Here is a 115,343-nt window from a genome sequence, read left to right on the forward strand (position 1 = left end):
GCATTAAACGGAGATTTTATTGATATCTATCCCAAAGAAAATGCAAAGAAAATTACAGATGAAGATGTCGATGAACTGCTGCAAAATGTTGAGGATATAGATTTATGGCGTAAAAAATTCCCGCCTAATAGTTGGGTATTTAAGGGTTTTACTATCGTAAATCTTACCGATGTTACGATGGATGATGCAATATCTGAATTAAAAACTGCTTTACTTTTTGAAAAATCTTCAGAAAAAGATGAACTTCAGAAATTGGAGGAAATTTTTAGGTCTATCTACAAAATCCCTGATCTTCGGGTAGGTTTTACCGTTTATAATCCGCAGGACGAAATGTTCGAAAAGATGGAATATAAAGAAGCCAACAGTTATATTTTAAATGATGAATTGGTAAGTGAATGTAAGAAAGGCGTTTGCGAAGAAGGTTTTAATAATATCTTTAAAAATCACAGCTTTTTTAGCATTGCCAACGTAGATGAATATGCTAAAAAAACGAAAAATAATATCCTTTCCAGAAGATTAAAAGAAGGCGACGTAAAAAGTTGTATTCTGGCCCCGGTAGTTAAAAATAATCGATTGCTGGGAATCCTGGAGTTAGTGGCGAAGAAAAAGAACCAGCTTAATAGTATTAATACCATTAAATTAGATGAAATTCTCCCTTATATAGCTACGGCGGTAGATAGAAATCGTAGCGATTTTGAAAATAGGGTAAAAGCTGTAATCCAAAGTGAATGTACTTCTATACACCCAAGTGTGCTTTGGGTTTTTGAAAAAGAAGCCAAAAAATATATTAGAGATTATGATGATGATGGATTGGCTTCCTTTAAAGACATTGTGTTTAAAGATATTTATCCATTATACGGTCAAATAGACGTGGTGGCTTCTTCTGATGCGCGAAATGATGCTATTCAAAAAGATTTGCTTCATCAATTAAAAATTATTCAGTCTATAATAGATAAAGCTTACAAAATAGAAGAACTTCCTATTTATGAACAGGTTAAATTTAGAATTTCAGATTTTATGGACGAGCTGGAAAGTAGCCTGAATGCTTCCAGTGAACAAAAGGTTTTTAATTTGCTTCAGAAGGAGGTGAATCCTATTATGAGTCATTTAAGTAAGCAATCTTCTGAATTGAAAAAGGCGGTTGAAGAATATCAAAATCAACTTAATCCTGAAACAGGAATAATTTATGATCATCGAAAAAATTACGATGAAACCGTGCAGCAAATTAATCGCACTATGTCACGATTTTTAGACAGAAAACAAATTGCTGCGCAAAAGATTTATCCGCATTATTTTGAACGTTATAAAACCGATGGTGTAGATCACAATATTTATATTGGCGCTTCTATGGTAAAAGAAAGGCCTTTTAATAAGGTGTATTTATATAATCTTAGGCTGTGGCAATTGAGCACTATGTGCGAAATGGAAAACCGATTTTATCAGTTGCAACAAACCACACCAATTAAGCTTGATGCCGCTTCATTAATCCTGGTTTATAACTCGACAATGTCTATTAGATACAGGATGGATGAAAAGAAATTTGATGTAGATGGCACCTACAATGCGCGCTATGAAATTATTAAAAAACGAATAGATAAATCTTTTATAAAAGGAACCGAAGAGCGCATTACCCAAAAAGGAAAAATTGCAATTGTATATAGCCAGCGAGGCGATGAAAAGGAATATTTAAGATATATAAAATACTTGCAAACCAAGAATTATTTGGGTGAAGACCTGGAATTACTTGAGCTTGAAGATGTACAGGGAGTAGTGGGGCTCAAAGCTATTAGGATAAATGTTTTATATACCCCAGATAGCAATGAACCCGATAGAACGATTACTTATGAAAATTTAATGGAAGAATTACATTAGGTAAAAAGCGCCCACAAAAGCGATTACCGAAACGATAATCCCTATCATAAATACAGTATAAGTTATTCTTAGAATTTTATACTTTCTATGTAAGACTTTACCCAGTAGGTGCAGGTCTAACATTAAAGATTCGTAGACATAATCTTTATCTTTAATAATTTCCTTCATACCCCATTTAAACTGCTCAAATGGCATTTTATGGCTATTTCCAAAGAAAAGAAGGTTTACTTCCCTGTTTTTAACCTGTTCTTTGGTGAATTCTCCACTGGTTACCTGAGGCCGGGTAGATAGTACCGAAAGTATTATTGATGCCACACTAAACAAAATAAGGATTAAGGTTGGAATAAGTAGGTGTTTATTACTGGCCGCGTCTAATTTGGGAATCATATTAGCAAGCGCCAGGGAAATAATTATCGCATTTACCGAAAGTAAGATGTTGGCTTTAGTATCGGCAATATCACTCAATTTTATGTGGTTTCTAAGCGTTACCCTAAAAAGTGTTTGGATACTTCTTTCAGGATTATCATTTTTATAACGCGCCTTCATTCGCGCTTTAGCTTCTTCTTTCTTTAATTTCTTTTCTTGCTTATTCTTATCGGCAATGAGCTCCAGCAAGTTTTCTTCCTTTTTTGGGCCCCATTCTTCGATAGCATAATCGGTATAGAATTGATGTTTTTCAGTGAACATTCGTATGTTCTCCTGGATCCACTCACCGGTAGTAAAATTCTTAATATTATGAAGTTCTAATTCCTGCCTTAGAAGTTCGCTGGTTTCTTCAAAATATTCTTTAGCAAAATGAGAAGAATCTGCATCCTTTATAATTTTCTCCGGAAGGCTTTCCGGTTTAGAGTCAAATTTTGTGGCATTTATATAATTTAGAACATCTTCAATGAGCTCTGGTGTAGCATTGTTCTGTTTTAAAAAATCTTCGGCAATTTTTATACTTTCATCTTCGTGACCCTTAAAAGTGCGAGTGTAACCAGTGTCATGGAGCCAGGCTGCAAGCAACAGCGCCTCTTCTTGTTTAACATTAATTTCAGAATTGGCAATTAATTCTTTAGTACTTTTAACCACCCGTTCTGTATGCTTGTAATTATGGTATATGTACGTGTTCGGTAATTTTTCTTTGAAAAGATTTAAAACAAAATCATCTGCTTTCTCAATGAGATTATTCATATATTTTAGCTTGTTTTTGTTTCGCCAAAGTACAAAAAATGTTCAATATCATTTATGAAAAAAACTAACATCTTTATGTCACTAACTGCCCTGTTAGTGATTTCTTCGTGTGTTTCATCAGATCCTAAATACCGCGAAGGAGAACCTACTTCCAATTTTGGATATCCTCAAGATAAAGAAATTGATAAGTCTTTTTATTTATTAGGAGACGGTGGTTACTCGCCAATTGGTGGAAGCTCTAAAGGTCTTATTGCTTTTAAAAGCTACCTGGATTCTGTAAAACAATCAGATAACTATACCATTTTTCTTGGAGATAATATTTATCCTGACGGAATGCCTGCAGAAGGTCACCCCGATAGGGAAGCTGCAGAGTATAGAATAGATGCCCAGTTAGACGCTATTGAAGATTATGATGGTAATGTACTCTTTATTCCCGGTAACCACGATTGGTATAATGAGCGTATTGATGGGTTGGAAAGGGAAGAGGAGTATTTGAAAGAGAAGTTTGGAGAAGACCTAATATGGAGCCCAAAAGCAGGTTGCGGCCTGGAAATTATGGATATTGGGGACGAAATTACCCTAATAGTTATAGATTCTCAATGGTATCTTGAAGACTGGGATAAAAGCCCAACGATAAATGACGATTGTGCCGAAATCAAAACCCGCGAGGCACTATTTCTTGAAATAGAAACAGAATTCAAAAAAAGCCAGAATAAGAATATTATTGTAGCGCTTCACCATCCTTTATTCACCAATGGAATTCACGGGGGGCAGTATAATTTTAATCGGCACATTTATCCTTCACAAAAGAAAATTCCTATACCAATTTTAGGTTCTTTGGCTACTTTAATTAGAACCACCGGTGGTGTTTCAATCCAGGATGCTCAAAACGAACGTTATAAATCTTTAGTTAAACGCCTGGAAACACTGGGCCAAAAGTCTGACAGGTTAATATTTGTAAGTGGCCATGAACACTCTTTACAGTATATAGAACACGGAAAGATTAAACAAATTGTTTCAGGGTCTACTTCAAAAGCAACTTACGCAACTTTAAGTAACGATGGGGTTTTCGCTTATCCTGAGCAAGGTTTTGCAGTTTATGATGTGTTTAAAGACGGATCAACCTGGGTTAGTTTTTATGGAAATGAAGAGAATAAACCAAAACTACTATTTCAGAAAGAAATATTTGAAGCACCTAAAGAGTTTGATGTTTCTGAATTTCCGGAAGAATTTGATGAAACAGTAACCACCTCGGTTTACCCTGTGAATGAAACCGATAAAGGCTCTGTTCACAGAACGGTTTGGGGAGAGCGATATCGCGAACTCTACGGTACAGATATTACTTTAGAAGTCGCAGATTTGGAAACCCTTTACGGAGGTTTAACGCCTATGAGAGCCGGTGGTGGTCACCAAACTATTTCTATTAGAATGAAAGATAGTCTGGATAGGGAATATAACTTTAGAAGAATAAAAAAGAAGGCCGTTCAGTTCTTACAAACGGTTGCCTTTAAAAATACGCCTATTGAGACCCAGTTAGAAAATACAGTAGCCGAAGATATTATCTCAGATTTTTATACCGCGGCGCATCCATATGCATTTTTGGCTATTCCTACTATGGCTGATGCTATTGGCGTGTATCATACTAATCCCGAAATATATTATTTACCAAAACAACCCAAATTAGGGAAATACAACGAAGAACACGGCGATGCAATTTATATGATAGAGGAGCGCCCCGAAGATCATTGGTTGGGTGCAGAGAGTTTTGGATCTCCAAATCACGATATTCAAAGTACTGCCGGGATGTTTGACCGTTTGCGTAGAGACGAAAAATATTCGTTAGATGAACCTGCATATGTAAAAGCCCGCATATTTGATATGCTTATTGGCGATTGGGACAGGCACCAGGATCAATGGCGCTGGGCTGAAATTGAAGATGAGGAGGGAAACCGTATATTCAAGCCAATTCCCAGAGATAGAGACCAGGTATTTTCTAATTTTGATGGTGCCTTTTTTGGCACGTTAAGAGCTTTAACCGGCTTTGCTTCGCAATTTGCGGTTTATGGTGAAGATATTAATAATGTAGAATGGTTTAATGTTTCTGCTACAGGTCTAGACCGTTCCCTGCTTCAGAATGTAGGGAAAGAAACCTGGAGAGAGCAAGCTGAATATATTCAGGAAAATATGACCGATGCGGTTATTGAAGAAGCTTTTGCAAAACTTCCGCCTGAAACTTACGATGATACTACCAAAGAACTAATCAAAAAGGTAAAAGCGAGACGGGATAATATTGTAGATATTGCGATGCGTTATTACGATCACTTTGCCGATTTGGCAATTGTTACGGGCACAGATAAAGACGATTTTGTTGATGTTACCCGAATGAAGGATGGAAAAACCCGTATTAAGATTAGTAGAAATAAAGGTGGCGAAAGAGCTGATGTTTTGAGTGATAAAGTTTATGATAAAAAAGATACTGACGAGATTTGGTTATACGCCCTGGATGATGATGATAAAATTCAGGTAGATGGCGAAGGTGATAACTATATTTTCTTAAGGATTATTGGCGGCCAGAATAATGATATTTATACTATAAATAATAACAACCGACTTAAAATTTACGATCATAAATCTAAACCAAATACCATTGAAGAAGACGGTGGCGCAAAGTTTAGGTTTACCGATGATTATGAAATCAATACTTACGACAAGGATAAAAAGAATTTTACCACGGGAGCTATTTTACCCGGTTTTGGATTTAACCCCGATGATGGTTTTAAAATTGGACTTGAAGTTGTAAATACCATTAATGCTTTTAAACGAAACCCATTTACCGCCCAGCATACCTTTGGCGGGGGTTATTATTTTGCAACACAGGGTTTTGATCTTTATTATGAAGGTGAATTTGCTCATATTCTTGGAAATTATAATCTAAAAGTTGGTGCCAATTATACCAGTCCCAATTTTGCCAGGAACTTTTTTGGCTTCGGAAATCAAACGCCGAATTTTGATGATGAATTAGATTTTGACTACAACCGTGTAAAAATAAGTCGATTTGGGGTAAAGGCAGGGTTTGAAAATAAAACACCTTTTGGTAGCTTATTTAGATATATGGCCACTTTTGAAGGAAATAAAGTTGAAGATACAGAAGGAAGATTTATTACTGAAGATTTTGAAACCGATGATCCAGAGTTCTTCGACAGAAAATATTTTGCGGGATTAGATGCTTTATATCGTTACGAAAGTTATGATAATAACCTAAACCCGAGTAGAGGGATGAAATTTGAACTTAATTTGGGTGGTCAAATGAATACTGCAGATCCCGATCAGGTTTATGGATATTTTAAACCTTACTGGGGTTTTTATAACGCGCTTACCACAAACCGCAAACTGGTTTTAAAAACAAGAGTTCAGGCGCATTTAAATATGGGTGACGATTATGAATTCTATCAGGCAGCGCATTTAGGTGGTGAGAGTGGATTAAGAGGATATAGATTACAACGTTTTGCCGGGAAAAGTGCTTTTGCAACCGGTGCAGACCTTAGATATGGTTTTGATCAATTTACCACCAGGTTTTTACCTTTACAAATTGGAGTTTTTGGAGGCTATGATTTAGGTAGGGTTTGGGCCGATTTTGAAGACAGTAACCAATGGCACGACAGTTATGGAGTTGGTTTCTGGGTAAATAGCGCTGAAGCCGTTAACGGAACATTTAGCCTCTTTAGAAGTGACGATGGCTACCGATTTGCTTTCGGTTTTGGATTCCAGTTCTAAAAGGTTATAAAGAATAATAGCAAAAAGCTGCCAGGGAATTCCCCGGCAGCTTTTTTTTGTACTTTAGTGTACTTATATGTCTAAATCAGTTGGACTTCAGGCATTACTAAAATTATAAAGAAATCATTTTTGAATGATTTTCAAGAGAATAATTCTGGTTTAGCAAAATTAATTCAGTTGAGAATTTCCACTTTAAGAAGGGAAGTGGAGATTAAATTATTCCTTTAATTTCCAGGACAATTTGCCTGAAAAATATCTTTGAATAAAGAATGAAAAACGTAGTAACTGATTTTAAAGGTTAAGGTTATTCAGGTTTTTTCATATTCAAAGTATTAGAGAAATCGATAGTTCTAATAGGGAATGGAATATTGATACCATTCTTGTCAAAAGTTTTCTTAATTTCAATAATAGCAATATCGCGGGCAACTAAAATGTCCCGGTTTTTCTTAACATCAGTCCAAAAGCGAACTACAAAGTTAATGGAGCTATCTCCAAATTCAGTGAACATAAATTCTACCTGCTCATTTCCACGAGAAGGGAAATGTTTAGAGATCGTTTCAATCGTCATTTCTTTTACTTTTTCCAGGTTAGAAGAATAGCCTACGCCGCAATTTAGCATTACGCGAGAGCGGTTGGTTCTGGAAAAATTTTTAAAAGGTTCTTCCACAATTTTAGAATTGGGAATAACTACGTAATTGTTATCGGCTTGTTTTACAACTATATTTCTAAGGTTTATTTCGGTTACTTCCCCGGCATAATTATTAGTTTCTATCCAATCGCCAATTTGAAGTTCGGGTAAAAAACTTAAAATAATTCCCGAAAATGTATTGTTTAAGGTTCCCTGTAGCGCTAAACCTATAGCTAAACCAACAACCCCTGCACCGGCTAGCACCGAAGTAAGCACTTTATTAAGGTCTAAAATGCCAAGGGCAATAAAAAAACCGATAAGGATCACAATTGCCTTGCTCACCTTAACGGTTATTTGTCTTATAGAATCTTGTTTAACCCGTTTTCCCAGTAGTTTACTTAATAACTGGCCGGTATATTTAGCCAGGAAAATAAATATTATAAAAACCAGGATTGCAAGTAAGAAGTTGGGTAGATTTAAAATTAAGGCATCAAGCCAACTTACTAACTTTGCGGTGATCCCTTCTAGGGATTCTCTAAGGTTAAATTCGTCTTCCAATCTTTAATTATTTGCTGGACTTATGAGAGTCTGTAGTTTTCATTTTCCAGGCATCTAACATCCAGCTTGTTTTTTCCAACTCTCTAATGTAAGCACCAATTAAATCTATAGTACCTTCATCACCTGCTTTATCTGCAGTTTCTACAACAGAGCGCATTTGCTTAAGTAAAGTCCCGTGATCTTTAAGCAGGGTCTCGATCATTTCATAATCGGTTAAATCTGCTTTTGATTCTTTTAGGTTAGATGCTTCAAGATAATCGGTTAAATTACTAATTGGTGTATATCTTAAAGTAAGAATACGTTCAGCAATTTCATCTACTTTCAATTTTGCATCATCGTATAATTCTTCAAATTTCTCGTGTAAATCGAAAAAGTTTTTCCCAATTACATTCCAGTGAAAATTGCGAAGTTTTTGATAGTATAAATGATAATCTGCAAGAAGAACATTTAATTCCTCTACAGTTTTACTTGTTTTTTCTTTATCGAGTCCTAAATAGCTCATAGTTTTAATTTATGGTTTTTAAAAATTCAATACAAAAATATAATAGTTTGATGGATCAGCCAATAAAAAAGACTGATTTAATAGAAGTTTAACGAGGCTTAATTAATAGGGCGGTTATCTTTTAAATCAAGCTTTGCGATCATTTCTTTAGAAACCTGGCCGCTGGAAATTCCATAGCCGTCAACTAAAACTCCTTTGTAACCTTTAGAGGTAGTTATGGCATAAAGAATAGCATTATCATCAGGATTACTCATTCCTTCAAAACGTAAAACCTTATCTACGTCAAAATCTTCTACTCCAAAAGTTTCGTCTTTAGATTTAAGCTCTATTTCTTCGTCAAGAAGGTTGAAATCGTGTTCATAACCCTCTTCTAATTTTAATTTGTTTATCGCCTGGGAAAGCGTTCCGTAATCTTTCATCTTAAATTGTTTGATTGATTATTAATGTTAAATTACGTTTACAGGCCCTCATATGCAAATTAAAAATGCTGTTTAGGATAAGTTTAACTCCTTATGAAGCCTTATTTTTAAAGGCTTCAGCGGGAATATTTATTTTCGGTGTCAAAGATTTACCAGCTATCAATTATCTTCTTCATTTTTATTATTTCCGAAGTTGAAAAAGCCTAAAGGAAACACCAATAGAAGAAAAAAATACCACCCGGTGACCAGGCCTACAATGGTGATAATAGCCGCAATTATGTAAAGCCAGTAAGATTTACGGAATTTCATAAATAAAAATTTAAATGAAGAACAAATTTATAAATAGGAAGCAATTTTGAATCTGGTTACTAATATTTCTAACCACATTTATAATATTTTTAAAAACCTTTTTATCTTTCAAAAAAACTTTTGTGAAGTAGGGGTTTCTTAACTCACGAATTTATTGGATATTTGCAAATTAGCGATTTCGCTAAAATAAAATATAGGAAAAGCGTTCCATTATTAAGAATTCAGCAAAATGAAAAATAAAATCACTTTAAAGGAACTGGCAAAATTACTTAATGTTTCAGTTTCTACGGTTTCTAAAGCTTTGCACGACAGCCCTGAAATTAGCCCTAAAACAGCAGAACGTGTTAAGGAACTTGCTAAACTTCATAATTATCGCCCCAATCCTGTGGCGGTAAATTTAAAAAGCAGTAAAAGCGGAACTATTGGAGTGATTATACCCAATATTTCAAATACTTTTTTTGCCAATGTACTATTAGGTATTGAGGCCAGGGCCCAGAAAAGTGGATTACAGGTGATTACCTATATCTCTAATGAAAAGCTGGAAAGGGAACAGCAGATTGCAGAGATGCTAACCTCGGGATTTGTAGATGGGGTGCTTATAGCAATTTCAGAAGAAACACAACGTAAAAAGGAGTACGATCATCTTTTTAATCTTGTAGATTATGATATTCCGGTTGTTTTATACGATAGGATTAACCTGGATCTACAGGTAGATAAAATTGGTATAGACGATGAATATAGTTTGGAAGAAGCAACGCGTATGCTCCAAGCTCGGGGAATTAAAAAAATAGGAATTGCTACTTCAATACATCATTTAGGTGTGGGGAAACTAAGAATTACCGGATACCGAAATGCTCTTAAAAACCAGGATGATTTTTATATTGCGAATTCTTCAAAACCTGATTCTTTAAGGGAAAAAACACAGAAACTCCTGGTTGAAGATAAGGTAGAGGCAATTTTGTGTACAGATTTTGTAAGTACGATGATGGTCTATAGATTGGCTTATGAGAATAAAATTAGTATCCCAAAAGATTTAAAAGTAATTGGATTTTTAAATGCTGATGTAGCGCGCTTTTTAACGCCATCTATAAGTTATGTAGAGCAATTTCCGGAAGAAATAGGAGAACAAGCGGTAGATTTATTAGTGAATAGAATAGAAAATCGTATTGCCGGGAAACAACCAATAAATAAAACCATTAATACTAAATTAATTCATTTAGAATCTACAGATTTTTAGGCTTTCTTCGATAATAATCGATTCCAGCCTTCGAAGTTTTATTGTCAAAAACAGGTTGAAAGACAGTTTTATAAGTGCTTAGAAAAACTATCTTTGAAAAGAAATCTATATTTTTTTAAATGAAATCTTTGAAAAGAAATATTCTTATTACCGGTGGTGCCGGTTTTATAGGCTCTCATGTAGTTCGTCTTTTTGTAAACAATTATCCTAATTATCAGATCTTTAATTTAGATGCCTTAACCTATGCCGGCAATCTTGAAAATATTAAAGATATTGAGAATGCCGAAAATTATCATTTCCTAAAAGCCGATATCACTGATGCCGATAAAATTAAATCGCTATTCCAGAAATATAAATTTGATAGTGTAGTTCATCTTGCAGCAGAATCTCACGTAGACCGGTCAATTTCCAATCCGAAAATATTCGTAGAAACCAATGTTACCGGCACTCTAAATTTAATGGAAGCCGCCTTAGGGATCTGGAAAAAAAACCTGGAAGATAAATTATTTTATCATATTAGTACCGATGAAGTTTACGGCACTCTTGGAGAAACAGGATTGTTTACTGAAACAACTTCCTACGCGCCAAATTCCCCTTATTCTGCTTCCAAAGCAGCCTCAGATCATTTTGTACGAGCCTATGGAGAAACATATAATTTACCCTATGTAATTTCCAATTGTTCCAATAATTACGGGCCAAATCAATTCCCCGAGAAACTTATCCCTTTATTCATCAATAATATTATTGAGAATAAGTCATTGCCGGTTTACGGCGATGGAAAGTACACGCGAGATTGGTTGTATGTTATAGATCACGCCAGGGCTATTGATTTAGTATTTCACGAAGGCAAAAATAAAGAAACCTACAATATCGGCGGATTTAACGAATGGCAGAATATTGATTTAATAAAGTTGCTATGTGAAATCATGGAGGAAAAACTGAATAGAAGTAAAGGAGTATCTGAAGCCTTAATTACTTTTATAAAAGATCGTCCCGGCCACGATAAACGTTATGCTATTGATGCCAGTAAAATTAATAAGGAACTGGGGTGGAAGCCTTCAGTTACTTTTGAAGAGGGTTTAATGAAAACAGTAGATTGGTATTTAAATAATCCCAAATGGATAGAAGCCGTTGTTTCGGGAAGTTATAAGGAGTATTATAAAGAGCAGTATTTATGAAAGGAATTATTCTAGCCGGGGGAACCGGTTCACGCTTATATCCACTTACCAAAAGTGTTTCAAAACAATTGCTGGCGGTTTATGATAAACCAATGATTTATTATCCGTTGTCTGTTTTAATGCTGGCGGGTATAAAGGAAATTCTTATTATTTCAACTCCTGAAGACCTTCCTAACTTTCAAAAACTGCTGGGAGATGGAGAAGCCTGGGGGCTTGATTTGTCTTACGAGAAACAACCAAAGCCAAATGGTTTAGCTGAAGCTTTTATTATTGGAGAGAATTTTATAAGAAGTGAGGACGTATGCCTTGTTTTAGGAGATAACATTTTTTACGGGCAGGGATTTAGCGGTTTATTGGAGAATGCGGTTAGAAACTGTAAAGAAGCCGGCCAGGCTACTGTATTTGGATATTACGTAAATGATCCAAAAAGATATGGTGTAGTAGATTTTGATGAAACGGGGAATGCACTAAGCATCGAAGAAAAACCGGAAAAACCCAAAAGTCATTTTGCGGTAACCGGACTCTACTTTTATCCTAATTCAGTTATTGAAATCGCGAAAAAATGTGAGCCAAGCGAGAGGGGAGAGTTGGAAATCACGAGTATCAACCAGGCATATTTAGATCAAAAAGAATTAAAGGTAGAAATTATGGGCCGTGGTTACGCCTGGTTGGATACCGGCACTCATGATTCTATGTTAGAAGCTTCTAATTTTGTACAAACCATCGAAAAAAGACAGGGTTTAAAAATTGCCTGTCCTGAGGAAATTGCTTTCAGAAAAAAGTATATAGATAAAGCTCAATTACAAAAACTGGCGGTGGAGCTTGAGAAAAGTGAATACGGGAAATATTTATTGAATTTGGTAAGATGAGCTAGTATATACCATATTGATTTATCCTGCACTATTGGTTTTTTTTGTAAGAAAACCTTTAAAATCTTCACTCAGTCTAACGGAAGTCTATTGATTATGCTCCTTCCAATTAAGGTATTCTGATTTTTATTTAGTTAAATCTTTTATTCTATTGTATTTCACAAAGAAAATAAGCCTTGAATTAGAATTTTAAAAATTTCAATATTTAAAACCCTATTAATTCGATAGACTTATGGGAAATATTATATTTGCGAAGTAATTACAGTATTGCCAATTAGTAAATGTATGAATAGCGAAGTTCAAAATAATGTTTCACAGGATTTCCTTGTGGCAATAAAAGCCGCTGTAAAAGCGGGCTTAGAAATAATGAGAGTTTACGAAAATGGTGATTTTTGTGTGGAGCTTAAAGATGATGATTCACCAGTAACACTCGCTGATAAATCGGCTAATGATATAATAAATAATTATTTACAACCTACCGGGATACCTCTAATCAGTGAAGAAAATGAGGAAATTGCTTTTTCTGAAAGAAAAAAATGGAATAAATGCTGGATAGTAGATCCATTAGACGGTACCAAAGAATTTATAAAAAAGAGCGGTGAGTTTACAGTGAATATTGCTCTTGTTGAGAATAACCTGCCGGTTTTTGGGGTGATCTATATTCCGGTAAGTAAAGAGCTTTATTATGGGGATGTTAAGGAAGGTAAGTCTTTTAAGATTCTGATTAATAATGAAAATGAAATTGAAGGTTTGATAAATAAGGCACATGAAATCTCTCCAGGTTTTGTTGAAAAAACTATTAATGTGGCAGGGAGTAGATCTCATATTAATAAAGAGACGCTTAGCTTCATTGAATCGATTAAAGAAAAATATGAGCAGCAGGTTAATGTAATTCCGAAAGGAAGTTCTCTTAAATTTTGCCTGATGGCAGAAGGACTTATAGATGTTTATCCAAGGTTAGGACCAACTATGGAATGGGATACGGCCGCCGGTCACGCTATTTGCAAAGCTGTTGGGTTAAAAGTAATCGATAAACAAACGGAGAAAGAAATGGTTTATAATAGAAAAGTATTGTTGAATAATTCCTTTGTAGTTTCAAATCTAGCCTAAGAACTTTAATTAAACAATGGAGGAATGCAGGTTCTTTAGAAATTGTAATAGAAATGCGTTTATATTATCCTCACAAGATATTCAGTTTAAAATCAGCGGCAAAATCTGATGGTTTTTTCTGTTGAAAATTAGAAAAGATAATATGAGTAATATCCAAACATTTAATTTTTCCCTGGGTAGAAAAGAGCGTAATAAACTAAATAACCATACTTCGTTTGTAGTTTGGTTTACTGGCTTATCGGGTTCGGGAAAATCTACCCTGGCGAATATGTTGGAGAAACTACTTTATGAAGCAAAAGTTAAGACTTTTATTTTAGATGGAGATAGTCTAAGAAAAGGATTAAATAAAGAACTGAATTTTAGCAATAAAGAAAGGGAAGAAAATCTTAGGGTGGCAGCTGAAGTAGCCAAGATTTTAGTTAATTCGGGCTCTGTGGTGCTGGCTTCCTTTATTAGTCCGAAGCAAACTAATAGGGATATGGTGAAAGAGATTATTGGAAAGGATGATTTTATAGAGGTTTTTGTAAATACAAGTTTAGAAACTTGTGAAAAGCGAGATGTAAAGGGATTGTATAAAAAGGCAAGAGCGGGAGAAATTAAAAATTTCACAGGTATTGATTCTCCTTATGAAAAACCCTTAAACCCAGAAATTGAAATAAATACTGAAAAGGAAAATCTGGAAGAAGCGGCTAATAGAATTGTAAATCTGCTACAAAAGAAACTTGAATTAAAGTAAAATGAGCAAATATTATTTAAATTATTTAGACGAGTTAGAGTCGGAGGCCATCTATATATTAAGAGAGGTTTGGGCACAGTTTGAGAATCCTGTAATCCTGTTTTCGGGAGGAAAAGATTCTATTCTGGTAACCCATTTAGCGAAAAAAGCTTTTTACCCAAGCAAAATCCCATTTGCCTTAATGCATGTTGATACCGGGCATAATTTTCCTGAAACCATCCAGTTCCGAAACGATTTGGTTGAAAAGCTCGGTGTAAAATTAATTGTAGGTTCTGTTCAGGATTCAATAGACCAGGGAAGAGTAGCCGAAGAAAAAGGTAAAAATGCCACCCGAAATGCACTTCAAATTACCACTTTACTTGACGCAATTGAAACTAATAAAGTAGACTGTGCTATTGGCGGAGGAAGAAGGGATGAAGAAAAAGCGCGGGCCAAAGAACGTTTCTTTAGTCATCGTGACGATTTTGGACAGTGGGATCCTAAAAATCAGCGACCTGAACTTTGGAATCTTTTAAATGGAAAACATTTTGAAGGGGAACATTTCAGGGCTTTTCCCATAAGTAATTGGACTGAAATGGATGTCTGGAATTATATAAAAAGAGAAAATATTAGTATTCCTTCTTTGTATTTTGCTCACGAACGGGAAGTTGTTTTCAGAAGTAACTCCTGGATTCCTGTTTCAGAATATTTAAAGCTGGAAGAAGGAGAAAAAGTAGAGAAAAAGAAAATCAGGTTTAGAACCCTGGGAGATATTACTATTACTGGTGGAATAGAATCTGATGCCGACACCCTTGAAAAAATAGCACTTGAAGTTTCAGCAATGCGAAAAACGGAGCGAGGTGATCGTTCAGATGACAAACGTTCTGAAACTGCAATGGAAGACAGAAAAAAACAGGGTTACTTTTAATTAAACGTCATCCTGAACTTGTTTCAGGGTCTAACTATTCAGATATGTCATTCATAAGAAAGTACTGATGGCATCCTTAATTAGAAATAAAATGGAAATAAATAACAACCAACTTTTAAGATTTACCACCGCAGGAAGTGTAGATGACGGTAAAAGCACTTTAATCGGGCGGCTTTTATATGATTCCAAGTCGATCTTTGAAGATCAACTTGATTCAATAACGGCGACAAGCGCAAAAAAAGGACACGATGGTATTGATATGGCATTGTTTACTGATGGCTTAAGAGACGAAAGGGAACAAGGCATAACCATAGATGTAGCTTACAGATATTTCACCACCCCAAAGCGTAAATTTATTATCGCTGATACCCCTGGTCATATCCAGTATACCAGAAATATGGTTACGGGCGCTTCTACCGCTAATGCCGCGGTGATTTTAATTGATGCCCGTCACGGAGTAATAGAACAAACCAAGCGACATTCATTTATCGCCTCTTTATTGAATATCCCGCATCTTATTGTATGCATCAATAAAATGGACCTGGTAGATTATTCAGAAGAGGTATATAATAAAATTATAGGACAGTTTGAAGAATTTTCTTCCAAACTATTGATGAAAGATGTTCGTTTTATTCCTATTAGTGCCCTATTGGGAGATAATGTAGTGAACCGCTCAAAAAATATGGACTGGTACCAGGAAGGTACTTTGCTAAGCACATTGGAGAATCTTCATATAAGCAGTGATATTAATAAAATAGACGCTCGTTTTGCCGTGCAAACAGTTTTAAGACCCCAAAATGAAGATTTCAGGGATTATCGCGGGTATGCCGGGCGAATCGCTAGCGGAATTTATAGAGTGGGTGATGAAGTAGCGGTATTGCCTTCAGGATTTCAATCAAAAATTAAATCCATCAATGCCGGGGAGCATGAAGTTCAGGAGGCTTATGCACCCATGAGTATTTCAATGACCCTGGAAGATGATATAGATGTAAGCAGAGGAAATATGATTGTACGGAAAAACAACCAGCCAGAAATGGAACAGGAATTTGATGTTATGCTATGCTGGTTGAATAATGACCCTGCTAAACCAAGAGCGAAATATACAATAGTGCACACCTCTCACGAAGAGCGAGCACTATTCAAAGAGGTGGTATATAAAATAGATATCAATACTTTTGAAAGGGATAAGACTAATCAGGACTTGGCTATGAACGATATTGCCAGGGTTAAAATAAGAACTACCAGAAGGATGATGTTGGATACTTATCGCGAAAACCGAAATACAGGAAGTATTATTTTAATAGATGAAAATACAAATGAAACCGTTGCGGCGGGGATGGTGGTTTAGGAATTCTGTTCTCGGTTGTCTGTTCTCGGTTGTCAGTTTTTCGTTCTGGTTTCAAGGGCCTTTTATTGTTGAAAAATGAAAGCCACCAATTCACAAATATTCTTATTATCGTCATTGCGCAACCGGCTTTTGCCGGTGTGGCAATCTTTTTTTTCGTTCTCGGTTGTTGGATGTCAGTTTTTCGTTTAAGGTTTTTTGTTTGGGATTTCAAAGGCGCTTTTATTACTGCAAAGTGAAAAGCCACGAATTCACCAATAGAATCAGAGGATAGTCTGTAGCTATTAGTCTTTAGATTTATAGAAAACTATTGTCTAAAGACTAAGGTCTACCGACTAAGACGAATTCACCATTTTGACTAATCTACAGTTAGTTTACTGGATTGATATATTAAGTTTTTATATCATTAATAATAAGCGCTTAAGCTCGGTACTTACCAGCATTTCACAAGTCAACTCTTAACCATCCCAATTAATAATTCAACTAAAAAGTCAGGAAACTATCTTTCACAAAATTTTTAACGTTTTAAAAGCTTTAAGGTTTCTTTAGCAATAGCCTCATCAATAAATTCTATCTTTGCCAGCGATAAAAAATTAATTTAAAGCCCGCGAATGATTGAGTTTCAGCAGAAATTAGAAAGTAAAAAGATTTTAGTAACAGGGGGAGCTGGATTTATAGGTTCCAATTTATGTGAAACACTAATAAATTTAAATGCTGAGGTAGTTTGTTTAGATAACTTTGCTACCGGACATAAGCATAATCTTGATGCTTTTAAAAACCACAAGAGTTTTAAGTTAATTGAGGGGGATATACGTAATCTCCAAACCTGCCATAAGGCCTGCGAAAATGTAGATTACGTACTGCACGAGGCAGCTTTAGGTTCTGTGCCACGTTCTCTTGCCGATCCAATTACTAGTAATGAAGTAAATATTTCAGGTTTTCTTAATATGTTAGTTGCAGCACGAGACGCTGGAGTGAAGCGTTTTGTTTATGCTGCTAGTTCTTCTACTTATGGAGATTCAGAAAAACTTCCAAAGGTTGAAGATGAAATAGGGAAAACACTTTCTCCTTATGCAATTACCAAATATGTTAATGAGCTCTATGCCGATATTTTTCGGAAAGCATATAAATTAGATACTATAGGCTTAAGATATTTTAATGTTTTTGGAAGAAAACAGGACCCAAATGGGGCTTATGCGGCCGTTATTCCAAAATTCGTGATGCAGTTTATGAAACACGAAAGTCCGGTGATAAATGGCGACGGCACCTATTCCCGTGACTTCACCTATATCGATAATGTAATTCAAATGAATTTACTTGCTTTGACCACGGAAAATGAACAAGCAGTAAATGAGGTTTATAATACTGCGGTAGGGGACAGAACTAATTTGGTTGAATTAACGCAGTTTTTAAAAAAACATCTTTCTAATTTTGACCCTGAAATTGCAAATGTAGAAGTTAAAAACGGACCTAATCGCGCAGGGGATATTCCGCATTCTTTGGCTTCGGTAGAAAAGGCTAAAAATTTACTGGGCTACAAGCCTAGTCATCGAATTGATGATGGTTTAAAGGAGGCTGTGACCTGGTATTGGGAAAATTTAAAGTGAAGTTGTAATGAAGTAACCAGGGAGTAAACCATCATAAGGTTACAGGTTTACAGCGTCACAAATCAAGAACAATAAAAATAGAATGAATAATAAAAAGATAGCAATTATAGGTCTAGGATATGTAGGATTACCATTAGCCAGATTATTCGCCACTAAATATCCCGTAATTGGGTTTGATATAAATAAAGCAAGGGTAAAAGAGTTAATGAATGGACATGATTCTACTTTAGAGGTAGAAGACGATGTGCTTCAATCAACTTTGGTGCCGAAAGAAAACTTTAAAGATGGCAAAGGTTTATTTTGCTCGGCAAGTTTAGAAGATATTTCAGATTGTAATTATTATATTATTACCGTCCCAACTCCGGTAGACAAAAACAACCGTCCAGATCTTACTCCACTTTATAAAAGCAGCGAAACCGTTGCTAAAGTCCTGAAAAAAGGAGATATAGTAATTTACGAATCGACTGTTTATCCCGGTGTTACTGAAGACGAGTGCGTACCCGTACTGGAGAAACATAGCGGACTTACTTTTAATGAAGATTTCTTTGTAGGGTATTCACCTGAAAGAATAAATCCGGGAGACAAAGAACATACGGTAGATAAAATATTGAAGGTTACTGCCGGTTCTACTCCTGAAATAGGAAAGAAAGTAAATGATCTTTATGCTGAAGTCATTACTGCCGGAACGCATTTAGCACCCACTATTAAAGTGGCAGAAGCTGCAAAGGTTATTGAAAATTCTCAAAGGGATATCAATATTGCTTTCGTAAATGAGTTGGCAAAGATTTTCAACATGATGGGAATAGATACCCAGGATGTTTTGGAAGCTGCTGGAACAAAATGGAATTTCCTTCCTTTTAAACCCGGTTTGGTTGGGGGACACTGTATTGGTGTGGATCCATATTATTTAGCTCAAAAGGCCCAGGAGATTGGATATCATCCCGAAATTATTCTTGCCGGTAGGAGGATGAACGATTCTATGGGGCAATATGTAGCTTCAGAAGTTGTGAAATTAATGCTTCAGAACGATCAAAAAGTAAAAGGTGCCAATATTTTAGTGATGGGCATCACCTTTAAAGAGAATTGTCCGGATGTTAGAAATACCAAAGTGGTAGATGTAATTAAGAACCTTAAAGAATATGGTACCAATGTTACGATCTATGATCCACTTGCAAACCCGAAAGAAGTAGAACACGAATACGGACTTAAAACAGTTAAGGAAGTTCCGAATGAGAAATTTGATGCTGTAGTTTTAGCAGTAGCCCATAAAGAATTTCTGGAAATGGACCTTGATCAGCTAAAAAACGGGAATACCGTTGTTTATGATGTGAAGGGAGTGCTTGGAGATAGGTGTGATAAAAAGCTTTAGACCGATAGCTGTTAATTTGTGAATCGGGAATCGAGGGTCGTTAATTTGGGATTGGTGATTTGGTTAATCGGGACTTTGTTAAATCGTGATTCGGGAATATTGGTTTTGGATTCGAGATTAAAGGGCCGGTAATTTGGAATTGATAAAATCGAAAATTGATATATAATTAAAGTTATTTGGATTAATAGGGAGATGTTATACGGACTAACAAATCCACGAACTAACGGATTAACGACTAACGATTTAACGAATAACAAATGGCTGATAGTTTTGAAAGTCTGGAATGTTGGCAAAGATGTAATGAATTGAAGATATTTAAGAAAATCAAACGAGTAAATTCGCGAAAGAATAGATTAGTTTACTAATAGACGGAATTACAAACTAATGATTTCACAAACTCACGAATTAACGAATCTACGTTCGCACAAATTCAAGAACTGACGTTAACGAATTACGAACTGACGAATAACGAATAATGAAGATCAAGAATATATGCTGCATCGGCGCAGGTTACGTAGGCGGGCCTACAATGGCGGTAATCGCTCAAAAATGTCCTGAAATAAACGTAACCGTGGTAGATATAAATGAGGAGAGAATAAAAGCCTGGAATGATGAAGATGTAGAGAATATTCCAATTTATGAACCCGGTTTATCGAATGTAGTAAAAGAAGCTCGCGATAGAAATTTATTTTTTTCTACTGATGTTGATGCAGCAATCGATAAGGCCGATATGATCTTTATTTCGGTGAATACGCCAACCAAAACTTATGGTATTGGGAAAGGAATGGCTGCCGATCTAAAGTATATCGAACTTTGTGCCCGGCAGATAGCAAGAGTTTCTAAGACCGACAAAATAGTAGTAGAGAAATCTACTTTACCGGTTCGTACAGCAGAAGCTTTAAAAAATATTCTTGATAATACAGGGAACGGTGTAAATTACCAAATTCTTTCCAATCCTGAATTTTTAGCAGAAGGTACCGCGGTAGATGATTTGATGAATCCGGATCGTGTGCTTATAGGAGGTGATATTGATACTACTGAAGGGAAAAAAGCGGTAGATGCTTTAGTAGATGTTTATGCGCATTGGGTGCCAAGAGAAAAATTATTAACTACGAATGTTTGGTCTTCTGAATTATCTAAGCTTACCGCAAACGCCTTTTTAGCGCAACGAGTTTCCAGTATAAACGCGATGAGTGAATTATGTGAGAAAACAGGGGCAGATGTAAATGAAGTTTCTAAAGCTGTAGGAATGGATTCCAGAATAGGTTCTAAATTTTTGAAATCTTCAGTCGGTTTTGGGGGTTCTTGTTTTCAAAAGGATATTTTGAATCTGGTTTATATTTCAAAGTCTTTTGGTTTACATGAAGTAGCTGATTATTGGGAACAGGTAATTTTAATGAATGACCATCAAAAAAGAAGATTTGCAGCTAAAATCGTACAAACTCTTTTCAATACTGTTTCAGGAAAGAAAATCGCTCTGTTGGGATGGGCATTTAAGAAAGACACCAACGATACCCGGGAGTCGGCTGCAATCTATGTTGCTGATTACTTATTGAATGAACAGGCTGAGATCGTGGTTTACGATCCTAAGGTGAAGACAGAGCAAATTTATGCCGACCTGGATTATTTAAACACCCGTTCTTCTGAAGAAAATAAAGCAAAAGTAAAAGTGGTAAATACAGCCTATGAATCAGCAAAGGGCGCTCATGCCATCGCTGTTTTAACTGAATGGGATGAATTTAAAGATTTGGATTGGGAAAAAATTTATAAAGAAATGCTAAAACCAGCTTTTCTTTTTGATGGTAGAAGATTGCTTGAAAGATCCACGAAAGAAAAGATTGGATTTGAGTTTTATGCGATAGGAAGTTAAAAATTCATTACTGAATTATGGATATAGCGCTAATAATTCAAACTTATGTTTAAATATATATGAAGGAAATATATAAAATTGCAATTGAAGCATCGGTCGAGGGAGGGAAGAGAATTATGGAAATTTATGAAAACGAAGATTTCCAAGTAGAATCGAAGTCTGATGATTCTCCTCTGACCATAGCCGATAACCAGGCAAATGATATTATAAATTCTTTTCTATTACCTACAGGTATTCCAATTATTAGTGAGGAGAACAAACAACTCGATTTTGCAGAAAGGAAAAACTGGAATAGATGTTGGATTGTTGATCCTTTAGATGGAACAAAAGAATTTATTAAAAGGAATGGGGAGTTTACAGTTAATATAGCATTTATTGAAAACCAAAAACCGGTTTTTGGAGTTATATATGTACCTGCTAAAAATGAGCTTTACTTTGGAAATGTGATAAATCAAGAAAGTTATAAAGGAGTTATTGATCATGCTAAATTTGAATTTCAACAATCTGATTTTAAGCGAATTAATCCCTCGTTAATTGGTGATAAAATAAAAGTTGTGGGTAGCCGCTCACATATGAATCAAGATACGCGGAATTATATTGAGGCCCTTAAAAAAGAGTATAACAAGGACGTAAAAATAGTTTCTAAAGGGAGCTCTTTAAAGTTTTGTCTGTTAGCTGAAGGAGAGGCGGATGTTTATCCAAGGTTTGCACCCACCATGGAATGGGATACTGCAGCAGGTCAGGCGATTTGTAATGCTGTTGGCTTAAATGTTATTGATGCAGGTACTTCAGAGGAATTAAAATATAATAGGGAAAATTTACTAAATAATTATTTCTTGGTATCTAAACTTGGGTAGGTCATACAAAAGACATATTGCCAAAAGTATTACCTGGAGAATTATCGGTACAGCAGATACAATTCTGCTTGCCTGGCTAATTTCTGGTGACCCATTAACGGGCCTTCAAATAGGTTTTGCTGAAGTAATTACTAAAATGATTTTTTACTATATCCACGAAAGGATATGGTTTAAAATCAGAGCCGGAATTACTAAAAATGGCGATAGTAAAAAACGACATATAGCTAAAACGGTAACCTGGAGAATAGTTGGAACAATTGATACAATGATCTTGGCTTGGTTGATTTCTGGAGATCCAATGGTTGGGTTGAAGGTTGGAGGTGCAGAAGTAATTACTAAAATGATATTGTATTATTTTCATGAGCGTGGGTGGTATAAGATAGATTATGGATTGAAACAACGTAGAGAACGAAAAAGAGAGTTACAAGAACAAACTGCTAATGAATAATATGGAGAATATAATTCCACATGATTTTCATATCGAGAAAACCGATAGAAATAAGTCAAACGGTCATGATTCTTTTGTAGTGTGGTTTACAGGTCTATCAGGTTCTGGAAAATCTACTATAGCCAACCTAGTGGAAAATGAATTATTTAAAAAGGGAATTAAAACCTTTTCATTGGATGGTGATAACGTAAGAAAAGGTCTAAATAATAATCTTGGTTTTACAGCTGGGGATCGTCAGGAAAATCTTCGCCGGATCGCTGAAGTTGCAAAACTCTTTGTGGAATCAGGATCGGTAATAATAGCGTCTTTTATTTCTCCACTAAAAAAAGACCGGGAATTGATTAAAAATATTATTGGGGAGGATAATTTTATCGAAGTGTTTGTAAACACTTCTTTAGCAGAATGTGAACGGCGTGACGTGAAAGGATTATATAAAAAAGCCCGGGCTGGAGAAATTAAGAATTTCACTGGAATTGATGCTCCATATGAAAATCCGGCAAACCCTGATTTAGAAATAAAAACAGAGGAAGAAGATTTGGAAGACGCTTTAAAAAGAATAGTTTTACATCTTGAAGATAAACTGAAAATCTCAGTACAATGAGCAAATATTATTTAAATTATTTAGACGAATTAGAATCAGAAGCGATTTATATTTTGCGCGAAGTTTGGGCGCAATTTGAAAATCCGGTAATTCTCTTTTCAGGCGGTAAAGATTCAATTCTAATTACCCATTTAGCTAAAAAAGCTTTTTATCCAAGTAAAATCCCTTTTGCATTAATGCACGTTGATACCGGGCATAATTTTCCTGAAACTATTCAGTTTAGAGATGAGTTGGTTGGAAAACTTGGGGTAAAATTAATTGTAGGTTCTGTACAGGAATCAATAGATAAGGGCCGCGTAGCCGAAGAAAAAGGTAAAAATGCCACCCGAAATGCTTTGCAAATTACAACCCTGCTTGATGCTATTGAAACTAACAAGGTAGATTGTGCTATTGGCGGGGGAAGAAGAGACGAGGAAAAAGCTAGGGCAAAAGAACGCTTTTTTAGTCATCGTGACGACTTTGGACAGTGGGATCCTAAAAATCAACGTCCAGAATTATGGAACCTTTTAAATGGAAAACATTTTGAAGGTGAACACTTCAGGGCTTTTCCTATTAGTAACTGGACTGAAATGGATGTTTGGAATTATATTAAACGTGAAAATATTAGTATCCCTTCCCTGTATTTTGCTCACGAGCGGGAAGTGGTGTTCCGCAGTAATTCCTGGATTCCGGTTTCCGAATATTTAAAACTTGAAGAAGGTGAAAAGGTAGAGAAAAAGAAAATAAGGTTTAGAACTCTTGGTGATATTACTATAACTGGGGGTATAGAATCTGAAGCAGATACCCTGGATAAGATTGCTTTAGAAGTTTCTGCAATGCGTAAAACCGAAAGAGGGAACCGATCTGATGATAAGCGCAGCGAAACTGCAATGGAGGATAGGAAGAAACAGGGATATTTTTAAAAAACAGCTATAAGCTATAAGCTTAAAGCAGAAAGCTAAAGAAATGGAAATACACAATAATCAATTATTACGATTTACCACCGCAGGGAGTGTAGACGACGGGAAAAGTACTTTAATAGGTAGACTTTTATTCGATTCTAAGTCTATATTTGAAGACCAATTGGATTCTGTAAGTAAAACTAGTGAGAAAAAAGGCCATGATGGTGTTGACCTGGCGCTCTTTACCGATGGGCTTAAAGATGAAAGAGAGCAGGGGATTACTATAGATGTGGCATATCGATATTTCACTACCCCAAAACGTAAATTTATTATAGCTGATACTCCAGGGCATATCCAATATACCAGAAATATGGTGACCGGTGCTTCAACGGCCAATGCCGCAGTTATTTTAATTGATGCACGTCACGGAGTAATTGAGCAAACCAAGCGACATTCTTTTATAGCTTCATTGCTGAATATTCCACACCTAATTGTATGTATCAATAAAATGGATCTCGTAGATTATTCGGAAGAGGTTTATAATAATATCATTGGGCAGTTTGAGGAGTTTTCTTCGAAACTTTTAATGAAAGATGTACGTTTTATCCCAATTAGTGCTCTGTTGGGAGATAATGTAGTAAATCGCTCTGAAAACATGAAGTGGTATCAGAATGGTACCTTGCTTAGTACTTTGGAAAATTTGCATATCAGCAGTGATATTAATAAAATTGATGCCCGTTTCCCTGTGCAGACTGTATTAAGACCGCAGAGTGTTGAATTTAGGGATTACAGGGGTTATGCCGGGAGAATTGCTAGTGGAATTTACCGTACAGGAGATGAGGTTGCTGTTCTGCCCTCAGGTTTTACCTCTAGTATAAAGTCAATTAATGCCGGGTATCAAGAAGTACAGGAAGCATACGCACCAATGTCTGTATCGCTTACTTTGGCAGATGATATTGATGTTAGCCGGGGTGATATGATCGTAAAGAAGAATAATCAGCCGGAGCAGGAACAGGAATTTGATGTGATGCTTTGTTGGTTAAATAATGATCCTGTAAAACCACGCGCCGAATATACTATAATGCATACTTCAAATGAAGAAAGGGCGATGATAAAAAAAGTGGTCTATAAAATGAATATTAACACCTTTGAACGTAATAGCGAAGATTCTAATTTAGAGATGAATGACATCGCCCGGGTGCAAATAAGAACCACGCGGCGGTTAATGTTGGATTCTTATAGAGACAATCGGAATACCGGGAGTGTTATTTTGATTGATGAAAGCACCAACGAAACCGTTGCGGCGGGGATGATTGTTTAATAAAAAAGCTATCTGAACTAATTTTTATGAAGAAAAATAGAATATTAATAACTGGAGGCGCTGGCTTTATAGCCTCACATGTTATTCGATTATTTGTAAATAAATATCCAGATTATCATATTTTTAACCTGGATGCATTAACCTATGCCGGGAATTTAGAGAGTTTAAAAGATGTCGAGAACTATGAGAATTACACATTTCTGAAAGCAGATATCAATAATGCTGAAGCAATTAATGAACTTTTTGAAAAATATAAATTCGATAATGTAATTCATCTGGCAGCCGAATCTCATGTGGACCGGTCCATAAATGATCCTTTGATTTTCGTAAAGACAAATATTATTGGGACATTAAATTTACTTAATGCCGCTAAAAAATATTGGAGTGACTATACTAATAAGCTTTTCTACCATATAAGTACCGATGAAGTTTATGGAACTTTAGGAGAAGAAGGTTTATTTACAGAAAGCACTGCTTATGATCCCAATTCTCCATATTCCGCTTCTAAAGCCGGTTCGGATCATTTTGTAAGGGCTTATGGTGAAACTTATGGAATTCCATATATTATTTCGAATTGTTCAAATAATTATGGTCCTAATCAGTTTCCTGAGAAACTAATACCACTATTCATCAATAATATTGTAAATAAAAAAGAACTTCCAGTTTATGGAGATGGTAAGTATACCAGGGACTGGCTTTTTGTGAAGGACCATGCAGAAGCTATTGATCTTGCTTTTCATAAAGGTGAAATTAAGGAAACCTATAATATTGGTGGCTTTAATGAATGGCAGAATATAGACTTAATTCATTTGCTCTGTGAGCTTATGGATAAGAAATTAGATAGAAAACAAGGTGAATCAGCTAAATTAATTTCCCACGTTAATGATAGACCGGGCCATGATAAAAGGTATGCTATAGACGCCTCTAAAATTAATAAAGAATTGGGTTGGAAACCAAATGTTAGCTTTGAGCAGGGACTTGAAAAAACAATCGACTGGTATTTGTCCAATACGGCGTGGCTTGAAAATGTTACAAGTGGAAAATACCAAGAATATTATAAAAAACAATATAAGTAAGAAGCTATATATGAAAGGAATAATTCTAGCAGGAGGAAGTGGAACACGCTTATATCCAATCACAATATCGGTAAGTAAGCAATTATTACCTGTTTATGACAAACCTATGATTTATTATCCATTATCTGTTTTAATGTTAGCAGGGATAAAAGATATTCTTTTCATCACCACCCCACACGACCAAGAGTCTTTTAAAAAACTATTGGGTAATGGTTCTGAACTAGGTTGTAATTTTGAATATGCGGTTCAAAAAGAACCAAATGGATTGGCTGAAGCTTTTGTTATAGGAGAAGACTTTATTGGAGATGATAAAGTGGCCCTAGCTCTTGGGGATAATATCTTTTACGGGAATGGATTAGGTAGCCTTCTAAGAAGTAAAATTGACATTCAAGGCGCTTCTATTTTCGCTTATCCGGTTAAAGATCCCCAAAGGTACGGTGTGGTAGAATTTGATGAAAATAATAAGGCTATTAGTATTGAAGAAAAGCCGGAAAAGCCAAAATCAAAATATGCAGTTCCTGGCCTGTATTTTTATGATAATAGGGTTGTAGAATTTGCTAAAAATGTAAAACCTTCGGCACGGGGAGAAAAAGAGATTACAGGCATTAACGAAATGTACTTGGAATCTGGTGAGTTAGAAGTAGGGGAGATGACCCGGGGAATGAGCTGGTTTGATACTGGGACAGTAGAATCTTTAGACGATGCTACGGAGTTTATAAGAGTACTGCAAAATAGACAAAGTACTATGATTGGTTGTATTGAAGAGGTTGCATACCAAAGAAGGTTTATTTCTGAAAAGTCTTTGATAAAACTTTCCAAAAAATATGGTAAATCTCCATATGGTGTTTATTTAAATCAATTAGTAAAAAACCTATAATGTCATTACGACAAAAGGCTATTTCAGGATCTTACTGGACATTTGCTCAACAATTTGGAAGTCAGATTGTTTCTTTTGGTATTTCTGTTATACTGGCAAGAATTCTTCTTCCTGAGGAATTTGGTCTCATTGCCATGATCAACATTTTAATGGGGGTAGGCACCTTACTCTATGATGGTGGTTTAGCAAATTCCTTAATTAGAACTAAAAATGCTGACCAGGAGGATTTTTCTACGGTTTTTTATTTTAACCTTGGAGCCAGTATACTTTTGTATCTTATTAGTTATGTGATAGCTCCACTGTTTGCCAATTTTTTTGAAGAACCTATTTTAATCCAAATTATTAGAATTTATTGTCTGATTTTTATTATCCAGGCGTTTAGTACCGTGCAAATTGCTCGGTTGACGAAGAAGATGGACTTTAAAACTCAAATGCTTGTTTCTTTGCCTTCTTTAATTATTGGTGGTATTGCCGGTGTTTTGATGGCTTATTACGGTTATGGGGTGTGGAGTTTGGTATATATGACCATTATTCAAACTTCCATAAAAACAATCCAATTCTGGTTTTATTCGGGTTGGAAACCTTCTAGGGTTTTTAGTATCCCTAAATTTAAATATCATTTTAATTTTGGTTTTAAAATGACCTTAACCGGGTTATTGGATATTATTTCTGCCAATATTTATACTATTGTTATAGGAAAGGTATTCTCAACAGCTCAATTAGGATACTATAATCGGGCAAATTCCATAAAAAATTTACCTACTTCTAATATTGGGGCGGTACTTGGAAGAGTAACCTATCCACTATTTTCTTCAATTCAAGATGATAATGATCGGTTAAGAAGGGTTAATAAAGACATCATTCAAATGGTGACATATGTAATTGCGCCGGTATTAATTTTACTGTTGGTAATTGCAAAGCCCTTTTTTGTTTTCTTATTAACGGATAAATGGTTGCCGGCTGTTCCCTATTTTCAAATACTGGTTGTTGCAGGTTTGCTACAACCCTTAAATTCCTATAATATGAATGTATTATTGGTTAAAGGTAGAAGCGACCTTTTTCTGAAACTATCTTTAATAAAGAAGGGGTTGCTATTTTGTGGTGTATTATTAGCTATGCAATTTGACATATATGCTTTATTATTCACTCAAGTTATCCTGTCAATTATTAATTTTTTCATGAACACCTATTATACCAATAAAATGATTAACTATTCACCCTTTAACCAATTAAAAGATGTGTCTTTTAATTATGTTTTAGCATTTTTTGTTGGGAGTATTATCTATGTTTTGGATACAAAGGTTTTATTTGATTATAGTGATCTATTGCGACTAATGATCGGCGGATTACTGGGGGCAATCCTTTACCTCACTATTAGTTATTTACTAAAATTTGAAGGCCTACAAAAGTTAATTTTAATTCTTCGAAAAAAATGAATATAAAAAGTGAATTATATTATTTAAAAAATAGGATTATTCTCCATGATAAACCAAAGATTTTTGGAATTGGAAATAATAAAACCGGGACTACCTCCCTAAAGACTGCGATGAAAGATTTAGGCTTTGTTGTGGGAGATCAAACCAGAGCGGAAATGTTGATGGAGGATTGGAGTAAAAGAAACTTTAAAAAGCTGATTAGTTATTGTAAAGAAGCTCAATTTTTTCAGGATATTCCATTTAGTAAACATTATACTTTTATAGTAATGGATCAGGCTTTTCCTAATAGTAAATTTATTTTAACTGTAAGAGATTCACCGGAACAGTGGTATAACTCTTTAGTAAATTTTCATGCTCGACTATGGGGAAAGGATGGTAGAATTCCTACTAAGGAAGATCTTCAGGAAGCATTTTATCTGGGAGAAGGTTGGCCCTGGCAAGCTAACCGTTGGAGCTATGCCACTCCCGAAGATAATCCCTATGAGAAGAAGGAGTTAATAGAAAGTTATATTCGGCATAATCAAATAGTAAAAGATTATTTCAGACATAGACCTCAGGACCTTTTGGTTTTAAATGTAGCTGAAAAAGGGGCCTATAAAAAATTAACAGAATTTTTAGGATTGAAATCTCAAAGAGAAGACTTTCCCTGGGAAAACAAAACCTCAGAAATAAATAAGCAATGATCCCTGTAACAAAAACATTTTTTCCGCCAATTGAAGAGTATAATCAACATCTACAGCGTATATGGAAATATCAATGGCTTACTAACCGTGGTGAACTTGTAAAGGAATTGGAAACTAATTTAAAAACCGAATTGGGAGTTACAAATATAACCTTAACCACTAACGGAACCTTGCCCATTCAGATAGCTTTGAAGGTGTTGGCTGCGGGAGGAGAAGTGATTACCACGCCTTTTAGTTATGTAGCTACCACCTCGGCCATTGTATGGGAAAATTGTAAGCCGGTGTTTGTGGATATCCATCCGGAGTATCTTACCATAGATGAAACAAAAATAGAAGCAGCTATTACTCCCCAAACCAAGGCTATTCTGGCTACCCATGTATTTGGAAATCCTTGTCATGTAGAAGAAATAGAGAGAATTGCTCAAAAGTATGATCTTAAGGTTATCTATGATGCTGCACATTGCTTTGGGGTGAAATATAAAGGTGAAAGTATATTTAATTACGGAGATGTAAGTACCTGTAGTTTTCACGCTACCAAGTTGTTTCATACCGGAGAGGGTGGGGCTATGTTTTGTAAAGATGAGGAATTAAATCATCAGTTATTTTATAGCCATAATTTTGGGCATAACGGCCCGGAAGATTTTTACGGAGTGGGGATTAATGCCAAAATGAGCGAACTGCAGGCGGCGATGGGCTTAAGTGTACTTCCCTATATGAATAAAATTTTAGAAGCACGTAAAAAAATTGTAGACTTTTATAATGAAAACCTGGATTTTTCAAAGCTTCAAAAGCTAAAAATACGTGAAGGGACCAATTGTAATAATAGCTACTATCCGGTAACTTTTGAAAATGAAGAAACTCTTTTAAAAGTTCAAAGATCCTTGAATGAGAAAGAAATTTATCCAAGAAGGTATTTTTATCCTTCTTTAAATACCTTGAGTTATATCGATTATATAGAAATGCCGGTTTCCGAAGCAATTTCTTCCAGGGTATTATGTCTGCCACTCTATGCAGGATTAAAACCTAATGAATTAAAGAAAATTGTTGAATTGCATAACTTGGGATAATATTATGAGTAACCGTATTGAGATTATTACAAGCAAGGAAAGTCCGGGTTGTGAGTGTGTAAGGAACTTTTTAAGTGAAATTGATGATGATTTTAAACCTTCTTTAAGTAGTAAAGTTTCTTTAGAAACTTATGCAGGAAAATTAAATTCCAATGCGACCTTCATTTTAGCTATGTTAGGCGAAGAATTAATAGGAATGACTGCTTTCTACGCAAATGATCTTCTAAAAAAAAGAGGCCTATTTGCCAATTATTGGTATTATTAAAAGATATAGAGGGCAGGGTATTGCTGGTATAATGATGAATACTTTAATTTCTTATTTAAGAAAAAAAGGATTTGAAAAACTATCCCTTGAAACCTGGCAAGGTAGTCCTGCTCAAAATTTTTATCAAAAAAACAGGTTTATGGTTAATAAAGTTGTTAACGATAGAAACGGAGGGGTAAAAAGCGTGAAAATGTTTCGTTTGTTGGGGGAAATTGATTCTGAACAAGATTCTTTTTACACTAGCACATTGGAATATCACAAAGAATTGAGTAGGGAACTATGCATTGACCTTTTCATCAAGCGTGATGATTTATACCCCAAATTTGGGGGAGGAAACAAGGCCCGAAAACTGGATTTTATATTGGATAAAGCAAGAAATCAAAATTACAATTCCGTAGTAACAGCCGGTGGGGCACAATCGAATCATTGTCGCGCAACTGCTCTTTATGCAGCATCTTTGGGATGGAAAACTATTTTAATAATCCACGGTGATAAACCTGAGAGGTATGAAGGGAATTTGAAACTAATGGAGTTGTCGGGAGCTGAAATTAGGTTTGTGAAGCAAGCTGACGTAAAAGAGGCTATGGATAATGCGATAAGCGATCTCGAAAAAGAAGGTCTCAAGCCCTATTATATATGGGGTGGAGGTCATTCTGTTGAGGGCGCATTGGCTTTTTATGAGGCCGTAAAAGAGTTGCGATCACAATTGGGAAATACCATTCCAGATTATCTGATGGTTGCAAGTGGCACCGGTACTACCCAAGCAGGGTTGGAAATTGGTATTAGGCACTTTTATCCAGAATGTAAGGTAATTGGCGTTTCCGTGGCGCGAGAAGAAAAAAGGGGAAAAGAAGAGATATTAAAGAGCATGCGTGAGCTAAATGAGTATTTAGATAATCGCATCGATCTTCCAGATACCATTACTTTTGACACTAGTAAATGTGGAGTGGGATATGAAACCGTTTTTCCGGAATTGATTGAAACAGTTCAGGAAGCTATAAAAAAAGGACTGGTGCTTGATCCAACCTATAGCGGTAAGGCTTTTTATGGCATGAAATCCTTTATAGAAGAAGGTACGATAGAGGAAAACAGCAATGTGGTATTTTGGCACACCGGTGGGCTTATGAATTTATTGAGTTCATCCGCAGTATAAAAACAACCTACATCCAAAAGTTGTAAAATAAAAAATAAGATTGAATTAGTTATAGCATGAATGTATTATTGACTTCTGCGGGAAGAAGGACCTATTTAGTAGAATATTTCAAACAAGCTCTAAAAGGGAAAGGAATCGTGTACGCTTCAAATTCAACGTTTTCTTCTGCTTTAAATATTGCTGATGATTTTGTTATCACACCATTGATCTATGAAGAAAGTTATATTCCGTTTTTACTCAGTTTTGTTAAGAAAAAAAAAATCAGTGTAATTATCTCACTTTTTGATATCGATTTGCCGGTGCTTGCTAAGGCAAAAGATTTGTTTAAAAAAAACGGGGTGACTGTTATAGTTTCTGATTATGAAGTGACCCAAATCTGCAATGACAAATGGAGCTCTTATAACTTTTTAATAGAAAATGGTTTTAATACGCCCAAAACCTATATAGATTATGGAGAGGCTCAAAACGATTTTAAAAAAAATATTTTAGCTTTTCCTTTAATTATAAAACCCCGATGGGGAATGGGGTCTATCGGAATATATAAAGCCGAGAACCAACTAGAATTAGAAGTTTTTTATAAAAAGGTGAAAAAAGAGATCGAGGAATCCTATTTACAATTTGAATCTAAAGCCCAAATTGATCGCGCAATACTTATACAAGAATGTATTAACGGAGAAGAATACGGTTTGGACATTTTTAATGACTTGGATGGAAAGTACCTGAAAACTTTTGTAAAGAAAAAAACAGCAATGCGCTCTGGGGAAACCGATAGTTCGGTTACAGAAAATCATCAGGAACTTCAGGAGCTAGGAAAGAAATTATCAGAGAAATTAAAACATATAGGTAATTTAGATAGTGACTGGTTTATTACCACAGATCAATTATATGTTTTAGAAATGAATTGCCGGTTTGGCGGTGGCTATCCTTTTACCCATTTGGCAGGAGCAAATTTACCTAAAGTTCTTATTGACTTAATACAATCTCACGTTTACAATCCAGAAGACTTGTATATGGAATACGAAGTTGAAATGATTAAAGACATACAACCGGTTAAAATTAAAAAGCAATGAAGCCATTAGTTAGTATTTGTTGTATTACTTACAATCAAGAGAAGTACGTGGAAGAGACTTTGAAAGGTTTTTTGATTCAGAAAACATCTTTTCCTATCGAAATTTTAATCCATGACGACGCGTCAACCGATATTACAGCCAAGATACTCCGGAAATATGAGAAAATAGATGATAGAATTTCGGTAATTTACCAAACTGAAAACAAATATTCACAGGGAAAAAAACCACTTATACATTATCTTTTTCCAAAAGCCAGAGGTAAATATATTGCATTATGCGAAGGTGATGATTATTGGACCGATTCATATAAGTTACAAAAACAGGTTGATTTCTTGGAAAGAAATGAAAAATATTCATTGGTTTTTAGCAATGCCAAAGTTTTAAAGGATAAAGGTATAAGTAGAGGGTTGAAGATTATAAATAAATCTAGAGAATTTAATGGTTTCGAAATAATTGAAAACTGGACGATTCCGACAGCTTCGGTTTTGTTTAGAAAAGATCATTTAATTAATAATAAATTTTATGAATCTATTTTTAAACAATTTCTATATGGAGATATCATTTTATTTTTAATTCTAGCCCAGAAAGGTAAACTGTATGGAATGTCTGATTATATGGTTACTTACAGAAGACATGGTGAGGGAGCACTTTTATCAGAAAAAAATAATTCTGTAAAAGCAAAGAATAAAATGATAAAGCACCATAAATTAATGAGCATATGTTTTAATGGTAAATATAAAAAATTGAACTATGAATATATCGCAAATACATATTTAGGATTATTTTACGAAACAAGGAATTTCCAAAATTTGTGGTTATATAACAAATACCTTTGTAAAAAAGATAGGAAGCATTTTTATTCTATTAATAATTTAAAGATAAATGTCGCAGCTACTTTAAATTACAAAAAATAAATTTTAAAAAAATAAATTTGGAAAAGAAGTCTATAGTTTTTGTAATACATAATATGAATATTGGTGGGACGGAAAAGTCTTTACTTTCATTGTTATATACTCTAGATAGGTCAAAATATAAAATTACTATTTTGATGCTTGAGAATTATGGAGGGTATTTAAGTGAAGTTCCTGATTGGGTGGATCTGGAGTATTTGGATAATTTCCATGAAATGAAAAAAATCATAACATTACCGCCTTTACAATCTATAAGAAAGTTTTTGAAGGAATTCAAAATTAAAAGTGGAATTGGTCTCTGTAGGTCCTATTTAAAGGCTAAGATTAGTAATAATTGGGATCCAATATATGAATTTGCCGCAAAGCAAATTCATATATCAACTTATGATATTGCGGTGGCCTATGCTGGTCCTTCAGACTTTATCACTTATTTAGTATCTGAAAAAATTGAAGCTGAGTATAAAATTCAATGGATCCATTTTGATGTGCCAAAAGTGATATCTAATGGATTTTTTGGTAATAAATATTACCCAAAATTCGATAAGATCTATTGTGTATCAGGTGGCTCAAAGGTTTCTTTTTTAAAAGCTTTTCCTTATTTAAGTGAAAAAACTGAGATTTTTGAAAATATTATTACTGACGAGGAGATTTTAAAAAAATCAGATATTGGAGAAACGTTTAATGATGGCTTTGATGGAATAAGAATTCTCACTGTTGGAAGATTGACGAAAGAAAAAGGGCATAAATTTATTCCTGAAATTGTAAAAAACTTATTAGAAAAGACAGATAAGGAATTTAGATGGTATATAATAGGGGAGGGAATAGAAAAAGATTCTATCAAAGATCTTGTCGGCAGAATGGGCTTATCCAATTATGTTAAATTCTTAGGATTAAAATCAAATCCGTACAAATTTATGAAGGATTGTGATATATATGTCCAACCTTCATTGCATGAGGGGTATGGTATAACAGTTGCTGAGGCAAAAGTATTTAATAAACCAATTCTTATAACAAATTTTGCTAGCTCTGAAAATTTAATAAAATCAGGAAAAACCGGAATTATTGCAAATACAGATGTTGAAAGTTTAACAACCCAACTATTTTCACTTTTTGATAGATCGAGCCGGAATAAATTTTCTGAAAATTTAGCTCTAGAAAATTCTAAAAGAACTAAAACCGATTATTCAGATATTTTTTGATGTCTTCTTTTCTTATTAAAGTTTTGAAATATTTTAACGCTTAGTAGAGGCAAGTGCGCCATATTTAGTAATTATTAACCTATAAATAGGATTAAAAACTTCTTAATTAGAAAATAAAATTCAGCTCAGATTCTAAAGAATTATAATTTTATCAGGTTTAATATGAGGCAAGGATGAACTACCAAAACAAAGTTACACTTATAATTCCCATATTCAATGCTGAAGAATATCTTCACAGGTGTCTTAAGAGTGTTATGGTTCAAAGATATAAAAATTTTGAAGTCATTTTGATCAATGATGGTTCTTCTGATAATTCAATATCTATAATTCAAAATTTTTTAAATATTGATAATCGTTTCCGGTATTTTTTTCAAGATAATGCTGGGCCATCTTCGGCGCGTAATCTGGGTATAGAAAAAGCCAGAGGTAAATATCTATCTTTTATAGATGCTGATGATTGGCTAAGTGGAGATTATATAGAAAAACTAGTAACTCCCATGCAAAATAATAATCCTGATTTGGTTTGTGCGGGTTACTTTGAAGTAAACTCTAATTTTCCTGAAGGTATTAAATTACACGATTTCCAACCTGAATATTTAAACCGGAAAATTGATAAGAGTTTATTCCAATCAAACTTATTCACTGGTGTTTCTGGAGTATTATGGGGAAAGCTTTTTAAGAAGGAAGTTTTTATAAAGAATAATATTCATTTTAATAAAGACATAAAACTCTCTGAAGATTTGTTGGTAATCTTGGAATACTCAAAGTATATAAATGAAGTATTTATTATTCATAATTCTATTTATTATTACAATAGGTTAAATGAGAATGGATTAAGTAGAAAAGTTAGTATAAATAAATACTACGATTTAAAACTTTTTTTGGGGGAATTGGATAAGTTTAGGGAAGAAGTAAGTTTCAAGAACTTTGAAAAAATCAAAACCAGACGCTTATATTCCTTTATGATCCAACTGTTAAGAAATAATACAATGTCCAAAGAAGAATATTATAAAGCAGCAGACTTTTTGGTTAAAAACGAAACTTCTTTTACTATAGATACTATTGTAGTGAAAAAAATGGACAAAGTAATATTGAAGAATGTTTTTAAAAAAAAATACTTCATTGCCTGGATGTTAACTATGGCGTATGATTTACTAAGTGAGGTGAAAAATATCAAAAGAAGATTGAGTTTCCATCTTATTAAAATTGCAAAAAAATTAAGTTTTTCTTAATTGTTTTAAAGTTATTTCCGAAAATAGGTTTTGTACATTTGTACCCCTTTAATTTATGGAAACTTGATTTAAATCTGTCCAAAATATTAATCATATAAATGAAACAAAGAATAGCCCTATTAACTTTACCACTGGGGCATAATTATGGAGGTATTATTCAAAATTATGCATTGCAGAAAGTGCTGTCAAAAATGGGTCATGAAGTTTTAACAGTAAATAGAAGAGCAGATAACCCCCATTCAAGAATTAAAGTTCTAGCCAGTAAATATAAATCGGATTTTCAAAGAAAGATTTTACAATCTAAAAATCCTAAATACCTTTCATATAATACGGTTTTTAAACAAAACTTGAGCTTTATAAATAAATATATAAAATTGTCACCTGAACTCGAGTCTACTGAAGCATTGATTGCCTATTTTAAAAAGGAGAAATTTGATGATGTAATAGTTGGAAGTGATCAGGTATGGAGACCTAAATATTCTCCTAATATTTTTAATTTTTATTTAGATTTTATAGAAGGATCTAATATTAAAAAACTTGCTTATGCGGCTTCATTTGGCACTGAAGAGTGGGAATATTCCAACAAACAAACAAAAAAATGCTCCGAGCTGATTAATCAGTTTAAAGCAGTTTCAGTAAGAGAAAATTCTGGGGTTCAAATGTCGGGTAAATATCTTAAAATGCAGGATGCAATACTTGCTTTGGATCCAACTTTGCTTTTAGAAGCAGAAGATTATAGTCAGCTTATAGGTGAGCAACAAAATAGGTCTGGATTATTTACTTATGTACTTGATGACGCAGAAATAAAAAAAGACTTTATAAATAGTTGTTCAGAATATTTAAAGTTAGAGGTAAGTACGAATCAGGCAAAATACCCTACTCATATCTATAAGAGTGACAAGCCTGAAGACTATATTGTTCCGTCTCTTGAAGGTTGGCTTCAAGGGTTTAGGGACTCAGATTTTGTAATTACAGATTCTTTTCACGGAACTTTATTCTCAATTATTAATAAAAAACAATTTTTGTCTTTAGTTAATGTAGATAGGGGAGCCTCAAGATTTGAATCAATTTTGAAACAGTTAGGTTTAGAAGATCGTTTAGTCTATGATGTTAAAAAATTTGATATGGCTAAATTAGAAAATGAAATTGATTATGCCGAAGTCTACTCAAAACTAAATATTTTAAAAGATCACTCCTTAAACTTTTTAAAAAAGAATATTTAAGAATTTGTAGAAGGCTCAACACAGCTATAGTTTATGAAAACTGGTAAGGCTTTCTTATATATTCTCTTTACTTATGAATAAAATTAAAAATTTGTTTAAAAAAACAATCGGTCCTAAACTATATAATAAATTTATTTCTGTAGTTATTAATTTATTGGGGGTGAAGACACTTACCCTTAATACATTTGAGGATGCTAAGCTTTTCTATAAACATTCTATGGTATTTAAGCAAAATACTTATAATAAAATAGAATCTAAAATAGTATTGCATTATCATGCGATTGAGAAAGGTTTTTTGCATAAAAATTTTAGATATAGATTTGGTGAAGACCGGGTGAGAGATTTAATAAAGCTTTTATCTCTGGATGTTATAAGGCAAAATTCCAAAAAAAGTCAAATAGCTTCAGCCTATTTAGCTATATGTAAATACTACGAAAAGCATGAGTCTGAAAATGTAGATATTTCTGATTTTTATAAATTAGAAGACTATAAATTATTTAAGAAAATGGTCACTTTGAATATGACTGTGATCAAAGATTGGGAGAGTGGCTCGTATTTTAATGCGGTGCATCGGGATTTTAAGGATTTTTCAAGGTCTCGCAAAAGTGTTAGAAACTTTAAAGAAGATAAAGTTTCCTTAGATACAATAGAGAAAGTTATTGAATTAGCGAAAAATGCACCTTCTGTATGTAACAGGCAACCTACCAAAGTTTACTATTTAGAAAATAAAGATAAAATAGATAGGATACTAAATATACAGGGAGGTTTAACCGGTTATACGAAAGAAATAAATCAAATGTTTGTAGTAGTTGCAGACAGGAACTATTTCTATTCCATAGGAGAGAGAAATCAATTATATATTGATGGAGGGCTATTTATTATGAATTTGCTTTATGCTTTACATTATTATAAAGTAGCAGCCTGTCCTGCGCATTGGGGGCATCCTATAGAAAAAGATAAGGAAATTTTAGAAGTAATACCTCTCTTAGAATCTGAAAAGGTTTTGTGTATTATCCCTATAGGCTTCCCTGCCGATTCATTTAAAACAACCTTGTCTTTAAGAAGAGAAAATGATGAGATTTTGAAAATAGTATAATTTGAAAAATTATGCTACAACGCAGGAAATAATAGCATATAGCACTTAAACTGTATAGGTGTAATATAATTAGAAATAACTATTACTAACGCTTATCAAGGTGAATAAACAGAATAAAATAAAAATACTTTTTGTCATTGAATCTTTAAGCTTAGCGGGTAGTGAAAAAAGTTTAATCGCGTTACTATCCAACCTGGATTCTAACTTGTATGATGTGGAACTTCAATTATTTAGTTATGGAGGTGAATTGGAAAGTTTGCTGCCCAGTTATGTGAACTTATTACCCCCTTTATCTTATACTAAATTTGTTAAAAAATCCCTAGTTCAAAATATTCTATCATTTAATTTACGTTTTTTATGGTCTAAACTTACTTATACCATAAGATTGCGGGTAGGGAAGAGAAATGTCACTGATACGGCAAAACTTTATTGGAGTACAGTGCATAGGGCCTTTAAGAAATATGATTATAATTACGATATTGCTATTGCCTACGCCCAGGGAGTTCCTACTTACTACGTAGTTGATAAAATAAAAGCTCAAAAGAAAATTACCTGGGTAAATGCTAATTTGCAATTAAGTAAGCGCAGCTTGTCTTTTGAAGAAAAGTACTACAGTCAGTTTGATAATATTGTTTCTGTTTCTAAAATAAACAAGCAACATTTTGCGAAAATATTTCCTTTTCTTACTGAAAGGCTTTGGTTGATTCCAGACATGCTTGATGTTTCAAATATTTATGGCATGGCTGATATGTTTCAGGTCGATTTTAAAAAGAATACTTTTAATATATTAACAGTTTCACGTCTGGAAAAAGGAATGAAGGGTTTAGATATTACGATGGAAACCTGTAGATTGTTAAAGGAAAGTGGAATTGATTTCCATTGGTATATTATAGGTAAAGGTTCTTACCGCTCTGAAATGCAAGAGTTTATAGGTGTTAATGAGCTTTCCTCTCATTTGACACTTTTAGGTACAACCACTAATCCATACCCTTATTTTAAAGCGGCCGACTTATACGTACAAACATCACGTTCGGAAAGTTATGGTATTTCAATTGCCGAAGCTAGATTGCTAAATACACCAATCGTAACTACGCGATTTGATACTGTTTATAATCAGATGGTAGAAGGTAAAAATGGATTGGTGACAGACCTGAACCCTGAAGCAGTAGCTTGTGGAATTATAGAAATAATGAAGGACAAAGGCTTATATAGTTCAATTGTAAATTATTTACGGAAGGAACCTAAAGAGAGTAGCGAAACGATAAAACGTTTTGATTCGATGATTAGCAAATTAATTGCTTCTAACTGAATTTGTAGTAAAAAATGGATAAAGTTTCAGTAAGCATTTGTTGTTTAACTTATAACCATGAGCATTATATAGAAGAATGCTTAAAGGGTTTTTTGATGCAGCAAACCAACTTCTCTTTTGAAATTCTTATACATGATGATGCTTCTACCGATAATACCCTGGAGATTATTACGAATTATGAAAAAAAGCATCCGGAGTTATTTAGAGTAGTCAAACAAAACGTCAATCAATTTTCTCAGGGAATTCAACCTTTTTTTAAGTTTTTGTTTCCAATCGCTAACGGAAAGTATATCGCTTATTGTGAAGGAGACGATTTTTGGACCGATCCTTTAAAATTGCAAAAACAGGTTGATTTTATGGAAAGAAATGAACACATCCAGATTTGCAGTACTAATTATAATATTTTAAGAGGAAATCGATTAATTAAAAGTTTAAGAAAAACAAAATTGCAAATTTTTAGTCAGTATGATCTTATTTTAAAAAACAGAACCGGAACCTTAACCGGCTTAATTAGAAACAATTTTAAAATCCCGAATTATTTATCAGAAGCAGCGATAGGAGATTTAAGTTTGTTATTATTTCTTACTGGGAACAAGGGTAAATTAGCAGTTTTACCCTTTAATTCAGCGGTATTTCGGGTAAATGAGAAGGGTATATATAGTGGAGCAAGCATAGGCGAAAATATGCAAAAGGGATTTTCCGATAAAATTTTATTTTTAAAGCATAATAAAAAAGATCCACTATTCCTTTTTTATTCTATAATTGGTTACTTTAAACAATCTTCTACTTATTTTATAAAAGCATTTTTTAAAAATTCTTCTGCTAATTTTCGGTATGCAAAAATTTACTTAAAAGAAATTTCAAATTTAGTTCAGGTTTACTTAAGGAAGTCAAATTAATTAAAAGTGTATGAAACTTTTATATATTACAAATGGTATTTCCGGATCGGGAGGTTTAGAAAAGGTATTGTCTATCAAGACAAATCTTTTGATAGAAAAGTATGGTTATGAGGTAAGTATAATTTCTTTAAATGAAGAAAATTTATCTACCTTTTATTCTTTTAATAAAAATATTATGTTTTATAATATTAAAATAAATAATGGCCTTGCTGTGAAATTAAAAGATTATATAGAAGGACTTCAGCGAATTGTTCAGGATTTTCAGCCCGATATTATTTCTGTTTGTGATGATGGTCTGAAAGGATTATTTCTTCCCTTACTATTAAAAAAAAATATAATATATATTTACGAAAGGCATGCTTCCAAGGAAATGAATTTTAAAAATCCGAAAAGCATAAAATCATGGATTATAAGTAATTTAATGAACTATGGAGCTGGTTTGTATGATAAATTTATTGTACTTACCGATTCTAATAAAAAAGAATGGAAAACGAACAATATAACTTCAATTCCTAATCCACTTTCGTTTTATCCTTCTCAGGTTGCTCAGGAGCAAAATGAAAAAAAGGTTATTATGGTGGGTAGTCATAGTTATATAAAGGGTCTTGATAGATTGTTGAATATTTGGGCACAGGTATATATGGGAAACCCACGCTGGAGCTTAGAAATCTATGGAAAGAAAGATAAAGATAGAACCTTTATTCGATTAGCAGATAATCTCAATTTGACATCTTCGGTAAAATTCTTTGATCCGGTTAATGATATTGAAAGTAAATATTTGCAAGCATCCATTTTTGCTTTAGCTTCCCGATCAGAGGGGTTTGGAATGGTAATAATTGAAGCTATGGCTTGCGGTTTAGCTTGTATAGCCTATGATTGCCCCAGTGGTCCCAGGGATATTATTACCGATGGCATTGACGGTTTCCTTATTCCTAATGGAGACGAGAAGGTCTTTGTTGAAAAATTACAATTATTAATGAAAGATGATAATCTAAGGTCCAGGATGGGGGAAATGGCTAGAAAAAAGGCGTTAAAGTATAAGCCTGAGAATATTTTACCAAAATGGAATAATTTATATAAAAGTCTTTAGTTTGAATATAGTATTTATTACCGATCAACTTTATAAAGCCGGTGGAATCGAGAGGGTGTTAAGCTTAAAGGCCAATTATATGGCTCGAGTTTTTAATTGGGATATTACAATTTTAACAAGTGAGCAAAAGGGGAAACAAACTTATTTTGAATTAAACTCAAAAATTGATCTAATAGATATTAGCATAAACTATAATAGGGACAAAAGTTATTTTAGCTTTGAAAATTTAAAAAGAATACCCAAACATTTACTTGAACTTCGCAAAACTATAAATAAAATAGAGCCGGATTATGTTATTTCGGTTAGTTTTGGACTGGATTTTTATTGGTTGCCGTTCATTAACAAATCAATTAAAAAGGTCAAAGAATTCCATTCCAGTAGATATTATGATTTTTATCAGAATAGATCTATAAAACAAAAATGGAAGCTAAAAATTAGGGCTTATATAGAAAATAAATATGACCGATTAATAATATTAAATCAGGGAGAAAAACAATATTATAAAAATAGAGATATAAGTGTCATTCCGAATCCCGCTCCAAATACTAAGGGAACTCCAGCCAAACTAGATACTAAAAAAGTTATGGCGGCGGGTAGAATTGCACCGGTTAAGGGTTTTGATACATTAGTTGCGGCCTGGGAATTGGTAGTTGAAAAACATCCGGAATGGCAATTGGATATTTTCGGAGATGATTATTTAGGAACAACTGAAAAATTAAATAGAATGATTTTTGCGCGTGGTCTGGAAAATTCTGTTCGTTTAATGGGGGTTACGCCTAATATTGTAAATGAAATGAAAAATTACAGCCTCTATTTAATGACCTCTGAAACAGAATGTTTTCCAATGGTATTACTAGAGTCAATGTCGGTTGGATTACCGGTAGTGTCTTTTGACTGTCCTACAGGACCAAAATTTATATTACTGGAAGAGCAGGCAGAATTACTGGTGCCCGATCAGAATGTTGAGGTATTTGCTGATAAGGTGTCTCGTCTTATAAGCAATAAATCTAGCAGACTATATTATGGCAGGCAAGCCCAAAAAGTAGCAAAGGAGTTTAGCCTTGACAGAATCATGAAAATTTGGAAAAATACTTTAGTTAAGTAAAAAAACTTCTAAATTATGGTTTTTAATTCTTTTGAATATCTTTTATTTCTACCCATTGCATTTTTTCTTTATTGGTTTGTTTTTAATAAACGAATAACCAGCCAAAACTTATTGCTTTTAATTTTAAGTTATATTTTTTACGGATGGTGGGATTGGCGATTTTTATCCTTAATTGCATTTAGCTCTTTTGTTGACTATCATGCGGGAATTTATATTTACCGTGCAAAGAGGGATCAAATAAAAAAACTATGGCTTTGGTTAAGTATTTTAGTAAACCTTGGTTTTTTAGGAGTTTTTAAGTATTACAATTTTTTTGCTGAATCTTTTGCAGGGCTGTTTTTAAATTTTGGATATGAAGTTGACGCTTTAACTCTGGATATAATTCTACCCGTAGGAATAAGTTTTTATACCTTTCAAACTATGAGTTACACTATAGATATTTATAGAAGAAGACTTGTACCTACAACCAATATGCTGCATTTTTTTACTTTTGTAAGCTTTTTTCCACAGCTTGTTGCTGGCCCAATAGAACGTGCAACAAATTTATTACCACAATTTCATAAAAAAAGATTTTTTGATTATGCCTTTGCTGCTGAGGGACTTCGTCAAATTTTATGGGGATTATTTAAGAAAGTAGTGATTGCAGATAATAGTGCTATTATTGTTAATCAAGTATTTGAAAATTATCATGAACTTGGGCCGGTTGATTTAATAGTTGGGGCGGTATTCTTTACATTTCAGATTTATGGCGATTTTTCTGGTTACTCAGACATAGCAATAGGTACTGCAAAGCTTTTTGGTTTTAAATTAATGCAGAATTTTGCCTTCCCCTATTTTTCCAGAGACATTTCAGAGTTTTGGAGACGTTGGCATATCTCTTTATCAACCTGGTTCCGTGATTACTTATATATTCCCCTGGGAGGTAGTAAGGGTGGAAAATGGATGACTTTACGAAATATTTTTATAATTTTTATTGTTAGCGGTCTTTGGCACGGTGCTAATTGGACATTTGTAGTGTGGGGTGGCTTAAATGCTCTTTATATGGTACCTTTGATCATCTTTAATTTGAATAGATATCATACTTCGGACATCTCTAAACATCAGTTGTTGCCAAATATTTCTCAGTTATTCAATATTATATTAACCTTTGTGCTTACCTGTTTAGCTTTTATATTTTTTCGCTCGCTAAGTATTAAAGATGCCTGGGAATACCTTTCCGGGATTTTTATAATTGAAGGTTGGGCATATCCCACAGTAGATATAAGAATTCTTGTATTTGTTTTCTTTATGTTGATCGTGGAATGGTTTAATCGAGACAGATCATTTGGATTGTCAATTTCAAATTTACCAATAATTGCGCGTTGGCTCATTTATATAAGTATTTTAATGATTTTAATTCTCTTTGGAAAAAGTTCTGATTCCTTTATATATTTTCAATTTTAATGAAAAGATTTTTAAAAAAAGCAATTTTATTCTTTCTTTTGGTTTTAGCCATCTATACTTTTATATTAGTTTTTTTCGGTGGTTATGTAGATTATTTTTATAACAAATTCACAACGCCAAAACAAAGTTCCCTTATCATAGGAGACTCCCGTAGTTTACAGGGTATACAGCCATCTATTTTAAATGAATGCCTTTCATTTAAAAAAAATGAAACTCAATTTTTTAATTATAGTTTTACAATTTCTCAGGCAACTTATGGGCCACTTTATACAAAAAGTATATTTAAAAAATTAGATACTACAACGGTAAATAAAGGAGTTTATATCTTAAATGTTAATCCCTGGATGCTTGCCCGGAGACCTGGGGATGATTTTAAAAATTCTAAATTTATTGAAGAAAATGTTCCGCCACACAATATGGATTTTGTAAATATGAATCCCAACTACGAATATTTAATTAGGAACTATAAATATTTCCACTTTAGATCATTAATTCGTAGAACAAGTAAACTTCATAAAGATGGTTGGCTGGAAGAAAGGAACCTGCCTAAAGATTCAATTACTTTACAAAACTGGACTGATCATCAAATTAAAATGTTTCAGGGTTTTTCTAATAAATGGAAAAAAAGTCCTTACAGAAAGAATCATTTAAAGGAGCTTATAGTTAGATTAAAAAAACATGGAGAGGTGTTTTTAGTGAGACTCCCTATAAGTGAAAAAGTGTTAGAAATTGAGGAAAATTTCTGGAGTAAATTCAGCAAGGAAATGAATGTTTTGGCGAAAGATACAGAGGTTACTTTTATCGATTTCAGCAAAAAAAATCAATATAAAACATATGATGGTCATCATTTAACAAAAAACGGAGGTAAAATTTTTACAAAAGATCTCTGCGATTCAATTTTAAAAAAATAAAATAGTTGGAATTATTTCCTATACATATATATACTCCTATTTATTATCAGTTGCTTTTTGCCATTGTATTTATAACTGCTATAAATACTTTTTCAACGAATATCACCACGCCCAATGGAATTAAATTTGCAAAAATGGTTGGGGGTGTCGCAGTAATTTATCTCCTGTTGATAATGGGGCTAAGACCAATTAGCTATTATTTTGGTGATATGGGAACCTATAACAACTATTTTGAAAGATATCAGTCAGGTGAGGAAGTACTTAAAGTTAAAGATGGATTTTTTTATGCCTTTATGAAGTTTTGTTCTTACTTTATGAACGCTCAATTCTTTTTCTTTCTATGTGCAAGTTTGTACATACTGCCCATTTATTTGGCCTGTAAAAAGTGGTTTTCCAATTACTGGGGCTATGGGTTTTTAATGATTATCTCCGTTTTGACCTTTTGGGCTTATGGGACGAATGGAATTAGGAATGGACTGGCCACGTCAGTTTTTATTTATGCCCTTTCGAGAGATAAATTATTATTTAAAGCATTATGGATGTTTCTGGCGGTGAATATACATACCTCTATTGCAATCCCAATTTTAGCTTATTTAATTATATACTTCAAAAATAATCCTTCTTTATATTTAAAGATTTGGTTTCTGGCTATTCCTTTATCTTTGGTTGGGGGTGGTTTTTGGGAATCTCTTTTTTTGGGGTTTGGTTTTGAAGAAGATAGAATGCAGTTATACTTAGCAAATGATGAGTTTGCTGAACAATTTTCCCAAACAGGGTTTCGCTGGGATTTTTTGTTATATAGTTCCACCGGGGTTTTTGCAGGATATTACTATATTTTTAAAAAGAAATTTAAGGACAAGAATTATCGGGTAATCTATCAAGTTTTTGTAATTACCAATTCGTTTTGGATCCTGGTTATTAGGGCTGGATTTTCTAATAGATTTGCCTATCTTTCTTGGTTTTTATTAGGACTGGTAATAATTTATCCTTTATTAAAGAAAAAATTCTTGATCAATCAGCACAATAAAATAGGTCTTATTATTTCAGCTTCATTTTTGTTTACCTATTTGCTGGAAGTTATACTATGATAAATGAAAAAACTTACAATTTTTACTCCTACATATAATCGTATAAAATTACTACCCAGACTTTATAAAAGTTTAAAAGCTCAAAGTTCAAAAGAATTTATATGGTTGATAATCGACGATGGCTCAACTGACGGTACAAATGAACTTGTAAAAGAATGGCAGAAAGAAAATTTTATTGAAATACAATACGAATTCAAGCAAAATGGCGGGATGCATACAGCGCATAATCTGGCATACGATAAAATAAAAACAGAATTAAATGTATGTATAGACAGCGATGATTATATGCCATTTGACGCTATAGAAATTATTGTGAATAAATGGAAAGTTAATGACAATCAAAATATTGCTGGATTAATTGGTCTTGATGCTTTACAAAATGGAGAAATAGTTGGAACCTCAATGCCGCATAATCTGGAAACATCAACACTCCACGAGTTATATTCCCAATATAAAGTTAAAGGAGATAAAAAGATTGTTTTAAGAACTGATATTGTTAATAAGTACCCAAGATATCCTGAATTTGAAAATGAGAGATTGGTACCCCTGGGAATTCTATATCTTATGATTGGGCAATCCTATGAATTTTTGTTAGTCAATAAACCTCTATGTACTGTCGAGTACCAGGCGGATGGCTCTTCTAAAACGATATTACAACAATATAGAAGAAGTCCGCGTGGTTTTGCTCACGCCAGATTGATTGAATTAAAATATAATACCAGGTATACAACAAAGATTAAAAATACCTTACATTTAATATCTTCTGCTATATTTTTAAGAGACTATAAATTAGCTTTCAAATCCCAATTTCCAATCTTTTCCTTTCTATTAATTCCCGGGGGAGTACTTCTAAATATATATATACGATGGAAAACGAGAGCATAAAAGTATTGCACGTAATAAATAGTTTAGCTACCGGTGGGGCAGAAAAATTAATTCTGGATAGTTTGCCTATTTATAAAGAAAAAGGTTTGCAAGTAGATCTTTTTCTTTTGAATGGAAGAGAGACCCCTTTTTTAAATAAGTTAAAAGAAGAAAATATAAAAGTTATTAGGTCTAAATATAAGTCGTTTTATAATCCTTTACATATTTTGGAATTAACTTCTTTAATACATCGCTATGATTTGATTCATGTTCATTTGTTTCCGGCATTATACTGGGTTGGTTTGTCAAAGTTATTAGTTCAAGCTAAAGTTAAACTTATATATACCGAGCATAATACTTCCAATAGGCGCAGGGGTAACCTTATACTCAATATGACAGATAAACTGATTTATAAGATATATCACAAATTAATCACAATATCTCCTGAGGTGGATAAAAATTTAAGAGATTATCTTAATTTTTCAAACCTTAAATTTCAATTGATTCCAAATGGAGTGAATTTAGAAGAAATTAGGAGAGCAGAACCTGTAGCAAAAACGCTTTTTCTAAATAAAGATGATATTTGTATTCTTCAGGTTTCTAGTTTTCGCCCTCAAAAAGACCAGGAGACTTTAATAAAATCCTTGCTTTACTTACCTGAAAATTTTAAAATATTATTGGTTGGGGATGGACCTCTTAGAGGCAAAGTAGAAGAAAATGTTAAAAAACGTAAATTAGAAAAACGGGTGATATTTTTAGGTATCCGGAGTGATATACCTCAATTGCTAAAGATGGCTGATATTGTGGTATTGTCCTCTTATTACGAAGGACTTTCTTTATCCAGCATTGAAGGCATGGCTAGTGGAAAACCTTTTTTGGCATCGGACGTTCCGGGTTTGCATAATATAGTTAAAGATGCAGGGATATTGTTCCCACTTGGAGATTCAAAAACCTTAAGTTCAGAGGTTTTAAAATTAGTCCAGGACAAATTTTATTACCAAACTATCTCAGAGCGGGTTGTAGAAAGGGCTGGTAATTATGATGTTAAAGTAATGGTTGATAAATATTTCCAAGTTTATGAGGAATTAGTTGATGTTAATTAATTCTAACGAGGGTGTAAAATAAACTCTGTCTGAATTGAATTACTTATTGATTTCATTCATACAGAATTATGACAACAAAAGAACAACAAGAATTCGAGAAGAAGGTACTTGACCAGTTCATGTCTGGCAAGAGCCTTTTTGGTGCAGACGGTGCTTTTGCACCGATGCAAAAGAACGTTATTGAGAAAGCTCTTCAAGCAGAGATGGACTCCCATTTGGATAATGAGGAACGCTCCAAGGGGAATAAGCGTAACGGCAAAGGAAAAAAAACTCAAAAGTGGCTTTGGATCCTTTGATATTGAAACCCCTGAAGACCGTCAAAGCAGCTTCCAACCGGAACTGGTTAAAAAGAGGCAGACGATTCTAGCAGATAATCTTTCAGAAAAAATCATCGGTCTTTATGGGCTTGGGATGAGCTACCGTGACATCTCCAGTCATATCAAAGAAATGTACGACACCGATATTTCCCATACGGTCCTAAGCCAGATCACCGATCAGGTCATTCCTGATATCAAAGCCTGGCAAAGTCGTCCTTTAGAGCCCCTCTACTGTATTGTTTGGCTTGATGCCATGCATTATAAGGTTAAGGTAGATGGGAAGATCTCCCATAAAGCACTCTATAACATCCTGGGTATTACAAAAGAAGGGAAAAAGGAAATTCTGGGGATGTACATTTCTGAGAGTGAAGGTGCTAATTTCTGGCTCCAGGTATTGACCGACCTTCATAACCGTGGATTACAGGATATCCTGATTGCCTGTACGGATAACCTCAAAGGCTTTGCACAGGCCATCTTGAGCGTTTATCCAAAGACCCAGGTGCAGCTTTGTATTGTACATCAAATCCGGAATTCACTGAAGTATATCGCCTCGAAGGATCAGAAGGAATTTATGAAAGACCTGAAAAAGGTCTATAGGGCCGTCACCAAAGATGTGGCCGAAGATGAACTGTTGAACCTGGAAGAGAAATGGGGTGGTAAATATCCTGTGGTCATTGAAAGCTGGCAGCGTAACTGGGAACAGCTGTCCCAGTATTTTGAATATACAGAACCCATTAGAAAGATTATTTATACCACCCAATGCCGTAGAGGGCTTCCATCGCCAGATCAGGAAAGTCACCAAGACCAAAGGAGCATTTACCAATGATATGTCCCTGCTCAAACTGGTCTACCTGGCCACAAGAAATATTGAGAAGAAATGGACCGCTCCTTTGCATAATTGGAGCCTTACGATTCAGCAATTTTATATTAAATTTGGAGACCGGATATCGCTGGCCATAAACGCCAATTCCTCTGGGGCTAGCCCCAGAGGAATTGAAATATCAGACAGAGTTTAATTTACAGACCCATTCTACTTTTAGCTAAAGATATTTTCCACTAATATCCTTATAACTTAGCTTGTGAATTTTTGTAGCAGGTTCAGAAAATATAGCGTGATCGGGAGTGTTTGATGTAATTTTACTATTCATACCTATTATATTAAAACTTCCTATTTTAATTTTAGGCTTGATAGTAGCATTTAGGCCGATAAAAGTGTTTTTTCCAACTTGGACTTCAGCACCAAGTAAACATACGCTTAGTAACGAATTTTTTCCGATTTTTGAATGGTGTCCTATATTTGCGGCTATAATAAAACTGTTGTTTTCTATTTCAACAAAAGGCTGGATGCCTGTCTTTTCACCAATATAAACATTATTTCCTGTTTTTAAGTTCTTAGGATAAATAGCATTGGTTGCAATGTAAGTTGCAAGGGTGTATCCTTTTTTTCTGGCTTTTTTGTAAATACGTTCTCTTAACTTATCGTTACCAACTGTAATAAAGAGATAATATTCATCAGGATTAAATTCTTTTTCAAGATTATCAAAATTAACTAATGGAAATTCATGATCAGTTTCGGAAATTTCAGAAATATAAGCTTCTTCAACACATTGAGCTACAACCTGATAAGGACTGTCGTGAATAAAAGAGTAAATAATGAAATCAGCAAATTTACCAACACCATATATAACTAGCTTTTTATTTTCTTTCATTACGAGTGTTATTTATTATCAACAAATATAAAATTTATATCTCTCGTGTATATCTTTAACCTTTTATAAATTAAATATAGTTTTGTATCTGAAATAAAAAAAAATGCCCAAAAAACTCATCCGCATAACCACAATTCCTCTTTCCCTTGAAAAACTCCTTGAAGGTCAACTAACCTATATGAACCAATATTATGAGGTAAGCGCGGTTGCAGCTGAAAAGGAACGACTGAATAAGTATGGAGAAAACAATAAAGTAAATACTTTCTGGGTGGAAATGACCAGGGCCATTACCCCAATACAAGATCTTAGAGCCGTTTGGAAGCTTTATAAATTTTTTAAAAAGGAAAAGCCGGAAATTGTTCATACGCACACACCAAAGGCGGGGATTGTTGGAATGCTGGCCGCTAAACTAGCTGGAGTTCCTTTGCGGTTACATACGGTAGCAGGATTGCCTCTAATGGAAACTAAGGGCACAAAACGCAAAATATTAGACCAGGTTGAGAAATTCACCTATAAATTAGCGACAAAAGTTTATCCAAATTCCAGGGGCTTAAAAGATATTATATTAAAAAAAGGTTTTGCTACAGAAGATAAGCTAAAAGTGCTGGGAAAAGGAAGTTCCAACGGAATTGACACCAGATATTTTGATCCGTTTCAATTTGATACAACCCAGAAAAAAAATAAAAGAGAATCCTTAGGTATCCCTCAGGAAGATTTCATCTTTATTTTTATTGGGAGGTTGGTTAGTGAAAAAGGAATAAACGAACTAGTAGAAGCTTTCAATAACCTACAAGCTGAAAATCAAAATATTTCATTGCTTTTAGTGGGGCCTTTTGAAAAAGAACTGGATCCTTTAAAAGAAGAAACTTTCAAAACTATTCAACTACACGAGAAAATATTCACTACGGGTTACCAGGAAGATGTTCGGCCTTATTTAGCTGTCTCAAACGCATTGACATTTCCCAGTTATCGGGAAGGTTTTCCTAATGTGGTAATGCAGGCTGGAGCCATGAACCTTCCCGCCATAGTAAGTAATATTAATGGTTGTAACGAAATTATTGTTGAAGGAATCAACGGAGTGATTATTCCTGTTAAGGATACTTCAGCCTTAATTACTGCTATGAAGTTATTTGTAGAAAATAAAAATTATACCGAAAGATTATCTTCAAATGCACGTGATGAAATTTGTAAATATTACGAGCGGAAGGAATTTTGGCAAATACTGTTAAAGGAATACAAAAGCTTAGAACGGGAGTATATAAAATCTTAATTTTGGCCAGGCCAATTTTTGCAGTATAAATTCCTAAATACACGTATGTACAGGCACTTTTTTAAAAATTTACTTGATTTTTTTATTGCTTTTACGGCATTATTAGTGCTTAGTCCGTTATTGATTCCAGTTATAGTTTTATTAGCTTTGGCAAATCGGGGGAAGCCCTTCTTTTTTCAAAAAAGACCGGGTAAAAATGAACGTATTTTCAGTATTATCAAGTTTAAAACCATGACAGATGAAAAGGATAGGAAGGGAAATCTGTTGCCCGATGATAAAAGATTAACCGGCGTAGGTAAATTTGTAAGAAAAACATCTATAGATGAAATTCCACAGTTAATTAATGTCTTAAAGGGAGATATGAGTTTAATTGGCCCCCGCCCATTATTGCCTCAGTATTTGCCATTATATTCTGAAAGACAAAAAAAACGTCACGAGGTAAAACCTGGAATCACTGGTTGGGCACAGGTTAATGGCAGAAATGCAATAAGCTGGACTAAAAAGTTTGAATATGATGTGTGGTATGTAGAAAACTTATCTTTTGGTTTAGATGTTAGCATTATCTTTAAAACAATTAAGAAAGTGATTATTTCTGAAGGAATAAATACCGCCAATATGGCGACTACGGAAGCTTTTAATGGAAAAAATTAAAATGAATATTTACGGAGCCAGCGGTCACGGAAAAGTTGTTTTTGATATCCTGAGTAGTAGGAATATTCAGGTTGATTCAGTTTTTGACGATAATACAGAAATTACTGAATTTCTTGGCTTTAAAGTGACACATGAGGCTAGTGAACATCAGCTTAAAACTCCTTCAGTTTTGGCTATTGGTAATAACACAATTAGAAAACAAGTCGCCCGTAGATATACAGGTTTAATAGCTGAAGCGGTAGGTCATTCCTCAGCCATAATTTCTAAAAATATCGAGCTGGGTAAGGGTACTGTTGTCATGCCGGGAGCTATAATTAATTCAGGTACAAAAATTGGCGAACATTGCATTATAAACTCTGGTGCGGTTGTTGAACACGATGTGCACCTGGAGAATTTTGTACATATAGCGCCAAATGCGGTATTAACTGGAAATGTTAGTGTGGGAGAAGGAACACAGGTAGGGACCGGTGCCTCAATTATTCCGGGTGTAAAAATAGGAAAATGGGCGTCTATTGGTGCCGGAGCAGTAATTATTGAAGACGTGCCAGACTTTGCTGTGGTTGTTGGCAATCCTGGAAAAATAATAAAATACTTAAATGAATAAAGATAAAATTTGGTTATCATCTCCACACATGGGCGGAAATGAGCAAAAATTCGTCAATGAAGCTTTTGAACAAAATTGGGTAGCACCTTTAGGCCCCAATGTAAATGGTTTTGAAGAGGATATAAAGAATTACCTTTTTAAAGAATCTGGGAAAGAAGGTGCCGTGGCCGCTTTAAGTTCTGGAACAGCGGCATTACATCTTGCTTTAATTATGATAGGCGTCAAAGCCGGAGACGAAGTGCTTTGCCAGAGCATGACATTTGCTGCTTCCGCTAATCCTATTGCATATTTGGGAGCTACTCCCATCTTTATTGATAGTGAAGAAGAAACTTTAAACCTTTGTCCAAATCAACTTAGAATAGCTATTGAGGATAGAATTTCAAAAGGAAAAAAACCAAAAGCAATAATTGCCGTACATTTATACGGAATGCCTTATCAAGTTGAAAAAATAAATGAAATAGCACGGGAATTTGATATTCCTGTAATAGAAGATGCTGCTGAAGCTTTGGGCAGCACCTATAAGGGTGGGAAATGTGGAACGTTTGCAGAATATGCAATTCTTTCTTTTAACGGAAATAAGATTATTACAACTTCAGGAGGTGGCGCTTTAATCGCTAAATCGCAGGCGAATAAGGAGAAAGCGGTATTTTTAGCCACCCAGGCTAGAGATGCTGCACCACATTATCAGCATAGTGAAATTGGATATAATTATAGGTTGAGTAATATTTCTGCGGGAATAGGTCGTGGCCAACTGCAGGTTATAGATAGCCGGGTAAGTGCACGGAGACAAATGCACGATTTTTATGTAGATTTGTTTTCTGAAATAGAGGGAGTTAAGGTTTTTGAGGCTCCTAATAAAGATTATTTCGCCAATCATTGGCTAAGTGTGATCACTATTGATGAAAATAAGACGGGTGGAATAAATAGGGAAGATTTGCGTTTACACCTCGAAAAACTAAATATTGAAAGCAGACCTCTCTGGAAACCAATGCATATGCAGCCGGTATTTAAAGATACTGCTTTTTATGGAACAGGGGTTGCAGAGCAATTATTTAAAGACGGACTCTGTTTACCATCGGGTTCCAATTTAACAGAGGAAGAACGATCCCGAATTAAATCTGGTATTTTATCCTGTTTTAGTAACAGAAGTTAATAGAATTATGGGCAATAAAGTTAATAAGGCACTAAGAAATATTTTATCGGGTACCGATAATGCCCTGGATTTAAGAAATATTAAATACCTGCCAAGATGGGCAGTATATTTAATAGATCTTTCCTTAGTGGCTATTTCTACATTGTTTACTGTTTTAATTATAGTAGATCTTACTCCAAATTACTATACAATGCTTAGTTTTTATGATAAAGCATTTATCGTAATTGGTGTCCATACTTTCTATTTTTATGTATTTAAGACGTATGCGGGAATTATTAGGTATTCTTCCAATATAGATGCACTAAAATTACTATTAGCCACAATTAGTTCGTTTATCACTTTATTGATTATTAATTACGTTACTTTTTTCATCGTCGGTCAGAAGGTGTTTTTAGTTGGAGGCTTATTAATTAATTTATGTATTTCATTCTCTTTGCTTTTCCTTTTTAGATTGGGAGTAAAACAGATCTATGAATATTTTAAACTGGTTAGTAGGGATGAAGATATATTGAATGCAGTGATCCTCGGCGCCGATGAAAATGCAATTTCCATTGCTGGAGCCCTGGATATTGAAATTCCAAGAAGATTTAAAATAGTTGGATTTTTAACTAACGAAAAGCATAATAAAAGCATTAGGCTACTTGATAAACCGGTAATAAACTATTCAGCTAAAATTCATAAAGCAGTAGAATCGGTTAATGCAGATGCGATAATTCTTTCAGAAAATAGTTTTACGGCTGAAGAAAAATTCAATTTTGTAGAAGACTGTTTAGAGAACAACATTAAAGTCTTTAATGCGCCAATTGTTTCTACCTGGGGGGGAGATAATCAGCCAATCGCGAAAAAGGTAAAATCTTTACAAATTGAAGATCTTTTAGAGCGGGAACCCATAAGACTTAATCCGGAAAATAAAATTGAGCAATTAACCGGTAAAACAATTTTGGTAACCGGGGGAGCTGGTTCTATAGGAAGTGAAATTGTAAGGCAGGTTGCAAAATATAACCCTAAGAAATTAATAATTCTAGACCAGGCTGAAACGCCCTTGCATTCCTTAAATCTCGAAATTCAGGCGAAATTTCCTGAGCTTAAATGCAAATTTATTATTTGTGACGTAGGCAATTTTAAACGTCTTGAATTAATGTTTCAAAACCAGGGAATAGATGTAGTTTATCATGCCGCGGCGTATAAGCATGTTCCGTTAATGGAGGAGAATCCTCACGAGGCAGTTTTTGTAAACATACAGGGAACAAAAAATCTTGCCGATCTTTCTTTAAAATACCAGGTTTCTCATTTTGTAATGGTTTCCACCGATAAAGCCGTGAATCCGAGTAATGTGATGGGAGCATCTAAAAGAGCTGCTGAAATGTATGTGCAGTCACTTTATCACTCCCGAATAAAAGAAAACCCTGGCACAACAAAATTTATTACCACTCGTTTCGGAAATGTTTTAGGTTCTAATGGTTCTGTAGTTCCATTATTTAAAAAACAGATCGAAAAAGGTGGCCCGGTTACGATAACTCATCCAGATATTATAAGGTATTTTATGACCATTCCCGAGGCCTGTCAGTTGGTTTTAGAAGCAGGAGCTATGGGAAAAGGAGGAGAGATCTTTATTTTTGATATGGGAGAACCGGTAAAAATTATGGATTTAGCCATAAAAATGATTAAACTTGCCGGATACGATCCTAATAAAAATATTAAAGTAAAAATCACAGGCTTAAGACCCGGAGAGAAGCTTTACGAAGAATTGCTGAACGATGAATGCAAAACACTTCCCACTCATCATAAAAAAATAATGATAGGCCAGGAGGTTGTAAGAGATTACGAACACATTAGTGAAAGAATTGAAAGCATTATTAAATCGGCCAATACCTTAAAAGCCGATAAAATGGTGAAAAAATTAAAAACCCTTATTCCAGAGTTTAAGAGTAACAATTCTATGTTTGAAAGCCTGGATAATAAAGAAGAAGTAATAAGTAAATAAATATTATTGAATGTTTAAATCAATTAGGAAACTTGGATTGTTTCTTATTTCGAGTATCATAATTTCAAGTTGTGCCACTAAAGATGACGTGGTGTATTTTCATGGATCAGAAAGCCTTGAGGGAAAAGAAAACCTTTTAGATTACGAACCACGAATTGAAGCAAATGATGTTTTACGTATCAATGTTTCTTCATCTTCTGTGAATGAAGAGATAGTAGAGCCGTTTCGCATGAATCAACAAGGACAAAGCAGCGGCGGCGGCGGTGGTCAAAATCTCTCTTTAACGGGTTACCTGGTTAGTCCGCAAGGAACTATTAATTTTCCTGTGCTCGGAACCGTTGAAGTAGAAGGCTTAACCAGAACAGCAATTCAGCAAAAATTACAAGATCAGATTTCAGAATATGTACGGGATCCCGTTGTTGATGTTAGAATCGTGAATTTTAGTGTGACGGTATTGGGAGAAGTTGGTTCTCCAGGAAGAAAACAAGTAACAGATGGTCGTCTTACAATGCCAGAATTGATTGCTATGAGTGGGGATATTACCTACAACGGTAGGCGAGAGAATATTAAGATTATTCGTGAAGTAAATGGTATTAAAACTGTGGGACATATTGATATGACAGAATCTGATTTGTTTGATAGTCCATTCTTTTACCTTAAACAGAACGACCTGGTGTATGTAGAACCAACTTATAGAGCTGTTAAATCAGCTGGATTTTTTACCAGCTACCAGGGTATAATTTCAGTAGGAACTACTATTATTAGTCTTTATCTTTTAATCAATAATCTGTAAATGGAAGAACTAAACGACTTCACCGAAGAGAAGGAAGAATCGAGTTTTGATCTAAAAGCAGAGATTTATAAGTATTTAACTTATTGGAAATGGATTCTTTTAGGTTTTCTAATTGGTGGTTTATTGGCCTATTTATATAATAGATATACAATCCCAAAATATAGTACCCAGGCTATGATGATGATCGTAGACGATCAGGAAAAAAATGCAATGAATGCTACTCCATCTGGAGGTGGGGCCATTTTTTCTTTAGAAGATGACGGAATTCAGAATCATATTGAAAAACTTAAGTCTAAACAACTTGTAGAAAGCGTAGTTGATGAATTAGATCACAATATCAACTATTTTATTGAGGGAAATGTAATTACTGTAGAAGCTTATAATTCCAGCCCTGTTCTTATAGAATTTATTACGCCAGATACAATTGTACACTCAATATCCAAAAATCTGGTGGTGACACCTAACTCAGATACCTCTTTTACACTAGAGGAAGAGGCTACTGGATATTCTGAAAATCACAATATAGGAGAAGTCATTAAATTAAACGACCTGGAATTTACAATTCTTCCTAAATCGGGGGAAGAAGAAGGTACTTTTAGAAAAACGAGTTCCGTAAATATTAGAATTCAACCTTTGCGCACTGTCGCTGCCGAGTATATTGCCAAGTTGCAAATTGCTCAAAAAGGCCAGGCCAAAGATATTTTAGCTTTAAGTTTAGTTCAGGCTTCTTCAGGAAAATCAGAAGATTTTCTAAATAAATTGATGGAGCGTTTTAATGAAGAAGGAGTAAAGGATAAACAAGAGGTTGCAGAAAATACTACCAAATTTATTCAGGATAGACTTGAAATGATCACTACCGAACTGGATTCTGTAGAAGGTGGAATAGCCGAATTTAAGAGAGAGAATCGTTTGATGGATATTTCTAGTGGTGCATCAGAGTTTCAATCGAAATTTTCTGCAGCCGAACAGGAAATTTTTACACTAGAAACGGAATTATCTCTGCTTGAATCTATAGATGAGGTTTTACGAAATCAAGGAAATTATGAATTATTACCTGAAGTAGGCATAAGCGAAGGAGGAGTTGCTGGACTAATAAACTCATACAACACGCTTGTGATGGAGCGTAATATGTATTTAAAAGCCGGAACTGAAAAAAATCCTATTGTAGAAACTATAACCGAGCAACTTGATAGTTTACGAGAAAATCTATATGAGAATATAGAAAGCACAAGGCGTTCGATTAATGTCAGGCTGAGAGAACTTAATCAACGGGAAAATGTCGCTCAGGGCCAGTTTAGCACCTTCCCCGGTTTGGAAAAAGGGATGCGAAGTATTGAACGTCAACAACAAATTAAAGAACAGCTCTATTTATTTCTTTTACAAAGAAGGGAAGAAGCCGCTATCTCCTTTGCAGCTACCGCTTCTGTTGCAAGAGTAATTGATGAGGCATTTACGAATAACTCACCGATAGATCCGAAACCCTGGTTAATTTTGGTAGGTGGATTTCTAATTGGATTAATTATTCCTATTCTTATCATTTTCGCTAAGAATATGTTAGATACTAAAGTTCACCATAAAGGAGAATTGCAAAGTTTAACTAAACATGTGCCATTTATTGGGGAAATACCTCGAATTGGCAGTGACCAAAGTGAGCAGATTGAACTTAATGATAGATCTCCCCTGGCAGAATCCTTTAGAATTTTAAGAACCAACCTGGCGTATCTAATTCAGAATAAAAATAAAGATCGAGGTGAGGTGATTTTTGTTACTTCTACTATTAAAGGAGAAGGAAAAACATTTGTTTCGTATAATATGGCCCGAACTTTACGTAGTACTGGAAAAAAAGTTCTTTTAATTGGAGCCGATATTAGAAATCCTAAATTGCATCGTTATGCCGATGTTACTTTAGGAGAGAAAGGGCTTTCAGATTATTTATATGATTTAGACGTGACTGAAGATCAAATAATTTCTAAAGACCAGGATAGCAGTATAAAAATGGATATGGTGCTTTCAGGACCGATACCTCCAAACCCTGCAGAATTACTAATGAACGACCGTATGGAGGAGCTTATAAATTATGCTGCCAAGGTTTACGACTATGTTCTGGTTGATACTGCACCAACAATGATTGTTACAGATACCTTGCTTATTAGTCCGCTGGCTGATACTACACTTTATGTAGTACGAGCAGATCTAACCGATAAAAAAATGCTAGATTTTCCGAAAGAACTCAAGCAACAGGGAAAAATTAAAAGTCCGGCGATAATTCTGAATGATGTAGATTATTCTAAATTCTCTTATGGAGCCAAATACGGCTATTCTTATGGCTATGGTTACGGCTACGGGGTAGATAAAGAATCCCGTTGGCAGCGAATAAAAAATAGAATGTTCGGTAAGAAATAATCACCACTAAATTTGGTGGTGAAATAAAATAAAATCCAGAGCTATATTTAATTAAATAAAGCTTTGGATTTTTTAATTACCGGCTCAATTAACTTTACCTGATTTTTCTTCAGTTTGATATTTTTTATTTTTTCAAGATGTTCCATACGGTGCGTATCGCTACTAATAAAATCTATCATTCCGTTTTCAAGTAGTTGTAATGCTTTTTTGTGGATACCCGTCCCGTAGTGAGTGCTTAAAGAAAGCATATTAAGCTGAAACTTACAGCCTCTTGCTTTTAAATCTTCATATCTATTGAGGCTGTTTCCATGATAAAACGCATACCGCTCTGGATGCGCTAAAATTGGTTTCAGATTTTTATTTTGAATTTTAAAAAGGATTTCAGCTAGATTAATTGGTGCCTGGAAATAAGACATTTCAACTAAAACATAGTTATCTACTACATTTAATACGTTTTCCTTTTCTAACTGATCTATTAAAAATTGATCCATCATATATTCTCCAGCAGCTTTTATAGAATTTCCTTTAGGTAAATTATTTTTTATTTTTTCCAGGGCTGGAAGTATGGTTTCTGGCGTATTAGGATAGAATTCTCCCATTACGTGAGGGCTGGCCACGAAGTCGGTTACTCCAAATTCGTTAAATTTTTGGATCATACTCAAAGAATCTTCAACTTCTTTAGCACCATCGTCTATTCCAGGTAACAAATGGTTATGGAAATCGGTAAAACCTTCCAGTAAATCGGCTAAGAATATTTTTTTCTGAAAAATGGATAGCATTTCTAAGTTTTAGAAGCATAAAATTACATATTTTTAAATCAAATTAAGCCTATTTAAAATATCTTAAAACCTACTTATGAAACACTTTTATCTTACATTTTTATTTTCGCTCTTATTTTTATCGGTTAATGCCCAGCAAATAGATTTTAAGGGCAATGTAAATGCTACCGGCTTACTTTTTAGTGAAGACAATTCTCCTTTTTGGTTACATACCAACCAGCGAGGCAGAATAGACGAACTTACTAATTTTTCTGGGTTAGCCAATGTTTCAGGGATTTATAGATTTTCTGATAATGCTAGTTTAGAAGGAGGTTTGGGAGTGCTTTATCAAGATGGTTTTACTGATAAATTACAATTAGACGAGTCTTACCTTGCCTTTAACAATTCCTGGTTGGAAATTGTTGCAGGAAGAAAACAACGTACAGAATTGTATAGAGGACTAAGCGCTACAAATCAAAGTATTCTATGGTCTTTGAATGCGAGACCATTACCCGGAATAAGATTTTTTACTAAACGCCCAATCTTTTTTAAAGGCAATCGTGGGCTCGGTTTTGAAGCTTCCCTGGAAGAATATTTTATGGATGACGAGCGCTATGTTGAAGACACAAGACTTCATCATAAAAGCTTTCATTTAGTTTATAAATCTTCACCGCAATTCCAAATTTCTGCAGGGTTAAGACATTTTGTTCAGTGGGGTGGTACACATCCCGAATTTGGCGATTTACCTTCGGATTTTAAGGCATATACAAGAGCAATTACTGGTAGAGGAGTGGGAGATGATACCGGCGATGGAATTTCTGAACAGGAAATTAATGGCCTGGGAAATCATTTGGGAAGCTACGAGGTTAATATTAAAACTATTCTGGCCAATTATAATGTTGAAATTATTTACAACCATTTATTTGAAGATGGCTCTGGAAGTTTACTTAGAAATACACCAGATGGCCGCTACGGGGTTTTTATAGAAGATCCTACAGCATCTATAGATTCCTGGATTCAGGCGGTGATGTACGAATTTTATTATACTAAAAACCAGAGTAAGAACACCCCAACAACGGATGGTCAGGATAATTATTTTAATAATAACCTGTATCGCTCTGGATGGACCTATGAGAATAGAGTTTTAGGTCTGCCGTTTATTACACTGGGCCCAGATAGGTTTAGAATAACTAATAATAAAGTACTTGTTCACCATATTGGTTTAAGCGGAATGGCTTTCAGTAAAATTCCTTACAAATTCCTAGGGAGTTTTAGAAAGAATTATGGAGGTAAAGGAAGCGCTAACACAAACGGGCAACATGTACTTTCAACTTATCTTGACTTAAATTTGTTACAAAATATAGTTAATCTAAACCTTCAATTGGGAGCTGATTTTGATGAAATTGAAGGCTCTAATTTTGGCGCAGGAATTTCTGTTTCCAAATCATTTTTATAACAGCGCCCGCAACTTTAAACTCCCCCAATGAAGAAATGCACCACGCCTGTATTAAAAATAAACGAAGCGTATAAGATTTTAACCTGGAATTTTTCTGCTGAAGTTTTTGTAAGAGAAAATTTCAATAAAAGTCTAGTAACTCAACTTGGTATTTCAAAAGTTTTTTCTGCAGAAATATCTAAAAAATTTAAAAATGATTTTACTTCAGGCGATGGTATTATTCATAAGCAATATTCATTTTCAGAAACAAAGAATTTAAAAATACTGTGTAGTCCCTGTTTAAACGAAAATGGTGATGTTGAAGCTTTTTCTATATGTTTAAAATTAGTCGATAAAAATGATGCTGTCTCACCCGAGAATATAATTCAGGCAAAAAATGTAGTAGAAAACTCTTCATTAGCAATTTTCCTTTCAGATCCTAACGGGCCGGTTATAGAGGTTAATAAAGCTGCTTGTAGGATGTTCGGTTATACTTTTGAAGAATTTAAGCGGCTAAGCAGGGAAGACATTATACTTAAAAACGAAAATTTAAAGAATGCGCTTAACCAAAGAAATTTGGTGGGGGAATTAAGACATGAATTAACAGGAAAAAAGAAAAATGGAGAGAATTTTCCGTGCGAAGTACACTCGGTTATCTATACAAATCATAATGGAGAACAGAGAACCAGTACTGCAATTATAGATATTTCAGACAGGAAAAATCAGGAAATAATTGCAGAAAACAGTATGCAGGCCTTTCAATCTTTATTCGATTATAATCCCGATGCAGTATATTCCTTTGATCTTATGGGGAATTTTATCGATTTTAATGAAACTGCATTAGAATTTATTGAAGGAACAAAAGAAAATGCGAAAGCGGCGAATTTTTTGCCTTTAATAGCTCCGGAAGATAAAGAGCGCGTGTTGAATATTTCTCTTAAAGCCGCTTCAGGAGAGATTCAGCGTTATCACACTAATTTTATTGGTCTTAAAGGGACTAGAAGAGTTCTGGATGTCACGAATTTTCCCATATATGTTAACCGAAAAATCACTGGTGTATATGGTATTGCCAAAGATATTACCCGGCAGGTTGAAATTGAACAGAAATTAAGGGAAGAGCGTAATATGTTCCGGGCAATTATAGATTATATTCCAGACCATATATTTGTGGTGAATCAAAATCACGAAATAATTTTAACCAACTATGCTTTTTACAATAATTATTTAGGTGCTGAAACTGAGGAAAACAGTTTAGGGCTAACTCCCAAAGATTTTTTTCCAGAAAAAGAAGTTTTAGAAATAATAGATGATAATACGTGGGTGATGAATTCGGGCGTCCCTATTATAAATCGTGAAGATATTATTAGAGATTTTAATGATAAAATTGATTATACGCTTTTAACTAAAGTGCCCTTTAAGTTTGGAGATAATAAAAAAGGATTGGTGGGAATTTCCAGGAATATTACTGAAATAAAACAAAAAGAAGAAGCCTTAGAATTATTAAACCGTGAGTTAAAAAAACATACGGAAGAGCTTGCACTCTCTAATAAAGAACTCGAGCAGTTTGCTTATATCGCATCACACGATCTTCAGGAGCCGCTTAGAATGGTAACCAGTTTTCTTACACAACTTAAGAAAAAGTACAGCGATCAACTGGATGAGAAGGCCCAGCAATATATTCATTTTGCCCACGATGGTGCTACCAGAATGCGACAAATAATATTAGATCTACTTGAATATTCAAGGGTTGGGAGAGGAGAGTATCAAGTTGTTGAAGTAAATACTAAAAATTTGGTTTCTGAAGTTTTATTGCTTCAAAAAAGATGTATTGAAGCGCAAAATGCAGAAATTAAATTAGGAGAACTACCAGATTTAAAAGTTGAAGAACTTCCTTTAAAACAGTTATTTTCTAATTTAATAGGAAATGCCTTAAAATATCATTCTAAAGATCGGCGGCCAGTTATAGAAATTTCAGCTGAAGAAAAAGATGTTTACTGGGGATTTAAAATAAGCGATAATGGTATAGGAATTGAGGAAGCATTTAAAGAAAAGATATTTGTGATTTTTCAGCGTTTACATCATCGTGATGAATATGAAGGCACTGGAATAGGATTAGCAATTTGTAAGAAAATTGTAGACCACTTTGGAGGTGAAATTTGGGTAGAATCAGCGTATGGTAAGGGTAGTAGTTTTTATTTTACAATCCCAAAACAATTTTAGTATATTTACTAATCCATGTAATTTAAATTCCTATTGTTTAGTCCGGGTTACCTTGTCTTTTCAATTTATAAGCTGAAAAATTTTTCAGAAGTTAGCTATTAAATTACTGAGGTTTAAAATTATTTTAAATGACGAAAAATTCCGGGGAATTAAAAATCTTGGTTATTGAAGATAACCCAGGTGATTTTATGCTTATTGAAGATTACCTGTCTGAAGAACACCATGCCCTGGAAATACAGCGTGCCGAGAACTTTAAAATTGCTAAAACGATTCTTCAGAAAACTTCAGATTTTGATACTGTTTTACTCGATTTATCGCTTCCAGATATTAATAATACTGAATTACTTGTAAAAGATATTCTTGCATTTTCTAACGGAACGCCCGTAGTTGTACTTACCGGTTATACCAATAAAGATTATGGCGTAAAAACACTTTCCTGGGGAGTTTCAGACTATTTGCTGAAAGACGAAATAAATGCCTCCATTTTATCTAAAAGTATCCATTACAGCATGGAACGGAGGAAAGTACAGCACCAACTCTATGAATCTGAAGAAAAATACCGAACTCTCTTCGATTCAAGTCCGCTGCCAATGTGGGTTTTAGATAGGAATACTCTGGAGTTTTTAAGTGTAAACCAGGCTGCTATAAATTTATACGAATATACCCGCGAAGAATTTATGCAGATGTCTGTAAGGGATTTATGGGCCGATGATGAAGCGAGAATTGAAGAAACTGTAGAAGAAAATTTTCACGATTTTTTTACTTTAAAAGTCAAGCATTATACAAAAAGTAGAAACCTGCTTTATATAGATGTGCAGAGCAATCCTATTCTATTTGGTGGGCGCGAAGCCAGGGTTACTCAGGCGCATAATATCACTGAAAAGTTAAAAGCCGAAGAAAAATTAAGGCACAGCCAGGAGCGTTTTAAAGCCCTGGTTCAGGATGGTAGCGATCTTATAAGTATTATAGATCAAAATTTTCATTATGCTTATGTAAGCCCCAGCGTAAAGAATATTTTAGGAGTAGATCCCGAAAAAATTGAAGGTAGAAATGTATTTGACTTTATACATAGGGAAGACCGTGATAAAATTGAAGGCAAAATCCAGTATTTAGGCAGCAGAAAATCCTATCAGTTACCTTCCTATAGATATAAAGATGGGAAGGGGGAGTGGCGTTGGTTTGAAACCATAATTAGTGATTTAAGAGATGATCCTGCTGTAAAAGGATTAATTGCAAACTCCAGGGATATTACTAAAGCTAAAGTACAGGAACAGCAATTAAGGGAAAGCCTGGAGCGGTACGATATCGTTGCTAAAGCCACCAGTGACCTTATTACCGATTTTGATGTTGAAAAAAATGAATTTCAGTATAGCAATGCCATATACGATATTTTTGGTTACTCCCAGGAAGAATTAGAAACCTCAAAAGAATGGTGGCAGGATAGAATTCACCCTGAAGATAAACCACGCGTTATTGAAGCTGCTAAAGGAATATACGAGCGCGGGCAAAAGATTCTTGGAATAGAATACCGTTTTAAATGTGCAAACGGAGAATACAAATATATTCTTGATCGTAGTTATGTAATAACCGATGCTACCGGTAAACCCTCGCGTATAATTGGTTCTATGCAAGATATTACCGAAAGAAGAAAATACATTAACGCTATTGAGCGCAGTAATGAAAGGCTTCGCGAAATAGCATGGACACAATCTCACGTAGTGCGGGCGCCATTAGCCAGAATTATGGGCTTAATAGAATTACTGAAAAATCAGAGAAATAACCTTGATAATATTGAGGAAATTATAGATAATATCTTAAATTCGTCTGAAGAGCTTGATAAAGTGATTAGAAAGATCACCATTAAAACTGAAGAAGAATTCTAAGCTCTAGCCCTAAATTTCTTATAATGCTTGAAGTACTTATCGTAGATGACGATCAAATTGTGGTATTTATTCAGAAGAAGATGATAAGCAACCACGAGATCGCCCAAAACCCTATAAGCTTTAGTCAGGCGGCAGATGCTTTAAATTATATTATAGAAGATCAAAATCACACCAGGCAAAAGGATTTTCTTATTCTTTTAGACATTAATATGCCTAATATGAATGGTTGGGATTTTTTAAAGCGTTTAGAAGCTCATCCGCAAAAATCCAGATATCACGTTATTATGGTAACTTCTTCTATAGATGCAAAAGACAAAGAAAAAGCTAATAATTATAGCACAGTACGTTCTTTTATAGAAAAACCAATCTCTGCTGCAGATTGTGAGAAAATCAAAGAAATCTCAGAAATAAGTCATTTTTTCGAAACCGCTTAAACACCGTTTTCCCTGGGTTCTGCATCATCAATTTTCTCCTGTGCCCATTCTTTTTCCTCTTCATCAGGTTCAGGTTTTTCCTGTTCTTCTTCGGCTGGACGTTCAAAATTTAAATTAATATACATAGGAAAGTGATCTGATCCCATAGGTTTTTCTCGCGCAATTTCTATTAAAGTAAAATCGTTGCTATGAAAAACGTGATCTAACGGCCATCTAAAAAAGCGATAACCGGCGTGAAAAGTATTAAAAAAGCCTCTCCCTATCCTGGGGTCTAATAACCCGCTCATTTGTTGAAATAATCTTGTGGTGCGGGACCAGGCAACATCATTTAAATCTCCAAAAACCAAAACGCTATCATCCTGTTCTCTAACATCCCTTCCCAACATCAATAATTCGGCATCGCGGTTGGTAGAAGTATCAGCTTCAGAAGGGCTTGGAGGTCTTGGGTGCATACAGTGAATTCTAACTTTAGTATTATCGTCTAAACGTACAAAGCCGTGTATAGAGGGAATATCATCTTTTACTAAATATCTAACTTCGGTTTCTTCTAATTTTAGTTTAGAATATAGATGCATTCCGTAGAGATTATCCATAGGCACTTTTACGGTGTATTTATACTCTTCTTCTATATCTTTAAGTGCTTCTTCCCACTTTTTATCAGATTCCAGCGTAAGAAGAATATCGGGTTGCCGCCGGTGTACAATTTCAAGAAGTTTGTGATACTGGGTATTGGGAGTGAGTACATTACTTACCAGAATAGAAATATTATCGCTGGGGTCGCCGTCCTCAAATTTCATTACTTCTTTTTTTGCGAACCAGGTGTATGGAAAAATCTTATGAAGTTGATAAATAAGACTTAGAATAATTAAAGCAATAGCTATAAAATGAATAGTTTCAGAAAAATCAAAAACCATAATAGAGATAATTATAACCGTGCTAATTAGAATTGAAATTTGAATACGAGGAAAATCGAAAGCACGAATCCACCATTGGTCAAATCGTGTGGCAGACGCCAGACTTGGAATTAGAAATATTCCGCACAATATAAGCATTATAATTTCTGAAACCTCCATAGAGTTTGCTCGATAACCGAGTTTTAAATGCTTCGAGGCTTGCCTCGAAAATTAAACAATAGTCTTACTTAGAACTTATAAGAAAGCGCAAGGCCTTTAGTGTTGATTCCCGTGCCGTTAATATTAAAATTAGCGGTAGGATAAAGATCAATATTTTCTTTGCCTTTTTTATGCAATTCAGGAATTAATATTCCGCTAACGGCACCTACTACGGCACCTGCAATATTATCTGTAAGAAAATGTTTCCCGGCTTTTGTTCTTAAATATCCCATTAAAACCGAAACTCCTGTGGCTCCACCCCAAACAAAAGGAACGGCCTTAGAATCAGGATGAAAATCATTAAAAATTTTGGCGGCAAAAAAGCTGCCGGCAGCAGCAACTGCAGTGTGCCCTGCAATAAACGAGCGTTGTGCACCACCCTCGGCACGTTCGTCCAACGGAAGATTTTCATTATAAACAAGAGGTCGGCTTTTATCTATTAAACCGGCAGTCATAGTATAAAAGACGCCCGTAGTAGCCATGGTTTCTACAAATAAAACACTTATTTGTCCAAAATTATTTCGTTCTGCTTCACCGGGCAGTAAAGCAAGCGGAGCGGCCAGGGCTGCATAAAAGGGTATATAGCTTAAAGCATCAGCTTCTTCAGAATAATTTCCTGCTGCCCAACGATCTATTCCCCAAATATCATTTTTATCTAAATCTGCAACTTCAGCTTCAGTAAGTGCATCTTTATTTTGGATAAAAGTGAAACCTAATACATTTAATCCAACGGTACCGGCAATATAGGCACCATCTGTCCAGGCATCGGTTTTATAGGGGGAACCCTGGGAAAAACTAGTATAGCTAAGAACAAAACAAAAACTGAGTAAAAGCAAATTTTTCATTAATCTCTTATTGTGGTTTTAATTATATTCAAATCTCTTAACTACATCGTAAACACTGAAGTTTTTAAGAAAAGAATAACAATATTAGCCTTCTAAACATAATATAAATAATTTTTAGATTAACATAAGTTTAATTCCTGTTGCAGCTAAAGATTTTCCAATTCTATATAAAATACCGTAATTTTAGAATATGAAGAAGAAAGATTATAGACAGGGAAGCGGATTTGTTTTTAATAAGTTTGAGGAGCCTGAAAAGTCACCGTTTGACAGGCTTTTTGAAGTTTTTAAAGAATTAATTACTCATACTTCAGGAGATTTAGATGAAGCCCTGGATTGGCTGAAACAGTTAGACGACGAATACAAATTAACCACGGAAGATTACACCCTGGATGATTTTGTAGAAGACCTTAAAAAGAAAGGTTACATAAAAGAGGAAACGGAAGACGAGGGTGGTGGTATGGCGATTACAGCCAAAACCGAACGAGCTATTAGAAAACAGGCTTTAGACCAGATCTTCGGAAAACTGAAGAAAAGTGCGTCGGGAAGTCATAGAACCAATCACGTAGGTAGGGGAGACGAACATACGGGTGATTTCAGGAATTTTCAATTTGGAGATTCGCCTGATAAGATTTCGGTAACCGAAAGTTTAAGAAATGCCCAAATTAATCACGGTATCGGGAATTTTAATATGACTGAAGAGGATTTGGTGGTGGAGGAAACCCATTACAAATCCAGAATGAGTACTGTGCTTATGATAGATCTTAGTCATAGTATGATTTTATATGGCGAAGATCGTATTACTCCGGCGAAAAAAGTAGCGATGGCTTTGGCCGAATTGATTACTACCAGATATCCCAAAGACAGTTTGGATATTATTGTTTTTGGAGATGATGCCTGGCCGGTTTCTATAGCCGATCTTCCTTATCTTAAAGTAGGACCATACCATACCAATACCGTGGCGGGTTTAAAACTGGCTATGGATATTCTTAGAAGAAAAAGGAGCACAAACCGTCAAATCTTTATGATAACCGATGGAAAGCCGAGTTGCCTGCGAGAACGCGACGGCTCTTATTATAAAAACAGTATGGGTCTTGATCCTTATATTTTAGGCAAATGTTATACAATGGCTCGCCAGGCAAGAAAACTACATATTCCTATTACTACATTTATGATCGCGCAAGATCCTTATTTAATGCAGTTTGTAAGGGAGTTTACCTATGCCAACCAGGGGAAAGCTTTTTACACCGGCTTAAAAGGCCTTGGTGAAATGATTTTTGAAGATTATGAAACCAATAGGAAAAAGAGAATAAGGGGGAATTAGTAAAATTATTTTACCGTCTTCCTGAACTTGTTTCGGGATCTAAGATGTTAGAAATCATAATGTAATAGAAGCTGAAACAAGTTTAGCTTGACGTATATAGTTAGAAAAATCATTCCGAATTTTAGATCAGAAATAAAATAACAAATATGAAAATAGAAAATATAAATACACTGGGAGAACTTAAAAAATCTGGATATAAAAGTCGCGGAATTAAAGAAGAACTCAGGGCAAATTTAATTGAAAAAATAAAGAAGAACGAACCTACTTTCCCCGGAATTCACGGTTATGAGGATAGTGTAATTCCTGAAATGGAACGCGCAATTTTGTCCCGGCATAATATTAACCTACTTGGGTTAAGAGGCCAGGCAAAAACCCGTCTCGCACGTTTAATGGTGAATTTACTGGATGAATACATGCCGGTGATTCAGGGTTCAGAAATTAACGACGATCCCCTAAATCCAATTTCCCGTTATGCTACAGAATTAGTAAAAGAAAAAGGAGATGAAACTCCAATTAGCTGGGTACATAGAGAGAAACGATTTTTTGAAAAACTCGCTACACCAGATGTAACCGTGGCTGATCTTATTGGGGATGTAGACCCAATTAAAGCTGCAAATTTAAAATTAAGCTATGCCGATGATCGTGTAATCCACTTCGGAATGATTCCGCGGGCCAATCGTAGTATTTTTGTAATCAACGAGTTACCCGATTTGCAGGCGCGAATCCAGGTAGCTTTGTTTAACATTCTTCAGGAAGGCGATATTCAAATTCGCGGCTTTAAATTAAGATTACCGCTAGACCTTCAGTTTGTATTTACCGCTAACCCTGAAGATTATACCAACCGTGGTAGTATTGTAACTCCTTTAAAAGATAGAATTGGCTCCCAAATATTAACGCATTATCCAGATAGTATTAAGATTGCTAAAACAATTACCGCACAGGAAGCAAAACTGGATAAAAGACAAAGCGAATTGGTTCATGTACCGGAACTCGCTAAAGATCTTTTGGAACAAATTAGTTTCGAAGCTCGTGAAAGTGAATTTATAGATGAAAAAAGCGGAATTAGTGCCAGGCTTAGTATCACGGCTTATGAAAACCTACTAAGTACAGCAGAAAGACGTTCATTGAAATCTGGAGACGATAAAACCTTGTTGAGGTTTGGAGACTTTCTGGGTGTAGTTCCTTCCATTACGGGAAAAGTAGAACTGGTTTATGAAGGGGAAGAAGAAGGAGCGGCAAGTGTTGCCCTTCAGCTAATTGGAGATTCAGTAAAAACTTTATTTCCACAGTATTTTCCTAAGATAGAAAAGTTACAAAAGCCTGATGAAACCACGCCTTACGACGATTTAGTAGAATGGTTTTTTGAACAAAGCGGTTTTGAGTTACCCGATGATCTTTCTGATGCAGAATACAAAGAAAAACTGGATTCTGTAGAACCATTAAATGAACTGATTAAAAAGTATCAACCGGAAATTTCAGAGAAAGATTCTTACTTTTTAAAAGAATTTTTGCTTTGGGCATTAGTAGAATACAAGAAACTAAGCAAGCATCGTTTCGCCACCGGTGTTCAGTTTAAAGATCTCTACGGAAGTTATATAAGTGATCTTTAAGTAATTATTAAAATAAAACGAAAAAATACCCGGTTAAATTATTAATCGGGTATTTTTTTTTATTGAATAAAATGAAATTCATAATTCTGCCGGTAAATTGTCATTTTTGTTTTTATTACACTTAAAAATATATACTTTTATCACCAGAATAAGGTCAAAAATGAAGATAACAGAAAGCATAAATTTCGGCACTTCAAGAAGCGTTTTTAACGTGGGCATTTCTGGCATGACGATTATTCGTATTACCCCTTTTGGGGTATAATTCTACATAGCACTTCCGTACACGCCTGTTTTTTTTAAACACAATCATTCTAATTTAACTAATTTGACTTATGAAAGTCCTAAAATTCGGAGGTACCTCTTTGGCCTCTCCAGAACGAATAAAACTCGTAGCTAAAACTGTTCAAAAACATTTAAAAGAAGATAAAACCCTGGTAGTTTTTTCCGCTTTTGGCGGTGTTACCAACGATTTGCTGGAAATGGCAGATCTCGCTTCTCGTGAAGATCTTGCTTACAAAGATATTCTTATAAAAAATGAAAAAAGACATCTTGAAGCAGTTCGTGAGTTAATTCCGGTAAACGCACAAAGCAGTATTTTAAGTAAAGTAAAAACCGAACTTAATCGCCTGGAAACTTTGTATGAAGGTGTTTATTTACTCAACGAACTTTCTAATAAAACCCGCCACGTAGTTGCTGGTTTTGGGGAAGTTTTATCTTCTCTAATTATTGCTGAATATTTCAAAAATCTTGGCGTAAACTCTCAATATATAGATTCTCGTGAGCTAATTGTTTGTAAAAACACCAATGAAAAAGTTCAGGTAAATTATGCGCAAACCAATGCGAATATTGAAAAATATTTTGAAGCAAAAGATGCTTCTTTATATATCGCACCAGGTTTTGTTTCCAGGAACGAACAAGGTGTTCCCAGTACGCTTGGCCGTGGTGGCTCAGATTTTACGGCGGCCCTTTACGGTGCTGCTTTAGATGTAAAAGAAGTGCTGATCTATACCGATGTAAATGGGATGTACACCGCCAATCCGCAAATTGTGCCCCACGCTTATCCGCTAAAGGATATTTCCTACCAGGAAGCTATGGAATTATCGCATTTTGGTGCAAAAGTGCTTTATCCGCCAACGCTTCAACCCTTACTGGATAAACAAATAAATATCTTAATAAAAAATACTTTTAAACCCGATGAAACGGGCACGCTTATTTCAAAATCTTCAGAGAAGAATTTCCGTTGGGTTACCGGGATAACGCATATTGATTCTATAAAACTTCTGAATATTGAAGGCAGCGGGATGGTTGGTATTCCGGGCTTTTCCAAAAGATTTTTTGAAGTGCTTTTTCAAGAAAATATAAACGTTGTTTTAATTACCCAGGCATCTTCAGAACACAGTATTTGTATCGCAGTGAAGGATGATGAAGCTGAACTTGCTAAAGAAGCTTTAGATGAAGCTTTTGAGGTTGAAATTCAGTATAAAAAAATCAAACCGGTAGAGATTGAAGAGAATGTGGCCATTGTAGCGCTTGTAGGGGATAGAATGAAGAGTCACCACGGATTAAGCGGGAAAATGTTTAGTGCCCTGGGTAACAATAATATCAATATTCGGGCAATTGCCCAGGGATCTTCAGAACGAAATATTTCTGCTGTTATTTCTAAAAAAGATGTAAAAAAAGCGCTTAATACCTTACACGAACAATTCTTTGAAGTGCCTTCTAAAGAGCTCAACTTGTTTATCACCGGTGTTGGAAATGTGGGGAGTAAACTACTAAACCAATTGAAGAAGCAGGAAAAATTCTTATTGGAAAAACTTCGATTAAAGGTTAGGGTTCATGGCTTATCTAATTCCCGAAAAATGCTTTTTGATGAAAATGGGATTGATTTAGAAAACTGGGAAAAAGCTCTTGAAAAAGGAGAAAAAGCCGATAAGGCTGAATTCTTTAAAAAAGTGGACGAATTTAATTTACGAAACAGCATTTTTGTAGATAATACGGCAAGTCCCGATATATCAGCCTGGTATAAAGAATATTTAGCAAATTCGGTTTCGGTGGTAACCTGTAATAAAATTGCCTGTGCAGATAGTTTTGAAAACTATCAGGAATTACAAAACCTGGCCCGGGAATATGGTGCTTCATTTTTATACGAAACCAACGTGGGAGCCGGTTTGCCTATTATAGATACGCTAAAAAACCTGGTTGCTTCGGGAGATAGGGTTACTAAAATCCAGGCCGTGCTTTCTGGTAGTCTAAACTTTGTATTCAATACCTATAAAGCTGAAGATCCTTTCTATAAAACTGTAGAAATGGCAATGAAAGAAGGTTATACAGAACCAGATCCTAAAATTGATTTAAGTGGTGTAGACGTTGCACGTAAAATTTTGATCCTTGCCCGTGAAAGTGGATACGAAATGGAGCTTGAAGATATTGAAAGTGAAGATTTCTTATCTAAAGAAAGTTTGGCAACCACTAATAATGAAGATTTTTTCGAGTTGCTGAAAAAAGATGAACCAAAATTTCAGGAAATCTATAGATCGGCAGAAGAAAAAGGAGAACAATTAAAATACGTGGCGCAACTGGAAGATGGAAAAGCTGTGGTAGGTCTACAATCGGTAGATTCTCAGCATCCATTTTATAATTTGAGCGGTAGCGATAACATCGTGTTATTCTTCACAGAGCGTTATCCTGAACAACCATTAATTGTAAAAGGAGCCGGTGCAGGAGCCGAGGTTACCGCTTCAGGAATATTTGCCGATGTAATAAGAATAGGAAAGAAATAGGTTATGGATAAAATAAAACTATTTGCACCGGCAACGGTGGCTAACCTTTCTTGCGGATTTGACGTGTTAGGCTGTTGTTTAGACGGCGTTGGTGACGAGATGATTATTTCGAAAAATTCAGCACAAAAACTAAGAATCACTAAAATCACCGGCCAGGATTTACCTTTAGAGGTTGAAGAAAACGTGGCCGGGGTTGCGGCAAATGCTATGCTTTCCGAATTAAATGAAAAACAGGGTTTTGATATTGAAATAAAGAAAAATATTAAAGCTGGGAGTGGAATTGGAAGTAGCGCAGCTAGCGCTGCAGGCGCCGTTTTCGGAATTAATAAATTGCTGGGTGAACCTTTTTCAGCAAATCAATTAATAAAATTTGCGATGGAAGGGGAACGTCTTGCAAGTGGAAATGCTCACGCCGATAATGTAGCCCCGGCACTCCTGGGCGGTTTTACCCTGGTGAAAAGCTACGAACCTCTGGAGATAATTAGCTTACCTGGTTTACCTGAATTAAGAATGTTGATATTGCATCCGTTAATCGAATTAAAAACCCGTGATTCAAGGTCGGTAATTAGGCAAAATGTAGAACTAAAAAAAGCAATTAGCCAATGGGGGAATTTAGCAGCACTTGTAAGTGCGCTTTATACCCAGGATTATGAACTTTTAGGCCGAAGTTTAAAAGATGAGATTATAGAACCGGTGCGGTCTATTTTAATTCCGTATTTCGATGAACTTAAAAATTTGGCTGCAGCAAATGGAGCCCTTGGTTTTGGAATTTCTGGTTCGGGACCTTCAGTTTTTGCTATGTGCAAAGGTGATACGGTAGCCGAAAAAGTAAAAGCCGAATTCCAGGAATTTTATCAGGATAAAAATATAGATTTCGATCTGCATTTATCTAAAATTAATCCCGAAGGCATAAAAATACTATCATAATGAAACCAGCATGATGCTGGACCCTGAAATTAGCACTAATAGGAGCATTATAATTAGCTCTTGCCAAAACTTAAATGGGGATAAAATTTATACAGATGAAATACATTAGTTTAAACGATAAAAATCATAAAGTTTCCTTTGAAGATGCAGTTGTTCGAGGACTTGCACCGGGAAAAGCACTCTATTTTCCTGAAAAAATTCCTAATTTATCTAAAGATTTTTTTCAGAATTTAGGAGAACTATCCAAAGAGGAAATTGCTTTTGAAGCCATAAAACCTTTTGTAGGTGAAGAAATTGATAAAAACGGTCTTCAGGAAATTCTAAAGAAAACTTTAAACTTTGAATTTCCGGTAGTTCCAATTTCAGAAAACACAGGAACGCTTGAATTATTTCATGGGCCAACGCTGGCATTTAAAGATGTGGGTGCAGGCTTTATGGCGGGTTGCCTGGGGCATTTTGTAAAGAAAGGAAATCTTGGGAAAATTACAGTTTTAGTAGCTACGTCGGGAGATACCGGGGGCGCGGTGGCTAATGGATTTTTAGGTGTTGAAGGAATAGATGTAGTAATTCTATACCCTAAAGGGAAAGTGAGTGAAATCCAGGAAAAACAACTTACCACCCTTGGCCAGAATATCACCGCATTAGAAGTAAATGGAAATTTTGACGATTGCCAGGATATGGTTAAAAAAGCTTTTTCTGATGCTGAAATAAGTGAAAAACGCCAACTAACTTCAGCTAATTCCATTAATGTTGCGCGCTGGTTACCACAAATGTTTTATTACTTTTTTGCCTATAAACAATTGACTGAAAAACAGGAAAAACTGGTTTTTTCAGTTCCCAGTGGAAATTTTGGAAATATTTGTGCGGGAATGTTAGCTAAAAAAATGGGGCTTCCCATAGACCGTTTTATCGCCTCCAATAACGAAAATAATGTAGTGACACGTTATTTGCAATCGCAAGAATATAGTCCGAAACCCAGCGTACAGACTATCTCTAACGCGATGGATGTTGGAAATCCCAGTAATTTTGTAAGAATCCTGGAATTGTTCAATAATGAATTTGAACCGCTATCAAAACAACTTTCTTCTTTTAGTTATTCTGATGAAGAAACCAGAAAGGCCATAAAACAAGTAAAGGAAAAGTATAACTATGTAATGGACCCACATGGGGCAGTTGGTTATCTTGGGCTTCAGGAATTTTTTGCCGAAAACCCCGACTATTACGGTACATTTTTAGAAACTGCACATCCGGTAAAATTCCTGGAAACTGTAGAGGAAGTCATTGGAAAAAAAGTGGAAATTCCGGTTTCCATTAAAGAAGCGATGAATAAAGAGAAAAAAGCTTTCAATATCTCAGATTATGATGAATTGAAAGCTTATTTGATGCAATAGTTTATAAAATTGTTTGGGAAGCTACTTTTTTTTAACGTCATTCTGAACTGGTTTCAGGGTCTAACATATTAGATTCTGAAACCAGTTCAGAATGACGGAATTGTTGAAAAAAGCTTCCCAAACTATTTATTGCAATTAATACTTGGCAGGAGCGCCTTCTTTTGGAAGACTGTTTTCTATAAATTCCCGAATATCTTCATTGGCATTTTTAAGGTCCTCTGCTCGCAGATACATCATATGGCCGCTTTCGTAGCCTTTAAAACTAAGGCGGTCTTTCATTTTTCCGCTTGGGTCTAATTGCCACATCGTGTATTTGGCATTAAAATAGGTAGTAGCGCCATCAAAGTAACCCGATTGAATCATTACATCCAAATTAGGATTTTGCGCCATTGCCTGTCTCAAATTCTCACCGCTATTATCACCACTGCGATCCCAGGGATGTACAGGGCCAAACATATAATATTTCAAATCTGTTTTAAAATTAAGATCCTGTCTCAGATAATGATTTATGGCGGGAGTAAACGAGTGTAACCAGGAAGTTAGCTCAGCATTATAATCAGGGGAATCTCCGGCTTCTTTGGCGTCTATTCCAAGATATCTGGAATCCAGTCTACCAACGGTTACGCCATCTTTTCGCTTTAATTCTTTCCAGAAAAAACGATAATCTACATCAAGATTATTCTGAAGAATTACTTCTTTAGAAATTCCTGAATAATAAGCCATTTTCTCGGCTGCTTCCTCTTTTTTGGCAGTTTCAGTAAAACCGCCTTTTACCAATACCGGCGTTAATTCATTTATAGTATATTCTTCAACTTCTTCCAGCAAATCTTCCAATTCTTTATTCTGAAGTTCTGCCGGTAAAGCATCATGGTACCAGGCTGCAGCTGCAAAATATGGTAGTCTGTTAGCTATGCCCACCGGGCCATCGCGATCTATACCAATTTCGGTTGGAGATACTAAAATTACCCCGTTAAGGTACATCCACTGGCTGTTTTGCAATTCTAGAGCTAAACCTGAAACGCGGGTAGTTCCATAGCTTTCACCAATAAGATATTTTGGAGATAACCAGCGTTCGTTTCTGCTTACAAAAGTATTTAACCATTCGGCTAAATATTTAATATCGGCTTGAACGCCAAAGAACTTTTCCCTGTCTACTTTTCCATCTTCATCTGGAATAGGGCGGGAGTAGCCGGTGTTCACCGGGTTCACGTAAACAATATCTGCAACATCTAAAATTGAATGAGGATTTTCCTTAATTCCATAAGGCTGAATTGGATATCCTTCATCATCAATTTTTAACACTCGTGGGCCTGTATAGGCAACGTGCATCCAAACAGAAGCAGAGCCCGGCCCGCCATTAAACGAAATAACCAAGGGCCTGTTTTCGGTATTTTTTACATCGCTTCTTTTATAATAGGTATAAAATAAACTGGCAATTGGTTCACCATCATTATTCCAAAGTGGCTGCATGCCCGTAGTGGCCGTATAATCTATATTTTTTGAATTAATAGTCACCGAATGATTTGTAGTGACCGTAGTATCTACCGGAATTTCAACTTTCTGGCTCCAGGCCGTAGTTATAAAAACAAGTAAAAAAAGAGGGGTAAAGATGTTTTTCATGTGGTTCTAATTTTTAGAACCGAAAAATACACTGAAATACACAATTCCCCAAACAGGCTAATCTTTATTATTGAGATTTTCGTCCCGAAAAATAATGATATAACTAAGAATAATGCCTCCAACTGCTGCGAGTAAGAAGAAAATCATAGCAAGACCTGGGTAACCAAAAATTGTAAAATCTGAAGGAACCTGCATAAGCATTGAAGCACCAATAATCATTGCTGCTATAATTAGGCCCAGGGTGATACGATTGGCTACTTTTTGAAAACCATCGGTAACCCGTTGTTCATCTATGGCATCAATCTTAATTTTAAATTCATTTTCAGATAAATTCTTTGAGATCGTATTTAAACGATCGGGTAAGTATTCCAGAAATTTCTTTGAAGCTAATACCGAAGAGAAAAAGTTTTCAGGCTTTAATTCTTCATACATTTTATCTCGCATTATCTTGGTAGAATGTCTTTTAATGGCATCTCTAAGATCAAATTCTGGATCTAAGACCGCGATTATCTGATCCATATTTAAAAGAATTTTTCCAAGAATATTTACTTCTACAGGGAGGTGAATTCCGCTTTCGGCTGCAAGCCTGTTTAATTGAATAAGAAGCCGACCGGTTTGCATATCTTTAGCCGTACTATGCTCGCTATCCATAATAATATCAGAAATGGTCTTTTTGAAGAATTTAAGGTTGGCATCTTCTGTAACCTCACTCATACTTAATAGAACACGAGCGGTTTCTTCTCCATTATTATTACTAATAGCTAATAAAAGTTCTAAAATATATTGTTTAATTCCCGGGCTAAACTTGGCAACCATCCCAAGATCTATCAGGGCAATTTTATCATCTTTTGTAAATTGAATATTCCCGGGGTGTGGATCGGCGTGAACAAACCCATCATTAATTACTTGTTGCAAATAGGCTTTAACCAGTTCATCTACAAGGGGCGAATAATCTACTTCAATTTGTTTAAGTGGAGATATTGAAGTGATCTTTCTGCCTTCAATATATTCCATGGTAAGGACTTTAGCCGCAGAATAGTCCTGAATAGGTTGCGGTACAATTAAATATTTAAAATCCTTTAAATTGTCTCCAAGGGTAATTAAATTCTGTGCTTCACGATGGTAATCTAACTCCTGGAGTAGAATACGCCTAAGTTCAGTTAAAACATCATCAAAGGCATATTTTTGGGCGGTTGTACTGTGTTTTACAGCCAGCTCTGCCAGTTCTTTTAAAGTATCTAAATCTGAAAGGAATTGTTTTTTAATTCCCGGTCTTTGAATTTTTACCGCCACTGGTTTTCCCGATCTTAAAGTAGCCCTATGTACCTGCCCTATGGAAGCACTGGCCAAAGGTTCTTCATCAAAACTATCAAAAGCTTTAGAAATCCTGGTGCCTATTTCTTCTTCCACAATGCGATGAACTTCTTCGTAAGGAATAGGAGGAACATCATCCTGTAAAGTGGCTAAAGCCTTTAAATAAGCATCTGGAAGAAGGTCTGGACGGGTAGAAAGCAGCTGGCCCATTTTAATATAGGTAGGCCCCATATTTTTTAGATCTTCTACCAGTTCATCTGGGCTTTGATCGTATGAATTCTGTGAATTATCTGAATCTGATTTTTCATCCATTGCCTGCGACGCGGTATTGGCAAATAGATCGCTGTTCCAGTATTTTAGCATAAAGCCTATAAATTTCTGGTAACGCAAAAGATCGTCGGGAAGTACAGACATAAGATTATTGGTTGTTATGTTATTTAGTTTTTTAAAGATATCTATTTAAAATTATAACACCAATATGTACCGAAAAGCAGTCCGTTTTTTTGGTGTTATTTAAGAAACCTTTTGAATGTTTTACAGAAATTAGTTGGTTAACCACTAAATTTCCTATTTTCAGCATTTAATTTTAATCTTTTTTCATATTTAAAATTAATGGGAAAAAATGGCAATTTTAATTTCAGGGAAAAGGTAGATCAGGCTGCTTTAAGCAAACCCTTATTCTCCCGAATGGATAAAGATATTCCTTCCAGTATTGTAGTGTTTCTTGTAGCCCTTCCTTTGTGCCTTGGAATAGCACTTGCAAGCGGTGCCCCTTTGGTTTCCGGATTAATATCGGGAATTATTGGTGGAATTGTAATAGGAAGCGTAAGCCATTCATCGGTAAGTGTTAGTGGTCCTGCTGCCAGTTTAACTGCGGTGGTTTTAGCTTCTATAGCTTCTCTTGGGTGTTTTGATGTGTTCTTAATGGCGGTTGTTCTTGGTGGAATTTTTCAGTTTATCCTGGGAATTCTTAAAGCCGGACTTATAGCCGATTATATGCCTTCCAATATTATTAAAGGCCTACTTGCAGCGATTGGAATTATTTTAATCATCGCTCAGCTTCCTTATGCCGTTGGATTCATTCAAGATTCAGGAGCAAATTTTGGAGCACGAGATAACCTTCTGGAACAGGCTATTGCTATGTTTAAAAACTTTTTTTACTCTCTGCACCCCGGCGCAGTAGTTTTGTCTATAATTTCACTAGCAATCATTATTTTCTGGGAGAAAAGTCCGCTTAAGAATTTTAAACTTTTGCCGCCTTCCTTAATTGTGGTAATTCTTGGCGTATTTTTAAATTTACTTTTCAAGTATATAGCTCCCGTACTCCATTTAAGTGAAAAATACCTGGTGAATATTCCAAAAATAGATCGTGTAAGCGAACTTGTAACTTTCCCAGATTTCAATTCTATCACTAACCCTGAAGTTTGGGGTGTTGCAATTACAATAACACTTATCGCCTCTATAGCCAGTTTATTGGCCATTGAAGCTGCAGATGAAATAGATCCGCATAAGCGGAAAACGCCTCCAAACCGGGAATTGGTAGCCCAGGGAATTGGAAATACAATAGCCGGATTAGTAGGAGGTATTCCGTTAACATCAGTAATTGTGCGAAGCTCGGTAAATATTAATGCCGGGGCCGAAACCAAGCTTTCCACAATTTTACACGGAATTTTCCTGCTTTTAAGCGTTTTGTTTTTAAGTTCCATTTTAAACCTTATTCCGCTCTCCAGCCTTGCGGTAATTTTATTGGTAGTGGGTTATAAACTGGCCTCCTGGGATGTAATTAGCACGATGTATAAAAAGGGATGGAACCAATTTATTCCTTTTGTTGTGACCGTTGTGGCTATTATTTTAACCGATTTATTAATCGGGATTTTTATTGGGTCCCTGGTGAGTATTTTCTTTTTACTGCGCAGTAATTATCACAACGCATTTTTTATTGAAAATACTAAAATATTTAAAGGAGAAACCATAAGATTAGAGCTTTCTAACGAAGTTTCATTTTTTAATAAAGCTTCAATTAAAAACAGTTTATGGAATGTGCCGCAGAATTCTAACGTGATTATTGATGCTACTTTTTCCAGTTATATAGATCACGATATACTGGAGATCTTTGAAGATTTTAAAACCACTTTTGCAGAAGAAAATAATATTAACGTAAGTATTATTGGCCTTAAAGATAAATATTCTGCAGGGAAAGAATTAGATTTTGTTCGGGAGGATATTGAAGAATCTAAAGAAAGATCTACACCGCAGGAAATCCTGGATTATTTAAAGGAGGGAAATTCAAGATACGTAGATGGAAAATTGGTTTCCAGACGACTTCGGAATAAAGAATTAATGGATTTTATCAATTCGCCGCCACTTGCTACTGTAGTAAACTGCATAGATTTAAGGGAGCCTTTAAATGTTATGATGAATACCGGGATTGGAGATTTAATTCCCATTAGAGCCGCCGGTAATCTTGTAGATAGTCATATTATTAAGAGTATTGAAATTGCCTGTAAACAGCAGGGCTCACGTTTTATACTTCTTATGGGAAATTCGTCGAATAAAATTTACCTGGAAGCTTTAAATGAATATATGAAAAACGGATATCAAAATCCCGATTCCCTTATAGCTGAAGCATTAAAAGCGAAACAAATCCCGGCTAAATTTGAAGAAAAAGATTTATATACTTATGCCGATCTTATCACACGCTGGAGTGTAAAAGAATCACAAAAGCGTATTATAAAAGAAAATCCATATTTAAGGGAACGAATATCACAGGGTAAATTAGGACTCGCCACTGCATTCTTTAACCGGGAAAACGGAAAAATTGAATTCTCTGAATTATATGATTCTGCAACAGTTTCCTAATATGAAAGCGCTTCGTTTAGCCTGTTAATATTTAACGGATTTCCAAAAATATATAATAAGTCTCCTTGTTTAATTTTAGTGTCCGGGAGAATTTCAGTAATGTATTGAGTATCTCTTTTTATGGCCAGTACAGTAACTCTAAAGTTCTTACCAATTCCGGAAGTTTGAATACTTTTTCCAACAATATCCCTGTTATTCTGCTGCACACTTAAGGTTACAATTTCCCGGTTTGGAATATGTAAATGCTGTAACGAAGGTTTATGCGGCCTTCCTTTTACTGAAGTTAACATCTCATAATCTGACGAACGAATACTGGCAGTAAAATCCATTATCTCGTTATAAGGCACCAGGTATTTTTTAAGCACCCGGTTAAAGATTTCTATAGAAGTCTCAAATTCTTCTGGAATTACTTCATCGGCTCCCAGTTTAATATTTTCTTCAATCTCCCTAACATAACGAGTTCTTACAATAATAAAAGCTGTTTTAGAATATAAACGTACGTTACTAATAATCTTTTTTGTAGCTCCCGGGTCAGAAATTGCAATAACAATAACCCTTGCTTCCTGGACGTGAAGATGTTTTAGAATTAAGGAGTTGGTTGCATCTCCAAAAATAATAGGTTCATTATTATTTTTCGCCTTTTTAAAAGTTACAGGATCGGTATCTAAGATAACATAAGGAATTTCAGCGTTTCGGGCGGCTTTCGCAATATTTTCACCATTAATTCCGTAGCCAATAATAATTAAATGATCGTCCAGTTTCTTAGGTTCATCGGTTTCTTCAGTAGTCTTAAGTTTATTTAAACTTTCCAGTCTATGCCTTACGGATGAAGGCACCCTGGCCTTAAGTATTGAATAAGTAATCTTTGGCGCCGCTGCAATTAGAAAAGGGGTAAGCCCCATAGTAATTATTGAAATCGCTAAAAAATATTGATAAACACTATTTGGTATAATATTATTATCTAAACCAACTCCAGAAAGCAATAAGGAGAATTCACCTACCTGAAATAAACTGAATAAACTTAATAAAACTGTTCTTGGCGGATATTTCAGCAATAAAACCGTAGCACCAACTACCAGCATTTTTAAAAATACAACTCCAATAACCAATAGAAGAATCATCAAAATATTATTGATAAAAAATTCTAAATTCAGGAGAGAACCAACCGAGATAAAAAAGAAACTGATAAAAATCTCTCTAAATGGCAAAACGTTTACTGTAGCCTGGTGGCTGTATTCAGATTCAGAAATAATAAGTCCTGCGAAAAAGGCACCTAAAGCAAGAGATAGGCCTACAGAAGAGGTGAGCCAGGCAATGGCAAAACAAAAAACTACAGTGGTTAATATAAAAAGCTCTTTGCTTTTTGTTTTAACCACCATACTAAAAATTCTGGGTACAATATATCGCGCCAGTAAATAAATAACCACGCCAACACCAACAATTTTAAGAATAAGAATTAAGAGGGTAGTAAGGAGATCGCCGCCATCACCGGCTAATATTGGGGTGAGCAACATCATGGGAACTACAATTATATCCTGGAAAATTAAAATTCCAAGCGCAACCCGGCCGTGCGGTGCGGTAATTTCTCCACGTTCCTGGATGAGTTTTAAAACTATTGCGGTACTACTTAAAGAGAACAAAAACCCTAGAAAAACTGCCGAATTTAAAGGTAAACCGAAAAAATAAGCAACGATTGTAGTGAATAGAATTGTGCCACCTACCTGGAGCCCGCCGCCAATTAAGACGGTGTTTTTCATAGAAATAAGCTCTTTTATAGAGAGCTCAATTCCAATAACAAAAAGCAGGAAAATAATACCAATTTCTGATAGTAATTCTACCTCGTGAGAAGAACTTATAAGGTTAAAGGCATGTGGACCTGCAATTATACCAGCGAGAAGAAACCCCAGGATTGATGGCACTTTTATCTTTTGAAATAAAAGAATTATCAAAATTGAGAGTCCCAGGATAATAACAATATCCTGTAAAATAGGAATTTCCATAAATTAATCTTCAAGTTGGTTAGGTCTTCCAATTTAAAAGATAAAACCCGATTATGGAAATAAAAAAGCGGCGGGAATTCCCGCCGCTGAAAATACTTAAATTAAAATCTATTAACCTTTTAACCAAGCATTTCTAAGTTTTACTTCTTTGCTACTTTCAGGCAGATCTTTTTCGGTTATTGTAGTATCGGTATCAGTGGGTTGGGCAGTAGTAGCTGTAAGTTCTACCTCTTCGCCGTCTCGCATTACTACAAAACTCACTTCTTCACCTTCTTCCCAGGATTCAGCTTTCATAATTAGATTATAAACATTCTGAATATTATATTCTTCGCCGTTTACCGTTTTGATTATATCGCCACCTTTTACACCAAGTTCCTGTAAAAACGAGTTGAACTGAATATTTTCTCTGAAAAACAATTCACCTTTAGCAGGATCACCATCTATATAAGGGGTTTGCCCTTTAATAAAATAGCCGGTATTAATTTCGGTTTCACTTTCTTCAAGTCCTACTTTGGTAAAAAAATCGTTGTAGGGAATTGGTGTTGTTCCGCTAACATAGGTTTCCAGGAAAGTTCTAATTTCAGGATAAGTAAGTTCAACAATATCATCAAATAATTCTTCATCTTCAAAAGGCTTGTCCATTCCATATCTATCGCTAAGGGCTTTCATAAGATCCAGAATTCCCATTTCGCCATCGCTTAATTCCCTTAACCGAATATCTAAAGCCATTCCAATTAAGGCTCCTTTTTGATATACGTTGTAATAACTGTCTTTATAAGGATCTTCCAGAATGTTTTGGCTCATTTCGGTAAATGGCATTGTGTCGTCAAACTGTTGCGCCGATTTTATTTTATCTGAAATTCTATCGTAAAAATCCTGTTTCTCTATAAGCTCCTGGTTTATTTGGAAAAGGTTCGCAAAATATTCGGTTACCCCTTCATACATCCATAAATGCTGAGACATTTTAGGATCGTTATAATCAAAATAATGAACTTCTTTTGAATGAACATTTAAGGGAGTAAGTATGTGGAAAAATTCGTGAGAAACCACATCGGTCATTGTTTTTTGTAATTGTTCAGGCTGCATAGCTTCGGGAAGTACAACTACCGTAGAAGTGTGATGTTCTAAAGCACCAAAACCACGTGCATCTTGTTTTTCGCTATCTGAAAGATATAACAGAATTGCATACTTGCCGGTGTTATCTACTTCTCCTAAAAAGCGTTTTTGTGCGCTAATCATCTCTTCAATTCCCGGTTTTATACTTTCTGAAGTATATTTTTCATTTGGAGAATATACATTAATGAGCACCTCCATACCTTCTACCATAAAACTAGTGGTATCTGGTTTAGCATACATAATTGGGTTGTCTATAACTTCAAAATATCGGCCCAGAGAATAAATATCTTCTTTAAATGCCATATCTTCTGAGGCAGCAACCGTTTTGCTTAAAGCTGTACCGGGAATTAAACCTTGTGGTCTTTTAATTAGAAGCCGGTAAGGTTCTTCCTGTTTATTTTCAAAATAACCTACAAATCCGTGGAGGTTAAGCATAAAATTTTCACCTGCTTCAATATTGGTTCCCGAGGGCGAGAAAACACCTTCTTCGTCTTCAATATCATAAGTATCGTTAACCTGATAGCTTACTTTGTCTAAATTTTCAGCGTTTGGAATATTCCAGGAATTATCGTCAATTTTTTCAAATTCCAGTTCATTTCCATCGTAATCCAGCGCTTTAAAATTTTCGATAAATTTTCCGTAATTATCTGTAGAGTAGGTGCCGGGCACCGTTTTAGGAATATAAAAAGTAGTATTGTCACTAGTAAACCTATCGGGATCAACGCTCACCGAAACTTTGTCTTCTTCAACATTTACAAGATCTATGCTTGCAATTACGGGTTGATTTTCTTTTGAGGTTTGCGTGGTTTTACAACTATATAGGGCGCCAATAAAGGCCAGAGTGTAAATAGCTTTTTTCATTGATAAACGTTTCTTTTTTTATAAGACTCAAGAAGTGCGTAAAAGTTACATTTATAAAAGAAAAAATTTTGTTTTTATAAAAATTGAGCATAAAAAAACCGCTGAATTTCTCAGCGGTTTTAAAGCTTATTTTAGAGAAAAAACTACTCTCTAATATGGCCTTCTCCTAATACATAGTATTTATTAGTAACCAATTGTTTTAAACCAAGTGGCCCACGGTGGTGAAGTTTATCGGTACTAATAGCGAGCTCTGCACCAACTCCCATTTGGCCACCATCTGTAAATCTAGTAGAAGCGTTGTGGTACACAGCGGCACTGTCTACCTGCTCCATAAAGTTGGCGGCTTCTTTCTTATCATCAGTGATAATCACAGCTGAATGTCCTCCTGAATATTTATTGATTTTATCCATTGCGGCGTCGTTACCATCAATAGCACCAAGTACAATTCTCATGGCCAGGAATTCTTCATACCAGGTATCTTCAGATGGTATTTTTTCTTCATTTGGAAGTATCTTAGCGATATCATCGTCTACCTGAATATGTACTTTATTCTCTGTGAACATATCATACAATTCTTTTACTCTTTTTTCAAAGTCTGGTAGGTTTTTATCAACTAATACCTTATCTAATGCATTACATCCTGAAATCTTATCGATTTTAGCATTTAACATTACTTTTTTAGCGGTATCAAAATTGGCATTCTTAGAAACATAAAGGAAATTATTTCCTCGTCCGCTAACTAAAACTGCACCTGTAGAATGTTCTTTTACAAAAGCAATAAGCTTTTCTCCACCTCTTGGAACTACTAAATCTATATGTTGTGGCGGATTTTTAAGGAACTCCTGGGTTTCGGTTCTATTCATTTGTAATAGCTCGATCCAGTCTTTTTCCAAACCGTTTTCCTGAAGCGCTTCGTGCCAGCATTCCTCAAGAATTCTATTAGAATGGTTTGCTTCTTTTCCACCTTTTAAATAGATCTTGTTATTTGCTTTAAAAGCAAGTACAGCGGCTTCAATTGTAACATCGGGACGGGATTCATAGATAATCATGATCGTTCCGAATGGTGCGGTTTTGTTGGTAATATCTAAACCGGTATCCAATCTTCTATGCTCTATAGTTTGGCCTACAGGATCTTCCTGGTCCATAACTTCTTTTACAGAGCGTATCATATCGTCTACCTTGGCATTGTTTACTACCAATCTATCACGCATAGCCTGGTCTCCTTCGCCAAAAGCGTCAAGATCTTTTTTATTTGCGGCTACTATTTCCTCACGTCTTTTATCCAAAATATTAATCATGGATTGCAAAACGTTATTTTTGGTTTTAGAATCTAATAATTTCATTATTCGATTTATTTTTAGTTTGATTAAACTTCAATTTTTATTTTTCTATGCGGTAAACTTTGTACCTACCGGTTTACCTGCTACGATATCCAGAATTACATTTTTCTGTTTACCGTTTGCGATATAAGTGGTAATGTTTTTAGCAGCGGTACCTTTGGCAATCTTAATTTTAGACTCCATACCACCACGGCCTTCACCTTCGCCTTTTCCAGATTCCTGTACGTATTTTTCTACGTTTTCATCAACCGTAACTTTGTTAAGTTTTTCTGATTCATCGTCCTCTGGATGGCCGGTATATAATCCATCTGTATCACTTAAAATAATTAAGGCATCAGCATTAATTAATTCAGCAACAAGGCTTGCAAGTTCATCATTATCAGAGAACATAGACATTGTTACCGATACTGCATCATCTTCATTAGCAATAGGGATAATTCCTTCAGATAATAAAGATTCGTAACAGTTAATCATATTTTCGCGGTGAATACCCGGGCTAAAATCTCTTTTAGTTGCCAGTACCTGTGCACAGCGCATTCCAAAATCGTGGAAGATACTATAGTAGTGACGCATCATACGTGGTTGGCCCACTGCAGAAAATACCTGTCTTCTTTTTGAGGCATCTTCAATATCTACATCTCCAAGAACTTCTTTTCCGGCAATTGCCGATCCTGAAGAAACGAGAACTACCATTACATCCTCTTCATATAGTGTAGCTATTTGTTCTACAAGATGTTTTAGTACAGGGCCTAAAATCCTGTTATCTTTATTGGTCATTACATTGGTCCCGACCTTAACTACGATTCTCTTTTTTTCCATTTTATAAAGTTATATTTAAACTTCCTTTTTTAGATTTAGATTACTCTTTTCCCAGTTCTACAGCTCTGTCAAATGCCGCGTAAGCCGCATCTTTAATTAATTCTTCAACGTTATTATCGTCCATAGAATCTAAAGCTGCACGGGTTGTCCCTCCCTTAGAAGCAACGCGCTCCATCCAGGTGCTGGCCGACAGATCTGATTCGTTAAAAAGTTTTACGGCACCTTCAAATGTTTGGCTGACCAAAACCTTAGAGTCGTTCTTGGAAAAGCCCATTTTTAATGCTGCTTCCATCATAGAATTCATAAAATAGAATACATAAGCCGGCCCGCTTCCTGAAATTCCTGTAGAAGCATCTATAAATTTTTCTGTTTCTACATGAATTGATGCTCCCGTGGTGTCTAATAAATTTCTAACCATAAGAAGTTCTACCCGAGAGATTTCTTTTGCTTCGGTAAACGAGGTAACTCCTTTTCCTACCTGTGCAGGAAGGTTAGGCATTGAACGCACAACTTTTTTCACGTTTAAACCTTGTTGTATTTTATCTATAGTAACGCCGGCCATTAAAGAGACAAATATTTGCTGGTCGTTTACTAAAGGTTTTATTTCCTCAAATAAATCATCACAGTGATAGGGTTTTACAGCAAGGAATACGATGTCTGCCTTTGGTAAGCATTCTTCAATATCATCGTATACATCAAAATGGTCTACTTTGCTAAGTGTAGTTATTATTTCAGCCGATTTATCAAAAATCATTAGATTTCGGTGATTAAGTAAACTAGACTTCGCCATTCCTTCGGCGTAAGTAAGTCCCATATTTCCTGCTCCAATTACTAATACTTTCATTCTTTATTTTTTGGTTAATTAATTTATTTCAACTTTTAGACTTTCAAGTCTGGGCCATTAAGAACAAAGACCATGCAATGTTTCCCAATAAAACCGTACTTGCCTGCCAAAAGCAAGGATTAAATTAATTTATTTTGACCGTAACTAATAAAATATTAGGTTAAACTAATCTAAAAACAGCTGTTTTCAGAGGTTTTTAAATAAACTTGGATGGTGCTTAAGCCTTATAATTAGGTAGATCGAAGACCTTTTATTATTAGCTTTTGAGATAATAAAGATTATGAAAAACGTTAAGAATTATTGAATTTAGGAAGTTTTACTTATGCCTTTAGCTGAAAATGGAATAAAACCTAAATTTTTATTTAAATTTTATTCCATTAAAAAACTGCCATTTTTACTGCCATTATTGCAGAAAAAAGGTGCTAAATTGAACGAAAAGGTTTTCGTTGAGTTTTTGTGAATTTATAGCTGTAGCGTTACAACATCGTTAAAGGCGGGAATGCTCACTGCATAATTATAACGATCTTTTATTTTTACTCTTAATGAGTCTAAAGCGGTGGGCTCGCCGTGGATTAAAAATATCTTTTCAGGAATATTTTTTATTTCTGACATCCAATCCAATAGTTCCTTTTGATCGGCGTGAGCAGAGAGACTTTCCATCTTTAATATTTTTGCTTTTACCGGGCAATATTTCCCAAAGATTTTTACTTCTGAAGCTCCGTTTTCCAGCTGCCTGCCTCTGGTGCCTTCGGCCTGGTAACCTGCTAATAGCACTGTGGTTTCCGGTTTGTCTATTAAATAACGAAGATAGGTGAGTACACGGCCGCCGGTTACCATTCCGCTGCCGGCTATTACAATCTTAGACCTGTTTTCATCTATAGTTTTCCAGGTATCGCGGTATGAAGTGATGATATTAAAATAGGATAGCATTTTTCTAAATTCATCTTGCTCAATTTTATGCCACTTGCTAAAACCTTCAAATAAACCAAGAACTTCATTACCCATTGGGCTATCTATGTAAATAGGAATTTTTGGGATTTTATTCTTTTTGATTAAAAGGTATAACTTGTACATAATTCCCTGCAAACGTTCTACTGCAAAACTTGGTATAATAAGATTTCCTTTTTTGTTTACGGTTTCCTTAATTGCTTCAATAAAAATTTCGTCTGAATCATCTTCGGGATGAAGTCTATCACCGTAGGTACTTTCTAAAAATAAGTAATCTGCCCATTCCGGCTTATTAGGTGCTTCTAAAAGTAAATCTTTTTCCCGCCCAATATCGCCTGAAAATACAAAGCGCTTTTCAAAAATCTCAATTTCAATAAACGTTGAACCTAAGATATGGCCATTGGTCTGGTAGCGATATTTTATATTTTCTGAAATTCTATGCCACTCATTCAGCTTTATACTTTTAAATAAACCTATAGTTTTTTCGGCATCACTCATGGTATATAAAGGCAAAGCGGGATGGTGTTTGCTATATTCTTCCTTATTGGCTCTTTCTGCATCTTCTTCCTGGATCTTTGCACTGTCTTTTAAAATAACCGCTGCAATTCCTAAAGTTGGTAGGGTGCCAAGAATAGGATTTTTATATCCCTGTTTTACCAATTTTGGGAGATATCCTGTATGGTCCAGGTGGGCGTGGGTAAGCAATATGAGATCTATATTATTAGGATCAAACGGAAAATCTTTCCAATTGAGTTCCCGCAAACTTTTAATCCCCTGGAAGAGTCCGCAGTCTATTAGGAAATTCAATTCGGGGGTTTCTACGAGAAATTTTGATCCCGTTACTGTTCCCGAACCTCCCAGAAAATGAATTTTTATTTGATTTTCCATAATTTTAATGTTTACAAAGATCTCTCATTTCTTCAAGTATTCTCTTTTTGCGAGGATTGCTGATGCCTAAATGATCCAGGTAAAAGGTATCGTTTATAAGTTCCTGGCACAAAACCACATCCCGACTTAACAAAAAGTTTTTTTCTCTTTCTGAAAGTAGGGTAGAAACAGTTATAGGGTATAAACCTAACTGGTCTATTCTATCTTTAAGTCCTTCGCCTTTTGGATAATCCCAGCTTAATAATTTAAGATTGGCACATTTGGCATATTTTACTGCATCGGATGTAAACCGTGTGTTGGTAACCACCCAACCTTCTTCAAAAGTTAATTTATTCTCTCCATTACTTCTAAAATTTTTTATATCCCGAAACCTGGAATCTATATAAAGCGGAATTTTTACATCACAATTTCTACCTGCATTGTGAAATTTACATTCTATTAAAATTAGTTTTGAATCTGTTTTGGCCTCCACGTCTATCTCGTGGGTAACACATTTTCCCTGGTATATTTTCCCGGTTTGGGTTTTATAACCACTATAACTTAAAAGCGCGGCAATAAATTTTTCAAAAGGAAATCCGGTTGGGCCCAATTCGTAAATAGCGGTTTTTAATTTATATTTTGAAGCACTGGTTTTATTATCTTCTTTGAGCAAATTAAAAGCACGATTGTAAATTTCTTTGGTGGTGATACCTTCGTACAGTTCGGTTTTGAGCTTTTCCAGGGTTTTTTGAATAAGTTCTTCATTGGCGCCAGACCTCCTTAAAGATTCTGCAACCCTGTCTATAGAAAATTTAGCTTTTTCACCAGAGGCTTTTATGATTTTTAGATTGGAAATATTCATTTTTGCAGGTTTTTCAAGAATTAATTTTGTAAAAAATTATAGATCTGAAGGCATAAAAAGCATAGGAATTTGGGGTTTTTTCCCTAATTCTTTTAGTAGAGATTTTGAAAATAAATTTTGAAAAAAGCCTCTTTTTTTATGGTTCAAAACCAACACATCACTATTTCTACTTTGAATAAAACTGTGAATTCCTTTGGTAACTTCAATATTGGTTAGGGTGTGAAAACTATGGGAAACATCTTTAAAATAGTTGTGTAGCTCTTCTTTTGTATTCAGCTGTTCTTCAGATAAATTTTCGGTATCCTGAATATAAAGAATCCTAATACAGGCCTTAAATTTCTTAGCCATATCTATTAAAAAACTTATCTCATAATCTGAAAATGATTTATCAAACCGGGTTGCCAATACCAGTTCTTTTTTTACTTCGGGTACATACACACAATTTTCTGGTATAAGTAAAACCGGCATATGGTCTACGGTTTCAATTACATTCATGCTATTTGTGCCAAAAATCCTGTCGTCTGCTTCGGTTTCTCCTTTTGTTCCCATTACTATAAGATCAAAAATTATTTCATTTTGAATTTCAACAACCGCATCGTTTAACCAGGATTCTATAATTATAGACTTAAACCTATGGTTTTGATTCTTATTAATTATAGCTACTTCTTTCAGCAACTTATTCATCAGGACTTTATTTTCGCTTTTTGCCTGGGCTAAACTAGCGCCATTAATATCTGGAGTATAGAATTCGGGTTTGCAGGCATTTAAAAAATAAAAATTACACAGCTCATTTTGAAATAAACTAAAGGCGTAGACGGTAGCTTTCCAGGCGTTAGCCGAAAAATCTGTGGGGATGAGTATATTTTTCATAACTAGTTGAATTTTCCTGATTGAATGACCATAAAGGGTACTTTAATATGAAAACCTATTTTATTAACTACCGGTCTAAAAAGAAGATTTTCAAAAAAGCTACGCTTGTTATTGACCATAAAAAGTAAATCTACCTCGTGCTGTTCCTGGTATTTTTTTATAGCTTTTGGTACGCTTTTGTCTTCAATTGTATAAAATTGGTGCGAAGTATCTTCCAGGATTTTGCTGAGGTTCTTCTTATTTTTTTCCTGATTTTGGTCTAGGTCTTTTCCAAAATAAACGTGCAAAATATTAAGCTTTGAGGTATGCTCTTCGGCTAAATTTAAAATTGGTTCCAGTTGCGCAGTGCTAAAATTCAATTCAAAATCTGTGGGAAATAGAATATTTACCGGAGGTTGATATTGATATCCCGAAGGGATCATTAAAAATGGCGTTCTTAGCTTATTAATTGCGTGCACACTATTGGTACCTATTAAGATTTCTTCAGCCCCGGTTGCACCCTGAGTTCCCATTACTACCAGGTCTATTTCTTTAGATTTCACCTGTTCTTTCATCTCATCAATAAGGAGATTGAAAGCTGAAATTTTTTCGAAATTATGCTTTGGATTATTAAAATCACGATAAATCTTCCGTTCAACTTTTCGCAATCCTGTGAGGGAGTTTTTTTTATAAGCTTCAGCGAGATTAGGTTGTGTACTGTTGTATAAAATATATTCAGAATCATACAAAACCGGGGTATATGTATTTAGAAGATAAAAAGTACATTCTACATCTTTAAATGCTTTAATGGCATAAGAAATCGCGTTATAAGCGTTTTCTGAAAAATCTGTGGGTAAAAGTATTTTTTTCATGATTTCTAAATTTTAAATGCATTCCCTATTAAAATTTTGTAATACCAGTAGTGGAACTTTAGGATGGAGACCCACTTTATCTATGGTAGAAGTAAGGAGCATATCTTCTAAGTAAGTGTGACGGGAATTCACCATCACCAAAAGATCTATATTATTTTTTACTATAAATTCTTCTATTGCTTTTTCCTTTTGCAACTCTTCACTTTGGTGTTTTTCTAAGCGAATATTATAGAATTGCTCGTGCAAGAATTCCAGGTTATCCTTTTGTCTTGCTGAAGTTGCCTTATGTTTAGATAAATACAGAAAATGAATAACAGACTTAAAATCGCGAGCAATTTCTCCCACAACTTTCAATTCACGTTTTTGATACGGAATTAAAAAATTGGTTGGAAATAAGATATTTTTTGGCTCCTGATAGCTAAAATTTTCTGGAATGGCCAAAACCGGGCATTGCACATATTTTAAAACAAGTAAAGTATTACTCCCAAAACCAAGTTTCCTATCGTTTGTAGCCCCACGAGTACCCATAATAACAAGATCGGCATTTTCTGAATTTACCAGGCTGTTTACCTCGTCTACCAGATCACCAAATGCAGCTACATATTTAACTTTATGTCTGGGATTGCAAAATTCGTCGTGAACCTTAGTGCTAATTTCATTTAAAGCCATTTCGGCCTTTGTTTTGGTAACCGCTTTAAGCTCATCTATCAATTCTTTACTTAACAGATTTTCATCGGTATACACCTTATCGGCGTAAGTGTTTAAAAGAATTATTTCACTCTTTTCATATTTAAAAAGCTGGCAGGCAAATCGCAATGCGTTATAGGCATTTTCTGAAAAATCGGTGGGTAAGATTATCTTTCTCATCTTCTTGGACTTTGAATAATAAAGTTAAGAGAACACCTAAGTTTAAACTATGAGGAAAATCAGTTTGTAATTTAATTTTAAGCTTTTACAGGAGAAGAAAGTTTTAGCTTAGTATGACGTGTATCATATTTATTATCAATGTTTTGAAATACATTTAATGGTAATTTTAAAACTTTTGAAGATGAAAAATTTAATATTAGGAATCTTAATAAGTATTCCGTTTGTGTTATTTGCGCAAGAACCGAAAGAATTTGATTTTGTTTCCAATCTGGAAGATGGTTTTGGTACGGTAAGATTAGGCGATAATTGGGGTTTTATAGATACGAGTGGCGAGGTGCTGTTTGAACTTAGAAACGATCTCGTTATGAATAAGAACCCTAAAAATAATAGAATTGGCGTTGCGGGAATTGAATATCCTCAACTAAAAGAAGAAAGGGCTATTATTAGTAAAAAGAAAGATGGCGTTAACTATTATGGTTTTATAAATGCTGAAGGAAAAACAGTAATTGAACCTGAATTTCTAAATGTAAGCAACTTTTCTAACGGGAAAGCCTTGGCATTAAAGCTAGAAGAAGAGAGACTTGGTGAGAACCAGCTTTTGGGTAAGAATGTGCTGTCTTATAAATATGATGTAGTTCTTATTGATAAGGATGGGGAAGTACTAAAATATTTAGAAGGGCCTTTTCCAGTAGCTGTTTCTAAACAAAAACTACGAGAGGCACCAGAGATTAATGCAAAATGGTTGGGCGAGAATTTGCTATGTGTAAAAGGTCCCAATAAAAAATGGCGAATTCATAAGTTTTAAAAAGTTCCTTTTATAGTTGCTTAAATTTAATTGTAAATAGGATAGAAAGAAAGCTCTAAAAACAGAAACAGGAGACCATTGCCTCCTGTTTCTTAAGAAGATATTAAGTTTATTCTTTAACACTGGTTTGATATCAGTGATCTTACACGAAATAAAATTTGTATATCAGGTTAAAAAATACCTTTGATATCTTCTAATTTGATTTCCAACTCTGCGAGTTTAGGAAAAACAAATTTTTGAATATATATAGATAAATTTCCTGTTTTAAAAATAGACGAAAACATACTTAAAAAAAATGACAAATGTCAGAAAATCAGTATTTAACAAAAAATTAGGACTATGTGATTTCCTGTAGTTTATCTGGTTTCAGGATGTTTATTTTTTTACCTTTTATTGCAATGATTCCTTCTTTTTTTAAGCTGGAAAGGCTTCGAATAAAACTTTCGGTAGAAATACCGGCTATACTGGCCAAATCGGTTCTCGAAATATTAAGTCCTTTAAATTCTGGGTTTTGCATTTCTTCTGCAAACTGAAGAATAGTATTAGAAGTTTTTTTTAATACCGACGCATAAGCCATTTCTAAAAGTTGTGATTTTAATTCTAAAACCGTATCGGTTAAATATTGGGCTAAATCCAGGCTTAACTCCTGGTTTTGCTGTAGTATTTCCCTAAATTCAGTATATAAGATCCTGTAAAATTGAGAAGCTTCTAAGGTGGTTGCCATTTCAGTTGCAACGGGATGCTTATGAAATCCGTAAAGTCCCAATAAGTCATTTTTCCGGTAAATACCAGTAATTAATTCTTTTCCCAATTGGTCCATCCTGGAGGTTTTAACCAAACCTTGTTTAATTAAATAGATAAAACTGGAATGCCGGTTTTCGTGAAATAATATTTTATGTTTATCCAGGCTTATTAACTCACCCTTTTTTTCCATATAACTTTTTAAAGCTTCAATATTTGGAACTAAAGATTTGTCTGGCTTTTTAGATGCTCTAAAATTTTCCATTTTAGCATTGGTGAGAAATAAAATTTTCTTCTTTAGCTCCTGTTTCGAAGAATTCTCTGCTAAAAAGCGATGTTTTTTATGAAGGGGTTTTTGGGTGCCGGTTTCAGCAATAATAGAAAGTATAGGAAGCTTTAAAATCCCGGGATTTCTATGAATTACTTTAGGTGGAATAGGGTTTTTTACTGCCCAAATAAGCAAATCTGGTTTATTTTTTATTAATAAACTTTCTAAGCTTGTTGGGGAATTTGAGTATATAAATTTATAATCGAGGTTCATCGCCAATTCATCTGGAATTAGATGACTGGAAGTTTTATCTAAAATATATAGAATACGCTTCATCCCTGCAGAGCTTAAATATTAAGAATACGTTGATTGGGGATTGTTTCGCATTCCAGGCGGGGGGAAGTTGGGGAAATGCTTTAAACAACACCTAAATATACAAAGTTATTTTTAAAACGTAGATAGCGGAGAAATTATTTAAACAGCCGAAATTCAGATGTTTAATTATTATTGCTATTCTTTAGAAAAAGAATACCTCCGCATAAAAACTGATTTTTATCATTTTCAGCTAAGTTTCTGAGACTTATCTTTAAAGAGCGAATTATTTCGAGAAAATCGCGTAGCATTAACTCTCGCTAAGCGAGTAAAATTTTTATTATGGAACTATCGAAAAAACAAGTCTTCACCGAAGAATTTTATCAGAATATCGGGATGCTTTTTTACGCCATTGCGGCTTCTGATAAAGTAGTGCAAGCCGAAGAGATTAAAACGCTTAACAATCTGGTGCAAAAGAAATGGGTGCCAATAGATAATAAAACTGACGAATATGGAACCGATGAAGCCTATAAGATTGAAATGGTCTTTGATTGGCTTGAAGAAAATTCTCCTGAAGCAACATGGGCATTTAAGGAGTTTAGACAATACAAAAAGGAAAATGAAGGCTTGTTTACTTTGCCAATTAAACAGTTAATTTGGGAAACAGCAGATGCTATTGCAGCTTCGTTTGCAGGAAAAAATAAATCTGAGCTTATTATGCTTTCAAAATTAAAAATGCTGCTTTCTAAATGATTAAAATTGAACGTATTATATTAATTTTTCTTCGTATATTTTAATAAAATTAGCTGATGAAAACCTTAATTTGCCAAAGTTGTGGCTGGCCATTTACAAAAGCCACTGTAGGTACAAATCGCGATAAATCAGAAAATCCCGATTATTGTCGTGACTGTTACGAGGATGGCGCTTTTACTGATAAATCGCTTAATCTACATCAATTAGAAGTGAAATTATTAGAAATGGCAGAAATGCACGAAGATATTAGTCTGGAAGAAGCCCGGCAACTTATAAAAAAGCTACCCGAGCTTAAACGGTGGCGAATGGAACATATTTAATTCTTCCTTTCCAGAAGCATATTTCGTTTTAAAAAGAAAATTTCTGTAGAAGATTAATTATTAATTTTCTTTTTCGGCTCGCGCTTTTTGGCGTTCCAGTTTTCTAAAATATCCACGGAATAGAATATTATGCTTTAAAGCTTCCATATTCTCGTTAAAGCGATGGGTAGCTTCTTCAATATTTTCCATACTTTGATCTAAATGATTCACAAAACTGCTGTCTTTTAGCACATAATTAAGCGCTCCTTTTTCTGAATTAAGATTGTTAGAAAATTCACCCAGATCTACGCTAATCCCCTTTATTTGCGAAGATGTTTTTTCCAAATCTTTAATAATTGTGCTGAAACTTTTTTGTGCACTGGTGTCGCTAAGAAGCAAACCCGCCACAGAATTTTCGTAATCTACATTATTTAAAATTCCATTTAGTTTTGCCAATCCCAACCTGGCAGATTTGGTTGTTTCATTTAAGTTTTCAACACTTTCCTGTACATTTTTAGCCAGGGTTTTGTCTTTGAGTAAATCTCCTAAAACGCCTTCTCCAGAGTTTATACTATTGGTAATTTTTAATAAATCCTGGGTTAATAATGCTGCATTTTCATTGGTTTTATTCAAGGTGTTTAGCATATCGGCAGTTGCCACCTGGCTAATTGAAGCAAGTGTGTCGCCTTCCTTGATGGTGGGAGAAGGTGCCTGGCTTGAGGGTAAAATATTTAAAACCATACTTCCAACTAGTCCGTCTGAATTTATGGTAGCCAGTGCATTGTTTTTAATTAAATTTCCGGCTTCCCTATTAATAAGCATATCTACACAAATTGCCGTATCATTTAAAAATTTGATTTCTTTTACCGTACCAACGTTCACACCAGAATAACGAACATTATTCCCCGATTGCAATCCGTTTACGTTTTTAAAAACAGAACTTACCAGAATGGAATCTCCAAACAGGTTTTGCTTGTTTCCAATAAAGAAAACTCCAAGGGTGAAAATAATAAGCCCCGAAATAATGAGAACCCCAAGTTTTATATTTTGTGCAGAATTTGATTTCATAGCTTTTTATTTAAAAAATGCTTTAATTTTTGGATCACCAGATGCTGCCAGTTCGTTAAAAGTTCCTTCAGCATAATTTTTTCCGTCAAGTAATAAGATCATTCGGTTAGAAATTACCCTTGCACAATCTACATCGTGAGTAATTATTATAGATGAGGTTGCATATTTTTTCTGAATATTCATCATCAATAAAATAATTTCTTTTGCGGTAATTGGGTCTAAACCCGTTGTGGGTTCGTCGTAGATTATAATCTTTGGTTTAAGAATAAGTGCTCTTGCTAAAGCAATTCTACGTTGCATCCCTCCCGAAAGTTCTGCGGGCATTAGGTCTATAGTTTGTTGCAAGCCTACATTTTCCAGCGCCTCTTTTACCAGTTCTTCAGTTTTTCTTTCAGAGTTTTTTCTATGTCTTCTTAGCGGAAATTCTAAATTTTCCCTAACCGTCATAGAATCGTATAAAGCACTGCCCTGAAACAAAAAACCTATATCGGTTCTTATTTCATCCAGCTCGTTTTGTTTCATTTTAGAAATATCTTTCCCTAAAACTTTAATACTGCCCCTGTCAAAATCCATTAAACCTACCAGGCATTTTATCATCACCGATTTCCCTGAACCCGATTTTCCCATTAGAACAAGGTTTTCACCTTCAAATAAATTTAAATTGAAATCCTTTAAAACTTCAACAGCGCCAAAGCTTTTGTACAGTTCTTTTATTTCTATTACGGCTTTATTTTCCATTTTTAGTTATAAAAAATATCAGTGATAAAAACGGCGATAAAATCCAATACAAACAGTAGCATAGAAGTAAAAACCACGGCAGAATTGGAGGCTTTCCCAACTCCCGCGGTGCCTTTTTTGCTATTGTATCCTTTAAAACAACCTACCAGGCCAATGGCAAACCCAAAGAAAAAAGTTTTTACCGTTGCCGGAAGAAGATCTGTAAATTCCAGCGCGGCAAATACCTGGTTAAAATAAAGGGTAAAAGACACGTCACCTTTTATGTTCTCTATAATTGCAGAACCAATTAGTGCCACAAAATCTCCAACTATTACTAAAATGGGTAGCATACAGGTAGCGGACAATATCCTGGTTACTACCAGAAATTTAAACGGATTTGTTCCTGAAACTTCCATAGCATCTATTTGCTCGGTAACCCGCATAGAACCTAATTCGGCTCCAATACTTGAACCAATTCTTCCGGCGCAAATAAGGGCGATAATTACCGGGCCAATTTCTCTAACTATAGAAATACTTATCATAGACGGCATCCACGAAACCGCACCAAATTCCATTAGGGTAGGGCGGGATTGCAGGGTAAATACAAGGCCTAAAATAAATCCTGTTACACTCACTAAAAGCAAAGATTTATTGCCCATTTGGTAGCATTGTTTCAGGAATTCCCGGAACTCAAAAGGCCTACTAAAAAGTTCTCTAAAATACCTGCCGGTAAACTTCCCCATTTCCCCGATCTCCAGGAAAAACGAACTTAAACCCGATTGATATGAGGATAGTATTTTCATCTTAGATTATTTAAGTAGAAAACCAGGTATTAAATTTTATTCAAATAAATTGAATACAGAACTGTTTGAATACCAGGTAAATTTAGTTCTAAACGCTTTTAATAGAAATGATATAAATCAGCTTATTAAAGCTTATAAGGGAAAAATTTAGATAGAGTTGGAAGTTGCCTGAACGAACTAAAATATTTTTTAACATTTTAATTTTAAAAAACTTGTTAATTTTAGCTTTTTAAAAAATTAAATTTTGACAATGTGAAGTGGTGCAATCCGCAGTTTTAAGGCGATTTTGTTAATATAAATGGCAAATGGGTTCACATTTCTCTGACTTAACATATATTTTTGGTGTTTGCCTTTTTAATTATACAAGACTGACTTAATCATTTCTAAATGACAAAAGTAAATAACTATCTTTCTAAATCGGAGTTAGAAACTAAGCTTAAAATTGACGAACCGCGTGTTATTGCTGTAGGTGCAAGTGCCGGGGGGCTGGAAGCGCTTAAAGCTTTTTTCAAAGACATACCCGAAACCGATAAGAATGCTTATGTAGTTATCCAGCATCTTTCCCCAGACTATAAAAGTATGATGGGAGAACTTCTTAAAAAGAGCACCAACCTGCCTATTCGGGAGATTAAGAATAAAATGAAGCTGAAGCAGGGACATATTTATTTAATTCCGCCGGCCAATAATTTATCTTTTGAAAATAATAAACTTCACCTGGTAGAAAAACCTAAAGATCAAAGTTTAAACCTGCCTATAGATATGTTCTTTGAAGCACTTTCTAAAGAACGTAAAGAAAAAGCTATAGGAATAATTTTAAGCGGCACCGGCAGTGACGGTACCCGAGGAGTAAGGGCTATAAAAGAACGCGACGGAATGATTATGGTGCAGGATCCCGAAGAATCTAAGTTTGACGGGATGCCGCAAAGTGCTATAAATACAGGATTGGTAGATTATGTATTACCAATTTCTAATATGGCGCTGGAGCTTAAGAATTTTATAGATTCTCCCGCAGTTTTTCATTTCAAAGACGGTGATTATAATTACAATGAAAGCGAATTAATGAAAATTCTTCGCTTTATAGACGAAAAAACAGGTCTTGACTTTAGGGAATATAAACACGCTACGCTTGCCCGTAGAATTGCCAGAAGGGTTAATGTATGTAAATGCAATAGCCTTTCAGATTATTATCAATTTTTATTAAATAACGATGAGGAGGTAGAAATTTTACATCGTGAATTTTTAATTGGGGTTACCAAGTTTTTTAGAGATTCAAAAGTTTGGAAAATACTTAGAGAAGAGGTAATTCCTAAACTGGTAGAAGAAAAAAAGGATGGAGAGGTTATAAAACTTTGGGATGTTGCCTGTAGCAGTGGAGAAGAAGCTTATTCTTTTGCCATGCTTATTAATGAAGAAATTGAAAAGCAACGAAAAAGTATAGATCTAAAGATTTTTGCGACAGATATTTCGCAAAAACACCTCGATATTGGAAGTGAAGCATTTTATCCTGAAAGTATTGTGGCCGATATCGATTCAGATTTATTAATGAAATATTTTATAAGCGAGCCCAACGGTTATAAGGTAATTGATAAGATGCGCCGAATGGTGGTTTTCTCAAGGCATAATATTATTAAAAACCCACCGTTCAGCAATATGGATATGGTGGCTTGCAGAAACCTATTAATCTATTTCCAACCCGGAATTCAGAATAAAGCTTTAAACTTTTTGCAATATGCTTTAAAAGTTGGCGGTTATTTGGTTTTGGGCACTTCAGAAAATGTTTCGTCCCAAAAAAATAACTTTAAGGTGATAAATCGTTCGGCTAGAATTTATCAAAATGAAAATGCTGATAAGCGTCTAAACTCAAATATTTCTGCAGCAACTTCTCAAAGTAGGTCACTTTCTAATACAAAAGAAATTCAAAGGCCAAATTATAGAAAAACATCAAATCCAGTTAAAAATAAACTCACCGAAGAACTACATGAAACTATTTTAGAAACTTTTGGCGGTGCCAGTGTTTTTATAGATAACGATTTTAATATTTTACAGGCGGTAGGGGAGTTTAGAAAATATGCAAACTTACCGGTAAATGGCTTTTCGGTGAATCTTTTAGATATGCTGGGCGTAGATCTAAAGTTTATTATTCAAAGTAGCGTAAAAAAAGCTAAAAAGAATAATGAGAATTTAAGGTATCCGGATGCTGCTTTTGATCATAATGGTGAAAAAAAATCGGTAGATATTATAATAAAACCTTATCAGTATAAATTTGAAGATTCAAACGCAAGTTTTGTAATTATTTTTGTAGAGAAGGAAGTAAACCTAAAAGAGGTTAAAACACTCGATAAACTTACACTTACCAATCGCACCAAAGAATTTGTTGCAGATCTTGAAGAGGAGCTCAAAGAGACTAAAGAAGAACTGCAAACTTCCTTGGAGGAAATTGAAACCAGTAACGAAGAGTTACAGGCAGCAAATGAAGAACTCCTGGCTTCTAACGAAGAATTGCAAAGTACCAATGAAGAATTGCAAAGTGTAAACGAAGAGATTAATACAGTAAATGCAGAAAATCTTCAGAAGGTTGATGATCTGGCTGCATTAAACGCCGATATGAATAATCTGCTTGAAAGTACAGAAATTGGCGTTATTTTCCTGGATGATGAACTACGAATAAGAAAATTTACCCCTGCTATACAAAGGCATTTTAACTTAATAGAATCTGATGAAGGTCGGCCAATAGAGCACTTTACGTCCAGTATGGGTAAAAGCAATTTAATTACGCGTTGCAAACGAGTACTTAGAACCGGCAAAATTCTGGAAAAGCAAATTATGACCAAAGATGGGACTTACTATCTGCGCAGAATTTCTCCATACATTAATTCTAACGATGAAGTGAATGGGGTAGTGATAACATTTATAGATGTAGGATTGCTGCAACGTTCTAAAGAAAAATTAATTGCCAGTGAAAAACGTTTTAAATCTTTCTACGAAGAAGACCCGGTAATTCATATTAGTGTAGACCCTCAAACCCAGTTAATTGTACAATGCAACGAGATGGCTGTTAGTAGATTGGGATATACCTCTAAAGAAGATTTAATAGATAAACCTGTTTTTGATCTTTATAACGAAGAGTCTCAACTAAGAGCTTTAAAATCTAATAAAGAATTCAAAGATACCGGTGTTATTGTGAATATGGAGCAGGAAATGTTAACTGCTACAGGAGATTTACTTCCGGTTATATTAAATGCTACTGCCGAAAAAGATACTGATGGTAAGATAATGACCATTAGGTACACCTGCGTTGATATTTCTGCTCTAAAAGATGCTGAATTAAAACTAAAGCAGCAGCACGAAGATCTTGAACGTGCTAATAGAGATTTGGAACAATTTGTATCTATTTGTTCTCACGATCTCCAGGAGCCACTTTCTACCATTAAATTTGGTAGTGATGTTTTGGGTAAAATGTATTCTTCGCAATTAGACCAAAAAGGAAAAGATTATGTGAAGTATATAAAAGATGCTTCTACAAGACTTTCAGAACAAATTAAAGCTTTACTGGAACACTCCAGAATTGGCCGAAATGGAGAAAAAAGCCTGGTGAACATAAAAGAAGTTGTTGAGGTTGTAAAATATGATCTCGGTAAAAGAATAAAGGACACCAATGCCAGAGTAAATGCTGGTACGCTTCCAAAAATTATGGGTTACGAAGTAGAATTACGCCTGTTATTTCAAAACCTAATAAGTAACGCAATAAAATATACTCCAAAAGAACGCAATCCCGATATTCGTATTGCAGCTTATCGCGAAGGTAAATTTTGGGTTTTTTCGGTAATGGATAATGGCTACGGAATTTCTGAAGAAGATAAAAAGAACATTTTTACCATTTTTAACCGTGTGAAAGAAACCAATGGAAATGATGGTACGGGAGTTGGCCTGGCGCACGTAGAGAAAATTGTACAACTACACGAAGGTACCATTTGGGTAGATAGCCAGGTAGGTGTGGGCAGTACCTTTTATTTTAAATTAAAAGCATAGCTGTGTATGAGCTCAGAGCAGCTTTCGTATCCCGAAAAGATAGATATTCGAAATTGTGAAAAAGAACCAATTCATTTAATTGGAAAAGCTCAGGCTCACGGTGTAATTCTCGCGGTAGATCCTAAAACTTTTAAAATTATTCAGGCCAGTGAAAATACCTTAAAGTTTTTCGGTATCTCACATAAAGTTCTTTTGAACGACGGTCTCGAAAGCCTTATTGGTAAGGCTGCATTTGAAAAGATTACTACCGCAATAGACCAAAAAACTGGATTTAAAGCCGAAGAACTAAAAATTGGCAATAAGCATTTTATAGTCTTACCACATTTTTCAGAAGACCATCTTATTTTAGATTTTGAAGTGCTGGGCGAGTATTGGGAGCCAATGTTTCTTCAGCAGCAATTAACCAATATAATAAATGGATTAGATTCGAATGAAACTATTCCTAATCTTTGCAATACAGCCGCAAAATTAATGAAAAGCATCTTCGGTTACGATCGTGTTATGGTTTACCGGTTTGACGAAGAATGGAATGGCGAAGTAGTTGCCGAAGAAAAAGAAGAGCATTTAGAAAGTTGGCTGGATCTACATTATCCTGCCAGCGATATCCCTTCGCAATCCCGAAATTTATTTTTAAAACATAAAGTGAGAATAATTTCAGATGTGAATTATGAACCTGTTCCTATTTCTCCTTACCTTTCTCAAATTACCAAAAAACCTTTAGATCTTTCAAAATCTACCTTACGCGGGGTTTCACCCATTCATATTGAATATTTGCAGAACATGAAGGTGGGAGCTTCTTTAACGGCCGCAATAATTGTTCACGGCAAACTCTGGGGTCTTATAGCCTGCCATCATTATTCGGCAAAATTTATTAATTATTTTCAGCGGGAAACCTGTAAATTTTTAGCGCAGGTTTTTTCTAATAATATAGCTTCCATTCAAACCGGTATTTTCAATAAGAAATTCAGTGAAAATTCTGAATTAAGAGCTAAGATTTTAGCGGATCTTAAGATTGAAAATACATTAGGTGAGGGACTTGAAAATGCCAAAATTCCGTTTATTTCACTAATGGAAAGTGGGGGCGGCGCAGTGGTTTTAGATGATGAAATTAAACTTTTTGGCAAAACGCCAACTGAAGCTGAAGTTAAAGATTTAAGTGATTTTCTTGCTGAAAATGAAGAAATTATATTCTACACCAAACATCTCAAAAATCATTTCTCGGCAGCCGAAAATTACAAAAAATCGGCTTCAGGAATTTTAAGTTTTAAACTGGGGCGCGCAAACAACAATTTTATAATCTGGTTTAGACCTGAAGTGGCTGAAACTGTAAGCTGGGGTGGAAATCCTAATAAAAAGCTTACTTATAACGAAGAAAAACAGCGTTTAAGTCCGCGAAAATCTTTTGAAAAATGGACAGAAAAGCTGGACGGAATTTCTAATTCCTGGCAGGACTATGATATTGAAACTGCTAAAGCTTTTCGGGAAAATTTAAACCAATGTATTTTAAAAAAGCAAAAAGAAGAAATAAGTAGATTAAACCAAAATCTGCAAGAAGCTAATAAGGATTTAGAACTTTTTAGCTACGGAATTTCTCACGATTTGCGCAGCCCGTTGCGCGGTATTAATGGTTATGCCCAAATTTTAAAAGAAGATTTTAGTGAAAATTTACCCGCAGAAGCTTTAGAAACTATAGATACAATTTTAAAGTCTTCTAACCGTATGGAAGGAATTATAGACGATATTCTTTCCTTTTCAAAGATTACCGGAGGCGAACTTCAGAAGAAAAATTTTAGTACTAAAAAATTACTGCAAGAGCTTTTAGTGAGTTTCAACATTAAAACAAATTACCCGAATTTTAATATAGAAATAGCTGAAAATCTTCCCGATACCTATGGAGACCGCCCAATGATATCGCAACTTTGGAGTAACCTATTGGGAAATGCTTTAAAATATACTCAACAAGCGCCTTATCCGCAGATTGAAATTGGAAGTTTTTCACGAGAAAATAAAAATGTTTTCTATATAAAAGATAACGGGATTGGAATTGCTGAACACCAAAAGGATCAAATCTTTAAAATGTTTTCCAGGTTTGCAAAAAAAGATTTTAAGGGCACTGGTATTGGTCTGGCCATTGTAGCCCGGATTTTAGAAAAGCATAACGGAAAAATTTGGGTAGAAAGTGAACCAGAAAAGGGCAGTACGTTTTTCTTCCACCTTTAATTAGAACTTACAATAACAAGTTTAGTATTTTTGTAAAAATTTAGAAGTAATGATCAAAACCCCGTTGCGCATAATTCTGGTGGAAGATGAGGAAACTGATGCAGTTTTAATAAAAAGACAAATTGCTAAAATTGTAGAGAAGCCCCAGATAAAAGTGGTTAAAGATTTACCAGGTTTTGAAGGAATTTTTACCAGTTTTCTACCCGATGTAATAATTTCAGACTATAACCTTCCTACCAGCACAGGACTTGATATTATGCAGTTGGCAAAATCTATAGACGAGACCATTCCATTAATTTTCGTCACCGGAGCCTTAGACGATGATGAATTGGCGGCTGATACTATTCTTTCTGGAGCTTCAGGTTTTATTTTGAAAAAGCATATGAGTGTTCTTGCCGAAAAATTAGAGCCTTTATTAAAACAGGCGATCTATAATATGGTACAGCACGACGAATTAAGGGAAAGAATTAGAAAAAATAAAATAGCCGTTCACCAAATTTATAGTTATCTGGACAGTATGAAAGCCGATGATAAAGAACAGCGGGAAAATATTGCAAAAATAAGGAAGAACCTTGATAAATTTAGTGTAGATGATGCTGAATAACCTTAGAAATGCTACCCAGAAATTACACGAAGAACTGGAAAAAGAGAATCTTGCCGGAAAGATTATTTCACACGAAATAAGCCTGGAAGATTATAAGCTTTTATTACTTCAGAATTATATTGCTTATAAAATTACCGAAGCTGAAATTTCTAAATTTATTCCAGCCTGCAAATTAGATAAAAGCGATCAGCTGGCAAAAGACCTTGAGAATTTGAATGTAGATACTTCTATTTCTGAAGAATTTCAGGGTAAATTCAGCATCACATCGCGTGAAGAAGCCCTGGGAGCGGCTTACGTAGTTTTAGGTTCTGCTTTAGGCGGGATTTATATTTCCAAAGAAATTCCTAATTGCCCTAATTTAGCTCAGATATCTAAGCCATATTTTTTTAATGGCGATCGTGATGGAGTGAAATCCTGGAACAAATTTGTAAAAGAACTTAAAGCTGAAGATTTTACTGAAAATCAAATAGCGATAGCGTCTAAAAAAGCTCAGGAAACTTTTGAATTTTTCGGACTTGTTTTCAGGGAAACTTCGGTGATTCCTCAGAATAGTTAATTTTTTATCTTTTATTTTACGCTCTTGTTTCCTGCCACCTTTTTCTTTAGGTTTACTCGATAATTGGATTTAAATTTCCCTTTTTTCAATGAAATTTAAAGAAAACCATACCTCAAATTATACAAGTTTATTATTCAAGCTCCAATAGAATATGAAACAAAAATTTAAATCTTTGCTCTGCCTTTTTTTGGCCTTCAGTTTATATTTTCCAATCTACGCACAAACCGGTCGTACCCCTGTTAGAGCCGAGAATGGAATGGTTGTTACCAGTCATTATCTTGCTTCAGAAGTAGGGCGTGATATTCTGGCCAAAGGAGGTAATGCCATAGATGCCAGTGTAGCAACGGCTTTTGCACTCGCTGTTACTTTGCCTTCTGCAGGAAATCTTGGTGGAGGTGGGTTTTTGGTTTATCACGGGAGTAACGGTGATAAAACTTCTTTTAATTTTCGTGAAAAAGCACCTTTAGCGTCTACTCCCAATATGTTTTTAGGAAAAGATGGAAAGATTAAGGACAATTCTAATCACGAAGGTTTGCTTTCAGTTGGGGTGCCAGGCACAGTGGCGGGGCTTTATGATGCGCATCAAAAAATGGGAAGTTTGCCCTGGCAAGAACTTTTACAGCCTGCCATAGAACTTGCTGAAAACGGATTTGAATCTACCTATAATATGAACTGGTTTCTAAATTGGGTAAAGGATAAAAAAGATGATGCTTTATATGCCGCCACCGCTAAAACTTTTCTTAAAAATGGGGAAGAAGTTTATAAGCCTGGAGAAACCTGGAAACAACCTGACCTTGCTAAAACTTTAAAGCGAATTCAGAAAAATGGAGCCGATGGTTTTTATAAAGGAAAAACAGCAAAATTGATCGCTGATTTTATGAAAAAACACGGCGGACTTATCACTGAAGAGGATCTTGCAAAATATAAAGCTGAAGAGCTGGAACCTGTTACCGGTACTTACCGTGGTCACGAAATAGTTGCTATGCCTCCGCCAAGTTCAGGGGGAGTAGCGCTTATAGAAATGCTGAATATTCTGGAAGGTTTCAATTTAGAAGAAACGGGACATAATTCTGCAGCTTCGCTGCATTTACTTACCGAAGCAATGCGCAGAGCATATGCCGACAGGGCTCTCTATTTAGGAGATCCTAATTTTAATCCAGAAATGCCAATAGAAAAAATAATCTCTAAGAAATATGCTGCGGAGCTGCGGGAAGGTATTGAGATTAAAAAAGCTTCTTTAAGTGATTCTGCCAATTTTAATAATGCACATTTACAATATGAAAGTCCGCAAACTACCCATATTTCAGTAGTAGATAAAGAGGGAAATGCGGTGTCGTTAACCTATACCCTAGAACGCAGTTACGGCTCTAAAATCGTGGTAGAGGGCGCAGGTTTTCTTCTGAATAACGAAATGGGCGATTTTAATCCAATTCCCGGTCACACAGATACTCGTGGACTAATTGGAACAAAACCTAATTTAGTTGCTCCCGAAAAACGTATGCTTTCCAGTATGACGCCTACCATTGTAGCAAAAAACGGTAAACCACTTTTGGTAATAGGTAGTCCCGGCGGAAGAACTATTATTAATACTGTGCTACAGGTAATTGTAAATACCATAGATCATAAAATGAATGTAGCTGAAGCTATTGAATCTCCTAGAATTCATCACCAATGGCTCCCCAACCGTACGCGGTTTGAAGATTGGGGAATTTCTCCCGATACAAAACGTATTTATGAAGAAATGGGACACGAAGTTTATGAAGCAGGAAACCAGGGACAGGCAATGGGCATTTATATAGATTGGGAAACTAACTTAATCTATGGCGCTGCAGATTCCCGTAGCTATGATGGGAAAGCCTCCGGATTTTAATTCAATTTTATAATAACCTTAGAACTATTCGCTTTATTTTGTTTTATATTTATCTGAAAAGATTAATCAATTTTAAAAGATAAATTATGAGTCAACCAAAAGTAGCAGTGATATTTTATAGTGCCACTGGCACAAATCACCAATTAGCACAATGGGCCGGGGAAGCGGCAAAACAAGCAGGAGCAGCCGAAGTAAGGGTAAAAAAAATTCAGGAAACGGCGCCACAGGAAGCGATAAATCAAAATGAATCCTGGAAGAAATATGCCGAAGAAAATAAAGATTTCCCAACCGCAGAATTAGACGATCTTGAATGGGCAGATGCTATTATTTTTAGCACCCCAACGCGTTATGGAAACTTACCTTCACAATTACAGGCATTTTTTGATACTACCGGCGGGCTTTGGTCTAGCGGAAAATTAGCCAATAAAATTGTAAGCGGAATGACAAGTGCTGCAAACCCACACGGTGGTCAGGAAGCCACTTTACTGTCCCTTTATAAAACTGTGATGCACTGGGGTTCTATAATTGTAGCTCCGGGTTATACAGATCCTTGCTTATTCGAAGCCGGAGGAAACCCTTATGGAATTAGTGTAACTGCAGATGGGAATGCTCCCGGCGATAATATTAAAAAAGCAGTAAATCACCAGGTAAAAAGAACGGTAGAAATGGCTGGGAAGTTTAAAGGCTAGAAATTAAATCTTAAAGTGGGATTATTTGAAAATGTTGAATCGTCAAGTTGAACTTGTTTCAGCCTCTAGTTTGATAACTGCTTTGATCCTGAAATAAGTTCAGGATGACAATTTCAAGTCTTCAAATAATCTCTTTTTTATAAAACAAGTTCTGTAAAAAGCCTATTTAAAGTTTTATCAAGATCACTGGTCATTCCAGGATGTGGTCGTGAAGTTTGAATTATAGAACTGCGTACCGCGGTAAGCCATCTAAACCTGGAAGCTAAATCTAATTGCGCAATGGGGCCGCCATTTTTACTTCCTTCGCAAATCTTTTTAAAAGAATCAAGATTAGTGCAAAGTTCATCTTTGTCCAGTTCTTCACAGAAAACAGCCAATCGCTTTTCATCAACTTCAAATAAAGCTTTTAAATATTTAGACTGTTTGCTAAACAAGATAATCCCCACGTTTAGAAATTCTTCGCGTTCAACCTTAGGCACCAGCCTAATTACAGCATATTCATATAAGTGCTTTTCTTGCATTTTCTGCTTCTTTTATAAAAATTTCTGAATGTGCGAGTCTAGTTGTTAAAAACTGCGTATAAACATTTTTAATTTCTTCTTCCGTTTCATCGGTATCTTCCCATTGCAGCCATTCTGAAGGTAGTAAGGATACAATTTCTTTTATTTTTTCGGGAGTAATTAATTTCCTGCAATACTCATTGGCTTCCTGCAACTTATTGGCTCTTGGAAGTAAAACGTGATCTTTAATAAAGCTGAAAGGCGTTTTTGCTTTTTCCTCAACATTCGTCCACGAGTGGTGAAAATAAAACGAAGCTCCGTGGTCTATAAGCCATAATTCTTTGTGCCACATTAGCATGTTGGTATTCCTATAGGTGCGATCTACATTGGTGATAAAAGCATCAAGCCAAACTATTTTTGAAGCTTCAAATTCATCAACTTCGGTCACCACGGGATCAAAATTTATGGCACCAGATAAAAAATGAAGCGCCAGGTTTAATCCCTGGCTAGCCTGTAATAGATCCTGAATTTCTTCATCGCCTTCTGTTCTTCCAAAAGCTTCATCTAAATTAGCATAAACGAGTTCTGGCACCTTAAAGCCCAGGGCGCGGGCAATTTCGCTCCCTAGAAGTTCAGCGATTAAAGCTTTTACGCCGTGGCCTGCGCCTTTAAATTTCAGCACATATTTAAAATCATCGTCAGCTTCGGTAAGTGCCGGCAATGAGCCCCCTTCCCTTAGTGGAGTGATATAGCGGGTTACCGTAACCGTTCTTAATTCTGCTTTTTGCATAAATTGTTATAAAGCGTCAAAGTTAAGGTTTATGGCTCAATTTGAGATAATGGCCAATGGGTTAATAAAGTAATATTTAAAGAGAAAATTCGGAAAGTTCTATAACTTCCCCGGCATCCATTCCTTCAAGTTTTTCATTTCCAATCCTTACGCGCACCAATCTTAAGGTAGGAAAACCAACAGCGGCAGTCATTTTTTTCACCTGGCGGAATTTACCTTCTGTGAGTGTTATGGAAATCCAGCTGGTAGGGCCGTGGCGTTCATCCCTAATTTTCTTTGCCCTTTCGGGGAAAGTGGGTCTTTCTTCCAGGATAAACGCTTTGCAGGGAAGCGTTTCATAGCTTTTACCGTTAATGCTTATTTCAACCCCGTTTTTTAGTTGTTCAATAGCTTTAGAAGTAACTTGTCCATCTACCTGAACGTAATATTCTTTTTCAATTTTGTTCCCGCTCACTTTGGCGCTTACTTTACCACTGGTGGTGAGAAAAAGCAAACCTTCTGAATCCTGATCCAGCCGGCCAACCGACATTGTTTCCGCAGGGAAATCACCTAAATCTCCTAAAAGTTTCTTTTTCTTTCGGGGACGTTCGTTGGTGATAAACTGACTTAAATATCCGTAAGGTTTATAGATTTTGAAATGACGGTGCACGGGGATAATTTTAGCGTAAAACCAGTTTTTTAATCAGGTCTTTTCCTAATTCCCGGTTTAGCATATTAATTATTTTTTCTTTACCATAACTAAGTTCTTCCCTTAAAACAGAAGAGCTTAATTGCACGAAAAGTGTTTCGTTTTGAAGTTTTATGGCTGTAGTATATTTTTCTATTGCGGGACCCATTTCACGGTACCAGACATCCTTAACGCTAACTTTATCAAGACCACCCTGGAGTTTGTTATGGTCTACAAATTCTTTTAAAACTTCGCTTAAACTTTGATTTTCACTATTTCTCTTCTTCATTTTCATCTAATAAGGAGGTGAATTTTGTGTAATGATAAATTTTACCATCCCGGTTTAGCACGCTAAACTTATCTTCTTCAGCAGAAATTACGGTCTCGGTCCATTCATCAAATGGGGTTTTGTAATGGAGACGCAAACTGTCGTTTTCTATTTTTGCCGAAATTTCTTCTATATCTTCACTAGTCTTATAACTCCCGTCAAATTGTGGCTTAACTTTTTTACGAAAACCTTCTTCGCCATCAAATTCAATATAATCTACCGTGGCATTCACCTTGTAGTTAATTACTGAATCTTCTGTAATCTCTACGCGATCAATTTCCCAGTAACCGGTAAGGTGTTCTAACTGTTCTTCAGGGTTGTTTTTCGCGCATCCTAAAAGTACGATTCCGAAGAGGAAAAAAAGAATTTTTTTATTCACAATTTAAAGAGTTTATAAGATTGATTACTGCTTTTAACCACAGCTTCTGTACGGTCTGCATGGGTATCACTAATAAAAATTTGACCTAATTGATCTGTAGCCACCAAAGCTACAATATGTGCCACGCGTTGCTCGTCTAATTTGTCGAAAATATCATCGAGCAGTAAAATTGGATTTACTTTACTTATAGCTTTAATAAAATCGAATTGCGCCAGTTTTAAGGCTACTAAAAAAGATTTCTGCTGTCCCTGGGAGCCGAATTTTTTTATAGGATGACCTTCAATTTCAAAACTTAGATCGTCTTTATGTGTGCCTACGCTTGTATACTGTAAGGCCATATCCTTTTGAAGGTTTGCTTCAAGTAAAGAAGCTAAATCATTATCAAACAGCTGACTTTTATAACTTATATCTACCTCTTCCTTGTTTTTAGTAATATCAGCATATCGCTTATTAAAAATTGGAATGAATTCTTCTAAAAAGGCTTTCCTTTTTTCAAAAATATACTGGCCAAGCTCACTAAGCTGAAGATTATAAACCTCTAAAGTATCACGATCAAAACTATGATTTGCAGCGAAGTATTTTAGCAAAGAATTACGCTGCGCGTTTATCTTTCCGTACTGAATAAGTTTATTGAGATAAACATTATCACTCTGGGAGATCACACCATCCATAAATTTTCGGCGGGTTTCGCTTCCTTCAATAATAAGGTCACGATCGGCCGGGGAAATAATTACGGTAGGAATAAAGCCAATATGATCACTAAATTTTTCATAGGGCTTATTGTTCCGCTTTATAACCTTTTTTTGTCCGCGTTTAGCGCTTACTAATATTTGTTCCTCTTTTTGTGATTTTTCAAACTGTCCTTCAACCACAAAAAAATCGGCATCGTGATTAATGTTTTGGCTGGTAATTGGGTTAAAATAGCTTTTTCCAAAAGCCAAATGATAAATACTGTCTAAAACGTTGGTTTTACCAACGCCATTATTGCCTACAAAACAATTTATTTTCGTGTCAAACTCGAAAGAAGCTGAATCCAGGTTTTTGTAATTAACTAAAGAGAGTTGTTTTAAAAACATAAAATGCTGTTGTTCAGCTTTTTGATATTTATATAATAGAATTCTGAAAGTAAAGCGAATGACCCGAAAATATTAAAAAAATACAAATAATTTCCCTTTTAATTTTGAATAAAAATCATATTTTTGCCACGCATTAAACAGTTTTTATGGCAACTTACAAGAAAAAAGGATATAAACCATCTAATAAGGAAGAACAGCAGAAACAGGTAGAAGACGAATCTACAACTGCTGAAGTATTTAACACTCTTGACGAAGGTGCTGGCAGGACCGAAACCTGGGTGGCAGAAAATCAAAAGTATATTTATATCATTGTTGGAGTAGCAATCGTAGCCGTTTTAGGTTACCTTGGTTACCAACGTTTTGTAAGTGAACCAAAACAGGAAGAAGCGGCTAATGAAATGGCTCAGGCTCAAAACTATTTTGCTTCGGCTTTAAACGCATCTGGCGCTGAGCGCGATTCACTTTTCACGATGTCTTTAAATGGTGGTGAAGGTAAATACGGTTTTCTTGATATTATAGATAATTATGGAAGTACCGATGCAGCAAACCTTGCAACTTACAATGCCGGTTTTGCTTATTTGAATACAGGAAACTACCAGGAAGCTATCAATTATCTTGAAGATTTTAATAGTGAAGACGAAGTATTGGCAGCTTTAGCTACAGGAGGAATTGGAGATGCTTTTATGCAACTGGAACAGCCGGAAGAAGCTTTAGATTATTATGAAAAAGCCGCTTCTATGCGTTCTAACGAGTTTACAACACCAAAATTTTTACTTAAAGCAGCAATTACCGCTTTAGAAGTAGGGCAACCAGCTGAAGCTGAAGAACACCTTCAGAAAATAAAGGATGAGTATCCAGAAGCTCCAGAAGCTGAGCAGGTGCCAATCTATATGGGGCAGGCTCGCGCTGCAAAACAATAATTATGGCTACAGAAGGAAATAACCTTTCAGATTACGATAAAGACCAACTTCCCGATGCGAGTGATTTTCGCATCGGGATTGTTGTTTCAGAATGGAACGATAAAATTACCGAAGGCCTTTATGAAGGCGCTTTTAACGCGCTTATAGAGAATAAGGTGCAGGAAAAGAGAATTGTTCGGTGGAATGTACCCGGCAGTTTTGAACTTATTTACGGTTGCAAAAAAATGCAGGAAAGTTATGATATGCTTGATGCGATTATTGCCATTGGAAGCGTAATTGAGGGAGAGACAAAACATTTTGATTTTGTTTGTGAAGGCGTTACCCAGGGTATAAAAGACTTGAATGTACAAAACGATACTCCAATTATCTTTTGTGTTTTAACCGATCAAAATATGCAACAGGCCATTGATAGAAGTGGCGGCAAGCACGGTAATAAAGGTACTGAAGCTGCCATAGCTGCTATTAAAATGGCTAAATTACGCCAGGACGCCAGATTTTAAATAAAAATATACATCGGCATTATTATTGTTGATTTCTTTTTAAGCTCGTTCGCTTCGGTTTTTTGAAGCAATTTGAGTAAATTTGAACTACCACAGAAAATCAACATATTTTGAAAATCAAAATTCATAAACCCAGA

General features: G+C 35.0%; 99 protein-coding genes and 1 pseudogene (2 of these 100 cut by a window edge). 69 read left to right on the forward strand and 31 right to left on the reverse strand.

The genetic code is table 11. The features are described 5' to 3' along the window. Positions 1 to 1,872: the 3' portion of a GAF domain-containing protein gene (locus tag BM084_RS01420; protein WP_093302251.1), read on the forward strand. Its footprint begins 498 nt before the window's first position; only the last 1,872 of its 2,370 coding nucleotides appear in the window; the start codon falls outside the window, past its left edge; it ends in the stop codon at positions 1,870 to 1,872. Here BM084_RS01420 and BM084_RS01425 read toward each other — a convergent pair. Next, a complete protein-coding gene (locus BM084_RS01425; protein ID WP_093302254.1) occupies positions 1,864 to 3,048 on the reverse strand; it encodes a Pycsar system effector family protein in 1,185 nt (394 codons plus the stop codon). The two genes, BM084_RS01420 and BM084_RS01425, sit on opposite strands and share 9 nt — an antisense overlap. A 54-nt stretch (positions 3,049 to 3,102) precedes the next feature. Between BM084_RS01425 and BM084_RS01430 the strand changes: the two genes are divergently transcribed. Next, complete coding sequence (locus BM084_RS01430) at positions 3,103 to 6,822, forward strand: metallophosphoesterase (protein ID WP_093302257.1); 3,720 nt, start codon at positions 3,103 to 3,105, stop codon at positions 6,820 to 6,822. A 304-nt stretch (positions 6,823 to 7,126) separates the two neighbouring features. Here the strand turns inward: BM084_RS01430 and BM084_RS01435 are convergent, their stop codons facing one another. From BM084_RS01435 to BM084_RS19060, 4 genes are all read right to left on the reverse strand, one after another. Further along, complete coding sequence (locus BM084_RS01435) at positions 7,127 to 8,008, reverse strand: mechanosensitive ion channel family protein (RefSeq protein WP_093302259.1); 882 nt, start codon at positions 8,006 to 8,008, stop codon at positions 7,127 to 7,129. 7 nt (positions 8,009 to 8,015) lie between these two features. Then, a complete protein-coding gene (locus tag BM084_RS01440; protein ID WP_075326522.1) occupies positions 8,016 to 8,510 on the reverse strand; it encodes a Dps family protein in 495 nt (164 codons plus the stop codon). Between the two features lie 98 nt (positions 8,511 to 8,608). Beyond that, positions 8,609 to 8,929 carry a phosphoribosylpyrophosphate synthetase gene (locus BM084_RS01445; RefSeq protein ID WP_075326524.1) on the reverse strand — a complete coding sequence of 107 codons (321 nt, stop codon included), beginning with the start codon at positions 8,927 to 8,929 and terminating at the stop codon, positions 8,609 to 8,611. Between the two features lie 159 nt (positions 8,930 to 9,088). Further along, the gene (locus BM084_RS19060) at positions 9,089 to 9,238 is read right to left on the reverse strand and encodes a hypothetical protein (protein ID WP_177195636.1); all 150 of its coding nucleotides are present in this window, start codon (positions 9,236 to 9,238) and stop codon (positions 9,089 to 9,091) included. Positions 9,239 to 9,467: 229 nt separating this feature from the next. Between BM084_RS19060 and BM084_RS01450 the strand changes: the two genes are divergently transcribed. The 38 genes and pseudogenes from BM084_RS01450 to BM084_RS01635 all read left to right on the forward strand — a co-directional run bounded on the left by BM084_RS01450 (position 9,468) and on the right by BM084_RS01635 (position 50,007). Next, on the forward strand, positions 9,468 to 10,475 hold the full coding sequence (locus BM084_RS01450) for a LacI family DNA-binding transcriptional regulator (RefSeq protein ID WP_093302262.1): 1,008 nt from the start codon (positions 9,468 to 9,470) through the stop codon (positions 10,473 to 10,475). A gap of 128 nt (positions 10,476 to 10,603) precedes the next feature. Next, positions 10,604 to 11,653 (forward strand): dTDP-glucose 4,6-dehydratase, encoded by a 1,050-nt coding sequence (gene rfbB / locus BM084_RS01455; RefSeq protein WP_245764318.1) that lies wholly within the window; start codon positions 10,604 to 10,606, stop codon positions 11,651 to 11,653. Further along, entirely contained in the window at positions 11,650 to 12,522 is an 873-nt protein-coding gene (gene rfbA / locus BM084_RS01460) for a glucose-1-phosphate thymidylyltransferase RfbA (RefSeq protein ID WP_093302267.1), read from the forward strand. Before rfbB (BM084_RS01455) ends, rfbA (BM084_RS01460) begins: the two co-directional genes overlap by 4 nt. Positions 12,523 to 12,807: 285 nt before the next feature. Further along, entirely contained in the window at positions 12,808 to 13,632 is an 825-nt protein-coding gene (cysQ, locus tag BM084_RS01465) for a 3'(2'),5'-bisphosphate nucleotidase CysQ (RefSeq protein ID WP_093302269.1), read from the forward strand. A 142-nt stretch (positions 13,633 to 13,774) separates the two neighbouring features. Next, positions 13,775 to 14,368: an adenylyl-sulfate kinase gene (gene cysC, locus BM084_RS01470; RefSeq protein ID WP_093302272.1), complete on the forward strand. Its 594-nt coding sequence runs from the start codon at positions 13,775 to 13,777 to the stop codon at positions 14,366 to 14,368. A gap of 1 nt (position 14,369) precedes the next feature. Continuing rightward, positions 14,370 to 15,275 carry a sulfate adenylyltransferase subunit CysD gene (gene cysD / locus BM084_RS01475; protein WP_093302274.1) on the forward strand — a complete coding sequence of 302 codons (906 nt, stop codon included), beginning with the start codon at positions 14,370 to 14,372 and terminating at the stop codon, positions 15,273 to 15,275. 91 nt (positions 15,276 to 15,366) lie between these two features. Further along, complete coding sequence (locus tag BM084_RS01480) at positions 15,367 to 16,623, forward strand: sulfate adenylyltransferase subunit 1 (RefSeq protein WP_093302470.1); 1,257 nt, start codon at positions 15,367 to 15,369, stop codon at positions 16,621 to 16,623. Positions 16,624 to 17,231: 608 nt separating this feature from the next. After that, positions 17,232 to 18,227 (forward strand): SDR family oxidoreductase, encoded by a 996-nt coding sequence (locus BM084_RS01485; RefSeq protein WP_177195637.1) that lies wholly within the window; start codon positions 17,232 to 17,234, stop codon positions 18,225 to 18,227. An 82-nt stretch (positions 18,228 to 18,309) separates the two neighbouring features. After that, positions 18,310 to 19,596: a nucleotide sugar dehydrogenase gene (locus BM084_RS01490; protein WP_093302276.1), complete on the forward strand. Its 1,287-nt coding sequence runs from the start codon at positions 18,310 to 18,312 to the stop codon at positions 19,594 to 19,596. A 475-nt stretch (positions 19,597 to 20,071) separates the two neighbouring features. After that, positions 20,072 to 21,466 carry a UDP-glucose 6-dehydrogenase gene (locus tag BM084_RS01495; RefSeq protein ID WP_093302279.1) on the forward strand — a complete coding sequence of 465 codons (1,395 nt, stop codon included), beginning with the start codon at positions 20,072 to 20,074 and terminating at the stop codon, positions 21,464 to 21,466. Positions 21,467 to 21,525: 59 nt separating this feature from the next. Beyond that, on the forward strand, positions 21,526 to 22,323 hold the full coding sequence (cysQ, locus tag BM084_RS01500) for a 3'(2'),5'-bisphosphate nucleotidase CysQ (protein ID WP_093302281.1): 798 nt from the start codon (positions 21,526 to 21,528) through the stop codon (positions 22,321 to 22,323). Next, positions 22,316 to 22,771, forward strand: a complete 456-nt coding sequence (locus tag BM084_RS01505) for a DUF2061 domain-containing protein (RefSeq protein WP_245764319.1) — start codon at positions 22,316 to 22,318, stop codon at positions 22,769 to 22,771. The genes cysQ (BM084_RS01500) and BM084_RS01505 overlap by 8 nt, the downstream gene beginning before the upstream one ends. A gap of 1 nt (position 22,772) precedes the next feature. Beyond that, positions 22,773 to 23,372, forward strand: a complete 600-nt coding sequence (gene cysC, locus BM084_RS01510; RefSeq protein ID WP_093302476.1) for an adenylyl-sulfate kinase — start codon at positions 22,773 to 22,775, stop codon at positions 23,370 to 23,372. Next, entirely contained in the window at positions 23,369 to 24,274 is a 906-nt protein-coding gene (gene cysD / locus BM084_RS01515) for a sulfate adenylyltransferase subunit CysD (RefSeq protein WP_093302287.1), read from the forward strand. The genes cysC (BM084_RS01510) and cysD (BM084_RS01515) overlap by 4 nt, the downstream gene beginning before the upstream one ends. A gap of 43 nt (positions 24,275 to 24,317) precedes the next feature. Beyond that, positions 24,318 to 25,574, forward strand: coding sequence for a sulfate adenylyltransferase subunit 1 (locus tag BM084_RS01520; protein ID WP_093302290.1), 1,257 nt, complete (start codon positions 24,318 to 24,320; stop codon positions 25,572 to 25,574). 26 nt (positions 25,575 to 25,600) lie between these two features. Then, entirely contained in the window at positions 25,601 to 26,650 is a 1,050-nt protein-coding gene (gene rfbB, locus BM084_RS01525; protein ID WP_093302294.1) for a dTDP-glucose 4,6-dehydratase, read from the forward strand. 10 nt (positions 26,651 to 26,660) lie between these two features. Further along, a complete protein-coding gene (gene rfbA, locus BM084_RS01530; protein WP_093302478.1) occupies positions 26,661 to 27,527 on the forward strand; it encodes a glucose-1-phosphate thymidylyltransferase RfbA in 867 nt (288 codons plus the stop codon). Then, positions 27,527 to 28,963 (forward strand): lipopolysaccharide biosynthesis protein, encoded by a 1,437-nt coding sequence (locus BM084_RS01535; RefSeq protein WP_093302297.1) that lies wholly within the window; start codon positions 27,527 to 27,529, stop codon positions 28,961 to 28,963. Before rfbA (BM084_RS01530) ends, BM084_RS01535 begins: the two co-directional genes overlap by 1 nt. Further along, entirely contained in the window at positions 28,960 to 29,646 is a 687-nt protein-coding gene (locus BM084_RS01540; protein WP_177195638.1) for a sulfotransferase, read from the forward strand. The genes BM084_RS01535 and BM084_RS01540 overlap by 4 nt, the downstream gene beginning before the upstream one ends. Beyond that, positions 29,643 to 30,713 (forward strand): DegT/DnrJ/EryC1/StrS family aminotransferase, encoded by a 1,071-nt coding sequence (locus BM084_RS01545; RefSeq protein WP_093302301.1) that lies wholly within the window; start codon positions 29,643 to 29,645, stop codon positions 30,711 to 30,713. The genes BM084_RS01540 and BM084_RS01545 overlap by 4 nt, the downstream gene beginning before the upstream one ends. Before the next feature lie 4 nt (positions 30,714 to 30,717). Beyond that, entirely contained in the window at positions 30,718 to 30,978 is a 261-nt protein-coding gene (locus BM084_RS01550; protein WP_093302303.1) for a hypothetical protein, read from the forward strand. Continuing rightward, complete coding sequence (locus BM084_RS01555; protein ID WP_093302306.1) at positions 30,956 to 32,131, forward strand: pyridoxal-phosphate dependent enzyme; 1,176 nt, start codon at positions 30,956 to 30,958, stop codon at positions 32,129 to 32,131. The genes BM084_RS01550 and BM084_RS01555 overlap by 23 nt, the downstream gene beginning before the upstream one ends. Before the next feature lie 56 nt (positions 32,132 to 32,187). Further along, positions 32,188 to 33,201, forward strand: coding sequence for an ATP-grasp domain-containing protein (locus BM084_RS01560; protein ID WP_093302308.1), 1,014 nt, complete (start codon positions 32,188 to 32,190; stop codon positions 33,199 to 33,201). Continuing rightward, positions 33,198 to 34,115 carry a glycosyltransferase family 2 protein gene (locus BM084_RS01565; protein WP_093302309.1) on the forward strand — a complete coding sequence of 306 codons (918 nt, stop codon included), beginning with the start codon at positions 33,198 to 33,200 and terminating at the stop codon, positions 34,113 to 34,115. The genes BM084_RS01560 and BM084_RS01565 overlap by 4 nt, the downstream gene beginning before the upstream one ends. Positions 34,116 to 34,132: 17 nt before the next feature. After that, positions 34,133 to 35,311, forward strand: coding sequence for a glycosyltransferase (locus tag BM084_RS01570; RefSeq protein WP_143083609.1), 1,179 nt, complete (start codon positions 34,133 to 34,135; stop codon positions 35,309 to 35,311). 173 nt (positions 35,312 to 35,484) lie between these two features. Next, on the forward strand, positions 35,485 to 36,543 hold the full coding sequence (locus BM084_RS01575) for a glycosyltransferase family 2 protein (RefSeq protein WP_093302313.1): 1,059 nt from the start codon (positions 35,485 to 35,487) through the stop codon (positions 36,541 to 36,543). Positions 36,544 to 36,641: 98 nt separating this feature from the next. Further along, positions 36,642 to 37,766, forward strand: coding sequence for a polysaccharide pyruvyl transferase family protein (locus BM084_RS01580; RefSeq protein WP_093302317.1), 1,125 nt, complete (start codon positions 36,642 to 36,644; stop codon positions 37,764 to 37,766). A 73-nt stretch (positions 37,767 to 37,839) separates the two neighbouring features. Beyond that, positions 37,840 to 38,862, forward strand: a complete 1,023-nt coding sequence (locus BM084_RS01585) for a nitroreductase family protein (protein WP_093302319.1) — start codon at positions 37,840 to 37,842, stop codon at positions 38,860 to 38,862. Between the two features lie 100 nt (positions 38,863 to 38,962). Continuing rightward, the gene (locus tag BM084_RS01590) at positions 38,963 to 40,171 is read left to right on the forward strand and encodes a glycosyltransferase (protein WP_093302322.1); all 1,209 of its coding nucleotides are present in this window, start codon (positions 38,963 to 38,965) and stop codon (positions 40,169 to 40,171) included. A gap of 14 nt (positions 40,172 to 40,185) precedes the next feature. Further along, on the forward strand, positions 40,186 to 41,070 hold the full coding sequence (locus BM084_RS01595; RefSeq protein ID WP_093302326.1) for a glycosyltransferase family 2 protein: 885 nt from the start codon (positions 40,186 to 40,188) through the stop codon (positions 41,068 to 41,070). A 10-nt stretch (positions 41,071 to 41,080) separates the two neighbouring features. Next, entirely contained in the window at positions 41,081 to 42,160 is a 1,080-nt protein-coding gene (locus tag BM084_RS01600) for a glycosyltransferase family 4 protein (RefSeq protein ID WP_093302328.1), read from the forward strand. A 1-nt stretch (position 42,161) separates the two neighbouring features. Next, positions 42,162 to 43,265: a glycosyltransferase family 4 protein gene (locus tag BM084_RS01605; RefSeq protein ID WP_093302331.1), complete on the forward strand. Its 1,104-nt coding sequence runs from the start codon at positions 42,162 to 42,164 to the stop codon at positions 43,263 to 43,265. 111 nt (positions 43,266 to 43,376) lie between these two features. Then, positions 43,377 to 44,708 (forward strand): MBOAT family O-acyltransferase, encoded by a 1,332-nt coding sequence (locus BM084_RS01610; protein WP_317040632.1) that lies wholly within the window; start codon positions 43,377 to 43,379, stop codon positions 44,706 to 44,708. Continuing rightward, positions 44,708 to 45,619 carry a hypothetical protein gene (locus BM084_RS01615; RefSeq protein ID WP_093302337.1) on the forward strand — a complete coding sequence of 304 codons (912 nt, stop codon included), beginning with the start codon at positions 44,708 to 44,710 and terminating at the stop codon, positions 45,617 to 45,619. The genes BM084_RS01610 and BM084_RS01615 overlap by 1 nt, the downstream gene beginning before the upstream one ends. Before the next feature lie 5 nt (positions 45,620 to 45,624). Continuing rightward, on the forward strand, positions 45,625 to 46,707 hold the full coding sequence (locus tag BM084_RS01620; protein ID WP_093302340.1) for an EpsG family protein: 1,083 nt from the start codon (positions 45,625 to 45,627) through the stop codon (positions 46,705 to 46,707). A 3-nt stretch (positions 46,708 to 46,710) separates the two neighbouring features. Continuing rightward, on the forward strand, positions 46,711 to 47,592 hold the full coding sequence (locus BM084_RS01625; RefSeq protein ID WP_093302341.1) for a glycosyltransferase family A protein: 882 nt from the start codon (positions 46,711 to 46,713) through the stop codon (positions 47,590 to 47,592). Next, entirely contained in the window at positions 47,574 to 48,674 is a 1,101-nt protein-coding gene (locus BM084_RS01630) for a glycosyltransferase (protein ID WP_093302343.1), read from the forward strand. The genes BM084_RS01625 and BM084_RS01630 overlap by 19 nt, the downstream gene beginning before the upstream one ends. A gap of 68 nt (positions 48,675 to 48,742) precedes the next feature. After that, positions 48,743 to 50,007, forward strand: a pseudogene (locus BM084_RS01635) (IS256 family transposase). A gap of 24 nt (positions 50,008 to 50,031) precedes the next feature. On the opposite strand, the gene BM084_RS01640 reads toward BM084_RS01635, so the two are convergent. Beyond that, a complete protein-coding gene (locus BM084_RS01640) occupies positions 50,032 to 50,700 on the reverse strand; it encodes an acetyltransferase (protein ID WP_093302346.1) in 669 nt (222 codons plus the stop codon). 103 nt (positions 50,701 to 50,803) lie between these two features. On the opposite strand from BM084_RS01640, the gene BM084_RS01645 reads away from it, so the two are divergent. From BM084_RS01645 to BM084_RS01675, 7 genes are read left to right on the forward strand one after another with little or no spacing between them, the layout of a single operon-like run. Next, on the forward strand, positions 50,804 to 51,970 hold the full coding sequence (locus tag BM084_RS01645; RefSeq protein WP_093302348.1) for a glycosyltransferase family 4 protein: 1,167 nt from the start codon (positions 50,804 to 50,806) through the stop codon (positions 51,968 to 51,970). A 45-nt stretch (positions 51,971 to 52,015) separates the two neighbouring features. Next, complete coding sequence (locus tag BM084_RS01650) at positions 52,016 to 52,621, forward strand: sugar transferase (RefSeq protein WP_093302349.1); 606 nt, start codon at positions 52,016 to 52,018, stop codon at positions 52,619 to 52,621. Position 52,622: 1 nt separating this feature from the next. After that, positions 52,623 to 53,225 (forward strand): acetyltransferase, encoded by a 603-nt coding sequence (locus tag BM084_RS01655; RefSeq protein WP_093302479.1) that lies wholly within the window; start codon positions 52,623 to 52,625, stop codon positions 53,223 to 53,225. Beyond that, positions 53,218 to 54,378 carry a DegT/DnrJ/EryC1/StrS family aminotransferase gene (locus BM084_RS01660; protein ID WP_093302352.1) on the forward strand — a complete coding sequence of 387 codons (1,161 nt, stop codon included), beginning with the start codon at positions 53,218 to 53,220 and terminating at the stop codon, positions 54,376 to 54,378. The genes BM084_RS01655 and BM084_RS01660 overlap by 8 nt, the downstream gene beginning before the upstream one ends. A gap of 7 nt (positions 54,379 to 54,385) precedes the next feature. Beyond that, positions 54,386 to 56,362 carry a polysaccharide biosynthesis protein gene (locus tag BM084_RS01665; protein ID WP_093302354.1) on the forward strand — a complete coding sequence of 659 codons (1,977 nt, stop codon included), beginning with the start codon at positions 54,386 to 54,388 and terminating at the stop codon, positions 56,360 to 56,362. A gap of 10 nt (positions 56,363 to 56,372) precedes the next feature. Beyond that, positions 56,373 to 57,155, forward strand: a complete 783-nt coding sequence (locus BM084_RS01670; RefSeq protein WP_245764320.1) for a polysaccharide biosynthesis/export family protein — start codon at positions 56,373 to 56,375, stop codon at positions 57,153 to 57,155. Next, on the forward strand, positions 57,156 to 59,558 hold the full coding sequence (locus BM084_RS01675; protein ID WP_093302356.1) for a GumC family protein: 2,403 nt from the start codon (positions 57,156 to 57,158) through the stop codon (positions 59,556 to 59,558). 47 nt (positions 59,559 to 59,605) lie between these two features. Here BM084_RS01675 and BM084_RS01680 read toward each other — a convergent pair whose 3' ends face one another. Next, on the reverse strand, positions 59,606 to 60,337 hold the full coding sequence (locus tag BM084_RS01680) for a tyrosine-protein phosphatase (RefSeq protein WP_093302358.1): 732 nt from the start codon (positions 60,335 to 60,337) through the stop codon (positions 59,606 to 59,608). A 76-nt stretch (positions 60,338 to 60,413) separates the two neighbouring features. Between BM084_RS01680 and BM084_RS01685 the strand changes: the two genes are divergently transcribed. The 4 genes from BM084_RS01685 (at position 60,414) to BM084_RS01700 (ending at position 66,288) form a co-directional block, all read left to right on the forward strand. Further along, a complete protein-coding gene (locus BM084_RS01685; protein ID WP_093302359.1) occupies positions 60,414 to 61,772 on the forward strand; it encodes a capsule assembly Wzi family protein in 1,359 nt (452 codons plus the stop codon). 27 nt (positions 61,773 to 61,799) lie between these two features. Then, positions 61,800 to 63,971 (forward strand): PAS domain-containing sensor histidine kinase, encoded by a 2,172-nt coding sequence (locus BM084_RS01690; protein ID WP_093302362.1) that lies wholly within the window; start codon positions 61,800 to 61,802, stop codon positions 63,969 to 63,971. A gap of 128 nt (positions 63,972 to 64,099) precedes the next feature. Beyond that, a complete protein-coding gene (locus BM084_RS01695) occupies positions 64,100 to 65,854 on the forward strand; it encodes a PAS domain S-box protein (RefSeq protein WP_093302364.1) in 1,755 nt (584 codons plus the stop codon). 23 nt (positions 65,855 to 65,877) lie between these two features. After that, complete coding sequence (locus BM084_RS01700) at positions 65,878 to 66,288, forward strand: response regulator (protein WP_083634169.1); 411 nt, start codon at positions 65,878 to 65,880, stop codon at positions 66,286 to 66,288. Here the strand turns inward: BM084_RS01700 and BM084_RS01705 are convergent. Both BM084_RS01705 and BM084_RS01710 read right to left on the reverse strand, forming a co-directional pair. Next, on the reverse strand, positions 66,285 to 67,361 hold the full coding sequence (locus tag BM084_RS01705) for an endonuclease/exonuclease/phosphatase family protein (RefSeq protein ID WP_075326584.1): 1,077 nt from the start codon (positions 67,359 to 67,361) through the stop codon (positions 66,285 to 66,287). The genes BM084_RS01700 and BM084_RS01705 overlap by 4 nt on opposite strands. Positions 67,362 to 67,429: 68 nt before the next feature. Then, positions 67,430 to 68,245, reverse strand: coding sequence for a phosphatase PAP2 family protein (locus BM084_RS01710; RefSeq protein ID WP_075326585.1), 816 nt, complete (start codon positions 68,243 to 68,245; stop codon positions 67,430 to 67,432). Between the two features lie 190 nt (positions 68,246 to 68,435). Between BM084_RS01710 and BM084_RS01715 the strand changes: the two genes are divergently transcribed. The 5 genes from BM084_RS01715 to thrC all read left to right on the forward strand — a co-directional run bounded on the left by BM084_RS01715 (position 68,436) and on the right by thrC (position 76,274). Then, positions 68,436 to 69,566, forward strand: coding sequence for a vWA domain-containing protein (locus tag BM084_RS01715; protein ID WP_093302367.1), 1,131 nt, complete (start codon positions 68,436 to 68,438; stop codon positions 69,564 to 69,566). Positions 69,567 to 69,712: 146 nt separating this feature from the next. After that, positions 69,713 to 71,176, forward strand: a complete 1,464-nt coding sequence (locus BM084_RS01720) for a magnesium chelatase (RefSeq protein WP_093302368.1) — start codon at positions 69,713 to 69,715, stop codon at positions 71,174 to 71,176. Positions 71,177 to 71,508: 332 nt separating this feature from the next. Further along, positions 71,509 to 73,956 (forward strand): bifunctional aspartate kinase/homoserine dehydrogenase I, encoded by a 2,448-nt coding sequence (gene thrA, locus BM084_RS01725; protein WP_093302370.1) that lies wholly within the window; start codon positions 71,509 to 71,511, stop codon positions 73,954 to 73,956. A 3-nt stretch (positions 73,957 to 73,959) separates the two neighbouring features. Further along, positions 73,960 to 74,883, forward strand: coding sequence for a homoserine kinase (locus tag BM084_RS01730; RefSeq protein ID WP_075326589.1), 924 nt, complete (start codon positions 73,960 to 73,962; stop codon positions 74,881 to 74,883). Between the two features lie 95 nt (positions 74,884 to 74,978). After that, complete coding sequence (gene thrC, locus BM084_RS01735) at positions 74,979 to 76,274, forward strand: threonine synthase (RefSeq protein WP_093302484.1); 1,296 nt, start codon at positions 74,979 to 74,981, stop codon at positions 76,272 to 76,274. A gap of 135 nt (positions 76,275 to 76,409) precedes the next feature. On the opposite strand, the gene BM084_RS01740 is transcribed toward thrC, so the two are convergent. Next, positions 76,410 to 77,894 carry a S10 family peptidase gene (locus tag BM084_RS01740; protein ID WP_093302373.1) on the reverse strand — a complete coding sequence of 495 codons (1,485 nt, stop codon included), beginning with the start codon at positions 77,892 to 77,894 and terminating at the stop codon, positions 76,410 to 76,412. 57 nt (positions 77,895 to 77,951) lie between these two features. Continuing rightward, positions 77,952 to 79,622 (reverse strand): ABC1 kinase family protein, encoded by a 1,671-nt coding sequence (locus BM084_RS01745; RefSeq protein WP_075326591.1) that lies wholly within the window; start codon positions 79,620 to 79,622, stop codon positions 77,952 to 77,954. Positions 79,623 to 79,820: 198 nt separating this feature from the next. Between BM084_RS01745 and BM084_RS01750 the strand changes: the two genes are divergently transcribed. Further along, entirely contained in the window at positions 79,821 to 82,067 is a 2,247-nt protein-coding gene (locus tag BM084_RS01750) for a bifunctional SulP family inorganic anion transporter/carbonic anhydrase (protein ID WP_093302374.1), read from the forward strand. Here the strand turns inward: BM084_RS01750 and BM084_RS01755 are convergent. The 10 genes from BM084_RS01755 to BM084_RS01800 all read right to left on the reverse strand — a co-directional run bounded on the left by BM084_RS01755 (position 82,064) and on the right by BM084_RS01800 (position 94,312). Then, positions 82,064 to 84,067, reverse strand: coding sequence for a monovalent cation:proton antiporter family protein (locus BM084_RS01755; RefSeq protein ID WP_093302375.1), 2,004 nt, complete (start codon positions 84,065 to 84,067; stop codon positions 82,064 to 82,066). The two genes, BM084_RS01750 and BM084_RS01755, sit on opposite strands and share 4 nt — an antisense overlap. Before the next feature lie 111 nt (positions 84,068 to 84,178). Continuing rightward, the gene (locus BM084_RS01760; RefSeq protein WP_075326593.1) at positions 84,179 to 86,044 is read right to left on the reverse strand and encodes a M61 family metallopeptidase; all 1,866 of its coding nucleotides are present in this window, start codon (positions 86,042 to 86,044) and stop codon (positions 84,179 to 84,181) included. 143 nt (positions 86,045 to 86,187) lie between these two features. After that, positions 86,188 to 87,387 carry a glutamate-5-semialdehyde dehydrogenase gene (locus BM084_RS01765; RefSeq protein ID WP_075326594.1) on the reverse strand — a complete coding sequence of 400 codons (1,200 nt, stop codon included), beginning with the start codon at positions 87,385 to 87,387 and terminating at the stop codon, positions 86,188 to 86,190. 45 nt (positions 87,388 to 87,432) lie between these two features. Beyond that, positions 87,433 to 88,203, reverse strand: a complete 771-nt coding sequence (gene proB, locus BM084_RS01770) for a glutamate 5-kinase (RefSeq protein WP_075326595.1) — start codon at positions 88,201 to 88,203, stop codon at positions 87,433 to 87,435. Positions 88,204 to 88,243: 40 nt separating this feature from the next. Next, on the reverse strand, positions 88,244 to 89,047 hold the full coding sequence (gene proC / locus BM084_RS01775) for a pyrroline-5-carboxylate reductase (RefSeq protein WP_075326596.1): 804 nt from the start codon (positions 89,045 to 89,047) through the stop codon (positions 88,244 to 88,246). A 462-nt stretch (positions 89,048 to 89,509) separates the two neighbouring features. Further along, positions 89,510 to 90,883: an MBL fold metallo-hydrolase RNA specificity domain-containing protein gene (locus BM084_RS01780; protein ID WP_075326597.1), complete on the reverse strand. Its 1,374-nt coding sequence runs from the start codon at positions 90,881 to 90,883 to the stop codon at positions 89,510 to 89,512. Positions 90,884 to 90,887: 4 nt separating this feature from the next. Further along, the gene (locus BM084_RS01785) at positions 90,888 to 91,724 is read right to left on the reverse strand and encodes a restriction endonuclease (RefSeq protein ID WP_093302378.1); all 837 of its coding nucleotides are present in this window, start codon (positions 91,722 to 91,724) and stop codon (positions 90,888 to 90,890) included. 36 nt (positions 91,725 to 91,760) lie between these two features. After that, positions 91,761 to 92,594 (reverse strand): universal stress protein, encoded by an 834-nt coding sequence (locus BM084_RS01790; protein WP_075326599.1) that lies wholly within the window; start codon positions 92,592 to 92,594, stop codon positions 91,761 to 91,763. A 2-nt stretch (positions 92,595 to 92,596) separates the two neighbouring features. After that, on the reverse strand, positions 92,597 to 93,445 hold the full coding sequence (locus BM084_RS01795) for a universal stress protein (RefSeq protein WP_075326600.1): 849 nt from the start codon (positions 93,443 to 93,445) through the stop codon (positions 92,597 to 92,599). A 12-nt stretch (positions 93,446 to 93,457) separates the two neighbouring features. After that, positions 93,458 to 94,312 carry a universal stress protein gene (locus tag BM084_RS01800; protein ID WP_075326601.1) on the reverse strand — a complete coding sequence of 285 codons (855 nt, stop codon included), beginning with the start codon at positions 94,310 to 94,312 and terminating at the stop codon, positions 93,458 to 93,460. Positions 94,313 to 94,493: 181 nt separating this feature from the next. On the opposite strand from BM084_RS01800, the gene BM084_RS01805 reads away from it, so the two are divergent. Then, positions 94,494 to 95,117 carry a WG repeat-containing protein gene (locus tag BM084_RS01805; protein WP_177195640.1) on the forward strand — a complete coding sequence of 208 codons (624 nt, stop codon included), beginning with the start codon at positions 94,494 to 94,496 and terminating at the stop codon, positions 95,115 to 95,117. A 337-nt stretch (positions 95,118 to 95,454) separates the two neighbouring features. Here BM084_RS01805 and BM084_RS01810 read toward each other — a convergent pair whose 3' ends face one another. Beyond that, positions 95,455 to 96,462: a Crp/Fnr family transcriptional regulator gene (locus BM084_RS01810; RefSeq protein WP_093302383.1), complete on the reverse strand. Its 1,008-nt coding sequence runs from the start codon at positions 96,460 to 96,462 to the stop codon at positions 95,455 to 95,457. A 318-nt stretch (positions 96,463 to 96,780) separates the two neighbouring features. Here BM084_RS01810 and BM084_RS01815 point away from each other — a divergent pair, with 318 nt between their 5' ends. Next, positions 96,781 to 97,191 (forward strand): hypothetical protein, encoded by a 411-nt coding sequence (locus tag BM084_RS01815; RefSeq protein ID WP_093302386.1) that lies wholly within the window; start codon positions 96,781 to 96,783, stop codon positions 97,189 to 97,191. A 56-nt stretch (positions 97,192 to 97,247) separates the two neighbouring features. Next, the gene (locus tag BM084_RS01820) at positions 97,248 to 97,511 is read left to right on the forward strand and encodes a zinc ribbon domain-containing protein (RefSeq protein WP_075326605.1); all 264 of its coding nucleotides are present in this window, start codon (positions 97,248 to 97,250) and stop codon (positions 97,509 to 97,511) included. A 60-nt stretch (positions 97,512 to 97,571) separates the two neighbouring features. On the opposite strand, the gene BM084_RS01825 is transcribed toward BM084_RS01820, so the two are convergent. The 3 genes from BM084_RS01825 to BM084_RS01835 are packed head-to-tail and all read right to left on the reverse strand — an operon-like array spanning position 97,572 to position 100,078. Beyond that, a complete protein-coding gene (locus tag BM084_RS01825) occupies positions 97,572 to 98,558 on the reverse strand; it encodes an MlaD family protein (protein WP_075326606.1) in 987 nt (328 codons plus the stop codon). A 6-nt stretch (positions 98,559 to 98,564) separates the two neighbouring features. Then, positions 98,565 to 99,296, reverse strand: coding sequence for an ABC transporter ATP-binding protein (locus BM084_RS01830; RefSeq protein WP_093302388.1), 732 nt, complete (start codon positions 99,294 to 99,296; stop codon positions 98,565 to 98,567). Between the two features lie 2 nt (positions 99,297 to 99,298). Then, a complete protein-coding gene (locus BM084_RS01835; RefSeq protein WP_093302391.1) occupies positions 99,299 to 100,078 on the reverse strand; it encodes an MlaE family ABC transporter permease in 780 nt (259 codons plus the stop codon). Positions 100,079 to 100,465: 387 nt separating this feature from the next. Between BM084_RS01835 and BM084_RS01840 the strand changes: the two genes are divergently transcribed. The 6 genes from BM084_RS01840 (at position 100,466) to wrbA (ending at position 110,046) form a co-directional block, all read left to right on the forward strand. Continuing rightward, positions 100,466 to 104,107 carry a chemotaxis protein CheB gene (locus BM084_RS01840; RefSeq protein ID WP_075326609.1) on the forward strand — a complete coding sequence of 1,214 codons (3,642 nt, stop codon included), beginning with the start codon at positions 100,466 to 100,468 and terminating at the stop codon, positions 104,105 to 104,107. 6 nt (positions 104,108 to 104,113) lie between these two features. Continuing rightward, a complete protein-coding gene (locus tag BM084_RS01845) occupies positions 104,114 to 106,327 on the forward strand; it encodes an ATP-binding protein (RefSeq protein ID WP_093302392.1) in 2,214 nt (737 codons plus the stop codon). Between the two features lie 49 nt (positions 106,328 to 106,376). Continuing rightward, a complete protein-coding gene (locus BM084_RS01850) occupies positions 106,377 to 106,931 on the forward strand; it encodes a response regulator (protein ID WP_075326611.1) in 555 nt (184 codons plus the stop codon). After that, on the forward strand, positions 106,918 to 107,487 hold the full coding sequence (locus tag BM084_RS01855) for a biliverdin-producing heme oxygenase (protein WP_245764321.1): 570 nt from the start codon (positions 106,918 to 106,920) through the stop codon (positions 107,485 to 107,487). Before BM084_RS01850 ends, BM084_RS01855 begins: the two co-directional genes overlap by 14 nt. Before the next feature lie 151 nt (positions 107,488 to 107,638). Further along, the gene (ggt, locus tag BM084_RS01860) at positions 107,639 to 109,357 is read left to right on the forward strand and encodes a gamma-glutamyltransferase (RefSeq protein ID WP_093302395.1); all 1,719 of its coding nucleotides are present in this window, start codon (positions 107,639 to 107,641) and stop codon (positions 109,355 to 109,357) included. 86 nt (positions 109,358 to 109,443) lie between these two features. Continuing rightward, positions 109,444 to 110,046 carry an NAD(P)H:quinone oxidoreductase gene (wrbA, locus tag BM084_RS01865; RefSeq protein ID WP_093302397.1) on the forward strand — a complete coding sequence of 201 codons (603 nt, stop codon included), beginning with the start codon at positions 109,444 to 109,446 and terminating at the stop codon, positions 110,044 to 110,046. Between the two features lie 137 nt (positions 110,047 to 110,183). Here the strand turns inward: wrbA and BM084_RS01870 are convergent, their stop codons facing one another. From BM084_RS01870 to recF, 6 genes are all read right to left on the reverse strand, one after another. Further along, entirely contained in the window at positions 110,184 to 110,567 is a 384-nt protein-coding gene (locus tag BM084_RS01870) for a DUF3037 domain-containing protein (protein WP_075326614.1), read from the reverse strand. Next, positions 110,545 to 111,336, reverse strand: a complete 792-nt coding sequence (locus BM084_RS01875) for a HipA family kinase (RefSeq protein WP_093302400.1) — start codon at positions 111,334 to 111,336, stop codon at positions 110,545 to 110,547. Before BM084_RS01875 ends, BM084_RS01870 begins: the two co-directional genes overlap by 23 nt. Positions 111,337 to 111,412: 76 nt before the next feature. Continuing rightward, positions 111,413 to 111,985: a pseudouridine synthase gene (locus tag BM084_RS01880; RefSeq protein WP_093302403.1), complete on the reverse strand. Its 573-nt coding sequence runs from the start codon at positions 111,983 to 111,985 to the stop codon at positions 111,413 to 111,415. A gap of 10 nt (positions 111,986 to 111,995) precedes the next feature. Continuing rightward, the gene (locus tag BM084_RS01885; protein WP_075327954.1) at positions 111,996 to 112,292 is read right to left on the reverse strand and encodes a DciA family protein; all 297 of its coding nucleotides are present in this window, start codon (positions 112,290 to 112,292) and stop codon (positions 111,996 to 111,998) included. Further along, positions 112,276 to 112,710, reverse strand: a complete 435-nt coding sequence (locus BM084_RS01890) for a lipocalin family protein (RefSeq protein WP_093302404.1) — start codon at positions 112,708 to 112,710, stop codon at positions 112,276 to 112,278. The genes BM084_RS01885 and BM084_RS01890 overlap by 17 nt, the downstream gene beginning before the upstream one ends. Next, a complete protein-coding gene (recF, locus tag BM084_RS01895) occupies positions 112,707 to 113,786 on the reverse strand; it encodes a DNA replication/repair protein RecF (RefSeq protein WP_093302406.1) in 1,080 nt (359 codons plus the stop codon). Before recF ends, BM084_RS01890 begins: the two co-directional genes overlap by 4 nt. A 146-nt stretch (positions 113,787 to 113,932) precedes the next feature. Here recF and BM084_RS01900 point away from each other — a divergent pair, with 146 nt between their 5' ends. The 3 genes from BM084_RS01900 to BM084_RS01910 all read left to right on the forward strand — a co-directional run. After that, positions 113,933 to 114,706, forward strand: coding sequence for a tetratricopeptide repeat protein (locus BM084_RS01900; RefSeq protein WP_093302410.1), 774 nt, complete (start codon positions 113,933 to 113,935; stop codon positions 114,704 to 114,706). Between the two features lie 2 nt (positions 114,707 to 114,708). Beyond that, positions 114,709 to 115,206, forward strand: a complete 498-nt coding sequence (gene ribH, locus BM084_RS01905) for a 6,7-dimethyl-8-ribityllumazine synthase (RefSeq protein WP_075326620.1) — start codon at positions 114,709 to 114,711, stop codon at positions 115,204 to 115,206. A gap of 110 nt (positions 115,207 to 115,316) precedes the next feature. Continuing rightward, positions 115,317 to 115,343, forward strand: the start of a protein-coding gene (locus tag BM084_RS01910) for a hypothetical protein (RefSeq protein ID WP_093302413.1). Its footprint extends 267 nt past the window's final position; 27 of the gene's 294 nt are visible here — the first part of the coding sequence; its start codon is at positions 115,317 to 115,319; the stop codon falls past the right edge of the window.

Origin of the sequence: Salegentibacter agarivorans, assembly GCF_900113135.1 — a bacterium.
Lineage (GTDB): Bacteria > Bacteroidota > Bacteroidia > Flavobacteriales > Flavobacteriaceae > Salegentibacter > Salegentibacter agarivorans.

Bases quoted from the DNA above. Each gene is read 5' to 3' on its own strand.
- BM084_RS01425 (WP_093302254.1), bottom strand. From the start codon at position 3,048: ATGAATAATCTCATTGAGAAAGCAGATGATTTTGTTTTAAATCTTTTC.
- BM084_RS01430 (WP_093302257.1), top strand. From the start codon at position 3,103: ATGAAAAAAACTAACATCTTTATGTCACTAACTGCCCTGTTAGTGATT.
- BM084_RS01440 (WP_075326522.1), bottom strand. From the start codon at position 8,510: ATGAGCTATTTAGGACTCGATAAAGAAAAAACAAGTAAAACTGTAGAG.
- BM084_RS01445 (WP_075326524.1), bottom strand. From the start codon at position 8,929: ATGAAAGATTACGGAACGCTTTCCCAGGCGATAAACAAATTAAAATTA.
- BM084_RS19060 (WP_177195636.1), bottom strand. From the start codon at position 9,238: ATGAAATTCCGTAAATCTTACTGGCTTTACATAATTGCGGCTATTATC.
- BM084_RS01450 (WP_093302262.1), top strand. From the start codon at position 9,468: ATGAAAAATAAAATCACTTTAAAGGAACTGGCAAAATTACTTAATGTT.
- rfbA (WP_093302267.1), top strand. From the start codon at position 11,650: ATGAAAGGAATTATTCTAGCCGGGGGAACCGGTTCACGCTTATATCCA.
- cysQ (WP_093302269.1), top strand. From the start codon at position 12,808: ATGAATAGCGAAGTTCAAAATAATGTTTCACAGGATTTCCTTGTGGCA.
- cysC (WP_093302272.1), top strand. From the start codon at position 13,775: ATGAGTAATATCCAAACATTTAATTTTTCCCTGGGTAGAAAAGAGCGT.
- cysD (WP_093302274.1), top strand. From the start codon at position 14,370: ATGAGCAAATATTATTTAAATTATTTAGACGAGTTAGAGTCGGAGGCC.
- BM084_RS01480 (WP_093302470.1), top strand. From the start codon at position 15,367: ATGGAAATAAATAACAACCAACTTTTAAGATTTACCACCGCAGGAAGT.
- BM084_RS01485 (WP_177195637.1), top strand. From the start codon at position 17,232: ATGATTGAGTTTCAGCAGAAATTAGAAAGTAAAAAGATTTTAGTAACA.
- BM084_RS01490 (WP_093302276.1), top strand. From the start codon at position 18,310: ATGAATAATAAAAAGATAGCAATTATAGGTCTAGGATATGTAGGATTA.
- BM084_RS01495 (WP_093302279.1), top strand. From the start codon at position 20,072: ATGAAGATCAAGAATATATGCTGCATCGGCGCAGGTTACGTAGGCGGG.
- cysQ (WP_093302281.1), top strand. From the start codon at position 21,526: ATGAAGGAAATATATAAAATTGCAATTGAAGCATCGGTCGAGGGAGGG.
- cysC (WP_093302476.1), top strand. From the start codon at position 22,773: ATGGAGAATATAATTCCACATGATTTTCATATCGAGAAAACCGATAGA.
- cysD (WP_093302287.1), top strand. From the start codon at position 23,369: ATGAGCAAATATTATTTAAATTATTTAGACGAATTAGAATCAGAAGCG.
- BM084_RS01520 (WP_093302290.1), top strand. From the start codon at position 24,318: ATGGAAATACACAATAATCAATTATTACGATTTACCACCGCAGGGAGT.
- rfbB (WP_093302294.1), top strand. From the start codon at position 25,601: ATGAAGAAAAATAGAATATTAATAACTGGAGGCGCTGGCTTTATAGCC.
- rfbA (WP_093302478.1), top strand. From the start codon at position 26,661: ATGAAAGGAATAATTCTAGCAGGAGGAAGTGGAACACGCTTATATCCA.
- BM084_RS01535 (WP_093302297.1), top strand. From the start codon at position 27,527: ATGTCATTACGACAAAAGGCTATTTCAGGATCTTACTGGACATTTGCT.
- BM084_RS01540 (WP_177195638.1), top strand. From the start codon at position 28,960: ATGAATATAAAAAGTGAATTATATTATTTAAAAAATAGGATTATTCTC.
- BM084_RS01545 (WP_093302301.1), top strand. From the start codon at position 29,643: ATGATCCCTGTAACAAAAACATTTTTTCCGCCAATTGAAGAGTATAAT.
- BM084_RS01550 (WP_093302303.1), top strand. From the start codon at position 30,718: ATGAGTAACCGTATTGAGATTATTACAAGCAAGGAAAGTCCGGGTTGT.
- BM084_RS01560 (WP_093302308.1), top strand. From the start codon at position 32,188: ATGAATGTATTATTGACTTCTGCGGGAAGAAGGACCTATTTAGTAGAA.
- BM084_RS01565 (WP_093302309.1), top strand. From the start codon at position 33,198: ATGAAGCCATTAGTTAGTATTTGTTGTATTACTTACAATCAAGAGAAG.
- BM084_RS01575 (WP_093302313.1), top strand. From the start codon at position 35,485: ATGAACTACCAAAACAAAGTTACACTTATAATTCCCATATTCAATGCT.
- BM084_RS01580 (WP_093302317.1), top strand. From the start codon at position 36,642: ATGAAACAAAGAATAGCCCTATTAACTTTACCACTGGGGCATAATTAT.
- BM084_RS01585 (WP_093302319.1), top strand. From the start codon at position 37,840: ATGAATAAAATTAAAAATTTGTTTAAAAAAACAATCGGTCCTAAACTA.
- BM084_RS01595 (WP_093302326.1), top strand. From the start codon at position 40,186: ATGGATAAAGTTTCAGTAAGCATTTGTTGTTTAACTTATAACCATGAG.
- BM084_RS01600 (WP_093302328.1), top strand. From the start codon at position 41,081: ATGAAACTTTTATATATTACAAATGGTATTTCCGGATCGGGAGGTTTA.
- BM084_RS01615 (WP_093302337.1), top strand. From the start codon at position 44,708: ATGAAAAGATTTTTAAAAAAAGCAATTTTATTCTTTCTTTTGGTTTTA.
- BM084_RS01625 (WP_093302341.1), top strand. From the start codon at position 46,711: ATGAAAAAACTTACAATTTTTACTCCTACATATAATCGTATAAAATTA.
- BM084_RS01630 (WP_093302343.1), top strand. From the start codon at position 47,574: ATGGAAAACGAGAGCATAAAAGTATTGCACGTAATAAATAGTTTAGCT.
- BM084_RS01640 (WP_093302346.1), bottom strand. From the start codon at position 50,700: ATGAAAGAAAATAAAAAGCTAGTTATATATGGTGTTGGTAAATTTGCT.
- BM084_RS01645 (WP_093302348.1), top strand. From the start codon at position 50,804: ATGCCCAAAAAACTCATCCGCATAACCACAATTCCTCTTTCCCTTGAA.
- BM084_RS01650 (WP_093302349.1), top strand. From the start codon at position 52,016: ATGTACAGGCACTTTTTTAAAAATTTACTTGATTTTTTTATTGCTTTT.
- BM084_RS01655 (WP_093302479.1), top strand. From the start codon at position 52,623: ATGAATATTTACGGAGCCAGCGGTCACGGAAAAGTTGTTTTTGATATC.
- BM084_RS01660 (WP_093302352.1), top strand. From the start codon at position 53,218: ATGAATAAAGATAAAATTTGGTTATCATCTCCACACATGGGCGGAAAT.
- BM084_RS01665 (WP_093302354.1), top strand. From the start codon at position 54,386: ATGGGCAATAAAGTTAATAAGGCACTAAGAAATATTTTATCGGGTACC.
- BM084_RS01670 (WP_245764320.1), top strand. From the start codon at position 56,373: ATGTTTAAATCAATTAGGAAACTTGGATTGTTTCTTATTTCGAGTATC.
- BM084_RS01675 (WP_093302356.1), top strand. From the start codon at position 57,156: ATGGAAGAACTAAACGACTTCACCGAAGAGAAGGAAGAATCGAGTTTT.
- BM084_RS01680 (WP_093302358.1), bottom strand. From the start codon at position 60,337: ATGCTATCCATTTTTCAGAAAAAAATATTCTTAGCCGATTTACTGGAA.
- BM084_RS01685 (WP_093302359.1), top strand. From the start codon at position 60,414: ATGAAACACTTTTATCTTACATTTTTATTTTCGCTCTTATTTTTATCG.
- BM084_RS01690 (WP_093302362.1), top strand. From the start codon at position 61,800: ATGAAGAAATGCACCACGCCTGTATTAAAAATAAACGAAGCGTATAAG.
- BM084_RS01695 (WP_093302364.1), top strand. From the start codon at position 64,100: ATGACGAAAAATTCCGGGGAATTAAAAATCTTGGTTATTGAAGATAAC.
- BM084_RS01700 (WP_083634169.1), top strand. From the start codon at position 65,878: ATGCTTGAAGTACTTATCGTAGATGACGATCAAATTGTGGTATTTATT.
- BM084_RS01705 (WP_075326584.1), bottom strand. From the start codon at position 67,361: ATGGAGGTTTCAGAAATTATAATGCTTATATTGTGCGGAATATTTCTA.
- BM084_RS01710 (WP_075326585.1), bottom strand. From the start codon at position 68,245: ATGAAAAATTTGCTTTTACTCAGTTTTTGTTTTGTTCTTAGCTATACT.
- BM084_RS01715 (WP_093302367.1), top strand. From the start codon at position 68,436: ATGAAGAAGAAAGATTATAGACAGGGAAGCGGATTTGTTTTTAATAAG.
- BM084_RS01720 (WP_093302368.1), top strand. From the start codon at position 69,713: ATGAAAATAGAAAATATAAATACACTGGGAGAACTTAAAAAATCTGGA.
- thrA (WP_093302370.1), top strand. From the start codon at position 71,509: ATGAAAGTCCTAAAATTCGGAGGTACCTCTTTGGCCTCTCCAGAACGA.
- BM084_RS01730 (WP_075326589.1), top strand. From the start codon at position 73,960: ATGGATAAAATAAAACTATTTGCACCGGCAACGGTGGCTAACCTTTCT.
- thrC (WP_093302484.1), top strand. From the start codon at position 74,979: ATGAAATACATTAGTTTAAACGATAAAAATCATAAAGTTTCCTTTGAA.
- BM084_RS01740 (WP_093302373.1), bottom strand. From the start codon at position 77,894: ATGAAAAACATCTTTACCCCTCTTTTTTTACTTGTTTTTATAACTACG.
- BM084_RS01745 (WP_075326591.1), bottom strand. From the start codon at position 79,622: ATGTCTGTACTTCCCGACGATCTTTTGCGTTACCAGAAATTTATAGGC.
- BM084_RS01750 (WP_093302374.1), top strand. From the start codon at position 79,821: ATGGGAAAAAATGGCAATTTTAATTTCAGGGAAAAGGTAGATCAGGCT.
- BM084_RS01755 (WP_093302375.1), bottom strand. From the start codon at position 84,067: ATGGAAATTCCTATTTTACAGGATATTGTTATTATCCTGGGACTCTCA.
- BM084_RS01760 (WP_075326593.1), bottom strand. From the start codon at position 86,044: ATGAAAAAAGCTATTTACACTCTGGCCTTTATTGGCGCCCTATATAGT.
- BM084_RS01765 (WP_075326594.1), bottom strand. From the start codon at position 87,387: ATGAAATTATTAGATTCTAAAACCAAAAATAACGTTTTGCAATCCATG.
- proB (WP_075326595.1), bottom strand. From the start codon at position 88,203: ATGGAAAAAAAGAGAATCGTAGTTAAGGTCGGGACCAATGTAATGACC.
- proC (WP_075326596.1), bottom strand. From the start codon at position 89,047: ATGAAAGTATTAGTAATTGGAGCAGGAAATATGGGACTTACTTACGCC.
- BM084_RS01780 (WP_075326597.1), bottom strand. From the start codon at position 90,883: ATGGAAAATCAAATAAAAATTCATTTTCTGGGAGGTTCGGGAACAGTA.
- BM084_RS01785 (WP_093302378.1), bottom strand. From the start codon at position 91,724: ATGAATATTTCCAATCTAAAAATCATAAAAGCCTCTGGTGAAAAAGCT.
- BM084_RS01790 (WP_075326599.1), bottom strand. From the start codon at position 92,594: ATGAAAAATATACTCATCCCCACAGATTTTTCGGCTAACGCCTGGAAA.
- BM084_RS01795 (WP_075326600.1), bottom strand. From the start codon at position 93,445: ATGAAAAAAATACTTTTACCCACAGATTTTTCAGAAAACGCTTATAAC.
- BM084_RS01800 (WP_075326601.1), bottom strand. From the start codon at position 94,312: ATGAGAAAGATAATCTTACCCACCGATTTTTCAGAAAATGCCTATAAC.
- BM084_RS01805 (WP_177195640.1), top strand. From the start codon at position 94,494: ATGAAAAATTTAATATTAGGAATCTTAATAAGTATTCCGTTTGTGTTA.
- BM084_RS01810 (WP_093302383.1), bottom strand. From the start codon at position 96,462: ATGAAGCGTATTCTATATATTTTAGATAAAACTTCCAGTCATCTAATT.
- BM084_RS01815 (WP_093302386.1), top strand. From the start codon at position 96,781: ATGGAACTATCGAAAAAACAAGTCTTCACCGAAGAATTTTATCAGAAT.
- BM084_RS01820 (WP_075326605.1), top strand. From the start codon at position 97,248: ATGAAAACCTTAATTTGCCAAAGTTGTGGCTGGCCATTTACAAAAGCC.
- BM084_RS01825 (WP_075326606.1), bottom strand. From the start codon at position 98,558: ATGAAATCAAATTCTGCACAAAATATAAAACTTGGGGTTCTCATTATT.
- BM084_RS01830 (WP_093302388.1), bottom strand. From the start codon at position 99,296: ATGGAAAATAAAGCCGTAATAGAAATAAAAGAACTGTACAAAAGCTTT.
- BM084_RS01835 (WP_093302391.1), bottom strand. From the start codon at position 100,078: ATGAAAATACTATCCTCATATCAATCGGGTTTAAGTTCGTTTTTCCTG.
- BM084_RS01840 (WP_075326609.1), top strand. From the start codon at position 100,466: ATGACAAAAGTAAATAACTATCTTTCTAAATCGGAGTTAGAAACTAAG.
- BM084_RS01845 (WP_093302392.1), top strand. From the start codon at position 104,114: ATGAGCTCAGAGCAGCTTTCGTATCCCGAAAAGATAGATATTCGAAAT.
- BM084_RS01850 (WP_075326611.1), top strand. From the start codon at position 106,377: ATGATCAAAACCCCGTTGCGCATAATTCTGGTGGAAGATGAGGAAACT.
- BM084_RS01855 (WP_245764321.1), top strand. From the start codon at position 106,918: ATGATGCTGAATAACCTTAGAAATGCTACCCAGAAATTACACGAAGAA.
- ggt (WP_093302395.1), top strand. From the start codon at position 107,639: ATGAAACAAAAATTTAAATCTTTGCTCTGCCTTTTTTTGGCCTTCAGT.
- wrbA (WP_093302397.1), top strand. From the start codon at position 109,444: ATGAGTCAACCAAAAGTAGCAGTGATATTTTATAGTGCCACTGGCACA.
- BM084_RS01870 (WP_075326614.1), bottom strand. From the start codon at position 110,567: ATGCAAGAAAAGCACTTATATGAATATGCTGTAATTAGGCTGGTGCCT.
- BM084_RS01875 (WP_093302400.1), bottom strand. From the start codon at position 111,336: ATGCAAAAAGCAGAATTAAGAACGGTTACGGTAACCCGCTATATCACT.
- BM084_RS01885 (WP_075327954.1), bottom strand. From the start codon at position 112,292: ATGAAGAAGAGAAATAGTGAAAATCAAAGTTTAAGCGAAGTTTTAAAA.
- recF (WP_093302406.1), bottom strand. From the start codon at position 113,786: ATGTTTTTAAAACAACTCTCTTTAGTTAATTACAAAAACCTGGATTCA.
- BM084_RS01900 (WP_093302410.1), top strand. From the start codon at position 113,933: ATGGCAACTTACAAGAAAAAAGGATATAAACCATCTAATAAGGAAGAA.
- ribH (WP_075326620.1), top strand. From the start codon at position 114,709: ATGGCTACAGAAGGAAATAACCTTTCAGATTACGATAAAGACCAACTT.